Annotated in this window: 99 protein-coding genes, 1 tRNA gene, 1 other RNA gene and 1 pseudogene (2 of these 102 only partly in view); 45 read left to right on the top strand and 57 right to left on the bottom strand. The window is 54.2% G+C overall.

Annotated elements, in window-relative coordinates:
* On the bottom strand, nt 1-716 hold the 5' end (the start) of the coding sequence (gene rlmKL, locus HVX64_RS09290; protein ID WP_044256310.1) for a bifunctional 23S rRNA (guanine(2069)-N(7))-methyltransferase RlmK/23S rRNA (guanine(2445)-N(2))-methyltransferase RlmL. 1393 nt of this gene lie to the left of the window's left edge; 716 of the gene's 2109 nt are visible here — the first part of the coding sequence; it begins with the start codon at nt 714-716; its stop codon lies off the left edge, out of view.
* Between the two features lie 97 nt (nt 717-813).
* Between rlmKL and HVX64_RS09285 the strand changes: the two genes are divergently transcribed.
* On the top strand, nt 814-1923 hold the full coding sequence (locus HVX64_RS09285; protein ID WP_044256311.1) for a YcbX family protein: 1110 nt from the start codon (nt 814-816) through the stop codon (nt 1921-1923).
* Here the strand turns inward: HVX64_RS09285 and zapC are convergent.
* Together zapC and pyrD are read right to left on the bottom strand one after the other, a co-directional pair.
* Nucleotides 1920-2462, bottom strand: a complete 543-nt coding sequence (gene zapC, locus HVX64_RS09280; RefSeq protein ID WP_043001167.1) for a cell division protein ZapC — start codon at nt 2460-2462, stop codon at nt 1920-1922. The genes HVX64_RS09285 and zapC overlap by 4 nt on opposite strands.
* Before the next feature lie 179 nt (nt 2463-2641).
* Nucleotides 2642-3652: a quinone-dependent dihydroorotate dehydrogenase gene (pyrD, locus tag HVX64_RS09275; RefSeq protein WP_043001168.1), complete on the bottom strand. Its 1011-nt coding sequence runs from the start codon at nt 3650-3652 to the stop codon at nt 2642-2644.
* A gap of 243 nt (nt 3653-3895) precedes the next feature.
* Here pyrD and ssuE point away from each other — a divergent pair, with 243 nt between their 5' ends.
* Genes ssuE through ssuB form a run of 5 tightly spaced genes read left to right on the top strand, consistent with a single transcriptional unit; the run spans nt 3896 to nt 8147 of the window.
* Entirely contained in the window at nt 3896-4471 is a 576-nt protein-coding gene (gene ssuE / locus HVX64_RS09270) for an NADPH-dependent FMN reductase (protein ID WP_044256313.1), read from the top strand.
* Complete coding sequence (locus HVX64_RS09265) at nt 4464-5438, top strand: sulfonate ABC transporter substrate-binding protein (protein WP_043001170.1); 975 nt, start codon at nt 4464-4466, stop codon at nt 5436-5438. Before ssuE ends, HVX64_RS09265 begins: the two co-directional genes overlap by 8 nt.
* Nucleotides 5435-6580: an FMNH2-dependent alkanesulfonate monooxygenase gene (gene ssuD, locus HVX64_RS09260; RefSeq protein WP_043001171.1), complete on the top strand. Its 1146-nt coding sequence runs from the start codon at nt 5435-5437 to the stop codon at nt 6578-6580. Before HVX64_RS09265 ends, ssuD begins: the two co-directional genes overlap by 4 nt.
* Nucleotides 6581-6591: 11 nt before the next feature.
* On the top strand, nt 6592-7383 hold the full coding sequence (gene ssuC, locus HVX64_RS09255; protein WP_044256315.1) for an aliphatic sulfonate ABC transporter permease SsuC: 792 nt from the start codon (nt 6592-6594) through the stop codon (nt 7381-7383).
* On the top strand, nt 7380-8147 hold the full coding sequence (ssuB, locus tag HVX64_RS09250) for an aliphatic sulfonates ABC transporter ATP-binding protein (RefSeq protein ID WP_043001173.1): 768 nt from the start codon (nt 7380-7382) through the stop codon (nt 8145-8147). Before ssuC ends, ssuB begins: the two co-directional genes overlap by 4 nt.
* A 105-nt stretch (nt 8148-8252) precedes the next feature.
* Here ssuB and pepN read toward each other — a convergent pair whose 3' ends face one another.
* Entirely contained in the window at nt 8253-10865 is a 2613-nt protein-coding gene (gene pepN / locus HVX64_RS09245; protein ID WP_044256317.1) for an aminopeptidase N, read from the bottom strand.
* Nucleotides 10866-11131: 266 nt separating this feature from the next.
* On the opposite strand from pepN, the gene pncB reads away from it, so the two are divergent.
* The 4 genes from pncB (at nt 11132) to aspC (ending at nt 16991) form a co-directional block, all read left to right on the top strand.
* On the top strand, nt 11132-12334 hold the full coding sequence (pncB, locus tag HVX64_RS09240; protein WP_043001175.1) for a nicotinate phosphoribosyltransferase: 1203 nt from the start codon (nt 11132-11134) through the stop codon (nt 12332-12334).
* A 162-nt stretch (nt 12335-12496) separates the two neighbouring features.
* Nucleotides 12497-13906, top strand: coding sequence for an asparagine--tRNA ligase (gene asnS, locus HVX64_RS09235; protein ID WP_044256319.1), 1410 nt, complete (start codon nt 12497-12499; stop codon nt 13904-13906).
* 601 nt (nt 13907-14507) lie between these two features.
* Entirely contained in the window at nt 14508-15617 is a 1110-nt protein-coding gene (gene ompF / locus HVX64_RS09230; protein WP_044256321.1) for a porin OmpF, read from the top strand.
* 183 nt (nt 15618-15800) lie between these two features.
* Nucleotides 15801-16991, top strand: coding sequence for an aspartate transaminase (aspC, locus tag HVX64_RS09225; protein WP_181825387.1), 1191 nt, complete (start codon nt 15801-15803; stop codon nt 16989-16991).
* A 49-nt stretch (nt 16992-17040) separates the two neighbouring features.
* Here the strand turns inward: aspC and HVX64_RS09220 are convergent, their stop codons facing one another.
* From HVX64_RS09220 to cmoM, 7 genes are all read right to left on the bottom strand, one after another.
* Nucleotides 17041-17688, bottom strand: a complete 648-nt coding sequence (locus HVX64_RS09220) for an MBL fold metallo-hydrolase (protein WP_044256324.1) — start codon at nt 17686-17688, stop codon at nt 17041-17043.
* A 19-nt stretch (nt 17689-17707) separates the two neighbouring features.
* Entirely contained in the window at nt 17708-18256 is a 549-nt protein-coding gene (locus HVX64_RS09215; protein ID WP_043001180.1) for a YcbK family protein, read from the bottom strand.
* A gap of 176 nt (nt 18257-18432) precedes the next feature.
* The gene (gene ldtD / locus HVX64_RS09210) at nt 18433-20283 is read right to left on the bottom strand and encodes a L,D-transpeptidase (RefSeq protein ID WP_044256326.1); all 1851 of its coding nucleotides are present in this window, start codon (nt 20281-20283) and stop codon (nt 18433-18435) included.
* Nucleotides 20284-20455: 172 nt separating this feature from the next.
* Nucleotides 20456-24916 carry a chromosome partition protein MukB gene (mukB, locus tag HVX64_RS09205; protein WP_044256328.1) on the bottom strand — a complete coding sequence of 1487 codons (4461 nt, stop codon included), beginning with the start codon at nt 24914-24916 and terminating at the stop codon, nt 20456-20458.
* On the bottom strand, nt 24916-25620 hold the full coding sequence (mukE, locus tag HVX64_RS09200; protein ID WP_043001183.1) for a chromosome partition protein MukE: 705 nt from the start codon (nt 25618-25620) through the stop codon (nt 24916-24918). Before mukE ends, mukB begins: the two co-directional genes overlap by 1 nt.
* Nucleotides 25601-26923, bottom strand: coding sequence for a chromosome partition protein MukF (mukF, locus tag HVX64_RS09195; protein WP_043001184.1), 1323 nt, complete (start codon nt 26921-26923; stop codon nt 25601-25603). The genes mukE and mukF overlap by 20 nt, the downstream gene beginning before the upstream one ends.
* A gap of 3 nt (nt 26924-26926) precedes the next feature.
* Nucleotides 26927-27706 (bottom strand): tRNA uridine 5-oxyacetic acid(34) methyltransferase CmoM, encoded by a 780-nt coding sequence (cmoM, locus tag HVX64_RS09190; protein WP_043001185.1) that lies wholly within the window; start codon nt 27704-27706, stop codon nt 26927-26929.
* A gap of 135 nt (nt 27707-27841) precedes the next feature.
* Between cmoM and elyC the strand changes: the two genes are divergently transcribed.
* The gene (gene elyC / locus HVX64_RS09185) at nt 27842-28621 is read left to right on the top strand and encodes an envelope biogenesis factor ElyC (protein WP_044256330.1); all 780 of its coding nucleotides are present in this window, start codon (nt 27842-27844) and stop codon (nt 28619-28621) included.
* Here elyC and HVX64_RS09180 read toward each other — a convergent pair.
* From HVX64_RS09180 to HVX64_RS09115, 14 genes are all read right to left on the bottom strand, one after another.
* Nucleotides 28598-29491 (bottom strand): YcbJ family phosphotransferase, encoded by an 894-nt coding sequence (locus HVX64_RS09180; RefSeq protein ID WP_044256333.1) that lies wholly within the window; start codon nt 29489-29491, stop codon nt 28598-28600. The two genes, elyC and HVX64_RS09180, sit on opposite strands and share 24 nt — an antisense overlap.
* Nucleotides 29492-29643: 152 nt before the next feature.
* Nucleotides 29644-30390, bottom strand: a complete 747-nt coding sequence (gene kdsB, locus HVX64_RS09175; protein WP_043001188.1) for a 3-deoxy-manno-octulosonate cytidylyltransferase — start codon at nt 30388-30390, stop codon at nt 29644-29646.
* Nucleotides 30387-30569 (bottom strand): protein YcaR, encoded by a 183-nt coding sequence (gene ycaR / locus HVX64_RS09170; RefSeq protein ID WP_042320194.1) that lies wholly within the window; start codon nt 30567-30569, stop codon nt 30387-30389. The genes kdsB and ycaR overlap by 4 nt, the downstream gene beginning before the upstream one ends.
* Nucleotides 30570-30620: 51 nt before the next feature.
* Nucleotides 30621-31853, bottom strand: coding sequence for a winged helix-turn-helix domain-containing protein (locus tag HVX64_RS09165; RefSeq protein WP_044265759.1), 1233 nt, complete (start codon nt 31851-31853; stop codon nt 30621-30623).
* A 41-nt stretch (nt 31854-31894) separates the two neighbouring features.
* Nucleotides 31895-32872, bottom strand: coding sequence for a tetraacyldisaccharide 4'-kinase (gene lpxK / locus HVX64_RS09160; RefSeq protein ID WP_044256338.1), 978 nt, complete (start codon nt 32870-32872; stop codon nt 31895-31897).
* The gene (gene msbA / locus HVX64_RS09155; protein ID WP_044256340.1) at nt 32869-34617 is read right to left on the bottom strand and encodes a lipid A ABC transporter ATP-binding protein/permease MsbA; all 1749 of its coding nucleotides are present in this window, start codon (nt 34615-34617) and stop codon (nt 32869-32871) included. The genes lpxK and msbA overlap by 4 nt, the downstream gene beginning before the upstream one ends.
* 36 nt (nt 34618-34653) lie before the next feature.
* A complete protein-coding gene (locus HVX64_RS09150) occupies nt 34654-36918 on the bottom strand; it encodes a ComEC family protein (protein WP_044256341.1) in 2265 nt (754 codons plus the stop codon).
* 204 nt (nt 36919-37122) lie between these two features.
* Nucleotides 37123-37407, bottom strand: a complete 285-nt coding sequence (gene ihfB / locus HVX64_RS09145) for an integration host factor subunit beta (protein WP_002463068.1) — start codon at nt 37405-37407, stop codon at nt 37123-37125.
* A gap of 147 nt (nt 37408-37554) precedes the next feature.
* Nucleotides 37555-39228, bottom strand: a complete 1674-nt coding sequence (rpsA, locus tag HVX64_RS09140; protein WP_042320207.1) for a 30S ribosomal protein S1 — start codon at nt 39226-39228, stop codon at nt 37555-37557.
* A 113-nt stretch (nt 39229-39341) separates the two neighbouring features.
* A complete protein-coding gene (gene cmk / locus HVX64_RS09135; RefSeq protein WP_042320210.1) occupies nt 39342-40025 on the bottom strand; it encodes a (d)CMP kinase in 684 nt (227 codons plus the stop codon).
* Nucleotides 40026-40197: 172 nt separating this feature from the next.
* Nucleotides 40198-40959, bottom strand: a complete 762-nt coding sequence (locus tag HVX64_RS09130) for a M48 family metallopeptidase (RefSeq protein ID WP_043001193.1) — start codon at nt 40957-40959, stop codon at nt 40198-40200.
* Nucleotides 40960-41102: 143 nt separating this feature from the next.
* Entirely contained in the window at nt 41103-42386 is a 1284-nt protein-coding gene (gene aroA, locus HVX64_RS09125; RefSeq protein ID WP_181825386.1) for a 3-phosphoshikimate 1-carboxyvinyltransferase, read from the bottom strand.
* 72 nt (nt 42387-42458) lie between these two features.
* A complete protein-coding gene (gene serC, locus HVX64_RS09120; RefSeq protein ID WP_043001195.1) occupies nt 42459-43547 on the bottom strand; it encodes a 3-phosphoserine/phosphohydroxythreonine transaminase in 1089 nt (362 codons plus the stop codon).
* Between the two features lie 203 nt (nt 43548-43750).
* Nucleotides 43751-44443 carry a DUF421 domain-containing protein gene (locus HVX64_RS09115; protein WP_043001196.1) on the bottom strand — a complete coding sequence of 231 codons (693 nt, stop codon included), beginning with the start codon at nt 44441-44443 and terminating at the stop codon, nt 43751-43753.
* Nucleotides 44444-44579: 136 nt separating this feature from the next.
* Between HVX64_RS09115 and ycaO the strand changes: the two genes are divergently transcribed.
* From ycaO to pflA, 4 genes are all read left to right on the top strand, one after another.
* Entirely contained in the window at nt 44580-46340 is a 1761-nt protein-coding gene (gene ycaO / locus HVX64_RS09110; RefSeq protein WP_043001976.1) for a 30S ribosomal protein S12 methylthiotransferase accessory factor YcaO, read from the top strand.
* Nucleotides 46341-46745: 405 nt separating this feature from the next.
* The gene (gene focA, locus HVX64_RS09105; protein WP_043001197.1) at nt 46746-47603 is read left to right on the top strand and encodes a formate transporter FocA; all 858 of its coding nucleotides are present in this window, start codon (nt 46746-46748) and stop codon (nt 47601-47603) included.
* Between the two features lie 56 nt (nt 47604-47659).
* Nucleotides 47660-49942: a formate C-acetyltransferase gene (gene pflB, locus HVX64_RS09100; protein WP_043001198.1), complete on the top strand. Its 2283-nt coding sequence runs from the start codon at nt 47660-47662 to the stop codon at nt 49940-49942.
* 204 nt (nt 49943-50146) lie between these two features.
* Nucleotides 50147-50887: a pyruvate formate lyase 1-activating protein gene (gene pflA, locus HVX64_RS09095; protein WP_043001199.1), complete on the top strand. Its 741-nt coding sequence runs from the start codon at nt 50147-50149 to the stop codon at nt 50885-50887.
* Nucleotides 50888-51002: 115 nt separating this feature from the next.
* On the opposite strand, the gene HVX64_RS09090 is transcribed toward pflA, so the two are convergent.
* On the bottom strand, nt 51003-52151 hold the full coding sequence (locus HVX64_RS09090) for an MFS transporter (protein WP_043001200.1): 1149 nt from the start codon (nt 52149-52151) through the stop codon (nt 51003-51005).
* Nucleotides 52152-52463: 312 nt separating this feature from the next.
* Between HVX64_RS09090 and ycaC the strand changes: the two genes are divergently transcribed.
* The gene (gene ycaC / locus HVX64_RS09085) at nt 52464-53090 is read left to right on the top strand and encodes an isochorismate family cysteine hydrolase YcaC (RefSeq protein WP_043001201.1); all 627 of its coding nucleotides are present in this window, start codon (nt 52464-52466) and stop codon (nt 53088-53090) included.
* A gap of 192 nt (nt 53091-53282) precedes the next feature.
* On the opposite strand, the gene HVX64_RS09080 is transcribed toward ycaC, so the two are convergent.
* The 8 genes from HVX64_RS09080 to lrp all read right to left on the bottom strand — a co-directional run bounded on the left by HVX64_RS09080 (nt 53283) and on the right by lrp (nt 65408).
* Nucleotides 53283-54146: a dimethyl sulfoxide reductase anchor subunit family protein gene (locus HVX64_RS09080; protein ID WP_043001202.1), complete on the bottom strand. Its 864-nt coding sequence runs from the start codon at nt 54144-54146 to the stop codon at nt 53283-53285.
* A gap of 1 nt (nt 54147) precedes the next feature.
* Entirely contained in the window at nt 54148-54765 is a 618-nt protein-coding gene (gene dmsB, locus HVX64_RS09075; RefSeq protein ID WP_043000749.1) for a dimethylsulfoxide reductase iron-sulfur subunit DmsB, read from the bottom strand.
* Nucleotides 54766-54775: 10 nt separating this feature from the next.
* Nucleotides 54776-57220, bottom strand: coding sequence for a dimethylsulfoxide reductase subunit A (dmsA, locus tag HVX64_RS09070; protein ID WP_044256344.1), 2445 nt, complete (start codon nt 57218-57220; stop codon nt 54776-54778).
* Nucleotides 57221-57452: 232 nt separating this feature from the next.
* Complete coding sequence (gene serS / locus HVX64_RS09065; protein ID WP_043001203.1) at nt 57453-58745, bottom strand: serine--tRNA ligase; 1293 nt, start codon at nt 58743-58745, stop codon at nt 57453-57455.
* Between the two features lie 92 nt (nt 58746-58837).
* Nucleotides 58838-60181, bottom strand: coding sequence for a replication-associated recombination protein RarA (gene rarA / locus HVX64_RS09060; protein WP_043001204.1), 1344 nt, complete (start codon nt 60179-60181; stop codon nt 58838-58840).
* Between the two features lie 8 nt (nt 60182-60189).
* Nucleotides 60190-60801 (bottom strand): outer membrane lipoprotein chaperone LolA, encoded by a 612-nt coding sequence (gene lolA, locus HVX64_RS09055; RefSeq protein WP_044256345.1) that lies wholly within the window; start codon nt 60799-60801, stop codon nt 60190-60192.
* 111 nt (nt 60802-60912) lie between these two features.
* Nucleotides 60913-64779, bottom strand: coding sequence for a DNA translocase FtsK (gene ftsK, locus HVX64_RS09050; protein WP_044256346.1), 3867 nt, complete (start codon nt 64777-64779; stop codon nt 60913-60915).
* A 134-nt stretch (nt 64780-64913) separates the two neighbouring features.
* On the bottom strand, nt 64914-65408 hold the full coding sequence (lrp, locus tag HVX64_RS09045) for a leucine-responsive transcriptional regulator Lrp (RefSeq protein ID WP_000228469.1): 495 nt from the start codon (nt 65406-65408) through the stop codon (nt 64914-64916).
* A gap of 546 nt (nt 65409-65954) precedes the next feature.
* Between lrp and trxB the strand changes: the two genes are divergently transcribed.
* The 6 genes and pseudogenes from trxB to infA all read left to right on the top strand — a co-directional run bounded on the left by trxB (nt 65955) and on the right by infA (nt 71788).
* Nucleotides 65955-66923, top strand: a complete 969-nt coding sequence (gene trxB / locus HVX64_RS09040; protein ID WP_043001206.1) for a thioredoxin-disulfide reductase — start codon at nt 65955-65957, stop codon at nt 66921-66923.
* A gap of 114 nt (nt 66924-67037) precedes the next feature.
* Nucleotides 67038-68804: a cysteine/glutathione ABC transporter permease/ATP-binding protein CydD gene (gene cydD / locus HVX64_RS09035; protein WP_090050621.1), complete on the top strand. Its 1767-nt coding sequence runs from the start codon at nt 67038-67040 to the stop codon at nt 68802-68804.
* On the top strand, nt 68804-70525 hold the full coding sequence (gene cydC / locus HVX64_RS09030) for a cysteine/glutathione ABC transporter ATP-binding protein/permease CydC (RefSeq protein WP_181825385.1): 1722 nt from the start codon (nt 68804-68806) through the stop codon (nt 70523-70525). Before cydD ends, cydC begins: the two co-directional genes overlap by 1 nt.
* Nucleotides 70526-70569: 44 nt before the next feature.
* Nucleotides 70570-71274 (top strand): leucyl/phenylalanyl-tRNA--protein transferase, encoded by a 705-nt coding sequence (gene aat / locus HVX64_RS09025; RefSeq protein ID WP_044256350.1) that lies wholly within the window; start codon nt 70570-70572, stop codon nt 71272-71274.
* Nucleotides 71275-71642 (top strand): annotated as a pseudogene (locus HVX64_RS09020) (hypothetical protein). It abuts the gene before it with no gap.
* Nucleotides 71570-71788: a translation initiation factor IF-1 gene (infA, locus tag HVX64_RS09015; protein ID WP_001040187.1), complete on the top strand. Its 219-nt coding sequence runs from the start codon at nt 71570-71572 to the stop codon at nt 71786-71788. The pseudogene HVX64_RS09020 and the gene infA overlap by 73 nt, the downstream one beginning before the upstream one ends.
* A gap of 75 nt (nt 71789-71863) precedes the next feature.
* On the opposite strand, the gene HVX64_RS09010 is transcribed toward infA, so the two are convergent.
* The gene (locus HVX64_RS09010; protein WP_043001210.1) at nt 71864-72775 is read right to left on the bottom strand and encodes a LysR family transcriptional regulator; all 912 of its coding nucleotides are present in this window, start codon (nt 72773-72775) and stop codon (nt 71864-71866) included.
* Nucleotides 72776-72881: 106 nt separating this feature from the next.
* Here HVX64_RS09010 and HVX64_RS09005 point away from each other — a divergent pair, with 106 nt between their 5' ends.
* The 3 genes from HVX64_RS09005 (at nt 72882) to HVX64_RS08995 (ending at nt 74200) form a co-directional block, all read left to right on the top strand.
* Nucleotides 72882-73742: a pirin family protein gene (locus tag HVX64_RS09005; protein WP_044256352.1), complete on the top strand. Its 861-nt coding sequence runs from the start codon at nt 72882-72884 to the stop codon at nt 73740-73742.
* 195 nt (nt 73743-73937) lie between these two features.
* Nucleotides 73938-74025: transfer RNA gene (locus HVX64_RS09000), tRNA-Ser, on the top strand.
* A gap of 44 nt (nt 74026-74069) precedes the next feature.
* Nucleotides 74070-74200, top strand: a non-coding RNA gene (locus tag HVX64_RS08995) — RtT sRNA.
* A 448-nt stretch (nt 74201-74648) separates the two neighbouring features.
* Here the strand turns inward: HVX64_RS08995 and clpA are convergent.
* From clpA to HVX64_RS23985, 3 genes are all read right to left on the bottom strand, one after another.
* The gene (gene clpA / locus HVX64_RS08990; protein WP_043001212.1) at nt 74649-76925 is read right to left on the bottom strand and encodes an ATP-dependent Clp protease ATP-binding subunit ClpA; all 2277 of its coding nucleotides are present in this window, start codon (nt 76923-76925) and stop codon (nt 74649-74651) included.
* Nucleotides 76926-76956: 31 nt separating this feature from the next.
* Entirely contained in the window at nt 76957-77277 is a 321-nt protein-coding gene (gene clpS / locus HVX64_RS08985; RefSeq protein ID WP_042320277.1) for an ATP-dependent Clp protease adapter ClpS, read from the bottom strand.
* A 98-nt stretch (nt 77278-77375) separates the two neighbouring features.
* Entirely contained in the window at nt 77376-77450 is a 75-nt protein-coding gene (locus HVX64_RS23985) for a hypothetical protein (RefSeq protein WP_212807582.1), read from the bottom strand.
* Nucleotides 77451-77600: 150 nt separating this feature from the next.
* Here HVX64_RS23985 and cspD point away from each other — a divergent pair, with 150 nt between their 5' ends.
* A complete protein-coding gene (gene cspD, locus HVX64_RS08980; protein ID WP_042284847.1) occupies nt 77601-77822 on the top strand; it encodes a cold shock-like protein CspD in 222 nt (73 codons plus the stop codon).
* A gap of 75 nt (nt 77823-77897) precedes the next feature.
* Here cspD and macB read toward each other — a convergent pair whose 3' ends face one another.
* Together macB and macA are read right to left on the bottom strand one after the other, a co-directional pair.
* On the bottom strand, nt 77898-79844 hold the full coding sequence (gene macB / locus HVX64_RS08975) for a macrolide ABC transporter ATP-binding protein/permease MacB (RefSeq protein ID WP_044256358.1): 1947 nt from the start codon (nt 79842-79844) through the stop codon (nt 77898-77900).
* A complete protein-coding gene (gene macA / locus HVX64_RS08970) occupies nt 79841-80953 on the bottom strand; it encodes a macrolide transporter subunit MacA (protein ID WP_102948068.1) in 1113 nt (370 codons plus the stop codon). Before macA ends, macB begins: the two co-directional genes overlap by 4 nt.
* Before the next feature lie 151 nt (nt 80954-81104).
* On the opposite strand from macA, the gene HVX64_RS08965 reads away from it, so the two are divergent.
* Complete coding sequence (locus HVX64_RS08965; protein WP_043001215.1) at nt 81105-82055, top strand: VirK/YbjX family protein; 951 nt, start codon at nt 81105-81107, stop codon at nt 82053-82055.
* Here HVX64_RS08965 and HVX64_RS08960 read toward each other — a convergent pair.
* Nucleotides 82052-83710, bottom strand: coding sequence for an ATP-dependent endonuclease (locus HVX64_RS08960; protein WP_043001216.1), 1659 nt, complete (start codon nt 83708-83710; stop codon nt 82052-82054). The two genes, HVX64_RS08965 and HVX64_RS08960, sit on opposite strands and share 4 nt — an antisense overlap.
* Before the next feature lie 413 nt (nt 83711-84123).
* Here HVX64_RS08960 and aqpZ point away from each other — a divergent pair, with 413 nt between their 5' ends.
* From aqpZ to hcr, 4 genes are all read left to right on the top strand, one after another.
* Entirely contained in the window at nt 84124-84819 is a 696-nt protein-coding gene (gene aqpZ, locus HVX64_RS08955; RefSeq protein WP_044256492.1) for an aquaporin Z, read from the top strand.
* A gap of 146 nt (nt 84820-84965) precedes the next feature.
* Complete coding sequence (locus HVX64_RS08950; RefSeq protein WP_044256361.1) at nt 84966-85865, top strand: lysine exporter LysO family protein; 900 nt, start codon at nt 84966-84968, stop codon at nt 85863-85865.
* Between the two features lie 143 nt (nt 85866-86008).
* Entirely contained in the window at nt 86009-87661 is a 1653-nt protein-coding gene (gene hcp / locus HVX64_RS08945; RefSeq protein WP_043001978.1) for a hydroxylamine reductase, read from the top strand.
* A gap of 10 nt (nt 87662-87671) precedes the next feature.
* Nucleotides 87672-88640 carry an NADH oxidoreductase gene (gene hcr / locus HVX64_RS08940; RefSeq protein ID WP_044256363.1) on the top strand — a complete coding sequence of 323 codons (969 nt, stop codon included), beginning with the start codon at nt 87672-87674 and terminating at the stop codon, nt 88638-88640.
* A 33-nt stretch (nt 88641-88673) separates the two neighbouring features.
* Here hcr and HVX64_RS08935 read toward each other — a convergent pair whose 3' ends face one another.
* Complete coding sequence (locus tag HVX64_RS08935; RefSeq protein ID WP_044327093.1) at nt 88674-89108, bottom strand: DoxX family protein; 435 nt, start codon at nt 89106-89108, stop codon at nt 88674-88676.
* Nucleotides 89109-89259: 151 nt separating this feature from the next.
* On the opposite strand from HVX64_RS08935, the gene poxB reads away from it, so the two are divergent.
* From poxB to HVX64_RS08915, 4 genes are all read left to right on the top strand, one after another.
* The gene (poxB, locus tag HVX64_RS08930) at nt 89260-90978 is read left to right on the top strand and encodes a ubiquinone-dependent pyruvate dehydrogenase (RefSeq protein ID WP_044256366.1); all 1719 of its coding nucleotides are present in this window, start codon (nt 89260-89262) and stop codon (nt 90976-90978) included.
* 38 nt (nt 90979-91016) lie between these two features.
* Nucleotides 91017-92018, top strand: a complete 1002-nt coding sequence (gene ltaE, locus HVX64_RS08925) for a low-specificity L-threonine aldolase (protein ID WP_044256368.1) — start codon at nt 91017-91019, stop codon at nt 92016-92018.
* A gap of 10 nt (nt 92019-92028) precedes the next feature.
* Nucleotides 92029-93465: an SDR family oxidoreductase gene (locus HVX64_RS08920; RefSeq protein ID WP_044256370.1), complete on the top strand. Its 1437-nt coding sequence runs from the start codon at nt 92029-92031 to the stop codon at nt 93463-93465.
* A gap of 92 nt (nt 93466-93557) precedes the next feature.
* Nucleotides 93558-94571, top strand: coding sequence for an NAD(P)-dependent oxidoreductase (locus HVX64_RS08915; RefSeq protein WP_043001223.1), 1014 nt, complete (start codon nt 93558-93560; stop codon nt 94569-94571).
* Here HVX64_RS08915 and HVX64_RS08910 read toward each other — a convergent pair.
* Both HVX64_RS08910 and HVX64_RS08905 read right to left on the bottom strand, forming a co-directional pair.
* Nucleotides 94568-95398: an N-acetylmuramoyl-L-alanine amidase gene (locus HVX64_RS08910; protein WP_044256372.1), complete on the bottom strand. Its 831-nt coding sequence runs from the start codon at nt 95396-95398 to the stop codon at nt 94568-94570. The two genes, HVX64_RS08915 and HVX64_RS08910, sit on opposite strands and share 4 nt — an antisense overlap.
* Complete coding sequence (locus HVX64_RS08905; RefSeq protein WP_042320310.1) at nt 95395-95718, bottom strand: heavy metal-binding domain-containing protein; 324 nt, start codon at nt 95716-95718, stop codon at nt 95395-95397. Before HVX64_RS08905 ends, HVX64_RS08910 begins: the two co-directional genes overlap by 4 nt.
* Before the next feature lie 128 nt (nt 95719-95846).
* On the opposite strand from HVX64_RS08905, the gene HVX64_RS08900 reads away from it, so the two are divergent.
* The 6 genes from HVX64_RS08900 to artJ all read left to right on the top strand — a co-directional run bounded on the left by HVX64_RS08900 (nt 95847) and on the right by artJ (nt 100359).
* Nucleotides 95847-96362 carry a lipoprotein gene (locus HVX64_RS08900; RefSeq protein ID WP_044256374.1) on the top strand — a complete coding sequence of 172 codons (516 nt, stop codon included), beginning with the start codon at nt 95847-95849 and terminating at the stop codon, nt 96360-96362.
* A 228-nt stretch (nt 96363-96590) separates the two neighbouring features.
* Complete coding sequence (gene artP / locus HVX64_RS08895; RefSeq protein ID WP_043001226.1) at nt 96591-97319, top strand: arginine ABC transporter ATP-binding protein ArtP; 729 nt, start codon at nt 96591-96593, stop codon at nt 97317-97319.
* Nucleotides 97320-97335: 16 nt separating this feature from the next.
* On the top strand, nt 97336-98067 hold the full coding sequence (artI, locus tag HVX64_RS08890) for an arginine ABC transporter substrate-binding protein ArtI (RefSeq protein ID WP_043001227.1): 732 nt from the start codon (nt 97336-97338) through the stop codon (nt 98065-98067).
* 6 nt (nt 98068-98073) lie between these two features.
* A complete protein-coding gene (gene artQ / locus HVX64_RS08885; RefSeq protein WP_043001228.1) occupies nt 98074-98790 on the top strand; it encodes an arginine ABC transporter permease ArtQ in 717 nt (238 codons plus the stop codon).
* On the top strand, nt 98790-99458 hold the full coding sequence (gene artM, locus HVX64_RS08880; protein ID WP_042320323.1) for an arginine ABC transporter permease ArtM: 669 nt from the start codon (nt 98790-98792) through the stop codon (nt 99456-99458). Before artQ ends, artM begins: the two co-directional genes overlap by 1 nt.
* A 169-nt stretch (nt 99459-99627) precedes the next feature.
* Nucleotides 99628-100359, top strand: coding sequence for an arginine ABC transporter substrate-binding protein ArtJ (gene artJ / locus HVX64_RS08875; RefSeq protein WP_043001230.1), 732 nt, complete (start codon nt 99628-99630; stop codon nt 100357-100359).
* 94 nt (nt 100360-100453) lie between these two features.
* Here artJ and rlmC read toward each other — a convergent pair whose 3' ends face one another.
* From rlmC to HVX64_RS08825, 10 genes are all read right to left on the bottom strand, one after another.
* Nucleotides 100454-101599: a 23S rRNA (uracil(747)-C(5))-methyltransferase RlmC gene (gene rlmC, locus HVX64_RS08870; RefSeq protein WP_044256376.1), complete on the bottom strand. Its 1146-nt coding sequence runs from the start codon at nt 101597-101599 to the stop codon at nt 100454-100456.
* 40 nt (nt 101600-101639) lie between these two features.
* On the bottom strand, nt 101640-102128 hold the full coding sequence (locus HVX64_RS08865) for a YbjO family protein (RefSeq protein WP_043001232.1): 489 nt from the start codon (nt 102126-102128) through the stop codon (nt 101640-101642).
* 59 nt (nt 102129-102187) lie between these two features.
* Nucleotides 102188-103033, bottom strand: coding sequence for a putrescine ABC transporter permease PotI (gene potI, locus HVX64_RS08860; RefSeq protein WP_042320333.1), 846 nt, complete (start codon nt 103031-103033; stop codon nt 102188-102190).
* Entirely contained in the window at nt 103030-103983 is a 954-nt protein-coding gene (gene potH, locus HVX64_RS08855) for a putrescine ABC transporter permease PotH (RefSeq protein WP_044256378.1), read from the bottom strand. The genes potI and potH overlap by 4 nt, the downstream gene beginning before the upstream one ends.
* 9 nt (nt 103984-103992) lie before the next feature.
* The gene (gene potG / locus HVX64_RS08850; RefSeq protein ID WP_044256379.1) at nt 103993-105126 is read right to left on the bottom strand and encodes a putrescine ABC transporter ATP-binding subunit PotG; all 1134 of its coding nucleotides are present in this window, start codon (nt 105124-105126) and stop codon (nt 103993-103995) included.
* 97 nt (nt 105127-105223) lie between these two features.
* Nucleotides 105224-106336 (bottom strand): spermidine/putrescine ABC transporter substrate-binding protein PotF, encoded by a 1113-nt coding sequence (gene potF, locus HVX64_RS08845; RefSeq protein ID WP_043001234.1) that lies wholly within the window; start codon nt 106334-106336, stop codon nt 105224-105226.
* A 364-nt stretch (nt 106337-106700) separates the two neighbouring features.
* Nucleotides 106701-107177 carry a YbjN domain-containing protein gene (locus HVX64_RS08840; RefSeq protein ID WP_043001235.1) on the bottom strand — a complete coding sequence of 159 codons (477 nt, stop codon included), beginning with the start codon at nt 107175-107177 and terminating at the stop codon, nt 106701-106703.
* A gap of 90 nt (nt 107178-107267) precedes the next feature.
* A complete protein-coding gene (rimK, locus tag HVX64_RS08835; protein WP_044256380.1) occupies nt 107268-108170 on the bottom strand; it encodes a 30S ribosomal protein S6--L-glutamate ligase in 903 nt (300 codons plus the stop codon).
* A gap of 60 nt (nt 108171-108230) precedes the next feature.
* Nucleotides 108231-108953 carry an oxygen-insensitive NADPH nitroreductase gene (gene nfsA / locus HVX64_RS08830; RefSeq protein ID WP_043001237.1) on the bottom strand — a complete coding sequence of 241 codons (723 nt, stop codon included), beginning with the start codon at nt 108951-108953 and terminating at the stop codon, nt 108231-108233.
* Nucleotides 108937-109224, bottom strand: a complete 288-nt coding sequence (locus HVX64_RS08825; RefSeq protein ID WP_043001238.1) for a DUF1418 family protein — start codon at nt 109222-109224, stop codon at nt 108937-108939. The genes nfsA and HVX64_RS08825 overlap by 17 nt, the downstream gene beginning before the upstream one ends.
* A 172-nt stretch (nt 109225-109396) precedes the next feature.
* Here HVX64_RS08825 and HVX64_RS08820 point away from each other — a divergent pair, with 172 nt between their 5' ends.
* Nucleotides 109397-109660: a GrxA family glutaredoxin gene (locus HVX64_RS08820; RefSeq protein ID WP_000495514.1), complete on the top strand. Its 264-nt coding sequence runs from the start codon at nt 109397-109399 to the stop codon at nt 109658-109660.
* A gap of 39 nt (nt 109661-109699) precedes the next feature.
* On the opposite strand, the gene HVX64_RS08815 is transcribed toward HVX64_RS08820, so the two are convergent.
* Nucleotides 109700-110077 (bottom strand): inner membrane protein YbjM, encoded by a 378-nt coding sequence (locus HVX64_RS08815; RefSeq protein ID WP_044256385.1) that lies wholly within the window; start codon nt 110075-110077, stop codon nt 109700-109702.
* A 268-nt stretch (nt 110078-110345) separates the two neighbouring features.
* On the opposite strand from HVX64_RS08815, the gene HVX64_RS08810 reads away from it, so the two are divergent.
* The gene (locus HVX64_RS08810; protein WP_043001240.1) at nt 110346-112031 is read left to right on the top strand and encodes an aspartate:alanine antiporter; all 1686 of its coding nucleotides are present in this window, start codon (nt 110346-110348) and stop codon (nt 112029-112031) included.
* Between the two features lie 292 nt (nt 112032-112323).
* Here the strand turns inward: HVX64_RS08810 and HVX64_RS08805 are convergent, their stop codons facing one another.
* Nucleotides 112324-112863 carry a TetR/AcrR family transcriptional regulator gene (locus HVX64_RS08805; protein WP_044256387.1) on the bottom strand — a complete coding sequence of 180 codons (540 nt, stop codon included), beginning with the start codon at nt 112861-112863 and terminating at the stop codon, nt 112324-112326.
* Nucleotides 112864-112944: 81 nt separating this feature from the next.
* Between HVX64_RS08805 and HVX64_RS08800 the strand changes: the two genes are divergently transcribed.
* Both HVX64_RS08800 and HVX64_RS08795 read left to right on the top strand, forming a co-directional pair.
* Complete coding sequence (locus tag HVX64_RS08800; protein ID WP_043001242.1) at nt 112945-114153, top strand: MFS transporter; 1209 nt, start codon at nt 112945-112947, stop codon at nt 114151-114153.
* Nucleotides 114154-114966, top strand: a complete 813-nt coding sequence (locus HVX64_RS08795; RefSeq protein ID WP_043001243.1) for a Cof-type HAD-IIB family hydrolase — start codon at nt 114154-114156, stop codon at nt 114964-114966.
* A 96-nt stretch (nt 114967-115062) separates the two neighbouring features.
* On the opposite strand, the gene HVX64_RS08790 is transcribed toward HVX64_RS08795, so the two are convergent.
* On the bottom strand, nt 115063-115343 hold the 3' portion of the coding sequence (locus HVX64_RS08790; protein ID WP_043001244.1) for an MFS transporter. The gene runs 952 nt beyond the window's last position; only the last 281 of its 1233 coding nucleotides appear in the window; its start codon lies off the right edge, out of view — the gene reads right to left on this strand; the stop codon is at nt 115063-115065.

Raw genomic sequence — 115343 nt, 5'->3', positions numbered from 1 at the left:
ACGTCCTGCCAGATAGCGTCATCATGCTGCGCCCAGCCGCTAAAGCCCCAACGACCACGGTGTAAGCCCGGTGCGCGATCGGTTGCCCACATCGCCGCCTCAATCAATAGCGTGCCCGAACCGCACATCGGGTCGAGCAATGGAGTTCCCGGCTGCCAGCCAGAGCGCATCACAATCGCCGCCGCCAGCGTCTCTTTGATCGGCGCCAGACCGGTGCGATCGCGATAGCCGCGCAGATGCAGACCATCACCGCTTAAATCCAGCGCAATGCTGGCCGTGTCTTTATTCAGCCAGACGTTTACGCGGATGTCGGGCGATTCGCGATCGACATTCGGACGCGGCAGATTTTTACGCGTGAAGGCGTCAACAATCGCATCCTTGACTTTCATCGCGCCGTACTGGCTATTGCGAATGGTGTCGTTCAGCCCGCTGAAGTGGACAGCAAAGGTCGCACCCGGATTAAACATTGCCGTCCAGTCGATGGCCAGCACACCAAGGTAAAGGTCTAAGTCACTGTAAACTTTGCACTCACCCAAAGGTAAAATAATGCGCGAGGCCAGGCGACTCCACATCAGGCTCTGGTAAACAAGCCGGGTGTCGCCCTGGAAATGGACCCCACCCTGAACCACCTGACACTCCACGGCGCCGAGGCTTTCCAGTTCAGTTTTTAACAGCTCTTCCAGCCCACGGGCCGTACTGGCAAACAAAGAATTCATAGCGTCACTTATACTCGAAGAAAATTGCTGCGCATTATAGCTAATATGGGCGCTATGTCATAAAGTTGAGGGCTTATTTCTTTTGAGGGGCCGTACCGTGTTGACGTTATCCAGACTTTTCATCCACCCCGTCAAATCAATGCGTGGCATTGGGCTGACCCACGCTCTGGCAGACGTCAGCGGTCTGGCTTTTGATCGTATTTTTATGGTTACCGAAGCCGATGGCACCTTCATCACAGCGCGTCAGTTTCCACAAATGGTGCGCTTTACCCCCTCGCCCCTGCACGATGGCCTGCATTTGACCGCGCCTGACGGCAGCAGCGCGCTGGTGCGGTTTGCTGATTTTGCCGCCCAGGATGCGCCGACGGAAGTCTGGGGCAACCATTTTACCGCGCGAGTCGCCCCCGATGCGATTAATCAGTGGCTTAGCGGCTTCTTCTCCCGCAGCGTGCAACTGCGTTGGGTGGGACCACAGTTGACCCGGCGGGTTAAACGCCACGCGGGCGTGCCGCTCTCTTTTGCCGATGGTTTCCCGTATCTGCTGGTAAATGACGCTTCGTTGCGCGATCTGCAGCAGCGCTGCCCGGCGGGTGTTCAGGTTGAACAGTTCCGCCCGAACATCGTGGTTTCCGGTGCCGCCGCATGGGAAGAAGATAGCTGGAAAGTGATCCGTATTGGTGAGGTCATTTTTGACGTGGCGAAACCGTGCAGCCGCTGTATTTTTACCACGGTCAGTCCGGAAAAAGGGCAAAAACATCCCTCCGGTGAGCCGCTGGCAACGCTGCAAACCTTCCGTACCGCGCCGGACAATGGCGATGTCGATTTTGGGCTGAACCTGATCGCCCGTAATAGCGGCGTGATTCGCGTGGGCGATGAAGTGGAGGTTTTATCGACCGGTCCGGCTCGCGTTTATGGCGCCGCCGACACCGGGGAGACGGTTGAAGTCGCGCAGCAACCGAATGCTACGGTCACCATCGACTGGCAGGGACAGGCGTTTCAGGGGAACAATCAACAGGTATTGCTTGAGCAACTGGAAAACCAGGGGATCCGGGTACCCTATTCGTGTCGGGCGGGAATTTGCGGCTGCTGTCGTATCAAACTGCTGGAAGGCGAAGTGAACCCGCTGAAGAGATCGGCACTTGGCGATGATGGCACCATCCTCAGCTGTAGCTGCGTGCCAAAAACCGCGCTGAAGCTGGCGCGTTAAACCGCCTGTTCCAGGCTGAAGCTGTGCGGACGAAACGACGGCTTCAGTCGGTCATTCATTATTTTAATCGCATCACCAAGCTGCATCGTCCGCCCGGCCACAACCACGCCGGGTTGCGCCAGCAGGCACAGCGCCGCATTTTCGCCAGGCTCTACCACTAACAGATTGATTTGTTCCTGGGTATCGCTCAGCCAGACACAGGCCGCATCGCCAGTGCCGGGTACCCAGTTTTCGCCGTGCGCCACAAAGTGCCAGCTTTTCGGCATTTGGGGTTTCAGATAGCGAATGGCCACCAGCGCATTGAGCACCAGTTCCGCTTTCTGGTCTTTAGAGAGCTCAAGGTCGCGGCACTTTTCTTCAAAGGAGAAGTACAGCGCGGCATCGTCAACGCAAAAACCGGACGGTGAGAATGCATCCGGGGTGAGCATTTTGCGGGCAAAACGCGAGCGAAATAACATGCCATTGGCTAAATCGAGCATCATTCGGTCATGCTCTTCGTCATAATACCAGCGCCAGTTATCGTCAGGTTTAATTCGCATTGTTTTCTCTCCCCTCTCCATCGCCCCGTTGCAAAATTGTCCTTTTTCGCCGCTTCGTTTATTACCTTAATAAGCAAAGCTTAAAATGTTTAAATAAGCAACAGTGAAAGAATATAAAACAACCAGGGGAGGAAATAAACCCCTGGTTGTCTGATATTCTGATAAAGAGAGAGAAAAAATCAAATATGGGTAACGATTTCTTTAATCAGTGGCGGACCTTTAAAAATAAAACCAGAATAAATCTGAACCAGCGACGCCCCGGCAGCCATCTTCTCGCGCGCGGCAATCACTGAGTCGATACCGCCAACGCCAATAACAGGCAACTGACCTTTTAATTCCTGAGACAGACGGCGGATAATTTCTGTACTTTTTAATTGCAGCGGACGACCACTTAAGCCACCCATTTGATCGCAATTTTTCATTCCCTGAACCAAAGAACGATCGAGTGTTGTATTGGTGGCAATAACACCATCAATATTATGGCGTACTAAACTATCGGCAACCTGGATCAGTTCTTCCTCAGAAAGATCCGGCGCGATCTTTACAGCGATCGGAACATATTTCTGGTGGATCTTTTGCAGATCGTTTTGTTTATTTTTAATCGCCGTAAGCAAATCATCCAGCGCGTCGCCATATTGTAATGAACGTAATCCCGGCGTATTTGGCGAGGAGATATTAATGGCAATATAACCGGCATAGGCATAGATTTTTTCCATACAAATCAGATAGTCATCTTTACCCTGCTCAACCGGCGTATCTTTATTTTTGCCGATATTAATTCCGAGCACCCCGTCATAATGGGCCTTTTTAACGTTCTCGACCAGGTTATCAACGCCGTGGTTATTAAAGCCCATACGGTTGATCAAACCTTCGGCATCGACCAGGCGGAACAGTCTTGGCTTATCGTTGCCGGGCTGTGGACGCGGGGTCACGGTGCCGATCTCGATCGAGCCAAATCCCATCGCGCCCAGGGCATCAATACACTCCCCGTCCTTGTCCAGACCAGCAGCCAGACCAAGCGGATTTTTAAAGGTTAATCCCATACAGGTGACCGGTTTCGCCGGGACCTTCTGGCGGATCAACGCTTCTAGCGGCGTTCCCGTCACACGACGTAATTGCTGAAAAGTTAATTCATGAGCGCGCTCTGGATCGAGCTGGAAAAGGGCTTTACGAACGAAGGGGTAGTACATGAACTCTCCTGGATTCCCGGTGTGCAAACCGGGGGCGTATTATGGGTGATATCGAACAAAAAGGGAATTGACCTGCGGCAATAAAAAGCAAACGTTTTCCCTGTCAGCTTCTTTTTATGCAATTTTCAGCTTTTCAATTCCGCATAAATCATTTCGATTCCCGATTCCCCTCTGTCAGACTGCAAAAATTGTTATCAATGTTAAATAAAAGCGAACAATTGGTTATAAGGGGAGAATGCAATTATGCGCGTCATCACTTTGGCGGGAAGCCCACGCTTTCCCTCTCGATCCAGTGCTTTACTGGAATATGCCCGGGAAAAATTGAACGGTCAGGACGTTGAGGTGTGCCACTGGAATCTGCACAACTTCGAGCCTGAAGATCTGCTGTATGCCCGTTTCGACAGCCCGGCACTGAAAACACTGGTCGCGCAACTGAAAGAGGCGGACGGCCTGATCGTTGCCACGCCGGTTTATAAAGCCGCCTATTCCGGGGCGCTAAAAACGCTGCTCGATCTGCTCCCCGAACGGGCGCTGGAAGGTAAAGTCGTCCTGCCTCTGGCGACAGGCGGCACCGTTGCACATCTGCTTGCCGTCGATTACGCGCTGAAACCGGTGCTCAGCGCCCTGAAGGCGCAGGAGATTTTACACGGCGTCTTTGCCGATGACTCCCAGGTGATCGACTATCAACATAAGCCGCATTTCACGCCCAATTTACAGTTACGTCTTGATAAAGCGCTGGAAACGTTCTGGCACGCCCTGCATCGCCGCGACGTTAAGGTTCCTGCTTTTGATACTGTGCGAGGTGCGGCCCATGCGTAATCTTCTCAAAGCTCGTACGGCATGGCTGGCATTCGCCGGACTGCTGGCCTTTTGCGGACTGACACAGGCGGCGGAGCCCTCACCTGATGCCCTGCGTATAGGCTATCAGAAAGGCAGCATCAGTATGGTCCTGGCGAAAAGCCACCAGCTGCTGGAAACGCGTTATCCCGGAACCAAAATATCCTGGATTGAATTTCCCGCCGGACCGCAAATGCTGGAAGCCCTGAACGTCGGCAGTATTGATCTGGGCAGCACCGGCGATATTCCGCCCATTTTCGCCCAGGCCGCTGGCGCAGATTTAGTGTACGTCGGCGTAGAACCGGCGAAACCGAAAGCCGAAGTGATTCTGGTGCCGGAAAACAGCCCCATCAAAACGGTGGCGGAACTGAAAGGCCATAAAGTGGCGTTCCAGAAAGGATCCAGCTCGCACAACCTGCTGCTGCGCGCCCTGCAACAGGCCGGGCTGAAATTTACCGATATCCAGCCGACGTATCTTACCCCTGCCGATGCCCGAGCGGCGTTCCAGCAGGGTAACGTTGATGCATGGGCCATCTGGGATCCTTACTATTCCGCTGCATTATTGCAGGGCGGTGTGCGCGTACTGAAAGACGGCAGCGATTTGAAGCAAACGGGATCGTTCTATCTCGCCGCGCGACCGTACGCTGAGAAGAACGGCGCGTTCATTCAGGGCGTGCTGGATACCTTCAGTCAGGCAGATGCGTTAACCCTCAGCCAGCGGCAGGAAAGCATTGCCCTGCTGGCGAAAACAATGGGACTGCCAGAGCCCGTGATTGCGTCATATCTCGATCATCGCCCGCCGACCCGCATTTCACCGGTCAGTGACGCTGTAGCCGCGTTGCAACAACAAACCGCAGATCTGTTTTACGACAACCGCCTGGTACCGAAAAAAATCGATATCCGCCAGCGCATCTGGCACCCCACTCAACAGGAAGGAAAATCATTATGAGTCTGAATATGTTCTGGTTTTTACCGACGCACGGTGACGGTCACTATCTGGGGACGGAGGAAGGCTCGCGTCCGGTGGATCATGGCTATTTACAGCAGATTGCGCAGGCGGCGGATCGTCTGGGATTCACCGGTGTGTTGATCCCCACCGGGCGATCCTGTGAAGACGCGTGGCTGGTCGCGGCATCAATGATCCCGGTAACTCAGCGACTCAAATTCCTGGTCGCATTGCGCCCGAGCGTCACTTCACCGACAGTCGCCGCACGGCAGGCCGCTACGCTTGACCGCCTCTCCAACGGTCGCGCGCTGTTTAACCTGGTCACCGGCAGCGATCCACAGGAACTGGCGGGCGACGGTGTGTTTCTCGATCACAGTGAACGTTACGAGGCCTCTTCGGAGTTCACCCAGGTCTGGCGTCGTTTATTGCAGGGTGAAACCGTCGACTTCAACGGTAAGCACATTCACGTTCGCGGAGCGAAACTGTTCTTCCCGCCCATCCAGCAACCCTATCCCCCACTTTACTTCGGCGGCTCTTCCGATGTCGCCCAGGATCTGGCCGCTGAACAGGTCGATCTGTACCTCACCTGGGGCGAACCGCCTGAGCTGGTGAAAGAGAAGATAGCCCAGGTACGAGCCAAAGCGGCGGCGCGTGGGCGTAACATTCGTTTTGGCATTCGCCTGCACGTCATTGTCCGTGAAACCAACGAAGAAGCATGGCGAGCCGCGGACCGGCTGATCGCTCACCTTGATGACGACACGATCGCGAAGGCGCAAGCGGCGTTTGCCCGGACGGATTCTGTCGGTCAGCACCGAATGGCGGCGCTGCATAACGGCAAGCGCGACCAACTGGAGATCAGCCCGAATTTGTGGGCCGGTGTGGGTCTGGTGCGCGGTGGCGCCGGGACCGCGCTGGTCGGCGACGGACCGACGGTGGCGGCGCGCATCAACGAGTATGCCGCGCTGGGCATCGACAGCTTTGTCCTTTCCGGCTACCCACATCTGGAAGAGGCGTACCGGGTCGGCGAACTGTTGTTCCCGCATCTGGACGTCGCGATCCCGGAAGTCCCACAACCGCAACGCCAGCATCAGCAGGGTGAAGCGGTGGCGAATGAATTTATCCCGCGTAAGGTTGCGCAAAGCTGAGGAGAACCATGATGGCAACGACAACGAAAAAGTGGTTGTTACGCGTTGCCCCCTGGTTTTTACCGGTGGGCATCGTCGCCGTCTGGCAACTGGCCTCCTCCATGGGCTGGCTCTCCGGGCGTATTTTACCCTCACCGGAAGGGGTGATCATCGCCTTCTGGACGCTCTCCGCCAGCGGCGAACTCTGGCAGCATCTGGCCATCAGCTCATGGCGTGCGCTGATCGGCTTTTCGATCGGCGGTTCGATTGGCCTGACGCTGGGGCTGATCAGCGGCTTATCGCGCTGGGGGGAACGCCTTCTGGACACCTCCATTCAGATGCTGCGCAACGTTCCACATCTGGCACTCATCCCGTTAGTGATTTTGTGGTTTGGCATTGATGAAACCGCGAAGATTTTTCTGGTCGCGCTGGGGACGCTCTTTCCAATTTACATCAATACCTGGCACGGGATCCGCAACATCGATCGCGGCCTGGTGGAGATGGCGCGTAGCTACGGATTATCCGGCTTTTCGCTGTTTATCCATGTGATCCTGCCCGGCGCCCTGCCCTCGATCATGGTCGGCGTCCGCTTTGCGCTGGGGCTGATGTGGCTGACGCTGATCGTCGCGGAGACCATTTCAGCCAATTCAGGAATCGGTTATCTGGCGATGAACGCTCGCGAATTCCTGCAAACGGATATCGTGGTTGTCGCCATTATTCTCTACGCCCTGCTCGGTAAACTGGCCGATGTCAGCGCTCAACTGCTGGAACGCGTCTGGTTGCGCTGGAACCCGGCTTATCATGTGAAGGAGGCCACCGTATGAATACCGCCCGTCTGAACCAGGGTACACCGCTCCTGCTGAATGCGGTAACGAAAAAGTACGCGGGTAACATCGTACTGAATCAGCTTGATCTCCATATCCCGGCAGGCCAGTTTGTCGCCATCGTCGGGCGCAGCGGTGGGGGAAAAAGCACCCTGCTACGCCTGCTGGCGGGGCTGGAATCGCCAAACGCCGGTGAACTGCTGGCGGGAACCACGCCGCTTCGCGATAGTCAGGACGACACCCGCATGATGTTTCAGGATGCCCGACTTTTGCCGTGGAAATCGGTGATCGACAACGTGGGACTGGGTCTGAAGGGCCACTGGCGGGACGCTGCGCGTCAGGCGCTGGCGGCGGTTGGGCTGGAAGAGCGGGCGAGCGAATGGCCAGCAGCGCTTTCCGGCGGACAAAAACAGCGTGTTGCCCTTGCGCGGGCGCTAATCCACCGGCCGGGCCTGCTGTTGCTTGACGAACCGCTTGGCGCGCTGGATGCGTTAACACGTCTGGAGATGCAAGATCTCATTGTTTCGCTGTGGCAGGAGCATGGTTTTACCGTGCTGCTGGTGACACATGACGTCAGCGAAGCCGTGGCGATGGCCGATCGGGTGTTGCTGATTGAGGATGGTAAGATTGGACTGGATTTGACGGTCGACATTGCACGCCCCCGCCGCCTGGGATCGGTGCGTTTAGCGGAGCTGGAGGCCAACGTATTGAGTCGGGTGATGCAGCGTGGGGTAACGGAACAGCCGATCCGTCGGCATGGATAAGTATTCAGGACGTTGTAGGCCCGGTAAGCATGAGCGCCACCGGGCATTTTGCCGGATAGCGGCGTTACCGCCTTATCCGGCCTACAAAAACGACAGGTCAACGTCTCAGGCTAACGCTTTGGTTACCTTCTCGTACAGATCGCCGGAAAGATTCTCCAGCCCTTTCAATTGTTCCAGCGCGGCACGCATTTTTTGCTGACGCTTCGCATCGTAACGTTTCAGACGGATCAAAGGTTCGATCAGACGTGACGCCACCTGCGGGTTACGGCTGTTAAGCTCGGTCAACATCTCAACCAGGAACTGATATCCGCTGCCATCTTCCGCATGGAACGCCGCCGGGTTACTGCCGGCAAACGCACCAATCAGCGAACGAATACGGTTCGGGTTGCTCAGGCTGAACGAACGATGTTTCAACAGACCACGTACCGTATCCAGCACGTTATCCGCCGGGCTGGTAGCCTGCAGGATAAACCATTTGTCCATCACCAGACCGTCCTGATGCCAATTGTCGTCATACTCCTGCATCAGCGCATCACGGCACGGCAGTTGCGCCGCTACGGCCGCAGACAGCGCCGCCAGCGCATCGGTCATGTTGTTAGCTTCACGATACTGCTTACTTACCAGCGTGTCCGCCAGCGTCGTTTCACCAAAGGCCAGGAAGCGCAGGCAGGCGTTACGCAGCGTACGTTTACCGATGTCCGCATGCTCAACACGATACTCCTCCAGCCGGTTGGCGTTGTAGATCGCCAGGAACTCATCCGCCAGTTCGGTCGCCAGCGTACGCGTTAACGCTTCGCGAACTTCAGCGATCGCCAGCGGATCGATGATATCAAACAGCTCAGCAATTTCGTTTGCCGAAGGTAACGTCAGGATCTCCGCCGCCAGCGCCGGATCGATCTTCTCATCCAGCAGCACCGCGCGGAACGCGTCAGCCACATGGACAGGCAGCGACAGCGGCTGGCCCTGCTGATGGCGGTTTACGTTGAGCTTGATGTAGGTCGCCAGTAGGCTTTGCGCCGCATCCCAGCGGGAGAAGTCATTGCGCGCATGACGCATCAGGAACGTCAGTTGCTGATCGCTCCACTTATACTCCAGTTTCACCGGGGCTGAAAACTCGCACAACAGCGCCGGTACCGGCTGGAAGTAAACGTTATCAAAGACAAACGTCTGCTCCGCCTGGGTGAAATTCAGTACCGAATTCACCGGGTGACCGCCTTTCTGCAGCGGGATCACTTTACCTTCGTTGTCATACAGTTCGATGGCAAACGGAATATGCAGCGGCAGTTTTTCCGCCTGATCCGGTGTTGGCGGCGTGCGCTGGCTGAGAGTCAGCGTGTATTGTTCGGTTTCCGGGTTGTAGTCATCTTTAACGGTGACAATTGGCGTGCCGGACTGGCTGTACCAGCGGCGGAAGTGGGAAAGATCAACGTTGGAGGCATCTTCCATGGCCTGAACGAAGTCATCGCAGGTCGCCGCGCTGCCGTCGTGACGTTCAAAGTACAGTTGCATCCCTTTCTGGAAATTTGCCTCACCCAGCAGGGTGTGGATCATGCGAATCACTTCTGCGCCCTTTTCATACACGGTCAGGGTGTAGAAGTTGTTCATTTCAATGACCATGTCCGGGCGGATCGGATGCGCCATCGGACTGGCATCTTCAGCAAACTGCAGGCCGCGCATGGTGCGCACGTTGCTAATCCGGTTAACGGCACGGGAACCGAGATCCGAACTGAACTCCTGATCGCGGAAAACGGTCAAGCCCTCTTTCAGGCTCAACTGGAACCAGTCGCGGCAGGTAACGCGGTTACCGGTCCAGTTGTGGAAATATTCATGGCCGATCACGCGCTCAATATCGAGATAGTCTTTGTCGGTGGCGGTATCGGTACGCGCTAGCACATATTTGGAGTTAAAGATATTAAGCCCTTTATTCTCCATCGCGCCCATATTAAAGAAGTCGACAGCGACGATCATATAGATGTCGAGATCGTACTCCAGGCCGAAGCGCTCTTCGTCCCACTTCATTGAGTTCTGTAACGAGGTCATCGCCCACGGCGCACGGTCGAGATTGCCGCGATCCACGTACAGCTCCAGCGCGACTTCGCGCCCGGAACGGGTCGTAAAGGTGTCGCGCAGCACGTCGAAATCACCGGCAACCAGCGCAAACAGATAGCACGGCTTCGGGAACGGATCCTGCCACTGAACCCAGTGACGACCGTTTTCCAGTTCCCCCTCGCCGGTGCGGTTACCGTTGGAGAGCAGGAACGGATATTGACTCTTATCGGCTATAATTTTGGTGGTAAAACGCGCCAGCACGTCAGGGCGGTCGAGATACCATGTAATATGGCGGAAGCCTTCCGCTTCGCACTGAGTGCAGAGTGCATCGCCCGATTGATACAGGCCTTCCAGCGCGGTATTCCGGGCCGGGCTGATTTCATTCACAATACGCAGCGTAAAACGCTCGGGCAGATTGCTGATCACCAGCGCACCCGCTTCTTCTTTATAAGCGGTCCACGGTTCATCGTTGACGTGGAGAGAGACCAGCGTCAGATCTTCTCCATCCAGTTTCAGCGGGGCATCCGATGCGCCATGACGAACAGCCTGGCTCACTGCCGTGACCACGGTTTTTTCAGCATCCAGGTCAAAGGTCAAGTCAATATCAGTAATCTGGTAATCCGGCGCACGGTAGTCGTGGCGGTATTTGGCTTGTGGCTGTTGTGTCATAAAAAAACCTTTAGCATCTTTTGAAGAGTCTCGACTCCAGTCTATTCCTGTTGCGGAAATCGCGCTACGCAGAATGTTTATCTTTTCAGGCACAAACACTCTTTTCGCTACATTTTTATAACACGAGGCACGAAATGCACTCGACCCTAACGTCAGCTTATGGTGTGATCAGGGTTCAATAAATCGCTAAACAAGGTATACTCCAGCGGTTTTCTTAGTTGTTTATTGTACTAAACGCTCCCGTGAGAGGATGCTACTGCGCACCTATGACACAATTCGCTTCTCCTGTTCTGCACTCGTTGCTGGATACAGATGCTTATAAGTTGCATATGCAGCAAGCCGTATTTCACCACTACTATGATGTGCAAGTAGCGGCTGAATTTCGTTGCCGAGGCGACGACCTGCTGGGTATTTATGCCGACACCATTCGCGAGCAGGTTAATGCTATGCAGCATCTGCGCCTGCAGGATGAAGAGTACCAGTGGCTCTCCGGCCTGCCCTTCTTCAAAGCGGATTACCTCAACTGGCTGCGCGATTTTCGCTATAACCCGCAACAGGTATCCATCAGCAACGACAACGGGAAGCTGAATATCCGCTTAACTGGCCCATGGCGTGAAGTCATCATGTGGGAAGTCCCACTGCTGGCGGTGATCAGTGAGCTGGTCCATCGGTATCGCTCACCAGAAGTGGGTGTCGCGCAGGCCCTCGATACGCTGGAGACGAAACTAGTCGATTTCTCTGCTTTAACGTCAAGTCTCGATATGTCCCGCTTCCACCTGATGGATTTCGGCACTCGTCGCCGTTTTTCCCGTGAAGTGCAACAGGCTATCGTTAAGCGTTTACAGCAGGAGTCGTGGTTTGTTGGCACCAGTAACTACGATCTGGCGCGTCGTTTGTCGCTAACCCCGATGGGCACACAGGCGCACGAGTGGTTCCAGGCGCATCAACAGATAAGCCCTGAACTGGCAACCAGTCAACGCGCCGCTCTCGCCGCATGGCTGAATGAATATCCGGATCAGCTAGGTATTGCGCTGACCGACTGCATCACAATGGATGCGTTCTTACGCGATTTTGGCAGCGAATTTGCCACCCGTTACCAGGGACTGCGCCATGACTCTGGCGATCCGGTTGAATGGGGTGAAAAAGCTATCGCTCACTATGAAAAGTTAGGTATCGACCCGCACAGCAAAACGCTGGTCTTTTCCGACAATCTGGATCTGAATAAAGCCGTCGATCTTTACCGGCATTTTTCATCCCGCGTGCAGTTGAGTTTTGGTATTGGCACGCGTCTGACGTGCGATATTCCGCAGGTTAAGCCGCTTAACATCGTGATAAAACTGGTGGAGTGTAACGGTAAACCGGTTGCCAAACTGTCTGATAGTCCGGGCAAAACCATTTGCCACGACAAAGCTTTTGTTCGCGCATTGCGCAAAGCGTTTGATTTACCGCATATCAAAAAAGCCAGTTAATCCTGCCAGGGAGCCGCTTCGGCTCCCTTTTAGCATTTATTTCTGAATTCTTTTCTTTTCCTGTTAATTCTACTTGTCTGATTGCAGATGCCAGGTAACATAGGAAATCCCCATTCCGGGGAACATGTGTTTATATATCGGACTATTAACAGAGAGAATATTATGAGCGTTGTGCCTGTAGCCGACGTACTCCAGGGCCGCGTAGCCGTTGACAGCGAAGTCACCGTGCGCGGATGGGTACGTACCCGCCGAGATTCAAAAGCTGGCATCTCCTTCCTCGCCGTTTATGACGGTTCCTGCTTTGATCCTGTACAGGCCGTCATTAATAATTCTCTGCCCAATTACAATGAAGAAGTGCTGCGTCTGACCACCGGCTGCTCCGTTATCGTCACCGGCAAGGTTGTGGCCTCTCCGGGACAAGGACAGAGTTTTGAGATCCAGGCCTCTGAGGTTGAAGTTAGCGGTTGGGTTGAAGATCCAGACACCTACCCGATGGCGGCGAAACGTCACAGCATCGAGTACCTGCGTGAAGTTGCGCACCTGCGTCCGCGTACCAACATGATTGGTGCCGTTGCACGTGTTCGCCACACGCTGGCCCAGGCGCTGCACCGTTTCTTTGATGAGCAGGGCTTCTTCTGGGTTTCCACTCCGCTGATCACCGCATCCGATACCGAAGGTGCTGGTGAGATGTTCCGCGTGTCGACGCTGGATCTGGAAAACCTGCCGCGTGACGATCAGGGCAAAGTGGATTTCGACAAAGACTTCTTTGGTAAAGAGTCCTTCCTGACCGTATCCGGCCAGTTGAACGGTGAAACTTACGCCTGTGCGCTGTCGAAAATCTATACCTTCGGCCCGACTTTCCGTGCGGAAAATTCCAACACCAGCCGTCACCTGGCGGAGTTCTGGATGCTGGAGCCGGAAGTGGCGTTTGCCAACCTGAGCGATATCGCCGGCCTGGCGGAAGGCATGCTGAAATATGCCTTCAAAGCCGTACTGACCGAGCGTGCTGACGACATGAAGTTCTTTGCCGAGCGCGTAGATAAAGAGGCGATTAGCCGTCTGGAACGTTTTATTGAAGCGGATTTCGCCCAGGTAGATTACACCGATGCAATCGTTATTCTGGAAGAGTGCATTAAGAAAGGCAGAAAGTTTGAGAACCCGGTTTACTGGGGTGTCGATCTCTCCTCCGAGCACGAACGTTATCTGGCAGAAGAACACTTTAAGGCACCAGTGGTAGTGAAAAACTATCCGAAAGATATTAAAGCGTTCTATATGCGCCTGAACGAAGATGGAAAAACCGTTGCCGCGATGGACGTTCTGGCGCCGGGTATCGGTGAAATCATCGGTGGTTCTCAGCGTGAAGAGCGTCTGGATGTGCTGGATGCGCGCATGCTGGAAATGGGTCTCAATAAAGAAGATTACTGGTGGTATCGCGATCTGCGCCGCTACGGTACCGTGCCGCACTCCGGCTTCGGTCTCGGCTTTGAGCGCCTGATCGCCTACGTCACCGGCGTACAGAACGTTCGTGACGTGATTGCCTTCCCGCGCACACCGCGTAATGCGACGTTCTAAGATCGTTCACAAAAAGGCCAGCGTTGCTGGCCTTTTTTATTGCCTGAAATGTCAGTTTTTGTGAGTAATAAGTAAGCAATTCTAAGATCAACCCCGAAATCCTCCACTCCTGTTACTGGGTATTACGTTGTAATATTTCTGCACAAAAAATAAACCGTAGTTTTCTTGCGGATTAGTATTTACTCACCCATTAGCACATTTTTTAAACAATCCAACAGCATTCCAGACGTCCAGATAATGCCATAAGCAAAACTGGAAATGTCTATTTTCTGTACGTCGTTTTTCTTTTATTCAAATTAAAGATAAGAAAATCATATAAATAGATATAAGTGGTGTGTTCTGGCGCTGAAATCGTTTCGAAATTTGATATCGTTCACAAAGTTCCAAAAATGAAATAATTAGTTACACATTTTTTCTTTCTGAAACTAATTCTTTATCTTTGTAGCACTTTCACGGTAGCGAAACGTTAGTTTGAATGGAAAGATGCCTGTCAGACACATAAAGACACCAAACTCTCATCAATAGTTCCGTAAATTTTTATTGACGTAATTTATTGACGGCAGTGGCAGGTGTCATAAAAAAACCATGAGGGTAATAAATAATGATGAAGCGCAATATTCTGGCAGTGGTTATCCCTGCCCTGCTGGTAGCCGGTGCAGCTAACGCTGCAGAAATCTACAACAAAGACGGCAACAAACTGGACCTGTACGGTAAAGCGGTAGGTCTGCACTATTTTTCTGATAACAAAGGCAACGACGGCGACCAGACTTATGCTCGTCTTGGTTTCAAAGGGGAAACTCAGATCAATGACCAACTGACCGGTTACGGCCAGTGGGAATATAACTTCGCCGGTAACAACTCTGAAGGCGGTTCTGACGCACAGAACAACAACAAAACCCGTCTGGCGTTCGCCGGTCTGAAATTCGGCGACGCGGGCTCCTTCGACTATGGTCGTAACTACGGTATCGTTTACGATGCACTGGGTTACACCGATATGCTGCCAGAATTCGGCGGTGATACTGCATACAGCGATAACTTCTTCGTTGGCCGTGTTGGTGGTGTAGCAACTTACCGTAACGCTAACTTCTTCGGTCTGGTTGATGGCCTGAACTTCGGTGTTCAGTACCTGGGCAAAAACGAGCGCGCAAGCAGCTACGAAGTTGACGCTACCGATCCGACCAGCACCAACTTCAGCGATGTTCGTCGTTCTAATGGTGACGGCGTTGGCGGCTCCATCAGCTATGAGTTCGAAGGCTTCGCTGTTGTAGGTGCTTACGGTGCAGCTGACCGTACTAATGCACAGCAAGATCCGGCACTGCGTGGCAGTGGCGAAAAAGCTGAGCAGTGGGCGACCGGTCTGAAATATGACGCGAACAACATCTACCTGGCGACCAACTACGGTGAAACCCGTAACGCTACTCCGATCAGCGGTGGTTTCGCCAACAAAACTCAGGACTTCTTCGTGGTCGCTCAGTACCAGTTCGATTTCGGCCTGCGTCCGTCCATCTCCTACAACAAATCTAAAGCGAAAGACGTAGAAGGTGTCGGTAGCGAAGATCTGGTGAACTACATTGAAGTGGGTGCCACCTACTACTTCAACAAAAACATGTCCACCTATGTTGACTACCAGATCAACCAGATTGATTCTGACAACAAACTGGGCGTGAACTCTGACGACACCGTTGCTCTGGGTATCGTATACCAGTTCTAATAGCAGACCCCTTTGCTAAATGCCTAAAAAACAGGACTTCGGTCCTGTTTTTTTATGCCTGTCAGCAAAATCTTGCGACTTCAAAAAACCTTCAGGCTTTTCATCACTAACGGTTGGCATTTTGTAAATCTACCGTTAACCTGATAACGGATTTCCCTTCTGTAACCACAATGGAACCTCGTCATGTTTGAGAACATTACTGCCGCCCCTGCCGACCCCATTCTGGGTCTTGCCGATCTGTTTCGTGCTGATGACCGTCCTTCGAAAATTAACCTTGGGATCGGTGTCTATAAAGATGAAACTGGCAAAACGCCAGTGCTGACCAGCGTTAAAAAAGCCGAGCAATACTTACTCGAAAATGAAACAACAAAAAACTACCTCGGCATTGACGGTATTCCGGAATTTGGCCGTTGCACGCAGGAGCTGCTGTTCGGCAAAGGTAGTCATCTTATCAATGACAAACGCGCACGCACGGCGCAAACGCCGGGCGGCACCGGCGCGCTACGCGTTGCTGCCGACTTCCTGGCAAAAAATACGGCAGTAAAACGCGTCTGGGTGAGCAACCCAAGCTGGCCGAACCATAAGAGCGTGTTTAACTCCGCCGGGCTGGAAGTACGCGAGTACGCTTATTACGACGCAGAAAACCATTCACTCGACTTCGATGCGCTGCTAAACAGCCTGAGCGAAGCACAGGCGGGCGATGTGGTGCTATTCCACGGTTGCTGCCATAACCCAACCGGTATCGATCCTACGCTTGAGCAGTGGCAAACCCTGGCACAGCTTTCCGTCGAGAAAGGCTGGTTGCCGCTGTTTGACTTCGCGTATCAGGGCTTCGCCCGTGGTCTGGAAGAAGATGCGGAAGGACTGCGCGCGTTCTCCGCGCTGCACAAAGAGCTGATTGTCGCGAGCTCCTACTCCAAGAACTTTGGCCTGTACAACGAACGTGTGGGTGCCTGTACGTTGGTTGCGGCAGATGCGGAAACCGTTGACCGCGCCTTCAGCCAGATGAAATCCGCCATTCGTGCGAACTACTCTAACCCGCCAGCCCACGGCGCATCAGTGGTTGCCACAATTCTCAGCAACGATGCGCTGCGCGCAATCTGGGAACAGGAACTGACCGACATGCGCCAGCGCATTCAGCGTATGCGTCTGCTGTTTGTGAACACCCTGCAAGAGAAAGGGGCTGAACGCGATTTCAGCTTCATCATCAAACAAAACGGCATGTTCTCATTCAGCGGCCTGACCAAAGAGCAGGTTCTGCGTCTGCGTGAAGAGTTTGGCGTTTATGCGGTGGCTTCTGGTCGCGTCAACGTTGCCGGAATGACGCCGGATAACATGGCGCCGCTGTGCGAAGCCATTGTTGCCGTGCTGTAAGACGTGCGATAAAAGCAAAGCCCGCGATAAGCGGGCTTTTTAACGGGAATTACCAGACAGGCATTTCATCCTGCAGGAACGGATTGTGCAACCGTTCATAGCCCAGCGTCGACAGCGGGCCATGACCCGGAATAAACGTCACGTCATCGCCTAACGGCAACAGCTTACGTTTGATCGAGTCAATCAACTGGCTGTGATCGCCGCGCGGGAAATCACTGCGCCCGACTCCACCTTTAAAAATCACGTCGCCTGAGATAAGAAGTTGCGACTGCTCATCAAAGAAAACAACGTGTCCAGGCGTATGGCCCGGGCAATGCAACACCTGTAAAGTCACATTCCCTACGCTGACACGATCTCCTTCGTTAAGCCAACGGTCGGGCGTCAGTGGCTGACATTCGCCGAGGCCAAACATGCGACTCTGTGCAGGCAAACCCTGCAGCCAGAACTCATCTTCTTTTTCCGGACCGATAACCGGTACTCCGTAGTGTTGCGCCAGTTCCGCCGCGGCACCCACATGATCGAGGTGTCCGTGAGTGAGCAGGATCTGCGTCAACGTGATGCCGCTGGCATCCACTTCCTGTTTGATTTTTTCAGCATCGCCGCCGGGATCGACAAGCGCTGCCAGACGCGTTTGCTCACACCAGATCAAAGAACAGTTCTGGGAGAACGCGGTGACCGGAATAATACGATAGTTCATACTGCTCCTGTTTCGTTAATCACCAGTGCCGCGCCGGCCCGGTGTCAATATGCACAAAGTTACTGCGTGGGTAGTATCCTACACCACCTGCGCGCATAGATAACGCGGCTTTGCGAATATTACTTAACGAAATGCCTTCAATATGAAAATCCATGGCCTGGCCTTTGGTGTGATAGCTTTGTTTCGCAACCCCACGGCTGTGCGCACGCAATTCATTGTTGGTATCCAGTGAACGATAACCGGAAATCAGTTGAACGGGCTTACGTGTTCCCAACAGCCCTTGCAGGCGGAAAAGCTGATCGAAGAGTCTGGGATCGATGGACTTCACCTTATTCGCGCGATAGTCACGGAAAAAATGGTTAAGTTTGGCTAATTCATCCTGAATATAAGCTCTGCCATCAAAAAATTCCGCTTTAATTGACTCTCCGGTGTTGAGGTTGCTCAGAGTCAAAATACGCGGACGCGGGGTAGAGAGTGTGGCAAACGCAGGCACAGGCAAGATGGCAGCTCCGAGGGCAGCGCCACCTAACGCCAGCAGTTTGCGGCGATTAGCGTCAAATTTGTCCATGGTTTAAGGTCTACAGGTCAATGTTATCGTCTATATGCTTTAGCGCACGATAGGCACCTTAACTGGCATCAAAGCCGCCGTCAAGTTGGCCCAACCCCAGCAATGACGGGGCTTCTGGGCCGATGCCCCTGTCACTGCCAATTATTACGACAACAGATTAACCAGAACTTCTTCATTTACCTGATTAATTGTTCTGCTTTTGCCACAATTTGTGCGCTGGATCGCGCTGTCAGATCATAATTGTAAATATCTGTACGATACTGGGTACGCCCGTCCGCGCCAACAAACGCCGTCAGGTAATACAGATTGACCGGGATAGTCTGACGAATATTGACGTAGCGCGTGTCGCCCTGCTTCAGCGCATCGGAAATTCGCGTATCGTTCCAGCCCGCATCCTGTAACAGCATGTTTGCCAGTTCAGAAGCCTTGTTCACACGCACGCAACCGGAACTAAGCGCCCGGGAATCCTTCTGGAACAAATTATGGTTAGGCGTGTCGTGCAGATAAATTGCATCGGAACTTGGCATATTGAACTTGTAGCGGCCCAACGAGTTACGCGCTCCCGGCGCCTGCTGGAAACGGAACGGTAAATTTGACGGCGTGATGGTTGACCAGTCAACCTGCCACGGATCAATCGCTTCTCTGCTGTTCCAGCCCCGCATCACGGTATAGCCGTGACGTTCAAGGTAGCCAGGATCGTTCCACAGCTTGGGCAGAATATCCTTACGCGCCAGCGTCGGCGGGACGTTCCATGGCGGATTGACCACCACGTTATTCAGCGCGCTGCTCATCATCGGCGTTTTACGATCGGGACGACCGACAATCACCCTGGACGCCAGCACCTGATTACCATTCTGATAATAAACCAGCGAATACGCCGGAATATTCACCATAATACCCGTCGACAGTTCAGATGGAAGCAAACGCAGACGCTGGATATTGAGCGCCAGTACCCCTGCACGCTGCGCGGGGGTCACGTTCAGCCAGTCGCGGGTAGCCGGGCCAATAGCGCCATCTGCGCCCAACCCTTGCCACGTCTGGAAGCGTTTTACCGCTTCAACCAGCTCTTTATCATACGCAGCACGGACAGCCGGTGCTGGCTTACTGCGCGGCGCAGTCTGTTTTGCCGTGTCAGCGCTCGGGGTTTCAACGGCAACGGCTGACGGGCTGACCACCGCTTCTGACGGGGTCTCATCTCCCGGCAGCGCAATTTTCGGTCCGCCTTCCAGCATCCCGGTACGTTGCAGTATTTCCCGCAGCGCAGGCACGTCGTTGCTCCACTGACCCGGTCGTAGCGTTGCTTTGCCGGTCAGCTGCGGCCATGGACGTGAATCGCCCACCAGCGCTAATAGCGACGCGTGCATTGACGCATACTGCGGGTGCTGAGGTGCCAGCCCGGCAATAAACGTCGGAAGTTGTCCATTATCCAGCGCAACCTGCCACTGATTGATGACCGACAGCGGTGGCGTCGCCAGTGCATACGGTTTACTGCTGTACAGCCAGCGGTTGCCTTTGACCGGAATATTGGCGATCAGATGGAGATACCCCATCATCGCATCAGACAACACCAGATCGCGCGCGATGCCGTTAACGGCAGGATCGGTCAGTAACGCCACCCAGGTGGTGAACTGAGGCTGGAAGCCCGCAATGGCAACCTCTGCCAGCTGTTGCTGGAACGCTTTGACGGCTTCGCGATTTTCCCACATGGGTTTCATATCGCGCGCCGCATAAAGCAGTTCAAGTTGATTCATATAGACAGGCGTATAGCCTGAAGGAAGTTGCGACTGAAGCTCAGCTCGCGCCTTTTCCGCCGCCCCCTCAGGGAGTGGCTGCAGACCCGCCATCACCGCCGTTGCGCCAGATTGCGCCTGCGGCTGCGCGAGACTCTGTTCACTGACAACGACAGGGCTGTCGCCAGGTATCACTTCAGGCTCATCAGCCTGAACACTGGACAGTGGAGCGAATACTACGGCCAGGCATAAACTTATTGCCGAGAACCGACGACCACCAATTTTATTAAGCAACATCCCTTGCCCTCTGGTTACATTACGACATGCTCACATCTACCGGAGCTTTCCTACATTATAGAAAGGCTGATATGCGATTGCCTAACCTAATGTAAAGAAGTTTAAAGAAAATGCACCTGAAATCCATAGTTTAAGAAATGAAAAAGACGGCTTTTCAGCCGTCTTTAAGGTTTTAGCTGGCCTCTGACGGGGCATCAGCCTCGCCGGGGAGAGGATCCGGTAACTGCGGCGCAAATCCTCGCAGCCCGACCACATGAACGTGTTCCGTATTCTGGAAGACTTTACGCACCAGCTTATAGGTGGTGCCCTTCTCCGGACTGATGTTTTCCGGCGCCGCGATGATGAGCTGCATCTGCAGACGCTCACACAGCTCAAACAACGTCGCGATGGAGCGCGCATCCAGACGGGCGGCTTCATCGAGGAACAGCAGACGGCACGGGGAGATATCTTTCCCGCGCAGACGGCGCGCTTCATCTTCCCAGCTTTGAACCACCATCACCAGGATCGACATCCCGGTCCCGATCGCTTCACCGGTCGATAGCGCACCGGACTCTGCACGCAGCCAGCCGTCAGAACCACGGTTAACTTCCACTTCCATTTCGAGATAGTTACGGTAATCCAGTAACTCCTCGCCAATGGTTTGCGGCGTACGCTGTCCCATGTCGATTTGCGGGTTCAGGCGTTGATAAAGTTTCGCCAGCGCTTCTGAGAAGGTCAGGCGGTTGCTGTTGAACAGATCCTGATGCTGCTCATGCTGTTCAGACAGCACTTCCAGCAGCGTGGCATGGGTTTCACGCACATTCACGTTCAGACGCACGCTGTGAACCTGACCGAACGACACGCTCTGCAACCCCTGGTTGAGCTGACGAATACGGTTCTGCTCGCGCTGGATGGTCTTGCGAATAATGTTCGCCACGCTACGTGAGCTGATCGCCAGTTTCTGTTCACGGGAGGTCAGTTCTTCGGTCAGGCGGCCCAGCTCGATTTCCATCTGTTCGATGGCTTCCACTGGATCGTCGGTACGAATGATATCCTGACGGATACGCTCGCGCAGATGCTGATACACTGCGACAAAGAACTGGATCTTACGTTCCGGACGTTTCGGATCTTCCGACAGACGCAGGACATCACGCAGATGTTCGTTATCAGCGACCGCCAGACGCAGCGCACCCAGCGCCTTATCCGACATGGAGCGCAGATCATCACCGGAAAGATAGGCCAGCTCGCGACGATGCAAACGACGCTCGACGCCGCTGTCTTTCACCAGTCGCATCACGGCGCACCAGCCTGCTTTCGCGGTTACCACCTGCTCACGCATTTCGTGGTAATCGCGTTCCAGTTTGCGCAGTTTGCGGGTCAGGTTATCCATCTCCGCTTCACAGAAGGTAAGCGCTTTTTCGAGCTGGTTACGCCGCGCACGGTTGTTGCTGAGCTGCGAATGCAGTTCATCGCGACGAATGCGCGCACGCTCTTCCGCTCCGCTGTCGGCACGCACGCCAATATCCTGCAATTCACGCTGCAAATCGTTAAGCAGCTCTTTCTTGGTATCGTAAGAGCTTTTCAGCGAAGCCAGAACCTGATTGTACTGACTCAGTTGCGCCGCATGACCACGCAGGGCTTCACGGGCGCGGGTACGTTCAGCTTCCGCATGTTCCAGGCGCTCACGCAGTTTTTCGTTCAGATCGCTGTTGCCGCTGAGCATTTCCGCTGAGTCGGAATAACCGAAGTGCGCACGACGCTGGACCACTTCGGTCAGCGCAAACGCCTGCTGACGCGCATCGCGCTGCGTCTGCTGGGAGTACGCGTAATCTTCTTTCAGTTGTTCAAACTGTTCCGGGTCGCTCTGCAACACCGACACAATCGGTTCCAGTTTCGCCAGTTGGTTGCCGTGCTGCTGTACAAAGCGCGCGGCTTCTTGCGCTTCATCCAGACGCTCGCGGATCTCTTCGACGCGATCCGCCAGACTGTCGTCAGCCAGCAAATTCAGACGCGGCAGCAGGCGGTTAAGCGCGGCAACGCCCTCTTTCGCCTGTTCGTACTGCAGACGCTGCTGCTGGTTGTCGTTTTCGTGGGCGGTCAACGCACGTTCCAGCTCAACGCGACGGCTGTTGAGCTGGCGAATTTCGGCTTCCGGATCGGATTCAAAAGCCACCGAAAGATGGCTGCCAATGAAGCGGCTGAACGCCTGATGCAGACGCTGCGTTTTCTGAACGTCAAAAGAGAGCGTGGCAAAACGCTCGGATAATCCTTCACGCTCGGCATGCAGCGTTTCGATACGGTTTTCTCGCGCCGCACGGCCAAACAGCGGTACGGACGGGAAGCGCGAGTAGCGCCACTGGCGATCGGCAATCTTCACCACCACCGCTTTTTCCAGTTCGTCGACGCTGAAGACGCTGTCATCAAATGACTGCGGATCCCCTTCGATCAGATACAAATCTTCCGGGCAATCCGTCAACCCTTCCAGTTGTTCAGCGATCAGCGACAGATCCGGCACCACGATGGCGTGACGCGACGGACCATACAACGCGGAGAAGTACGGCGCATCTTCAAGACTGACGTCGTCATAGATTTCTGACAGCAGCACGCCGCCAAAGCGTTCAGCCAGCGCGTTCAGACGCTGATCTTCCGAGCCACCAGGCTGGCTTAAGCGTTCGATCTCTTCATCGACGGCATTCTTGCGCGCGCCGACTTCGTCGCGTTCCACAATCGCTTCACGCTCTCGCTCGAGCAATTGCTGCAGATATTCGGTCACTTCCTGGCTGGACGTAAACTCTTCACCGCACTGTTCACTCAACTGACTCAGGCTGTTTTGCGCCGCCAGCCAGACGGGAGCACGCTGCATGAGATGCTGAATGCGCGACTGTAGCTGTTCCTGCTCCTGACGCAGCGCCATACGCTGTTCATGCGCGCTGGAAACGTTGTCAGACAGCGAGGCGATACGCGCTTCCAGCTCCTGATGCAGGGCTTCCAGTTCGTCAATGTCGAAATTTTTCCCCTGACGTTTGCAGAATTCCGCCAACAGACGTTCGGCTTCCTGCTGCTCGCGCAGACGCTGTTCCAGTTCGCTCAGTCGCATACGCAGCGACTGCGCCTGTTCCGCCAGGTGACGCTGGTCAACGCCTTCGCGCAGCAGTTCGCGCGCCACGTCCCAGGCTTCATTACGCGCCAGCGGGCCATTGATCGCCACCACCAACTGATACGCCTGCTCGAACTGACTGTGCGCGGTTTGCGCCACGCTCATTTTCTGCTCCAGCGAGAGCATTTTTTCGGTGGCTTCCTGCTCTTTCGCCTGGAAGGTTTCCAGCCACTCGGCGGCGCTATCGGCCGTCAGATCCGGCAGATGGCACACCGCTCTGGCGCGTTCCAGCGCCGAGATCGCCTGGTTGTACTGGATGGCGCGGGTCTGTTGAACGTCCAGCGCCTGCTGGTAGTCCGCCAGTTGGCTTTTCAGCTCATCCACTTCCAGCTCGGCAGCTTCGGCGCGCGCTTCGTTCTCTTCCTGACGATCGGCGGCTTCTGCGACCACTTCATTTTGTTCTTCGAGACGGATCTGCAACTCGTCGAGATCCGCTTCATAACGTTCAATTTTTTCCTGCTGGCGTAGCGCGGTTTGCACCAGGTTCAGGTGATCGCTTGCCGCCTGATAATCGGCTTCGAGATCGCCTTCCGCACCGTTGTGCTCGCCCAACTCACGCGCCATGTCGACGTGTTTATACTGCTCGGCCGCCAGTTGTTTGCGCGACGTGTACAATTCGCGACGGAATTCCAGCGCTTTATCGAGGTGGATCCGGCGCTCATTGGCGTGACGCATATAGTCCGCCGCCACATAGTTGGTGGCTTCGCTAATCAGGTGTTTAAACAGATCGCGATCGGACTGGGTAACGCGAATGGCTTCCAGCGTCAGGCGGTTTTCCCGCAGCGCAGCTTCCATATCCTGGAACGCCTTACGCACCCCGCTGTTTTCCGGCAACAGGTAGTCGCGCAGAGACCGGGTGATCGCGCTGGAAATCCCACCGTACAGCGAGGCTTCAATCAGGCGATAGAATTTACTACGGTCAGACGCAGAGCGCAGACGACGGGCGATGAGGCCCAGATCAAACATCAGCGAATGGTAATCGGTGATCGAGTTGAACTGCTTAAACTGCACGCCTTCCATCGCGTCGAGCTTTTCTTTCAGCTCCGTTAACGGCAGGACGCGCGCCTGACGTTCGTTCAGCGTCTCCGTCACCAGTTGCGTAGGCTGCACAGACATCGGCAGTCCCTGAATGGCAAACGGTTTGATATCGACTTTACGGTCGCGTCCGGCAACCTGCTGCAAGCGCACACCCACCACCACGCGCTGATGGCGCGAGTTGATCGTATCGAGCATCGAATAACAGACACCCGCTTTCAGCTTACCGTGCAGACCTTTGTCGCGTGAGCCGCTGGTCGCGCCTGCTTCCGTGGTGTTACGGAAGTGCAACAGGGTTAAATCCGGGATTAGCGCCGTGACGAACGCCGCCATGGTAGTGGATTTCCCCGCGCCATTCCCCCCGGAAAGCGTGGTAACCAGTTCATCCAGGTCAAAGGTACGGGCAAAGAAACCGTTCCAGTTAATCAGCGTTAGTGAGCGAAATTTACCGCGTTCAATCATTATTCTTCTTCTCCACTGTCCGGCTGATTCTCTTCGGTCTCATCATTGAGCTGCAGGTGGTTTTCGACCGGCATCGCTTCGCCATCGCGGATCAGGCGACGCTGCGCTTCGCGCGGGTCGTCACCCGTTCGTACATCCGCGCCAAAGCGGAACACCGATTCCGTAATGCGGAATTTGCTGCTGTCGTGCCCCATAAACCACACCATGCCTAAACGGCGAAGACGGTTTAAAGACGAGCGCATTTTTTCCTGTAACTTCTGGCGGTCGACGTCGGAGCCGGTTGAGCGGTTATTCACCAGCTTCAACAGTTTGGCTTCGTCAGCCAGCGTCAGCAGCTCGTCGTACAACTCCTGCTGAGTGAAAATCCCCTCGTTCGCCAGCCGCTCCGGACTGAGGTAGAGGTAGCAGAGAATTTTACCGACCATCATGTCCAGTTCAGACAACACGGAACGCGGGATAATGGTCGTTGAACGCGGACGCAGGTAGAAGAAACCTTCCGGTGCGCGGATCAGCTCCACGTTATAGCGGCTGTAAAACTCTTCCAGATAGTCCTGAAAGTCCATCAAAAAGGCATGATTATCCAGTTCATCCAGACCAATGTGGCGGCCTGAACGTAATGCGCTATCCAGCGCCGGAAATAACGGATTCGCCAGCGCCTGCGCCAGCTTAACCGGCATCACTTGTTCAATATTTGTCAATGACATGCGCCTGTACCTTGGCTCCGTAATCATTAATCGGCTGCCATTTGGCTGGCAGTCCGGTGAAGTCTGCTTGCGCTACGCCAAGACGTACCGCCTGATCGATAACAATGCGCGCGACGTCAAAGTGACGCGCACGCGGGTATTGCGCAAGATACTCGCGCACTACCAGACCGAGATCTAACGGCGTCTCTTTCGATTTATAGATAGCCAGTTGGCCTTCGATAATCGCCGCCAGCTGTTCGCGGATCTCGTTAAACTCTTCGTACTCTAAATCCGGCGGAAGTTCCCCGGTGACCTCTTCATCACGCAGCGCCATCTCTTCGTCACGCATATCCAGCAGACGATCGGCGTTGGCATAGGTCAGCGCCCACGGCTCGTCAAAATAGGTCTGTACCGACTGACGTAAGCGCTGGGCAAAGACGCGGTTTTTATCCATATCGATGGCGGTACGGATAAATTTGTGAACGTGGCGGTCATAGCCAATCCACAGATCGATCGACTGCTGACCCCAGCTGATAATACGATCGAGCTTGCTTTGCAGGTCAAACACCAGGCGATCAACAAAATGCAGATCGTCATGAGCCAGCGTCGCATCCTGGATACGCAGCAAATTGGCCTGCAATTTATCGCCTGCCGCTTCCAGCGTATCCTGCAACTCGCGCAGAGTGCCGGAGGTTTCTGACAGTAGCAGTTCACAGCTCGAAATCGCTGCGCGCCAGTCTTTATTCAGCAGTTGCGCGATATCATCTTTCACCTGCTGCTGCTGTTCATCCATGATGCGCTGAGTCAGATCGATACTGTCGAAAATCTCAGCGACCGAATACTTGAGTGGCGCATAGACGTTGCGATGCCAGTGGAACTCATCGCCGCCCTCATCGGCGGCATCCGCCGCGCGCTTGAGCTCACCCGCCACGATCGACAACTGCATTGACAGACGCAGCGTGGAAAATTCACGTTGGCGAATATAGTAATCGGTAATGCCAATGCCGAGCGGCGTCAAACGATAAATCGCGTTCCCTTCTGTCTGCTCACTGGTAAAGCGGTTCAGCAGACGTTGACGCACCATATCGTTGATCGCATTGTTCGCGCGCACGCCAATGGTTTCGCTGGTTTGCTCAAACGCATCACTTACATGGCGGAACGCATCCACCAGTTCGCCTTCACTCATCTCACCGTCCAGGCGCTCGCCATTCAGCGTGGCCACCGCCAGCAGAAACGAGAGTCGGTCTACCGGCAGCGAGATAGAGAAGTCATTTTTTCTGGCCCAGGCAACCAGTTCGGGGACTGTCTGGGAAAATTCACTCATAGGTTATCCTTGCATCTGCGGTTTACGCGCGGTGACGTGAATGTAACGACCCAGGCTGACATACGGCTCCAGGCGACAGTAACGCGTTTCTAATTCAAGCAATATCTCATAACAGTCACGCTGCTGATGTTTCTCACGCAGATAATCATGAAACACGCGCACCCCGGTTTTCCCGGTGATCTGCCAGCCCATCTGTTCCAGCCACTGGTAAACCTCTCCTGGCTCACGCGGATAGTCTGGTGAAAGGGTACGCTTCTTACGTTTGGGCATCCCTATCTGCACGTAGTCAAAGTTCCCCGCCACCATGTTATGCATCAACAGGCCGTTGGCATTGTAGAACATTAATGACAGTACGCCACCGGGACGCAATACCGACCAAAGGGTCTCTAACACGCTGACCGGATCGGCGACCCACTCCAGCACAGCGTGAAACAATATCAGATCAACGGAGCTTTCCAAATGCGAAGCGACGTCCTGAGCAGCGCATTGTATAAAATGCATGTTGTGGCTCACACCTTTGGCTTCTGCCGCCCGTTGCGCACGGGCGATCATCTCACCGGAGACGTCACACAACGTCACGTGATGACCACGTTCTGCCATTTTAATGGCCGTTTGTCCTTCACCGCCGCCAGCGTCCAGCACACGCAGTGGTTGCGCGCCGAAGTCTGCCAGAATAAGGTCGAGATCCTGCCACAGGATCGCCTGCCTTAGCTGCCCTTTTGTGGTGCCGTAAATATTACGGGAAAACTTCTCAGCAATGTCATCAAAATTGCGATCCCGCATCGGGCTCTCCACAGGCTGGCTTAGCTGTTCTCTGATAAAACCGCTATTTTGTCACACCCGCGCGGAGAATGAACCTCTCTGGTGTAATATCACGATTATTCTTCTGCTGTATGGTCAAAAAAGGAACCAAAAAGGATGCTTTTTACGCTGAAGAAAGTGATTGGCGGCATGCTGTTGCCTCTCCCTTTTCTGCTCTTGATGATGGGTATCGGTCTGGCACTGCTGTGGTTTAGCCGTTTTCAGAAAACCGGCAAGGTATTTATCAGCCTCAGTTGGCTGGTACTGTTCCTGCTCAGCCTGCAACCCGTTGCAGACCATCTGCTGCGCCCGATAGAAAATAGCTACCCCACCTGGCAGGATACGCAGAAAGTTGAATACATCGTCGTGTTAGGCGGCGGCTATACCTGGAACCCGCAGTGGGCGCCCAGTTCTAACCTGATCAACAACAGTTTGCCGCGTCTAAATGAGGGAATACGTCTGTGGCGGGCTAACCCGGGTTCGAAATTGATTTTTACCGGCGCGAATGCCAAAACCAATCCGGTGAGTACGGCAGAAGTTGGCGCACGGGTGGCGCAATCGCTGGGGGTGCCGGAAGAGGATATCATCACACTCGACAAGCCTAAGGATACGGAGGAAGAAGCCGCTGCCGTGAAGCAGGCTATCGGCGACGCGCCATTCCTGCTGGTCACTTCAGCCTCTCATCTGCCGCGAGCAATGATTTTCTTTCAGCAGGCAGGGTTAAATCCGCTGCCGGCTCCGGCGAATCAACTGGCTATCGATTCCCCGTTGAATCCGTGGGAGCGGGCAATCCCCTCTCCCGTCTGGTTGATGCATAGCGATCGCGCAAGCTACGAGACGCTGGGGAGAGTCTGGCAGCGGTTGAAAGGCTCGTCAGGCGAGCCAGGGCAGGAGTGATTTCGCAGCGAGATCAAAATGAGATCGGTTAAAGCGCCCGGTATTGACCAGTTGCGCCACTTCATCCCATAACACGTATAACCAACGCCGCCAGATGAACGATTCCGCCACTGGCGCGCGTTGCAGGTAGTGCCAGAGTAGTCCTTCCGCCAGCGTGTTATCTACCAGCCGGAACAGTTCGTACTCCCGTGGTGCCCAGAGCATAATACCAGGCCCCACCATCGCCAGAAGCTGGTCGCTCCGGGCGTCTTTTAACATGCTGCGCAGACTGAAATTGCCATGCACCAGCACACAGTTGTCGTTAAAGCCGTCAAACAGCGCGGGCAGACATTCGCGGGTGCGAAACAGAATGCGCTTATCCTGCATGGTTAGCCCGGTGTTGTTGAACTGACTGAGCGTACTCCAGAGCACCTCAACCCGCTGACGATACCAGGAAGGCCAGATATTCTCCTGCGTATTGTCCACCGCACCGACACACCCCCGGCTATCCTGGCGGTGCCAGGCCAGTAACCCTTCGACAATCTGATCTTTGAGCTGCTCCCAACGCTCCGGCGTCCGGGCCGGCGCTTCAACGGGGACGCCACGCAGACGTTCCAGCAGTAAGACATCCGGACCGGGATGTTCATCGTGAGTCATCACCCCATAAATGACCGGCATTCGCACGGTGCCGCTACGCGCTAACATGGTGGTTTTCCAGGCCAGTTGTTGCGCGACCCCCGGCGTGGTGAAACTTTGGGCCATCAGCGGCATTGGGTTGCCCTGGCTGTCATAGAGCGACCACAGTGCTGTGTCGACTTTTTCATTCACGCATTCAATGCGGCTCAGTTTTTCGCCCAGTAAATGACTTAATTCGGCGCGCAGCTGTTCCATTCAGATTGCCCTCATAAAAGCTACTGCTTTTATAATGAGCGCCACACCGACGGATGTCACCCGGATGAGATCAATTGTTGAAAAGAAAAAGCGTGGAAAATCGTAACGGTACGACACTCCTCTCACTAAAGAGCGGAGTGTCGTAAAGAAAATTAACGCATTTCAGCGCGAACGCGCTCGAGGTCTTCTGCGGTATCAACACCGGTACCAGGCACCTCTTTTGCCACAGCCACGTGGATTTTTTCGCCGTACCACAGCACGCGGAGTTGCTCCAGCATCTCGATGTTTTCCAGCGGGCTGGGCTCCCAGCTCACATAGCGACGGATAAATCCGGCGCGATAGCCGTAAATGCCGAGGTGGCGCAGGAAATTATCGCCGACGGTCTCGCGACTTTTCGCAAAACGATCGCGATCCCAGGGGATCGTTGCACGCGAGAAATACAGCGCATAGCCTTCGGCATCCAGTACCACCTTCACTGCATTCGGATTGAACGCCTCTTCCGCGCTATGAATCGGTGCCGCGAGCGTGGCCATTCCAACCTGACGCTGCGCCAGGTTTTCTGCCACCTGGCGAATAATGATGGCCGGGATCATCGGCTCATCACCCTGCACATTGACAATCACGGTGTCATCACTGAAACCACACTTCTCAACCACTTCAGCCAGACGTTCTGTCCCGGACTGGTGATCGACGCGGGTCATGCACACTTCTCCACCCGCCACTTCAACGGCGCGTGCGACCTCTTCATGATCGGTCGCGACAATAATACGCTCAGCGCCGGATTCACGGGCGCGTTCCAGCACATGCACAATCATCGGTTTACCGTTGATGTCCTGCAACGGTTTACCCGGCAGACGCGTGGAGGCGTAGCGGGCAGGAATAATGACGACAAAACTCATGATTTACGCTCATCAGCCGCTAATACACGGGCCTCGGTTTCCAGCAAAACGGGAATGCCATCACGCAGCGGAAAAGCGAGGTTATCCAGTTTGCAGATCAGTTCTTGTTTTTCCTGGTTGTACCAGAGTTTGCCGTTACAGACCGGGCAGGCAACGATTTCAAGCAGTCGATGATCCATAGTTCCTCCAGATGGACCGGGTAATGAATGCAGAGATCTTATCATACTCGCTCATGCGACTGCGTCTATTTCCCACCCCTGTCGACATTGCGTAAATATCCCTGCCGGACAGCGGCCGAGCGTCACGCGAACGGCATTCTGCCAGCGGGCAAAATCGGTTATCGCCTGCTGTAGTCCATTTTGCAGCGTCACTCCTGGCTTTACGCCTTCTTGCAGATAGAGAGAAATCACTTCCAGTACGCCCGTCTTACGGTGCATTTTGGCGTCCATCCGCCCCACCAACTGACCCCGGTGCAGTAAAGGCAGGACAAAATAACCATACTGGCGCTTTGGGGCTGGCGTGTAGCACTCCAGCCGATAGCTGAAATCGAACAGTTGCTCCGCACGTTTGCGATCCCAAACCACCGGATCAAACGGCGACAGTACCGCGCTATGCGTCGCTGTCAGCTTGCCTGCCTGTGCCTGTTCAAGTAGCGGCAGCAAATCCGCATGCAACCACAGCCGACCAAGTTTTTCGACCTCTACCGGAATGATGTACTGCTGTTCAGCCCGCACGTCGCGCCAGTTTTGTAACTCAGGACGTTTCAGGCGGTAGTAATCTGCCAGCCACTGCTCACGAAAAATACCCAGGCTGCGCGCACTGTTGTCCAGCATGACGGATTCTGCTTGCGCCCGGGGTAGCAAATCGCGTTCATCATCCCAGTGTGGCATCACGCGATGCGTGAGATCGTACACGCGCTGGAAATTGCGACGCTCAATCACCATCACTTTTCCTGCCGTAAACAACCCTTCCAGATGCAGCTTGTGCGGCTTCCAGTCCCACCAGCCGCTGTTGCCTTTACGCGGATGCTCAAAGTCAGCCGAGCGTACCGGTCCATTTTGATGAATATGCTGCAACAGTTGCTCAATTTCGCCGGCATGCTCTTCCATCCACGCCGCCTGGTACTTCCAGCCCATTTTTTCAGGTGCCAGCATCCGGTGGCGTATCAGCGTAAAATCACTACGCGGCAGGAAACAGGCCTCATGGGCCCAGTACTCCATCAGTTCACCCTGTGCCAACGCATCATCCAGCCACTGTGGGGTGTAATTGCCCAGTCGACTGAACAACACAAGGTAGGGACTGCGGGCGACAATATTGATGGTATCGATTTGTAGCAGCGACATACGGGTAATCGTCGGCAGGATATCGCTTGCCAACGCGCGACGACGTGGTTTTTTTAACAATCCCTGGGCGGCGAGGTGAAGGTTACGGGCATCCGTAAGTGAGAGGTACGGCAACGACATTCATGATTCCCTCATTTGTACGCTGCCGTCATGGTGGTGCGCTAACGTGTCAGCGAGATCAATTTTTCGAGTAATGTCTCAGGTTCAGTCCCCGACAAATGTGCATCGACAGGAAGATACCACCAGTTGTCTTCGGCAAAGGCGCGGCACTTCACGGCGTCCTTCTCCGTCATGACCAGCGTTTGCGACCCGTTTAGTAGGCCGTTGACATCCTGCGAAGTCAATGCCTGATGATCCGCCAGAGGAGCACATTTTTGCGGCTGTACGCCACAAGACGCTAACGTGGCAAAAAAGCGTGGCGGATGACCAATACCGGCCATTGCCACGACATTTTGCAATTGCGCGACATCACGGCGCTCACCGGTACGCAGGTTCACAGCCTGTCCTGGCGCCAGATGCATCGGGATCTCACCCGCCTGTGGAATACCGCCATTGACAATAACCGCATCCACCGTTTTCAGGCGACCTGCTCGCTCCCGCATCGGACCTGCCGGTAGCCACCAGCCGTTGCCGAAGCGACGAACGCCATCAACCACCACAATCTCGACATCGCGCGCCAGACGGTAGTGCTGAAGACCATCATCAGTAACGATAATCTGCACATCGTGATGCGCCAGAATCGCTTTTACCGCGTCAGCCCGGTTGGGCGATACGGCAACTGGTGCGCTGGTGCGCTGATAAATCAGCACCGGCTCATCACCCGCTTCCGCCGTGGTGGTTTCGGCATTCAGCAGCAAGGGATAGGACGCGGCTTTGCCGCCATATCCACGAGAAACTACCCCAACGCGAAGACCGCGCTGCTGGAGTTGTTCCACCAACCAGATCACTACCGGCGTTTTGCCATTGCCACCTGCCGTCAAATTACCGACCACCACCACCGGCACCGGTGCGCGCCAGGCGCGTTTGATCCCGAGCGTGTAGCACAGGCGGATCGCCCCGCTCACCAGGCCGTATAACCAGGAAAGTGGGAGTAACAGTCGCCACAAGGGCGACTCACCGGACCAGATGCGTGCGATCATTGACCAAATTGCATTTTGTGCAGTTGCGCGTAGACGCCGCAGTGTTCCAGCAGCTCGTTGTGCGTACCGCGCTCCACAATCAGCCCATCTTCCACGACCACAATTTCATCGGCCTGTTCGATAGTTGAAAGGCGGTGCGCAATCACCAGCGAGGTGCGGTTTTTCTGCAGTTCGTCCAGCGCCGCCTGAATGGCGCGTTCAGATTCGGTATCCAGCGCTGACGTGGCTTCATCAAGGATCAGAATCGGGCTGTCACGCAGTAAGGCGCGCGCGATGGCGATACGTTGACGTTGACCACCGGAAAGCAGCACGCCGTTTTCACCGATCACCGTATCAAGGCCGTTATCCATCTTATTGATAAAGTCCATGGCATAAGCCATACGAGCCGCTTCTTCGATCTCCTCACGGCTATACTGCTCAGTTCGCGCGTAGGCGATGTTATTCGCCACCGTGTCGTTGAACAGATGTACGTTCTGCGACACCAGCGCGACCTGATTACGTAATGAGGCCAGGGTGTATTCCCGCAGATCGTGACCATCCATCAGGATTTCACCTTCATTGATGTCATAGAAACGCGTGATCAGACTGGCAATGGTTGATTTGCCGGAACCTGAACGCCCCACCAGCGCAACGGTTTTGCCCGCCGGAATTTTCAGGTTGATGTTACGCAGCGCCGGTACTTCGCGCCCCGGATAGGTAAAGGTGACATTGCGGAATTCCAGATCGCCGGTCGCACGCTCAATCACACGTTTACCTTCGTCTTTTTCCTGCTCGCTATCCAGGATGGCAAATAAAGTCTGGCATGCGGCCATCCCACGCTGGAACTGGGCGTTAACGTTAGTCAACGACTTCAACGGACGCATCAGGGCGATCATTGAGGAGAAGACCACGGTGATCGTCCCTGCCGTCAGGCTGTCCATCACGCTTGGGAAGCTAGCCGCGTACAGCACAAACGCCAGCGCCAGTGAAGCGATCAACTGGATGACAGGATCGGAAATGGAAGAAGCAGAAACCATCTTCATCCCCTGCAAACGCATCTTGTTACTGACTTTGTCGAAGCGCTTCGTTTCCACTCCCTGACCACCGAAGATCAGTACCTCTTTGTGGCCTTTCAGCATCTGCTCCGCGCTGGTTGTCACCTGCCCCATCGTATTCTGCATATTCTTACTGATAGCACGAAAACGTTTGGAGACTACGCGAATCGCGATCGACACAATAGGTGCCAGCACAACCAGGATTATCGACAATTGCCAGCTGTAATAGAACATCATGATGAACAGGCCGATAATCGATGCACCTTCACGCACAACGGTAATCAGCGCACCGGAAGACGAAGAGGCTACCTGTTCAGAATCATAAGTAATACGAGACAGCAGCGTCCCGGTAGACTGTTTGTCAAAGAAGGAAACCGGCATTCCCATCATATGACCGAACAGGCGACGACGCATGGTCATCACCACTTTGCCGGATACCCAGGAAATACAGTAGCTGGAGATATAGCTGGTAATACCACGTAAAATCATCAGCCCAATAACCACCAGCGGCATCCAAAGCAACACTGAGCGATCTGTTTTACCAAAACCATCGTCCAGTAATGGTTTGAGGAGCGATAACATGAAGGTATCGCTGGCCGCGTTGAGGATTAACGCAACACCCGCCACGATCAGACCCGATTTGAAAGGCGCAATGGTTGGCCACAGTCGGCGAAACGTCTGCCACGTAGAGAGATCTTTATCGTTATGCATTCAAGAAACCAGCATCTGTTGAAATAGCCGCATATTCTACCCGTTATCGTCTGACACGCCAAACCACTGATGATACCAACGAGGTAAAATTTGCTCCCGCAGGCTGATGGCCTGCCAGCCCTGTGTTGAAAAATCCAGCGAAATTTGCCCCTGATGCGGGGTATCACACCACCGGTAACCCTGTTGCAGATAGCGTTGCTTCACCTTCCATGACGGCAATCGCCAGGCGTTATAGCGTGAGGCGGAGACCAGCGCCACGTTGCCACTAACGCGCTGAAGTAGCGCCAGTGAAGAAGAGGTACTGCTGCCATGGTGTGGTACCTGGATTGCCGTCGCCGAAAGATGCTGCCAGTAATGACTGAGCATTTTCAGTTCCGCGGGGGACTCTATATCGCCCGTCAGCAGAATACTGTGCGTACCATCATCAATCTTTACGACGCAAGAGTGATTATTCCCCTGCGTCGGGTCTCCTTTCAACGGCCAGTGCACGCTAAAACGCAGTCCCTGCCATTGCCACGTCTCACCGCGGTAACACGGCAGATGCCCCTGCCAGCCTAACGGACTGCGCACCCAAAGCGCTGGCCAGGTTGTCTGCAAAGAGTGTAGTCCACCGCGATGGTCGAGATGCTCATGGCTGAGAATAATCCCCTCTGGTTGCAAGTGGTGCCAGCGCAGCCACGGAATGATTATCTGTTGGGCGCTGTCACCTCCCGGCCAGGCCAGCCCGGTATCGTAGAGTAACGCTTTACCATTACGGGCGATAACTATCGCTAACCCCTGCCCGACATCCAGCATGTGCACCTGCCAGGCGTCAGTGCGCACCGGACTCCAGAACGGCCAGCTCAGCAACGCCAGCGTCGCCAGACACAGGCCGGGGAAAACGCGCCAGGCGATAAATCGCCAACCGGGTAGCATCAACCAGGGGACAAAGACCAGCCACTGCCAACGGGCATCAATGTTGATCCACCCCGCAGGCAAGTGATTGAGCGCCCAGAATAGTGCAGCCAGTGAGCGATCGGCCAGATACCAGAGTCCGCCCTCAAGAAGCAGCGGACCAGTGAGATGGACCACCATTCCGGCGAGGATCAGCGGGACGCTGACAAACGTAACCAGCGGGACAGCAAACAGATTCGCAGCAAACGACGTCAGGCTGATACCGTGGAACAGTGCGATTTGTAGCGGCATAAGCAGCAAGGTAATCCCCAGTTGCAGATGTGCCAGTTCAACCAGCAAGCGCCCGGCACGTGATGTGGGACAGGCGGGGCAAGGAAACCATTGGTACCAGAATAACAGCGCCGCAACGGCAAAGGCCGAAAGCCACAGGCTTTGCGAGATCACGGCGACGGGATCAACAACCAGAATAGCCGCCAGACAGCAGCACCAGACTGACCATCCGCTCCATTGCCGCCCGCATAATTTCAGTGCCCCCCACACCAGCAGCGCCACCACCGTACGTAGCGCCGGAGGCTGTAACCCGGTCAGCCAGGCGTAAAACGCAGCGCAAATAAGCCCACCAATCACAGGATGTTGCCAGCGAATTGCACTGATCGGCAGCAGAAACTGCACGCCGCGAATCAGAGCTGCTGCCAGTAAAGCCGCAAAAGAGATATGCAGGCCAGAAATTGCCATCAGATGCGCCGTGCCGGTATCTCGCATGATCGCTTTGACTTCCTGTGGCACCAGCAGGCGCTCCCCCATCCCCAGACCTAGTATCACCTGCTGCCAGGGATAGTTTTCCAGAGAATCCGTTAACGAGGCAAGATAGCGCGCTCGCCAGCTGCATTTGCTGTCGACAATCTTTGCCTGTAAAAATCGGCCAGTGAGCGGCTGATGCTGTGCCAGGGCATAACGCTGACTATCAAATCCGCCGTCATTTAACTCGCCGTGCATGGCACGGACCTTCAGCGTCATCGCCCAACGTTGTCCCGCGCACGGCGCGATTGGCAAATATTGGTTATAAAGCACAATACCGACGGCAGGGAAAAGCCGATGCCCATTAAGATGCGTGATCAGCCCGGCATGTGTCGTCATGCTATCCGTGGCCGTCAGCTCAACGATGGTCTCCTGCGTGGCGGCGGGCAACGTATTTCCCGCCCACAGCGACTGTTTCGCCGCCATGACGCCCCAGAGAAAAAACAGCAGGAGAAGCCCAGCGTACTGTGCCACTTTCCAGCGGAGCAGACCGAGCAGACAGGCCAGCACAAACAGGATGCTAACAAGCCATTCCCCCGGCAGCGCAGGTAGCAAAAATAAAGGGAAAATACCCCCTAATGCACACAGACTGACCGTCGTTAATTTCATACACACCTCCGTGTTGGCGGCAGTGTGCAGGTCTGAGCCGGGATTGTCAGGAGGAGAATGAAGGATTTACGGCCATGATTCCGCGATTTTCATCGCCGCCCGGCAATGTGCAACATGAAATGCGAGCGGCATTCCAGGGTTGAAAAGCAGGCAAGAAAAAAGCACCGTAAAGGTGCTTTTCTGAGGTTACGTTGTGCGAAAAACTTAACCGTAAATATTGGCGCGATCGCGCAGTTCTTTACCCGGCTTAAAGTGCGGAACGTATTTCCCTTCCAGATCCACTTTGTCGCCAGTCTTCGGGTTACGCCCGGTACGTGGTGCACGGTAGTGCAAAGAAAAGCTGCCGAAACCGCGGATTTCAATACGCTCGCCCTGTGCAAGAGTCGAGGCCATATGCTCCAGCATCTCTTTGACCGCATCTTCAACCGCTTTCGCGGGAATATGAGATTGCTGAGTGGCAAGTCTTTCAATCAATTCTGACTTGGTCATGATTCCTCCGGTTCCAATAAGCTGCTGCTGTTGCATTGATTAAGGGCGGCCGTAGCCGCCCTTTGTCATTGATTACAGAACGAATTCTATAATCTGTCAAGTATTCTCATCTGACTTCGGGACGAAACCTCCCAAAGTATCAAAGAATTACTCGCCTTTAGCTGCTTTGAAAGCTTCAGCCATTGCGTTGTTGGAGAAGTTTGCATCTTCCTGTTTGTTAACAGTTGCGATGGCATCTTTCTCATCAGCTTCGTCTTTAGCACGAACAGACAGGCTGATTGCACGGTTCTTACGGTCAACGCCGGTGAATTTAGCTTCAACGTCGTCACCCACGCTCAGAACCAGGGTAGCGTCTTCAACGCGGTCACGGGATGCTTCAGAAGCGCGCAGGTAACCTTCAACGCCGTCAGCCAGTTCTACGGTTGCGCCTTTCGCGTCAACTGCAGTCACTTTACCGTTTACGATTGCGCCTTTCTTGTTCAGTGCAACCCAGTTGTTGAACGGATCTTCTGCCAGCTGTTTAACGCCCAGAGAGATACGCTCGCGCTCTGCGTCAACCTGCAGAACAACTGCTGCGATTTCGTCGCCTTTTTTGTATTCACGAACTGCTTCTTCGCCTGCAACGTTCCAGGAGATGTCAGACAGGTGAACCAGGCCGTCGATGCCGCCGTCCAGGCCGATGAAGATACCGAAGTCAGTGATAGACTTGATTTTACCTTCAACGCGGTCGCCCTTGTTGTGGGTTTCCGCGAACTGCTGCCATGGGTTAGATTTGCACTGCTTCAGGCCCAGGGAGATACGACGACGTTCTTCGTCGATATCCAGAACCATAACTTCCACTACGTCGCCAACGTTAACAACTTTGGACGGATGGATGTTTTTGTTGGTCCAGTCCATTTCGGAAACGTGAACCAGCCCTTCAACGCCTTCTTCGATTTCAACGAAGCAGCCGTAGTCGGTCAGGTTGGTTACGCGACCGGTCAGTTTAGTACCTTCCGGATAACGCTTAGCGATAGCTACCCACGGATCTTCGCCCAGCTGTTTCAGGCCCAGAGATACACGGGTACGTTCGCGGTCGAACTTCAGCACTTTAACAGTGATTTCGTCGCCAACGTTTACGATTTCGCTCGGATGCTTAACGCGTTTCCATGCCATATCGGTGATGTGCAGCAGGCCGTCAACGCCACCCAGGTCAACGAATGCACCGTAGTCAGTGAGGTTCTTAACGATACCTTTAACTTCCATGCCTTCCTGCAGGTTTTCCAGCAGCTGATCGCGCTCTGCGCTGTTTTCGGATTCGATCACGGCACGACGAGAAACAACAACGTTGTTGCGTTTCTGATCCAGCTTGATGACTTTGAATTCAAGCTCTTTGCCTTCCAGGTGCAGCGTATCGCGCACCGGACGAACGTCTACCAGTGAACCTGGCAGGAATGCACGAATACCGTTCAGCTCAACAGTGAAGCCGCCCTTAACTTTGCCGTTGATAACACCGGTAACAGTTTCAGCATCTTCGTAAGCTTTTTCCAGCGTGATCCATGCTTCGTGACGTTTCGCTTTTTCACGAGACAGCAGTGTTTCACCGAAGCCGTCTTCTACTGCATCCAGAGCAACATCAACTTCGTCGCCCACCTGGATTTCCAGTTCGCCAGCCGCGTTTTTGAACTGTTCTGCAGGAATTGCAGATTCAGATTTCAGGCCTGCATCAACCAGAACAACGTCTTTGTCGATAGCAACAACAACACCGCGAACGATGGAACCCGGACGGGTTTCGATTTCTTTTAAGGATTCTTCAAACAGTTGAGCAAAAGATTCAGTCATGTTTAATCTTCAGGTTTCATATTTAACGTCCACCTGGCTCCGTGCCGGATGGGGTTGTTTAACATACCCGCTGTCATTCCATTGCAACGGGGGTACTGCAAATTCGGTCGCTCTTAAGCGAGTGCCAGTTTTTGGCGCGCGTATTGTAGCGCTTTTTCAATCACTTGCTCAATGCTTAATCGTGTGGAATCTAAAACTAAAGCATCAGCAGCGGGAACCAACGGCGCTACAGCACGGTTTCGGTCGCGATCGTCACGTTCTTTGATCTCGGCCAAAAGGCGTTCAAAGTTAACACTAAAGCCCTTCTCCTGCAACTGTAGCATACGGCGATGTGCACGTTCTTCCGAGGAGGCGTCAAGGAAAATTTTGACCGGCGCATCCGGGAAAACCACCGTCCCCATATCACGTCCATCAGCGATCAGTCCCGGTGCTTCACGGAAAGCACGTTGACGACGCAGTAGTGCCTCACGTACGCGAGGGAATGCGGCGACCTGAGAGGCGGCATTGGCGACTTCCTGCGTACGGATTTCACCGCTGACGTCTTCCCCTTCAAGGATCACTTCCAGATTTCCGTCGGTTGAAACAAAGCGGACATCGAGATGGGTTGCCAGCGGAACCAGCGCGTCTTCCGATGCAACATCAACATGATGATGTAATGCCGCCAGCGCCAGCACGCGATAGATTGCGCCAGAGTCCAACAGATGCCATTGCAATGCTTCCGCCATCGCTTTGCACAAGGTGCCTTTTCCTGCACCGCTTGGGCCATCAATGGTAATTACCGGGGCAATTGCCGTCATCTTTATCTCCTTAAACAGGCGTTCTGTTAACGTAAACGCCGCGCATTATACGCGCCAACGCCCACAATCGTTAACGTTGTGTGCAAAAACCGATTTAGTCTGTCACCAGGTGAAGAATAATTGCGCAATTATAGCGGGCCGGGGAGAAACCAGCCCGAAAGATGACAATGTTTTACTTTTTATCTTCAGCGATACGGTCACGCATATGCTGAGCACGGTCGGCTGACGCCGGGTGGGAATCCATCAGGGATTTAGCGTGGCCGGCATCCATTGTGGCTAACTTATCGAATGCGCTCACTAACCCCTGCGTATTGATGCCACGTTTTTTCATCAGGTCATAGGAGAAGTCATCAGCCTCAGATTCCTGACTGCGGGAGAACGCCGAGTTGATCACCCCTTCAGCCAAATCGCCTAACTGCGACTGAGAGAGTTGTGAAGCCACGCCACTGGTGGCAGAAATAGCATCACGCGCGGCCAGGGTAGCATAAGCCGTCTGCATTGCTTTGCGGGAATGCCCTAAAGAGACGTGACCTAACTCGTGACCTAATACCCCTTCGATTTCATTATCGGTCATCAGATCCATCAAACCGGAATAAACGCGGACACAGCCGTTCGCCATTGCCCACGCATTGACGTCAGAAGTAATGTAGACCTTATAATCGACCGGAGTACCATCAATATTATTTCCCAGAGCTTTGGCAATCTTACCCAGACGCCTGGTGTATTTACTGCTTTTTCCCGCAAGTTGATTCTGGCTATCCATCTGTTTGCAGGCGTTGCTGGACAACGTTTTGACATCGGTATCAGAAAGCGTGGCTGCTTTATAGGCCGACATGCCCGAACTGGCGAGCATGTCACCATTAACGCCATTTTTACATCCCGCCAGCAGCGCTGCGGATACTGCAATAGTAATCAGGAGTGATTTATTTTTCATGCTAATCTTCCGTTGATATTTATAATAAAACACATATAAATCAAAATATTAAATCATCAACACGTTAGCATTAGCAGTAACAGGAAAAAAGTACAGATACAGACGATATCGCGCCAGCCAGTTGACCGGCGCGAAGAGAGAAATCAGGCAGGGGTACTGATACGCGCCAACTGTTCGAAATAGTCAGGGAAGGTTTTGGCGGTACATTTCGGGTCAAGGATCGTAACCGGCGTATCAGATAACGCCACCAGCGAGAAACACATCGCCATACGGTGATCGTTATAGGTGCTAATGTCGGCAAACTTCAGGTGTGCCGGCGGCGTGATGCGAATAAAATCATGCCCCTCTTCCACTTCCGCGCCGACTTTGCGCAGTTCGGTCGCCATCGCAAACAGACGGTCAGTTTCTTTCACCCGCCAGTTATAAATGTTGCGAAGCGTTGTCGTACCTTTGGCAAACAACGCGGCTGTCGCGATAGTCATGGCGGCATCCGGAATATGGTTCATGTCCATATCGATGGCATTCAGTTCGCCACGGGTACAGGCGATAAAGTCGTCACCCCAGGTGACGGTCGCGCCCATTTTCTCCAACACATCGGCAAAACGGATATCGCCCTGCATGCTGTTGCGGCCAATCCCGGTCACTTTCACCGTTCCACCTTTAATGGCGCCTGCCGCGAGGAAATAGGAGGCCGATGAAGCATCTCCTTCAACCAGATAATGACCTGGAGAGTGGTACTGCTGACCGCCTTTGACCACAAAGCGCTGATAGCTCTGGTTCTCTATCTCAACGCCAAAGGTTTTCATCAGGTTCAGCGTGATATCAATATACGGTTTCGACACCAGATCGCCTTTGATACTTATCACCGTATCCTGGGGTGCCAGAGGCGCGGTCATCAGCAGCGCAGTGAGAAACTGGCTGGAGACGCTGCCGTCAACCTCAACCTGTCCGCCGGTAAATCCGCCACGCAGTCGAAGCGGCGGATAGTTTTCCTGCTCCAGATACTCAATGTTCGCCCCGCCCTGACGCAGCGCATCCACCAGATGACCAATCGGGCGCTCTTTCATACGCGGTTCACCGGTCAGCACAATATCGTTTGCGCCAAGGCACAGTGCGGCGGCCAGCGGTCGCATTGCCGTTCCGGCATTGCCCAGAAACAGCTCTAATGCGCCTTCGGCGTGCAGCGGGCCTGCGTTACCCGTGATTTCACAGCGGGTGCGATCCGCAGAAAGAGTGTAATCAATCCCCAACGCACTCAGGGCATTGAGCATATGGCGAACGTCATCGCTGTCTAACATGTTGGTCAGCTCTGTGGTGCCATGCGCTAACGCCGCCAGTAACAGCGCGCGGTTTGATACGCTCTTCGAGCCTGGCAGATTAATCGTGCCATCGACCCGTGCGATGGGTTGTAACGTCAGGGATTCCATGAAACTCAACTCTCAAAAGACAGAAATAAAAACCCCACAGACAAGGCTGTGGGGATGAAAAGAGACACCTGATTAGCCGCGACGGCGCTCGAAATCAGTCATGAAATCGGCAAGCGCTTTTACCCCTTCCAGCGGCATCGCGTTATAAATGGAGGCACGCATTCCGCCGACAACGCGGTGGCCTTTCAGCGCGTGCAGGCCCGCAGCAAAAGACTCTTCCAGGAAGAGCTTATCCAGCGCGCTGTCAGCTAACTGGAACGGCACGTTCATACGTGAACGGTTCGCTTTCGCGACATCGTTACGATAGAAGTCACTGTTATCAATCACACCGTACAGCAGTTCTGCTTTTTGCTGATTGATTTTATCCATCGCCGCCACGCCACCATTGGCTTTCAGCCATTTGAACACCAGGCCGGAAAGATACCAGGCGAAGGTCGGCGGCGTATTGAACATCGAGTCATTGTCGTTCAGAACGGAATAATCGAGGATCGACGGACACGCCACATTCGCTTTACCCAGTAAATCTTCGCGTACGATGACGATAGTCAAACCCGCCGGGCCAATGTTCTTCTGTGCGCCCGCATAAATGATGCCATAGCGTGAAACATCCAGCGGTCCGGAGAGAATGGTTGAGGAGAAATCAGCGGTCACCACCACATCGGAACCAAAATTGGGCGTTTCGTTAATTGCGATGCCATCGATGGTTTCGTTCGGGCAGTAATGCAGATACGCTGCATCAGCAGAAGGCTGCCACTCACTCATCGGCTTCACGCCGCGCAGGCCATCGACCGAAACTTTGGCGTCAATCACATTCGGCGTGCAGTATTTTTTCGCTTCTTTGACGGCGCTGGCTGCCCAGTAGCCTGCATCAACGTAGTCTGCCGTGGTTTTGTCGCCCAGAATGTTCAGCGGAATGGCAGAAAACTGGCCGCGACCACCGCCGTGACAAAACAGCACTTTGTAGTTGGAGGGGATATTCAACAGATCGCGAAAATCCTGCTCCGCTTCTTGCGCGACCTGGATGAATTCTTTGCCGCGGTGGCTCACTTCCATGACGGACGTACCAAGACCGTTCCAGTCACAAAGATCCTTTTGAGCCAGTTTAAGCACGTCTGCCGGTAACATTGCCGGACCTGAACTAAAATTGAAGACCTGAGCCATTTCCCCTCACCACGTTGCGTTGTTATTAACCCAATCTCTTTTCGTACATGAACAGAGATTGGGTATAAGTTATTCCTGTGGATATCGGTTTTATCATTCAGTGACACGCGCCGCAATGGCTAAAACAAACTCGAGTAAAAATGAGTGTTCGCTCACACAACAGAATCTTCGGGATTGACGATAAAAGACCGATATTTTTGCTGTCAGACGACCCGTTTTGCCCGACTGGCCTTCGACCATTCTGGATTTTTACACCGCGGGCACGCCTGACGATCGCCGGCTTTCATTGTGATCACTTCACTGCATCGCACACAGGAATACTCTCCCGCTTCAGGAACGACTTTATAACGTTGCGTACAATACTTCGGCAAAATGCTCAAGCCAGGCTTTACCTCACTGTCTTCAAAGAAATAAACGCTGATCTGACCATTCGTTTCAAGGATCGCCAGGCGCACCTGTCCCAGTTGCTCAACGCCATTCAGTCGCAGCTCCATGAAAAACTCGAACTCGGTCATATTTGACTGGTTCAGTTTTTCCCACGCCAGCTCGCCATCTTCAATAATCACGACGGGCTTACCTTCCAGTAAATCTTCCAGTTTTTCACTGCGCGCCATCAGCCACATCACCAGACGGTACAGCAGCGCGAGGGTAATGAAGACCACCAGTACTGGCAACATCGGGACATCATCATAAAAGGCCACGTCACCCGCCGCCGACCCCAGCGTTAAAATAATCAGCACTTCGAAGAGCGACATCTGTCGCACGCCGCGTCGTCCTGTGAGTTTGAGAAACAGATAGACCAGTACGAAGGTATACAGACTGCGTAAAGCCACTTCACCGAGGAATTCCATCGGCACTTTATCGAGTGCCATCCGTTGTAAATCAAACGCTTTCATTTTTATGCTCTTATGGTGGATCACTGCCTACAAGCATAGCCAAAACTTTTATTTGCGCCGCGTCAGTGGCGGCGATAGCGTCAGTCACGTAAAACCCGTATCATTGCGCGCTTTCCGTACGACAAAAGTGATTTTCATGACGCAAACATTTATTCCCGGCAAAGACGCCGCACTGGAAGACTCCATCGCTCGCTTCCAGCAAAAACTGCTCGACCTCGGTTTCCATATTGAAGAGGCCTCGTGGCTGAACCCGGTGCCGAATGTCTGGTCCGTACACATTCGCGATAAAGAGTGTGCGCTGTGCTTTACCAACGGCAAAGGGGCGACGAAAAAGGCCGCGCTGGCCTCGGCGTTGGGCGAATATTTTGAGCGTCTGTCAACCAACTATTTCTTTGCCGATTTCTGGCTGGGTGAAACCATCGCTAATGGCCCGTTCGTGCATTATCCGAACGAGAAATGGTTCCCGCTGACCGAAAATGATGACGTACCGGACGGTCTGCTGGATGCCCGCCTGCGTGCCTTCTACGATCCCGAGAACGAACTGACCGGTAGCATGCTGATCGACCTGCAGTCTGGCAACGAAGAGCGTGGTATCTGCGGCCTGCCGTTTACCCGCCAGTCGGATAACCAGACCGTCTATATTCCAATGAACATTATCGGCAACCTGTACGTCTCAAACGGGATGTCCGCCGGTAACACCCGTAACGAAGCGCGCGTGCAAGGGTTATCTGAAGTCTTTGAACGTTATGTGAAGAATCGCATTATTGCCGAAAGCATCAGCCTGCCGGAAATTCCGGCCGACGTGCTGGCACGCTACCCGGCGGTAGTGGAATCTATTGCAACGCTGGAAGCGGAAGGTTTCCCCATCTTTGCTTACGACGGTTCTCTGGGCGGTCAGTATCCGGTGATCTGCGTTGTGCTGTTCAATCCGGCTAACGGCACCTGCTTCGCCTCTTTCGGCGCACATCCTGATTTTGGCGTCGCACTGGAACGTACCGTGACGGAACTGCTGCAGGGCCGTGGTCTGAAAGATCTCGACGTCTTCACGCCGCCGACCTTCGACGATGAAGAAGTGGCTGAGCATACCAACCTGGAAACACACTTCATTGACTCCAGCGGTCTGATCTCCTGGGATCTGTTCAAGCAGGATGCCGACTACCCGTTCGTTGACTGGAGTTTCTCCGGTACCACAGAAGAAGAGTTTGCCACCCTGATGGCGATCTTCAACGCGGAAGATAAAGAGGTGTACATCGCCGATTACGAACATCTCGGTGTCTACGCCTGTCGGATCATCGTTCCGGGGATGTCTGATATTTATCCTGCTGAAGATCTGTGGTTAGCCAATAACGCCATGGGCGTCCATCTGCGCGAGACCCTGCTCTCACTGCCGAATAGTCGCTGGGATAAAGAAGACTATCTCAACCTGATTGAGCAACTCGATGAAGAAGGGTTTGATGATTTCACCCGCGTTCGTGAACTGTTAGGCCTGGCTACCGGTTCAGATAACGGCTGGTACACCCTGCGTATTGGGGAACTGAAAGCGATGCTGGCGCTGGCAGGTGGTGATCTGGAACAGGCACTGATCTGGACCGAATGGACGATGGAATTTAATACGTCGATCTTTAGCGCCGAGCGGGCGAATTATTACCGTTGCCTGCAAACGCTGTTACTGCTGTCGCAGGAAGAAGAACGTGAACCGCTGCAATATCTGAACGCGTTTGTCCGTATGTATGGCGCAAATGCCGTCGAAGCCGCCAGTGCAGCATTGAGCGGTGAAGCCGCCTTTTATGGTCTGCAGCCGGTTGACAGCGATCTGCACGCATTCGCATCACACCAGTCGCTGTTGAAGGCCTATGAGAAGTTGCAGCGTGCAAAATCTTCATTTTGGTCAAAATAAAGCCAATCAACCTACGCTGAGTAGGTTTAAATAATCGTCTGGGCTATATTACGGGGCGCGCTAAGCGCCCCTTTTTATTTATTTTTGAATACCCCAAAATAAATGTAATAACAAGGTTAAATGTTGGTAGTTGATATTACATAATTTAATGGATAGTTGTTACTTTATCTGCCAATTACTCCATATTAATTAACTGGCTAACAGACGTAGGAAGGAAAATTTTCAACTCATTTGCTAAAATTTAAAATTTATTTTTATCATAAAAATCAATTAATTACTCCGTAATTGCATAAAAACCATGCGTATTACGGGCCTATAAGCCAGGCGGGATATGATCTACATCAATTTCTCATCTATAATGCTTTGTTAGTATCTCGTCGCCGACTTAATAAAGAGAGAGTTAGTGTGAAAGCTGACAACCCTTTTGATCTTTTACTCCCTGCAGCAATGGCCAAAGTGGCCGAAGAGGCAGGTGTCTATAAAGCAACGAAACATCCGCTTAAGACTTTCTTCCTGGCAATTACTGCCGGTGTGTTCATTTCCATCGCCTTTGTTTTCTATATCACTGCAACGACCGGTACAGGTACGATGCCCTTTGGTATGGCGAAATTGATTGGCGGTATCTGCTTCTCTCTGGGGTTGATTCTTTGCGTCATCTGCGGTGCAGACCTCTTTACGTCAACCGTGTTGATTGTCGTTGCCAAAGCCAGTGGCCGAATCACCTGGGGTCAGTTGGCAAAAAACTGGCTCAACGTCTATTTTGGTAACCTGATTGGTTGCTTGCTCTTTGTGCTATTGATGTGGCTTTCCGGCGAATATATGGTCGCCAACGGCCAGTGGGGACTGAACGTCCTGCAAACCGCCGACCACAAAATGCACCATACTTTTGTTGAAGCCGTCAGTCTCGGTATCCTCGCAAACCTGATGGTATGCCTGGCTGTATGGATGAGCTACTCAGGCCGTAGCCTGATGGATAAAGCGTTTATCATGGTATTACCGGTTGCGATGTTTGTTGCCAGCGGTTTTGAGCACAGTATCGCAAACATGTTTATGATTCCGATGGGTATTGTAATCCGTGATCTCGCAACACCGGAGTTCTGGAGCGCAGTTGGCTCGACGCCGGAAAGTTTTTCTCACCTGACCGCGATGAACTTCATCACTGATAACCTGATTCCGGTTACGATCGGTAACATTATCGGCGGGGGTTTGTTGGTTGGGTTGACATACTGGGTCATTTATCTGCGTGACAACGATCATCATTAATTGATGTCGCGATACACGCAGTAAATAAAAAATCCACTTAAGAAGGTAGGTGTTACATGTCCGAGCTTAATGAAAAGTTAGCCACAGCCTGGGAAGGTTTTACCAAAGGTGACTGGCAGAATGAAGTAAACGTCCGTGACTTCATTCAGAAAAACTACACTCCGTACGAGGGTGACGAGTCCTTCCTGGCTGGCGCGACTGATGCGACCACTGCACTGTGGGACAGCGTAATGGAAGGCGTTAAACAGGAAAACCGCACTCACGCGCCTGTTGACTTTGACACCTCTGTTGCTTCCACCATCACTTCTCACGACGCTGGCTACATCAATAAAGCGCTCGAGAAAATTGTTGGTCTGCAAACTGAAGCTCCGCTGAAACGTGCGATCATCCCGTTCGGTGGTATCAAAATGGTTGAAGGTTCCTGCAAAGCGTACAACCGCGAACTGGACCCGATGCTGAAAAAAATCTTCACTGAATATCGTAAAACCCACAACCAGGGCGTTTTCGATGTTTACACCAAAGACATTCTGAACTGCCGTAAATCCGGTGTTCTGACTGGTCTGCCGGATGCCTATGGCCGTGGCCGTATCATCGGTGACTACCGTCGCGTTGCGCTGTACGGTATCGACTTCCTGATGAAAGACAAATACGCTCAGTTCGTTTCCCTGCAGTCTGACCTGGAAAACGGCGTAAACCTGGAAGCGACTATCCGTCTGCGTGAAGAAATTGCTGAACAGCACCGTGCGCTGGGTCAGATCAAAGAGATGGCTGCGAAATATGGCTGCGATATCTCTGGTCCGGCAACCAACGCTCAGGAAGCGATTCAGTGGACTTACTTCGGCTACCTGGCTGCGGTTAAATCTCAGAACGGCGCGGCAATGTCCTTCGGTCGTGTCTCCACCTTCCTGGATGCATACATCGAACGTGACCTGAAAGCAGGCAAAATCACTGAACAAGACGCTCAGGAAATGATTGACCACCTGGTCATGAAACTGCGTATGGTTCGTTTCCTGCGTACGCCTGAATATGATGAACTGTTCTCCGGCGACCCGATTTGGGCAACGGAATCCATCGGTGGTATGGGCGTTGATGGCCGTACTCTGGTTACCAAAAACAGCTTCCGCTTCCTGAACACCCTGTACACCATGGGTCCGTCTCCGGAGCCGAACATCACCGTTCTGTGGTCTGAAAAACTGCCTCTGAACTTCAAGAAATTCGCCGCTAAAGTGTCCATCGACACCTCTTCTCTGCAGTATGAGAACGATGACCTTATGCGTCCGGACTTCAACAACGACGACTACGCTATCGCTTGCTGCGTAAGCCCAATGGTTGTTGGTAAACAAATGCAGTTCTTCGGTGCGCGTGCAAACCTGGCGAAAACCATGCTGTACGCGATCAACGGCGGCGTTGATGAAAAACTGAAAATGCAGGTTGGCCCGAAATCTGAGCCAATCAAAGGCGACGTGCTGAACTATGACGAAGTCATGGAGCGCATGGACCACTTCATGGACTGGCTGGCTAAGCAGTATGTCACCGCGCTGAACGTTATCCACTACATGCACGACAAGTACAGCTACGAAGCCTCTCTGATGGCGCTGCACGATCGTGATGTTATTCGCACCATGGCATGTGGTATCGCAGGTCTGTCCGTTGCGGCTGACTCCCTGTCTGCTATCAAATATGCGAAAGTTAAACCGATTCGTGATGAAGACGGTCTGGCTATCGACTTCGAAATCGAAGGCGAATACCCGCAGTTTGGTAACAACGACGCGCGCGTTGATGACATGGCGGTTGACCTGGTTGAACGTTTCATGAAGAAAATTCAGAAACTGAAAACCTACCGTGACGCTATCCCGACACAGTCTGTTCTGACCATCACCTCTAACGTTGTGTATGGTAAGAAAACCGGTAACACCCCAGATGGTCGTCGTGCTGGCGCGCCGTTCGGACCAGGTGCTAACCCGATGCACGGTCGTGACCAGAAAGGTGCTGTTGCCTCTCTGACTTCTGTTGCTAAACTGCCGTTTGCTTACGCGAAAGATGGTATCTCTTATACCTTCTCTATCGTTCCGAACGCACTGGGTAAAGACGACGAAGTTCGTAAGACTAACCTGGCCGGTCTGATGGATGGTTACTTCCACCATGAAGCGTCCATCGAAGGTGGTCAGCACCTGAACGTGAACGTGATGAACCGTGAAATGCTGCTGGACGCGATGGAACATCCGGAAAAATATCCGCAGCTGACCATCCGTGTATCTGGTTATGCAGTACGTTTTAACTCCCTGACGAAAGAACAGCAGCAGGACGTTATTACCCGTACCTTCACTCAAACCATGTAATGTGTTTTGACTGAAATCACGCGGTAAAAGGCGTACAATAAAGGCTCCACGTAAGTGGGGCCTTTTTAACAGGTCGTTTCCCGACTGCAGCCTGTTTTGTCAGCTATCTATACTCAATGGATAACCGCCAAAACAGACTCGACACAGCCAATGAGCTGTGCACCAACACGGCCCCGGATGGGCCACATCTGGAGAAACACCGCAATGTCAGTTATTGGTCGCATTCACTCCTTTGAATCCTGTGGTACCGTTGACGGCCCAGGCATCCGCTTTATTACTTTCTTCCAGGGCTGCCTGATGCGCTGTCTGTATTGCCACAACCGCGATACGTGGGACACGCATGGCGGTAAAGAAGTCACCGTTGAAGAACTGATGAAAGAGGTCGTGACCTATCGCCACTTTATGAACGCATCCGGCGGCGGCGTAACGGCGTCAGGCGGTGAAGCCATCCTGCAAGCGGAATTTGTCCGTGACTGGTTTCGTGCCTGTAAGCAAGAAGGTATCCATACCTGTCTGGATACCAATGGTTTTGTTCGCCGCTACGACCCGGTGATTGATGAACTGCTGGAAGTCACTGACCTGGTGATGCTCGACCTCAAGCAGATGAATGATGAGATCCACCAGAACCTGGTCGGCGTTTCCAACCACCGTACGCTGGAGTTCGCCCGCTATCTGGCAAACAAAAATATCAACGTGTGGATCCGTTACGTCGTGGTACCTGGCTGGTCCGACGATGACGACTCCGCGCACCGACTCGGTGAATTTACCCGCGATATGGGCAACGTTGAAAAAATCGAGCTCCTGCCCTATCACGAACTGGGTAAACATAAATGGGTGGCGATGGGCGAAGAGTACAAACTCGATGGTGTACATCCACCGAAGAAGGAAACGATGGAACGCGTTAAAGGCATTCTTGAGCAGTACGGGCATAAAGTGATGTATTGATTGCGTCTTTTAAAAAGGCTATCCGACGGGTAGCCTTTTTGCTTTCTGTCGGGGAATACAGAACATTAACCAAAACAGGATGCAATAACACACATTGCTTCCTGTTGACGCTGAATTAAACGTGAGCAACCGGGTTCGGAGTATGTCCGGCATTGCGCAGCAGCATCAGCAAATAAATAAACGACACGCTGGCAATCATAATAAACAGAAGATTATCGGAATAATTCTGCATCAACATGGCGGTGAAGGAAGGCCCTAACAGGCTGCCAACGGTGTAGCTTAGCAGCAGCGCCTGGTTCATCGCCACCAGTTGATGATGTTCCACTTTTTCACAGGCCCAGGCCATCGCCACCGGATAGAGCGTAAAACCGGCCGCCCCCAGGATAAAGAGCGCAGGTGCCATCGCTGCCTGGCTTAACATCGCGATGCTTCCGAGGATGACCACAAACACCTGCACGCGCAGTACCAGCAGTCGACCAAACTTATCCGCCAGTCTCCCGATTGGCCACTGCCCGAGGATCCCCGCGCTAACCAGCACCGCCATCCAGAAACCGATACTGGCATTACTCATGCCCTGATGATTGAGATAGAGCGGCATCAGGCCGTACAGCGAACCCAGGACAATCCCGGAAATGATGCAGCCGTTAACGCCCAGCCGCGCCTGACGCAGTTTCAGCATTGCGGTAATTGGCGTGTCGTTGTGTTCATCAGACTGTTGATTCAGGATGCGGGTAAAGAGCAGCGGTAAAATCCCTGCCAGAATCAGTCCCGTCGCCCACGGCAGCACATTCATCAGTTCCGTCGAGACTTTGCTGACCAGCAGTTGTCCGAGGAAGGTCCCCACATAATAGACCATCATGTAGGCCGCCAGCAGGCGACCGCGGTTACGTGATGTCCCGCTGCACATCAGCGCACTCTCCACAACCACCCAGATCATCGCGCAGCCAATGCCCGCGACAAAGCGCCATGCCAGCCAGCTCCAGAAGCCGACCATCACCCCGAGGCCCACACAACCGGCCGCAAAAATCAGCGAGGCGAGATAGTAACTACGGTTAAACCCGAGGCGTTTGATTAAAGCCCCTGTTAACAGCGTCCCGACCAGATTACCGGTGAAATAGGACGAACTGATCATACCCACCTGCCACGTCGGCAGGTTTTCCTGGGCGAGCCAAAGCGGGACGAGCGTGTTCAGCACCGCAATCGCCAGGGTCAGCAGAAGTAGACCAGCCAGCAAAAGCAAGACAGGTCGGGTATAGGTGGACATGAGTATAAACCGTGAGGAAGTTCAAATTTCACGCGCATCATGCCACCAACAAAAACATTGTCAATCGGCGGAAACCGTGGTGTGGCGGCCCTTTTCCGTCTTCGATTGAATTTATTGATTAAGATTATGTATTACTGATAACCAATCAACTACAGGTGACTGTTTTTATTGATTTAACGCAAAGGTATTCCGTTTCGATCAGTCGAAAAATCTCATAGTCCCGGCAGGTTTTTTTTCCGTTCTATGCTTTGAATGAACCATACGCACCTGAATGAATTCGGGCGCAGAGTTGACTCAAGCAAGGAGAAGAGAATGACCAGGCCTTATGTTCGTCTCGATAAAAATGACGCAGCGGTTCTTCTGGTGGATCACCAGGCCGGATTGCTGTCACTGGTCAGGGATATTGACCCTGATAAATTCAAAAACAACGTGCTCGCGCTGGGTGATTTAGCCAAATACTTCAAGCTGCCTACCATCCTCACCACCAGTTTCGAAACCGGACCAAACGGCCCGCTGGTCCCCGAATTAAAAGCCCAGTTTCCTGATGCCCCGTACATTGCGAGGCCAGGGAATATCAACGCCTGGGATAACGAAGACTTCGTGAAGGCCGTCAAAGCGACAGGGAAAAAGCAGTTGATCATTGCGGGTGTAGTGACCGAAGTTTGTGTGGCATTTCCGGCACTGTCAGCCATTGAAGAAGGTTTTGATGTCTTCGTCGTCACCGACGCGTCGGGTACGTTTAATGAAATTACCCGTCATTCGGCGTGGGATAGAATGTCGCAGGCCGGTGCTCAGCTCATGACATGGTTTGGTGTGGCCTGCGAACTGCACCGTGACTGGCGTAATGATATTGAGGGGTTGGCGACGCTGTTCTCCAACCACATTCCGGATTATCGCAACCTGATGACCAGCTACGATACGTTGACTAAACAGAAATAGTAAAACCGGGGCGAAAGCCCCGGTGAGAGTGATGACAAACTTCATCCCGATACCGGAAAAGTAAAGATCACCTCATTAAAAACCAGGAAAATCAATTCATTGATTTTCGGCTGATTACCACAAGGAAGGAAAAACCACGCTTTTTCTTTCCTTGTCAGTAATCTGACCGGGGCGAAAGCCCCGGTTATTCACTTAGCTGGCAACCGCCATACCGACGGTCATATGCAGACCGTAGAATACGCCGCGACCAATCAGTTCTCCCACCAGCAGCAGAATAAAGGCCACTGACAGCAGCGGAACCGCAGGCTGATACCCTTTCAACTGCGGAACAATCCAGCAGCACAAGGCCAGCGCCAGCACCCCAATCCGCCAGGCCATCAACGCCCCGTAGTCAGGTACCAACGCAGAAGCCTGCTGAATAGAGCTGTGAATGGTCGCCAGTTCTGCGCCCTGCATCACCGACATGATGGCACTGACCACCAGCGCCAGCAGTGAAACCGCAGGCAACAGACGCATCGCCCAGCCATCGACTCCCGCCACGCGCAGCAGCAGATAGCCCAGCAGTGGCCCCCCCATCAGCAGAGTCAGGAAGAAGCCCAGCGGCGTCCAGACGCTGTACCAGGTCGGTACGGTATCAATGCTGTTATAGACGCGCACCATCATCCAGACGAACAGTACACCCAGCACCATCGTCAGCAGCAGCCACAGGTTACGCAGAGCCGGAGAGAGCTTTTTCAACACCGCCAGCAGCCAGCCGATCCCGCCAACCGCAAAGAAAATCGAACCGCTGGCAATTTCATTACTCAGCGCCGATGAACCGACACGGTTAAGCGAGTTAAACGCCCGCATTGGCGAGCCAAGGTGCAGCATAGATGCGATAAAGCCAATCCCCATCAGCACCCACAGCGCAAACATGCAGGTAATCACGCGCTGTTGCGTTTCGGCCCGCAGGTCGCCTTTCATTAGCGCCAGCGCCAGGACAATGAAGCCACCGACCACACATTGTCCGAAGACCGTGAAGATCATCAGCGGCCATTCATGCCATCCACTTCCCATCTTACACCTCCTTCGGATTCGCCAGATAACCGGTGGTATCCCCGGTCGGGCGGCTGTTGGCATTCGGTTTGATCACAATACTCGGCTTCGTAAAGTGTGCGCCAGGCAGCGGAGCAACCGCCGCCAGATCGCCGTGTTTCTGACGCAGTTCGTCGACAGGACCGAAATCCAGCGCACGTAGCGGACAAGACTCGACACAGATCGGTTTCTTGCCTTCCGCCACCCGGTCATGACAGCCGTCGCATTTGGTCATGTGGCCTTTGGCGGCGTTGTACTGCGGCGCGCCGTACGGACAGGCCATATGGCAATAACGACAGCCGATGCAGACATCTTCATCCACCACCACAAAGCCGTCTTCCCGTTTGTGCATCGCCCCGCTCGGACAGACCTTGGTACAGGCCGGATCTTCACAGTGGTTACAGGCAATAGAGAGATAATAGGCAAACACGTTCTGGTGCCAGACGCCGTTGTCTTCCTGCCAGTCTCCGCCCGCATATTCATAAATGCGGCGGAAGCTGACATCCGGGGTTAAGTCTTTGTAATCTTTACAGGCCAGTTCGCAGGTTTTACAACCGGTGCAACGGCTGGAATCAATAAAAAATCCATACTGGGTTGTCATCGGTTACTCCTTACACCTTCTCAACCTGAACAAGGTTCGTATGTGACGGGTTCCCCTTCGCCAGAGGAGACGGGCGCTGGGTGGTCAATACATTGATACAGCCCCCCTGGTCAATGCGTTTGGCATCCGGGTCATACCAGGCCCCTTCCCCTAGCGCAACCACACCCGGCATCATCCGCGGCGTCACTTTCGCCTCAATATGTAGCTCTCCGCGACCATTGAAGATGCGGACCTTGTCGCCATTACGGATACCGCGTTTTTGCGCGTCCAGCGGGTTGATCCACATCTCCTGGCGGCACGACGCCTTCAGGACATCTACGTTGCCATAGGTGGAGTGAACGCGAGATTTATAGTGGAAGCCCGTGAGCTGCAATGGATAATCTTTGGTCAACGGATCGTTGTAGTTCTCAAAACCTGGCGTGTAGATCGGCAATGGATCGATGACATCACCTTCCGGTAGTTCCCAGGTGGCGGCAATCTTAGCCAGTTCCTGCGAGTAGATCTCGATTTTACCTGACGGCGTGGTCAACGGATTGGCCTGCGGATCGTCACGGAACGCCTTATAGGCCACGTGATGTCCTTCCGGATCGCGCTGCTTGAACAGACCCTGCTTACGGAATTCCTCAAAGGTCGGCAGCGCCGGAATAGCTTTACGCGACTGTTCGTACAGATGACGCATCCATTCTTCCTGAGTGCGTCCTTCGGTAAACTGCTGCTCGACACCCAGACGCTTCGCCAGCTCGCTGGTCATTTCATAGATGGTTTTGCATTCAAAACGCGGCTTAATGGCCTGATCGGCGAAAATCACATAAGACATATTCCCGCAGGAAGCATCCAGCGCGAAGTCCATCTGTTCAGAAGCCGTGCAGTCCGGCAGCAGGATATCGGCATACTTCGCTGACGACGTCATGTGGCAGTCGATGACGACAATCATTTCGCACTTCTTGTCATCCTGCAGGATGTCGTGCGTGCGGTTGATCTCTGAGTGCTGGTTGATAAGACAGTTACCGGCGTAGTTCCAGATCATCTTAATCGGCACGTCGAGTTTATCTTTGCCGCGCACGCCATCACGCAGCGCAGTCATTTCCGGACCACGTTCAATCGCGTCGGTCCACATAAACATCGAGATACTGGTTTCTACCGGGTTTTCCAGCGTTGGCATCCGTACAAATGGCAGACCGTAAGAGCCTTCACGTGCACCGCTGTTGCCGCCGTTGATCCCGACGTTACCGGTTAAAATGGCCAACATTGAAATGGCACGGGTGGCGATTTCACCGTTCGCATGGCGCTGCGGTCCCCATCCCTGGCTGATATAGGCTGGTTTTGCGCTGCCGATTTCTCGCGCCAGTTTGATAATACGGTCTGCCGGAATGCCGGTAATTTGCGCTGCCCACTCAGGCGTTTTTGGCGTACCGTCAGTCCCCTGCCCGAGAATATAAGCCTTATAGTGGCCATTCTTCGGCGCGCTGGCTGGCAACGTTTTCTCGTCGTAGCCCACACAGTACTTATCGAGGAACGGCTGATCGACCATATTCTCAGTAATCAGCACATAAGCCAGCGCATTCACCAGCGCCGCATCGGTACCCGGACGAATCGGGATCCATTCATCTTCACGACCGGCCCCGGTATCGGTATAGCGCGGATCGATAATAATCATCCGGGCATTCGATTTCTGTCGCGCCTGTTCCAGATAGTAGGTCACCCCACCGCCGCTCATACGGGTTTCGCCAGGGTTGTTACCGAACAGCACTACCAGCTTACTGTTTTCGATGTCCGATGGGCTGTTACCATCCGCCCAACCGCCATAGGTGTAGTTCAGACCCGCCGCGATTTGTGCGGAAGAGTAGTCGCCGTAGTGGTTCAAATAACCGCCGCAGCAGTTCATCAAACGCGCCACCAGGGTATTTCCCGGCGGCCAGGAACGGGTCATCGTACCGCCCAGCGTACCGGTGCCGTAGTTCAGATAGATAGACTCGTTACCGTAGTCTTTAATCAGACGCTGCATGTTGCTGGCGATGATGTCGTAAGCCTCATCCCAGGTGATGCGCTCGAATTTGCCTTCTCCGCGTTTACCGACGCGTTTCATCGGGTATTTCAGACGATCCGGGTTATAGACGCGACGACGCATGGAACGTCCACGCAGACAGGCACGCACCTGATGCAAACCGTCGTAGTTGTCATCACCGGTGTTGTCGGTTTCAACGTATTTGATTTCGCCATCCACAACATGCATGCGCAACGGGCAACGACTCCCGCAGTTTACGGTACAGGCGCTCCAGACGACTTTTTCGCTGGCTTGTGCCGGACTCAGGGCTTCGGCAGCATTAGCGATACGGGTAAATGGCAGGGTAAACGCGCTGCTGGCCATCGCCAGTCCGCCAATCGCCGTCGTTTTGACCAAACCGCGACGACTCACCTCCGCTGCCATCACGGCATCAGGGATCTTCGTTTTCATAAAGGCTCACTCTGCTTGCTTACAGTAAAAAAACAGAAATTGATATTATTATTTGAGTAGTTAAGCAACGTTATATAGTTCTACATACAACGTATTTACAGGATAACAGTGCAACATGCTGAATTTCATTCGAAAGTAATATTACCCCTAAGGGGGTAATGATTATTGTCCGGCGTCAAACAGGCATAAAAAAAGCGCCCAAAGGCGCTTTTTAGAAAGAGTGAAGCGAGGATTAACCGATATATTCCAGTCCGTTCATGTACGGACGCAACACTTCCGGCACTTCGATACGGCCATCAGCCTGCTGGTAGTTTTCCATCACCGCCACCAGCGTACGACCAACCGCCAGACCAGAACCGTTCAGAGTATGCACCAGACGGGTCTTTTTGTCGGACTTGCTGCGGCAGCGAGCCTGCATACGGCGCGCCTGGAAATCCCAGACGTTAGAGCAGGATGAAATCTCGCGGTAGGTATTCTGCGCCGGTACCCACACTTCCAGATCGTAGGTTTTGCATGCGCCAAAGCCCATGTCGCCGGTGCAAAGAATGATTTTGCGATAGGGCAGACCCAGCAGTTGCAGCACTTTTTCCGCATGACCGGTCATCTCTTCCAGCGCTGCCATTGAATCTTCCGGGCGGACGATCTGTACCATTTCAACTTTGTCGAACTGGTGCATACGGATCAGGCCACGAGTATCACGACCGTAGGAACCCGCTTCAGAGCGGAAGCACGGTGTGTGCGCCGTCATTTTGATCGGCAGTTGGTCTTCGTCGATGATCTCATCACGCACCAGGTTGGTCAGCGGCACTTCTGCCGTCGGGATCAACGCGTAGTTGCTGCTGTCAGCCTCTTCTTCCAGCGGACGCGTGTGGAACAGATCGCCAGCAAATTTCGGCAACTGCCCCGTGCCGTACAGGGTGTCATGGTTGACCAGATACGGCACATAGTTTTCGCTGTAGCCATGCTGTTCGGTATGCAGATCGAGCATAAATTGCGAGAGCGCACGGTGCATACGGGCAATCTGCCCTTTCATCACCACGAAGCGGGAACCCGTCAGCTTAACGGCAGCAGCGAAATCCAGACCGGAATGCATTTCGCCCAGCGTGACGTGATCGCGAACCTCAAAGTCGAACTCGCGCGGGGTACCCCAGCGGCTGACTTCAACGTTATCGTTCTCGTCTTTACCGACCGGCACTTCGTCTGCAGGCAGGTTAGGAATGGCCAGCGCGATATCGCGGATCTCAGCCTGTAAAACATCCAGCTCCGCTTTTGCGGCATCCAGCTCTTCGCCCAGTTTGTTCACTTCCAGACGTAAAGGCTCGATATCTTCCCCGCGCGCTTTCGCCTGGCCGATGGATTTCGATCGAGAGTTACGCTCTGCCTGCAGGTTTTCAGTATTGACCTGCAAAACTTTACGACGCTCTTCAAGAGCGCGCAGCTTATCTACATCCAGCTTAAAGCCCCGGCGTGCCAGTTTTTCAGCGACTGCGTCTGGCTCATTACGCAGCAGATTGGGATCGAGCATGCTTATCCTGTGCTTATCGAATTGAAATGGGAAAATGTGACCACAGCCTGCGGTCACAGGGATACAGTGCCAACATTACCGCAACGCCTGCGCTAACGGTAGCGTTTTATAGGGCTATTTTGATCCTGTCCGGCGAGCCAGGCGAGCTTTTCGCCAATCTTGCCCTCAAGACCTCTGTTTGTGGGGTGATAATAGCGTGTTTGTGCCATCTCCGGCGGGAAATATTCCTCGCCCGCGGCATAAGCATTCGGTTCGTCATGTGCATAACGATATTCCTGGCCGTAACCCATCTCTTTCATCAACTTCGTCGGCGCATTGCGCAGATGAACAGGTACGTCATAGTCAGGACGTTCGCGGGCATCGGAGAGCGCCGCTTTAAAGGCGGTATACACCGCATTGCTTTTCGGTGCACAGGCCAGATAAACAATCGCCTGGGCGATGGCGCGCTCGCCTTCAGCAGGCCCCACACGCGTGAAGCAGTCCCAGGCGGAAATCGCCACCTGCATCGCACGCGGATCGGCATTGCCCACATCTTCGGAAGCAATCGCCAGGCAACGGCGCGCGACATACAGCGGATCCCCCCCTGCCGTAATGATTCGCGCATACCAGTAAAGTGCCGCATCCGGCGCGCTGCCGCGAACTGATTTATGCAATGCGGAAATGAGATCGTAGAAGCGGTCGCCTTTGTTATCAAAACGCGCGCTGCGCTCACCGGCGATTTCGGTCAACAATGCGGGAAGCAGTACTCGCTTGCCGCTATCATCCACTTCGGCCATATCAGCCATCATTTCCAGGGTGTTCAATGCGCGGCGCGCATCACCATTGACCAGTTCCGCGATGGCTTTGCGGGTATCATCCGGCAGAACGATATCCTGGCCACCATAGCCCCGCGCCTTGTCTTCCATCGCCTGACGGAGAACCTGTTCGATATCTTCCGTGGTCAGCGATTTGAGCAAATAGACGCGCGCCCGCGACAACAGCGCGGAATTCAGTTCAAACGACGGGTTTTCGGTGGTTGCCCCGATAAAGGTGATCGTGCCGTCTTCAATATGCGGTAAGAACGCATCCTGTTGGCTTTTATTAAAGCGATGAACTTCGTCAACAAACAGAATAGTGCGACGCCCGGCATGACGATTCTGACGGGCGCGTTCGATGGCTTCGCGGATCTCTTTCACGCCGGAGGTGACCGCCGATATCCGCTCAACGTCGGCATCGGCGTAGCGGGCAATCACTTCAGCGAGTGTCGTTTTCCCGGTTCCCGGCGGTCCCCACAAGATCATGGAGTGCAGATGTCCGGCTTCAATCGCACGCGGCAACGGTTTACCCGCAGCCAGCAGGTGCTGCTGACCAATATACTGCGCTAAATTTTCTGGCCGCATCCGCGCTGCCAGTGGCTGAAAGGTATTATCAGAAAAATCGAGCGACAGGTTGCTCACGCAGGCCTCTACTTACGTTGGTCGTCTACCGTTACGCCTTGCGGTGGAGTAAAGGTGAACTTCGATGCGTCAACGGCGCCATTCTGCTGTGATTTCAGCTGATAGCTGCTGCGCTGGTCATCCTGCTCCACGGCGCTGAACTGATGAATAGTCCCGTCACGGCCCACATTGATGGTGAACTGTTTCAGGTTACCGTTGCTGGTTTTCGGCGTCAGGACGAAGTCGTCACCGTTCTGCTTGATATTGTACTGTTGCCAGTCGCTGGACTGGTTGCGGGCAATCAGCATAAACGGCGTGTTGCCGGTGGCGTCTTTCAGCCAGGTCGCGGTGGCCTGCTCAACAAACGGGTTGAAGAACCACAGCGTTTTCCCATCAGAAACCAGAATGCTTTCATCAGGCTGCGTCATGTGCCAGTTAAACAGGTTCGGACGCTTCACCCACAAATCACCCTGACCTTCCTGAACAGCAGCGCCGCTGCCATCAGTCACTTTCTGTGTGAAGCTGGCGTGGAAGCTGCTTACTTTATCCAGACGACTTTTCAGATCGCTGGCGGCATCCGCCCAAACGCTGCTTACCACGAATCCTGAGAGTAATGCACAGGTGATTGCGATTTTTTTCATTGTTATTCCTCAAAATACGTCACTCCCGACCGGGAGATCCCTCTGCTATCCATTCCAGGCCAAAAATCAGCGTGAGGAAAGAAGACAATACTGAATTACGTAACTTTGCACTTAGTCAAACGGTGGTGGCGCCAGCACTTCACGATTGCCGTTATGGCCTTGTTCGCTGACGATTCCCTGCGCTTCCATCTGTTCGATAATGCGCGCCGCACGGTTGTAGCCAATACGGAACTGGCGCTGTACGCCGGAGATGGACGCTTTACGTTTCTCTGTCACAAAGTTGACAGCCTGATCGAATAACGGATCCAGCTCTTCGCTACCGTCAAAGCCACCACCGCCGCCTTCGCTTTCGCTGTCGGAGGTGATGCCATCCACATACTGCGGACGCCCACGCGCCTTCCAGTCCTGCACCACCGCATGCACTTCCTGGTCACGGACAAATGCGCCGTGAACACGCACCGGCATGGTGGAGTTTGGCCCGGAGTAAAGCATATCCCCCATCCCCAGCAGCGATTCTGCACCGCCCTGATCGAGGATAGTACGCGAGTCAATCTTACTGGACACGGTGAAGGCAATACGTGTCGGTATGTTAGCTTTAATAAGACCGGTAATGACATCAACCGATGGACGCTGTGTCGCCAGCACCAGGTGGATCCCGGCCGCACGGGCTTTTTGCGCCAGTCGGGCAATCAGCTCTTCAACTTTCTTACCGACGGTCATCATCAGGTCGGCAAATTCGTCAACCAGCACAACGATATACGGCAGTTTTTCCAGTACCGGATGCTGCGCATCCATACTGTCGCCCGGTTTCCAGTACGGGTCCGGAATTGGACGTCCCATCCGCGCGGCTTCGGCTATCTTCTCGTTGTAACCCGCAAGATTACGCACGCCCAGCGCAGACATCAGCTTGTAACGGCGTTCCATCTCGTTAACGCTCCAGCGCAGGGCGTTGGCGGCGTCTTTCATATCCGTGACGACTTCCGTCAGCAGATGCGGAATGCCTTCGTAAACCGACAGCTCCAGCATTTTCGGGTCGATCATGATGAAACGAACGTCTTCCGGCTGCGCCTTGTAAAGCATGCTGAGGATCATGGCGTTCACCCCAACCGATTTACCCGAACCGGTTGTTCCCGCCACCAGCAGGTGCGGCATTTTCGCCAGATCGGCTACCACCGGATCGCCGGCAATATCTTTACCCAACACGACGGTCAGCGGCGACGGGTTTTCACGGAACTTCGCGTTATCCAGCACTTCACGCAGGTAAACGGTCTGCCGTTTTTTGTTCGGCAATTCCAGGCCTACGTATGGTTTACCCGGAATCACTTCCACCACGCGCACCGCGACAGTCGACAACGAACGCGCCAGGTCACGAGAAAGGTTGGAAATACGCGCCGCTTTCACACCCGGCGCCAGATTCAGTTCAAAACGGGTGATCACCGGACCTGGCGAGTAATTCACCACATCGGCCTTGATGCGGAAATCAGCCAGGCGAGCTTCAACCAGGCGCGCCATTTGTTCCAGCGCGAAGGTATCAACCGGCTCCACTTCACTCGGTGGCTGCGTCAGCAGATCCAGTGAAGGCAGTGGCGTCGTCGGTTTCTGCAGCGGACGGCTGTCACCATTGCGCATCAGCAGCGGGTGAATCAGGCTTTCCTGCGGCTGAGGTGCAGCAGGTTGCTGCGTCACTATCGGCTGATGCGGTTGCTGATACTGTGGCTGCGGCGCTACCGGCTGTTGCGGCTGCTGATACTGCGGCGTTGTGGGTGGCTGAACAGGCGCAGACTCCGGCATTACGCCCGGTGTAAACAGCGGCTCATGCGGGCCGTTATCGACCAGCGTTTTCATGGGTGAAAACTCAAAATCATCCAGCGAGAATGGATTCGCTCCGGCAGGTTGCTCACCGGCGTAGCGCTGTTGCTGTGAAGAGGCAAACTGGCGCGCCAGTTCAGCTTCCGCAGCGGCATCTTCATCGTCGGCCTGCGTCGCCTCATGCTGATACTCGTCGCCATAACGACTTTGCTGTGACTGAGCAAACTGACGAGCCAGTTCGTCCTGTTGCATGGCGTCGATTTCATCATCGCTATACTGCGGATCGTGTTGACCGGCTTCACGCGCTCTCTCCTCAGCCATACGCTGAGAAGGCAATTTAATACCATACGATGCCAGCTCACGGCGTGTCGGTACACGTACGCGATTGGGACGAGGCAGTTGCGGGCCAATCCCTTCTTTCACCTGCGGACGCGGCGCTCCGCCGTTCGCGAGGCTGAAGACTGGCGCTGCAGCTGCCGCAGTCGCACCGGCTGATAAGGTCGCATCCTTCACGCTTGCAGCGATCGGCGCAATGGTCGCAGCGGTGTCAACAGGCGGTATAGAAGGCGCAGTTGACGGTGCAGGAACCACCGGTTCCGGCGTGTTAACAGGTTCAGGAATCGGCTGATACCACGCGGCCAGTTGCTCACGTTCACGCGCACGCTTCTCTTCCACTTCTTCAAAGTAGTACAGCGGCGGGCGCGCAGGTTTTGTCTCTTCGACTACCGGCTCAGGCTCAGTAATCGGAGCCTGCGGAACCACAGGTTCCTGTGGCGATAAAGGCTCCGGCTGATACGCTGGCTGATGATAAACCGGCTGCTGTACAGGCTCGGGTTGATAAACCGGCTCGGGCTGCCAGGGTTGCTCTACCGTAGCTTGCGGTTGCTGCCACGGTTGTTGCGGTACGCCTGGCTGCGGATAACCAGCTTCAGGAGCCACAGACGCAGCATTTTGCGGTTCAGTCGGAACAGGCTGTTGCCATGTCTCATACTGCGCCTGTTGCGGCTGCGCGTACGGGTTGTGCGGCGGATAGCCTTCCGGCGCAGGAGCAATCACCGGCTCGCCGGTTTGCGGGCCTGGTACGGGTTGCCATGCAACCGCAGGTTGTACAGGAACGGTTTCTGCGCCTGGTACGGGCGGCGTTTGCATAATCGGATCGACCGGCGCAGCCCAGGCCTGAGTCGCAGCCGTTGCTGCCGCCGCAGCGGCGACGGGTTCGGTCACCGAATGACCGTTTAACAGCGGATCGTATTCATCATATTCCGGCTGTGTCGCACGATGCCCGGAGAACAGCACATCGCCAGGATCGGCCGCGACGCCGCGCGCGCTGTAGGCTATCTCATCGTCATCATCCATGCGTCTGCCGGAGAAGAGCGCCGCATCCGTCTGACGGCCATGCGGATTGATAAATTTTTCAGCCAGACGTTTACGGCGCGCCAGCGCACCGCGAAGAATACGCGCCCGACGGGATTCACGTTTCCCGCCCTCGACTTCATCTTCATACTCTTCATCGTCTTCGTATTCGTCGTCTTCTACCCAGGTATCATCACGACGGGTACGGTTGCTGGCAAAGGTCAGAATATTGAGCAGCCAGCCGCCAAGTTTTTCGGCGATGCTAACCCAGGACCAGCCGGTAAAGAGCGTCAGCCCTGCCGCCCACACGCACAGAAGCGTAATGGTGCCACCACTGCTGTGCAGCAGCGGTTGTAGCGTGGTACTCAACAGACTGCCAATCACCCCGCCGGAGGCGAAGTACCAGATGTCATCGGCATTAATAGCGGCCAGACCACAGGAGGTAAGGATAAGCGCCAGCACGCCAATGATGCGCAGCGAGACGGCAAAATAGTCGATATAGTCATCGGTCGCCTGGTGACGCCAGGCAAACCAGCAGCCGCCCACAATGATGACAGGAATGGTGTACGCCATTATCCCAAAGATAAAGAACAGGGTATCCGCCAGCCATGCCCCCGGCGCCCCGCCCAAATTATGGATAGGCTCATGCCAGGCAGTTTGCGACCAACTGGGATCAGAAGGATTAAAGCTCAGTAAGGCTGCCATCAGCCAGACAGCAAAAAGGGCAATAAGAATCAGCAACGCCTCCAGAAGTCGGCGCCCGCTGCTTAACTTTGTCAATGTGACTTCTTTGTCTTCAGTGTATTCCTGGCTCAAAAAAGGCTCTCCAGGTTTCGGGCTTTTCCTGCCCGATGCTAAAACGGACAACAGCACCGGGTTACCCCGGCACTGTTGCTGTATGGATTAACAGGAGTGTAATCAAAATACGCCGATTTTGCACCTGTTCCGTATTAGCGCGTCTTAATAACCAGACGATTACTCTGTTTGACTTCTTCCATTACCACGTAAGTACGGGTGTCATTGACGCCAGGCAGACGCAGCAGGGTTTCCCCCAGCAGCTTACGGTAGGCTGACATGTCCGGCACACGTGTTTTCAACAGGTAGTCGAAATCGCCAGACACCAAATGACACTCTTGAATTTCTTCAAGTTTTTGTACTGCGGCGTTGAATTGTTCAAACACATCCGGAGCGCCACGATTCAGAGTAATCTCAACAAATACCAGAAGTGATGCATCCAGATAATGCGGGTTTAACAGCGCTGTATAGCCCTGAATGAAACCCTGTCTTTCCAGACGACGCACACGCTCAAGGCAGGGCGTCGGGGAAAGTCCCACTCGTTTAGAAAGCTCGACGTTAGAAATACGCCCATCCTTTTGCAGCTCATTAAGAATGTTACGATCAATACGGTCGAGATCTTTGCCAGGGCGCTTCTTGCTATCTACCATTATTATTGTCTCTCTGTATTCCTTCCCTACTCCTGCCTGACTCATCAAACATCATTGTCGAGAGTCGATGCCCATCACAATAGACCGAACCCAAGAGGATTAGCGGCGCGCAATGCCTGGGTCTATAGTGAGAAGACCGTTGCCTGACGGCAGCTATCGACATCACGAATGGCGTCTGTCCACACCATGCGTAGATTTCGCTAGCCCGGTAAACATGGTATTTATATGCATGATTATGCGGCACACACACAACACTGTTTTTTTCTTCCTCGAATGTTTTCGCAAAACAGCAGGTGATTGTCAAAGCAAAACATCGATTTTTAGTACAACATGCCAGTTATTCATTAGGCGTTAAGATGATTCATCATTTTATCACCTTATAACTGAGGGATTTTAAGTAGAATTCATTATGGCGTGACGGCAGATTTGTTCACTCATTGGCCTCGTCTATTCCACAAATTGTTAACATAATCGCTATACCCTTTTTTTACGCCGTCAAATTCCCTACAATCCAGCCCATTGCCTGCCAACAACAATGAGGATCTCATGGGCACGACCAAACACAGTAAACTGCTTATCCTGGGTTCCGGCCCGGCGGGATATACCGCAGCGGTCTATGCTGCGCGCGCAAACCTGCAGCCAGTACTGATTACCGGTATGGAAAAAGGCGGTCAACTGACCACCACCACAGAAGTGGAAAACTGGCCGGGCGATCCGAATGATCTGACCGGACCACTGCTGATGGAACGTATGCACGAGCATGCGACTAAGTTTGAAACCGAGATCATCTTCGATCACATCAATAAAGTGGACCTGCAAAACCGTCCGTTCCGTCTGATCGGTGACAGTGCAGAGTACACCTGTGATGCGCTAATCATCGCTACCGGTGCGTCCGCTCGTTATCTCGGTCTGCCGTCAGAAGAGGCATTCAAAGGCCGTGGCGTTTCTGCCTGCGCTACCTGCGACGGTTTTTTCTATCGTAACCAGAAAGTCGCGGTTATCGGTGGCGGTAACACAGCCGTCGAAGAAGCGCTGTATCTGGCAAACATCGCCTCTGAAGTTCACCTGATTCACCGTCGTGACGGCTTCCGCGCGGAAAAAATTCTGATTAAGCGTCTGATGGACAAAGTGGAGAACGGCAACATCGTGTTGCACACCCACCGCACGCTGGAAGAAGTGACTGGCGATCAGATGGGCGTCACGGGTCTGCGCCTGCGTGATACGCAGAATGCGGACAACATTGAGTCGCTGGATGTCGCAGGGCTGTTTGTTGCCATCGGCCACAGCCCGAACACGGCGATTTTCGAAGGACAGCTTGAGCTGGAAAACGGCTACATTAAAGTGCAGTCCGGGAGTCACGGTAACGCGACCCAGACCAGCATCCCGGGCGTCTTTGCTGCGGGCGACGTGATGGACCACATTTACCGTCAGGCTATCACCTCCGCAGGCACCGGTTGTATGGCTGCGCTGGATGCTGAACGCTACCTCGACGGTTTAGCCGACGCGTGCAAATAGTTTTTACAAATCAGCAACAAAAGTAAATAAGGCGACTATAGGTCGCCTTTATTTTTGCCCCGTTGTAACATTGCCCTGGCAAAAAATTCTGATAACTCACCTGCAAAGCGCGCAATGAATAAAACTCGTCAACAAGAGCTAACCCGCTGGTTAAAACAGCAAAGTGTCATTTCCCAACGCTGGCTTATGATTTCCCGTCTGCTGGGGTTTGTGAGTGGAGTACTGATTGTCGCTCAGGCCTGGATCATGGCTCGCATTCTGCAACATATGATCATGGAGAATATCCCGCGCGAGGCGTTGCTGTTGCCATTTGTCGTGCTGGTGCTGATCTTTATCCTCCGTGCCTGGGTCGTCTGGTTACGCGAACGCGTCGGATTCCATGCGGGCCAACACATCCGGTTTGAGATCCGCCGCCAGGTGCTCGACCGCCTGCAACAGGCCGGTCCGGCGTGGATCCAGGGAAAACCCGCAGGAAGCTGGGCCACGCTGGTGCTGGAACAGATTGACGATATGCACGACTACTACGCTCGTTATCTGCCGCAGATGGCGCTGGCGGTGTGTGTGCCCATCCTGATTGTCGCGGCTATTTTTCCGTCAAACTGGGCCGCCGCGTTGATCCTTCTCGGCACCGCGCCGCTGATCCCTCTGTTCATGGCGATGGTCGGTATGGGCGCTGCTGATGCTAACCGGCGTAATTTCCTCGCCCTGGCGCGTCTGAGCGGACATTTCCTCGATCGCTTACGCGGAATGGAGACCCTGCGCATTTTTGGCCGTGGTGAAGCTGAAACCGAAAGCATTCGCGTCGCCTCGCAAGATTTCCGCCAGCGCACGATGGAAGTCCTGCGCCTTGCCTTTTTATCCTCGGGCGTACTGGAGTTTTTTACCTCGCTTTCCATTGCGCTGGTCGCGGTTTACTTTGGTTTTTCCTACCTCGGCGAACTTAATTTCGGCCACTACGGCACGGGCGTCACGCTGGCAGCAGGCTTCCTCGCTCTTATTCTGGCCCCTGAGTTTTTCCAGCCGCTGCGCGATTTGGGGACGTTTTATCACGCTAAAGCACAGGCGGTTGGCGCGGCAGACAGCCTGAAGACTTTTATGGAAACGCCGCTCGCCCATCCTGAACAAGGTGATGTGGAACTATCCACGCAAGAACCTGTTTCCATTGACGCCGTCGATCTCATCATTACATCGCCAGAAGGTAAGACCCTGGCGGGACCACTGAACTTCTCCCTCGCTGCCGGGCAGCGTGTCGTGCTGGTCGGTCGCAGCGGTTCGGGTAAGAGTTCTCTGCTGAATGCGCTTTCCGGCTTCCTCTCTTATCAGGGATCGCTGCGCATTAACGGGGTTGAACTTCGCGATTTGTCGCCAGAGTCCTGGCGTAAGCATCTCTCCTGGGTGGGGCAAAACCCGCAGTTGCCCGCGGCGACGATACGGGAAAACGTTCTTCTGGCTCGCCCGAATGCCAGTGAGCAAGAGTTGCGTGCCGCGCTCGACAGCGCCTGGGTCAGTGAATTCCTGCCGCTGTTACCACAGGGCGTGGATACGCCCGTTGGCGATCAGGCCGGACGTCTGTCCGTTGGTCAGGCGCAACGCGTGGCAGTAGCCCGTGCGCTCCTTAATCCCTGTAAGTTGCTGCTGCTGGATGAGCCGGCTGCCAGCCTGGATGCCCATAGCGAACAGCGGGTCATGCAGGCGCTGAAAGCCGCCTCAAAACGCCAGACAACGCTGATGGTCACGCACCAGCTTGAAGATCTGGCTGACTGGGACACGATTTGGGTGATGCAGGACGGACAGATTATCGAACAGGGCTCCTGGGCCGAACTGAGTACCGCCAATGGCGCATTTGCGACGCTGTTGGCCCATCGTCAGGAGGAAATCTAATGCGCGCGCTACTGCCTTATCTGACGCTCTATAAACGTCACAAATGGATGTTAACGCTGGGCATCGTGCTGGCGATCATCACCCTGCTCGCCAGCATTGGCCTGCTGACGCTGTCCGGCTGGTTCCTCTCTGCGTCAGCCGTCGCGGGCTTTGCCGGTATCTACAGTTTTAACTATATGCTGCCTGCCGCAGGCGTGCGCGGTGCGGCTATTACCCGGACTGCCGGACGCTATTTTGAGCGGCTGGTCAGCCATGATGCCACCTTCCGCGTGCTGCAACATTTACGTATTCACACCTTCAGCAAGCTGCTGCCGCTCTCCCCTGCCGGGCTGGCTCGTTATCGTCAGGGTGAACTGTTGAACCGCATTGTGGCGGATGTGGATACGCTGGATCACCTCTACCTGCGCGTCATCTCCCCCCTGGTGGGAGCTTTCGTGGTGATTATGGTTGTGACGATCGGTCTGAGCGTGCTGGATGTCACCCTCGCCTGCACCCTCGGCGGCGTGATGCTGCTGACGCTGTTTATTATGCCGCCGGTGTTTTATCGCGCCGGGAAAACCACCGGACAAAACCTGACGCACCTGCGCGGACAGTATCGCCAGCAGTTGACCTCATGGTTACAGGGGCAGGCTGAACTGACTATTTTCGGCGCCAGCGATCGCTACCGCGCGCAGATGGAGGCCACCGAGTTACAGTGGCACGAAGCGCAGCGCCGCCAGTCTGAACTGACGGCACTGTCACAGGCGCTGATGTTGCTCATCGGTGCCATTGCCATTTTGCTGATGTTGTGGATGGCGGCAGGCGGCGTAGGGGATAACGCTCAGCCTGGCGCGCTGATTGCCCTGTTTGTCTTTTGCGCGCTGGCAGCATTTGAAGCGCTGGCTCCGGTTACCGGCGCATTCCAGCATCTGGGACAGGTCATCGCCTCCGCCATGCGGATCACCGAACTGACCGAACAGAAGCCGGAAGTCACTTTCCCGACTGACGTATCCGACGTCCCGGATCAGGTCACTCTGACGCTGCGTGACGTTTCATTCAGCTACCCTGAACAGGCGCAAAAGGCGCTGGATTCGCCCTCCCTGCAGGTGAATCCAGGCGAGCATATCGCCATTCTTGGGCGCACCGGGTGCGGTAAATCGACATTACTCCAACTGCTCACGCGCGCGTGGGATCCGCAGCAGGGCGAGATCCTGCTCAATGGTTGTTCGATTGCAACCCTGAATGAAGCGACGCTGCGCAAGACCATCAGCGTTGTGCCGCAGCGCGTGCACTTATTCAGCGCCACCCTGCGCGACAACCTGCTGCTTGCGGCGCCTGACGCCAGTGACGACCAGCTGACAGACACGCTGCGCCGCGTCGGGCTGGAGAAACTCCTGGACGATGCTGGCCTCAACAGTTGGCTGGGCGAAGGCGGTCGTCAGCTATCCGGTGGCGAACTGCGTCGTCTGGCGATCGCCCGTGCGCTTTTGCACGATGCGCCGCTGATGCTGCTTGATGAACCGACGGAAGGCCTGGATGCGACGACCGAAAGCCAAATGCTTGAATTGCTGGCAGAGGTGATGCGCGATAAAACGTTACTGATGGTGACGCATCGCCTGCGCGGGCTCGCGCGTTTTGATCAAATAATAGTGATGGACAACGGCCAAATTATTGAGCAAGGTAATCACGCAGATCTGTTAGCGCAGCAGGGTCGTTATTACCAGTTTAAGCAAGGTCTGTAAGCTATTATTGAACGATCCGACTCGCGTACTGGAGTTCTGCTGTCATGCGCCTGGTTCAGCTTTCCCGACACTCTATCGCCTTCCCTTCGCCGGAGGGCGCTTTACGCGAGCCAAACGGCCTGCTGGCGCTTGGAGGCGATCTCAGCCCTGCGCGCCTGCTGATGGCCTATCAACGCGGTATTTTTCCGTGGTTTTCGCCTGGCGACCCTATTCTTTGGTGGTCACCGGATCCCCGCGCCATTCTGTGGCCTGACGCGTTTCATGTCAGCCGCAGCATGAAGCGCTTTCATAAGCGTTCTCCGTATCGCGTCACACTGAATTATGCGTTTGGCCAGGTCATCGAAGGGTGCGCCAACGATCGCGATGAAGGGACATGGATCACCCAGGGCGTGGTGGAGGCCTATCATCGACTGCACGAACTGGGACATGCGCATTCCATTGAGGTCTGGCGTGAAAATACGCTGGTTGGCGGGATGTATGGCGTTTCCCAGGGGGCGCTGTTTTGCGGCGAATCGATGTTCAGCCGACAAGAGAATGCGTCAAAAACCGCACTGCTGGTTTTTTGCGCAGAATTTGTTCGGCAAGGCGGTAAATTAATGGATTGTCAGGTGCTCAATAGTCATACCGAATCGTTAGGCGCGGTCGAAATTCCGCGTCGGGTGTATCTGGAACACCTCGATGCATTACGCCAGCAACGTTTACCTCGCGATTTTTGGGTCCCTCGCACGTTATTTTTGCCCCAGGGGTGAATGTTTTCGGCACATTTTTTATCAGGGTGTTATAATTGCGGTCGCAGAGTTGGTTTAGCCCATTACCCCGCTGCCGTTAAGGATCCGTTCGCGTCAGGTAACGCCATCGTTTATCTCATCGCTCCCTTATACGTTGCGCTTCACGTGCGGCTTTGTCGTGTGTTTTTGAAGCGAATCGGAGTAATGCGCCAAATTTTGTTTGCTGCGTTTTAAACGTGCAAATCTTTACTTATTAAAAGAACTTCGGCATTATCTTGCCGGTTCAAATTACGGTAGTGATACCCCAGAGGATTAGATGGCCAAAGAAGACAATATTGAAATGCAGGGTACCGTTCTCGAAACGTTACCTAATACCATGTTCCGCGTAGAGTTAGAAAACGGTCACGTGGTTACTGCACACATCTCCGGTAAAATGCGTAAAAACTACATCCGCATCCTGACGGGCGACAAAGTGACTGTTGAGCTGACCCCGTACGACCTGAGCAAAGGCCGCATTGTCTTCCGTAGTCGCTGATTGTTTTCACGCCCGAATGGCGTCCAGATGATAAAAGGTCGGTTAAGCCGGCCTTTTTTGTTGCATGAAAATCCCCTACTCCTCCGCCATTCGCGCATACTCATCCGTCAGAAAATCCACCAGCGCTCTGACCGATGGCAGTAATCCCCTGCGTGAAGGGAAAACCGCGTGAATGACCTCTCTTCGTGGTTCCCAACCTTCCAGTAACGCAACCAGTTCCCCCGCCGCAAGCTGTTCTTTCGCCATTAAGATGGGAAGTTGCACGGCACCGACGCCGGCGATGGCCGCCTCGCGCAATGCCAGCATGTCGGTCGTGATAAATCGCGGGGTAAAGTGCACTTCCGCTCTGGCCCCTTGTGGACCATACAGTTCCCAGCGATGAATATGTTTGCCTGCCGAGAGACTCAGTCCGGGCCAACAGCTTAATTCCGACGGCGCCGTAGGGGTACCCATGCGTGCGATCAGCGCCGGGCTGGCAAACAACCGATGGGCGCGGTCGGCAAGCACCCGCATCACCAGATCGCTGTCCTCAATCGGGCGCGGACGCACTCTGATCGCAATATCAACGCCTTCCCCTACTACATCAACGCGACGGTTCGTGGCTTCGAGTTGCAACGTTACGTCGGGGTAACGCGCCATAAATTTCGCCAGCATTGGCCCCACGTGGACATGAAGCAGCGTCACCGGACACGTTAGCTTAACCACGCCCCGAGGCTCAACCTGCAATGCGGCAATCGCATCCTGCGCTGCCTGTGCTTCTACCAGCATGGCTTTACAGTGCTCATAGAACGTTTGTCCCACTTCCGTGACGTTAAACTGCCGTGTAGTCCGCTGGATGAGCCGCACCCCCAGTTGCTCTTCCAGTTGTGCAATGCGCCGGCTGAGCTTTGATTTCGGTTCATCGAGTGCACGACCTGCAGCAGCAAACCCGCCCTGCTCCACGACATGAACAAACCACGCAAAATCATTGAGATCTGGCTTTACCATTTATTGTTCCATTTTCAGAACGATGAAATCCATTTTAGCCACTACTCACCTCGCTGTCATGAATATAAGCTTATTCATAACGTAACAAGCCATTGAGGAGAGAATGATGAAAAAGGTTACAGGCGTCTATACCGCACCTCGTCCGCACTGGGTTGGCGATGGATTTCCGGTTCGTTCACTGTTTTCGTACCAGTCCCATGCAGAACAGTTGAGCCCATTTTTGCTGCTTGACTATGCCGGTCCCCATACCTTCGCGCCGGGAACGGAAAAGCGCGGCGTGGGTGAACATCCCCACCGTGGTTTTGAAACGGTGACAATTGTGTACCGCGGTGAGGTTGAGCATCGCGACTCAACCGGTCGAGGCGGCATTATCGGCCCCGGCGACGTGCAATGGATGACCGCGGGTGCGGGCATTCTGCATGAAGAATTTCACTCTGAAGCCTTCACCCACAAAGGAGGAGAACTGGAGATGGTGCAACTGTGGGTGAACCTGCCAGCAAAAGACAAAATGACGGCGCCGGGTTATCAGAGCATCACCCAGGATTTCATCCCGACCGTTGAGCTGCCGGACGATGCCGGGACAGCGCGAATTATTGCCGGTCAGTATCAGCAGACGACCGGTCCGGCACACACGTTCTCGCCGCTGAACGTCTGGGATATGCGGTTACAACAGGCGCGCCCGGTGACGCTTTCACAGCCTGAAGGGTGGAGTACCGCGCTGGTCGTCCTGAAAGGCTCAATCACGGTAAATGGATCGACAACAGCAAGCGAGGCGCAACTGGTGGTATTAAGCCAGCAAGGGGACGCACTGCATCTGGAAGCCACCCACAATGCCAGCGTGTTGTTACTGTCGGGAGAGCCGCTGAATGAACCGAGCGTCGGCTACGGTCCGTTTGTCATGAATACCAGACAAGAAATCGCAGAAGCCGTTCGCGATTTTAACGCGGGCCGCTTTGGTCAACTCTGAGCGTGAGAAGGTCGTGAAGAGCCGCGAAAAGTGGATTCACAACGCTAAATCGCTTCCCCGACGGCTTACGTTGGGGAAGATGTACAATGCGTAACCAAACGAGAAGTAAAGCGTAAATACTGCTTGACCGTTTTAGTGCAACTCCCTATAGTAGCGCCCCGTTGCCCCCCAAGTGGTCAGGCAGCAATACAATATGGTGAGGTGTCCGAGTGGCTGAAGGAGCACGCCTGGAAAGTGTGTATACGGCAACGTATCGGGGGTTCGAATCCCCCCCTCACCGCCATATTTCAGAAAAGAGCCGGTACTTATGTATCGGCTCTTTTCTTTTATGTTCCCCAATAGGGGGGATGAGAATCCCCGACCGGGGGTCGACAACGGGCACAGCCCGTTGGACGGAATGGCCGCAGGCCATGACGCCCGCAGGGCGAGCGAAGCGAGTCAATCCCCCCTCACCGCCATATTTCAGAAAAGAGCCGGTACTTATGTATCGGCTCTTTTCTTTTATGTTCCCCAATAGGGGGGATGAGAATCCCCGACCGGGGGTCGACAACGGGCACAGCCCGTTGGACGGAATGGCCGCAGGCCATGACGCCCGCAGGGCGAGCGAAGCGAGTCAATCCCCCCCTCACCGCCATCTTTCAGAAAAGAGCCGGTACTTATGTATCGGCTCTTTTCTTTTATGTTCCCCAATAGGGGGGATGAGAATCCCCGACCGGGGTCGACAACGGGCACAGCCCGTTGGACGGAATGGCCGCAGGCCATGACGCCCGCAGGGCGAGCGAAGCGAGTCAATCCCCCCCTCACCGCCATATTCGAGAATGAGCGCGTACGCAAGTACGGGCTTTTTTTTGCATAAAAAAAACCGGGCACACGGCCCGGTTTATCAACCAGTTATAGAGAGGTGGATTAATGCGCGGCTTCCGGTTTGTGCTTCTGGGCACTCTGGAAACCATAGGTCAGCTCATTTTTCTCTTTATCCAGTGCCACGGTCACCTGCCCGCCATCCACCAGAGAACCAAATAGCAGCTCGTTCGCCAATGGTTTTTTCAGGTTATCCTGAATCACGCGCGCCATTGGACGTGCGCCCATTGCCCGATCGTAGCCTTTCTCAGCCAGCCAGTTACGCGCTTCCTGGCTGACTTCCAGGGAGACACCTTTCTGATCCAGTTGAACCTGCAGCTCGACGATGAACTTATCGACAACCTGGTGGATCACCTCAGTAGACAGGTGCTCGAACCAGATAATATTGTCGAGACGGTTACGGAACTCCGGCGTGAACACTTTCTTGATTTCGCTCATCGCGTCAGTGCTGTTGTCCTGATGAATCAGGCCAATCGATTTACGCTCCGTTTCACGGACACCGGCGTTAGTCGTCATCACCAGCACCACGTTGCGGAAATCGGCTTTACGTCCGTTGTTATCCGTCAGCGTGCCGTTGTCCATCACCTGCAGCAGCAGGTTAAAGACATCCGGGTGCGCTTTTTCGATTTCATCGAGCAGCAGTACCGCATGGGGATGCTTGATGACCGCATCCGTCAGCAAACCGCCCTGATCGAAACCAACGTATCCCGGAGGCGCGCCAATCAAGCGGCTGACCGTATGACGTTCCATATACTCGGACATGTCAAAACGCAGCAATTCAATTCCCAGCGCTTTAGAAAGCTGCACTGTTACCTCGGTTTTCCCGACCCCGGTCGGACCGGCAAACAGGAAGGAACCGACAGGCTTATGCTCGTGTCCCAGGCCCGCACGGCTCATCTTGATGGCTTCGGTCAGCGCCTCAATGGCTTTATCCTGCCCAAAGACCAGCATTTTCAGACGGTCGCCAAGGTTTTTCAGCGTATCACGATCGCTTTGCGACACGCTCTTCTCCGGGATACGCGCAATACGCGCCACAACGGACTCGATATCCGCCACGTTGACGGTTTTCTTACGCTTGCTGACCGGCATCAGGCGCGCACGCGCCCCCGCTTCATCAATGACGTCAATCGCTTTATCCGGCAGATGACGGTCGTTGATGTATTTCACCGCCAGTTCAACCGCTGCACGTACCGCTTTCGCGGTGTAACGGACATCATGGTGCGCTTCATACTTCGGTTTCAGGCCGTTGATGATCTGTACGGTCTCTTCTACCGACGGTTCAGTAATATCAATTTTCTGGAAACGACGGGCTAACGCACGGTCTTTCTCAAAAATGTTGCTGAACTCCTGATAGGTCGTGGAGCCGATCACGCGGATCTTACCGCCGGAAAGCAGCGGTTTAATCAGGTTTGCCGCATCCACCTGACCACCCGACGCCGCACCGGCCCCGATGATGGTGTGGATCTCGTCGATAAACAGAATGCTGTTGCTATCCTGCTCCAGTTGTTTCAGCAGCGCTTTAAAGCGTTTTTCAAAGTCACCGCGGTATTTGGTGCCCGCCAGCAGCGAACCGATATCCAGCGAGTAGATGGTGCAATCGGCCATCACTTCCGGCACGTCGCCCTGCACGATACGCCAGGCCAGGCCTTCGGCTATCGCCGTCTTCCCGACGCCAGATTCCCCCACCAGCAGCGGGTTATTTTTACGCCGACGGCACAGTACCTGAATGGCGCGCTCCAGTTCTTTGTCACGGCCGATCAGCGGGTCAATACCGCCAACCCGGGCAAGCTGGTTAAGGTTAGTCGTGAAGTTCTCCATACGTTCCTCCCCGCCAGCTTGCTCGTCGGTATTGGGCTGACTGCCAGGATCAGACGACTGACTCGGCTCATCTTTGCGCGTACCGTGAGAAATAAAGTTGACCACATCAAGACGGCTGACCTCATGTTTACGCAGCAGGTAAGCAGCCTGAGATTCCTGTTCGCTAAAGATAGCGACCAGCACGTTCGCGCCAGTCACTTCACTGCGCCCGGAGGACTGAACGTGGAAGACCGCACGTTGCAGTACGCGCTGAAAGCTCAGCGTCGGCTGCGTGTCGCGTTCTTCTTCGCTGGCAGGCAATACGGGTGTGGTTTGTTCAATGAAGGCTTCGAGTTCCTGACGGAGCGCCACGAGGTCCACGGAACACGCTTCCAGCGCTTCGCGGGCCGATGGGTTACTGAGCAGCGCCAGTAACAAGTGCTCGACGGTCATAAACTCATGACGGTGCTCGCGCGCTCTGGCGAAAGCCATATTTAAACTGAGTTCCAGTTCTTGATTGAGCATAGGCACCTCCCCCCAATTTTTATGCCTGCATTCAGGCTTTTTCCAGCGTACACAGCAACGGGTGCTCGTTCTCCCTCGCATACGTGTTCACCATCGCCACTTTGGTCTCCGCGACCTCTGCGGTGAAAACGCCGCAGATGGCTTTACCGTGATAGTGAACCGCAAGCATCAGTTGCGTTGCACGTTCTACATCATAAGAAAAGAATTTTTGTAACACGTCAATAACAAACTCCATCGGAGTGTAATCATCATTGACTAATATCACTTTATACATAGATGGCGGTTTTAGCGCGTCACGCACTTTATCAGCCGCCAGCTGGTCGAAATCCAGCCAGTCGTTCGTCTTACCCATTGTCAGTCGTCATCTTCAGTTACGGTTACCGGCAGAACAGTCTGCCGCTGACAAGAGCGGATGTGCACAATCAATCTACCTCAATTAATAGATAACTATCATCTATCACTGGCATCCGCGACATCTGTCACATTCCCGCCAATAGCGTTAACTGCTTCAAATTTTTGATTCATTTTTACCCACCGACCCCCGTCAGACGCTTGACGCCCCGCCTGATTTCTCTAAATTGTAATTTCGAGAGTTGGCGAGGTTTTGAACAACCCCCACTCCACCACCGGTTCATTCCATCTTACTTATATAAGATTTACGAAGGATGTCGAAGCATGGAAACGGGTACTGTTAAGTGGTTCAACAATGCCAAAGGGTTTGGGTTCATCTGCCCTGAAGGCGGCGGCGAAGATATTTTCGCTCACTATTCCACCATTCAGATGGATGGTTACAGAACGCTAAAAGCCGGACAGTCTGTCCAGTTTGATGTTCACCAGGGGCCAAAAGGCAATCACGCCAGTGTCATCGTGCCTATCGAAGCAGAAGCTGTTGCATAGCTCTTCTGTCTCATTGTGTACATCCCGCAGGTAAAATGCCAGCCCGATCGGCTGGCATTTTTATTTCCCGGGACGTTACTCTCGCGCTAACGCATCGACCGGATCCAGTCGCGCCGCGTTGCGCGCCGGTAACCAGCCAAACAGGACGCCTGTAAAGGTAGAGCACAAAAATGCCGTCAGCAGCGCGACCGGCGAGAAACCAATCTCCCAACCGGGCAGGAACAGTTGCAGCGTGAAGGCAATCAGCATCGACAGGCTGATACCCAGCGCGCCGCCCACCAGACATACCAGCACCGCTTCAATCAGAAACTGCTGCAGCACATCACTGGCGCGCGCGCCAACCGCCATCCGGATGCCGATCTCCCGCGTACGCTCTGTGACCGACACCAGCATAATGTTCATCACGCCGATCCCGCCAACTACCAGCGAAATCACCGCCACCAGCGTCAGGAATAACTGAAGAGTACGTGTGGTCTTTTCGGCGGTTTTCAAGACACCGTCCATATTCCAGGTGAAGAAATCCTTTTTGCCATGACGTAGCGTCAGCAGTCGGGTGAGTTGCTCTTCGGCCTGTGCGCTGTCGAAGCCTTCCTTCACTCGTACGGTGATCGAGTTCAGCCACGACTGCCCCATGATGCGCCCGGACATCGTGCTGTATGGCAACCAGACGCGCAGGATTTTGCTGCTGCCAAACATCGACTGCTTCTCTTCCGCCACGCCAATGACCGTCGCAGGCATGTTGCCCACGAGGATCACCTCGCCCGCCACGTTCGCCTTATGCGGGAACAACTGACGTCGGGTGTTGCTGTCGAGCACTACCACCTGCGCACGGCCGTTAAGCTGTTCGCGGTTGAACGTTGTCCCTTCGCTGAACGTCATGCCATAAACGTTAAAATAGTCGCCGCTGACCCCGTTCGCGCTGGCGGCGACGTCGATATTGCCATAGCGTAAGCGCAGGTTCTGCGACACCGCGGGCGTCGCAGAAGTCACCCAGGGTTGTTTTTGGATCGCCGCAAGATCGTCGTATTTCAGCGCCTGCTGATACTGTGGATCGTCGTCGCCAAAATCTTTGCCGGGGTAGATATCAATGGTGTTGGTCCCGATGGCGCGGATGTCCGCCAGCACCAGCTGTTTCGCTGCGTCACCAACCACCACAATCGACACCACCGACGCGATACCGATGATGATCCCGAGCATCGTCAGCAGCGTGCGCATTTTGTTGGCCGCCATCGCCAGCCACGCCATTGTCAGCGCCTCGCGAAACCCGCTGACAAACTGGCTCCAGCCGGACGCCGTTTTCACCGTCGGTTCCTGAATGCCCTGCCCCTGCGCGGCGTGCTTTGTGGGCGGATTGCGCACAATTTCGCCGTCATGGATCTCAATCACCCGCTCTGCCTGGGCGGCAACCTGGGGATCGTGGGTGACGATAATGACCGTATGCCCGCGATCGCGCAGCTGGTGCAGAATTGCCATCACCTCTTCACCGGAACGGCTGTCGAGCGCACCGGTGGGTTCATCGGCGAGGATCACCTGTCCGCCGTTCATCAGCGCGCGGGCAATACTCACGCGCTGTTGCTGACCGCCGGAAAGCTGCGAGGGTTGATAATCAACGCGATCGCCCAGACCAAGCCGCTGGAGCAGCTCCTGCGCGCGCGCCAGACGCTGTTTCCTTTCCGTACCGGCGTAAACGGCAGGGACTTCGACGTTTTGTGCTGCCGTCAGATGTGACAGCAAATGGTAGCGCTGGAAAATAAAACCGAAATGCTCCCGACGCAGTTGCGCCAGCGCATCGCGGTCCAGCGTTGAGACATCACGTTCCGCGACCCGGTAGGTGCCGCTGGTGGGTTTATCGAGACATCCCAGAATGTTCATCAGCGTGGATTTGCCGGAGCCAGACGCCCCGACGATCGCGACCATCTCCCCGGCATTGATCTGTAGCGTGATGCCTTTCAGCACCTCCACCTGCTCTTCTCCCGAGGGATAACTGCGGCGAATATTGCTCAGTTCAAGCAATGCCGTCATTGCGCGACTCCTGGTTTGCCCTCGCCCGTCACCACTTCATCACCGGCTTCCAGCCCTTTTACAATCTCTACGTCGGTGTCATTGCGCGCACCAATTGACACTTCGCGTTCACGAGTTTCACCGTTACGCAGTAAGGTCACCTTGTAGCGATTGTCCCCGACCGGATCGCCCAGCGCGGAAAGCGGGATCGTCAGAACGTTTTTCACATCCGTTAGCTGAATATGGACCTGTGCGGTCATCTCCAGGCGCAGAATACCTTTGGGGTTGGGCACTTCAAATCGGGCGTAATAGAAAATGGCATCATTCACTTTTTCCGGCGTCGGCAGCACATCTTTCAGCGTCCCTTCGTAGCGGGTCTGCGGATCGCCCAGCACGGTGAACCAGGCTTTCTGCCCCGGTTTAAGGTGAATCACATCAGCTTCAGAAACCTGTGCTTTCACCAACATCGTACTCATGTCCGCCAGTGTCAGAATGTTCGGCGCCTGCTGCGCGGCAATCACCGTCTGCCCCTGTAGGGTGGTGATCTGCGTGACTTCACCAGCCATCGGCGCAACGATGCGGGTGTAGTCGAGGTTGGTCTTCGCGGTATCCAGAGATGCCTGATTGCGTTTGATCTGCGCATCAATGGTGCCGATTTGCGCCTGTTTCACCGCCATCTCCGTCGCGGCGGTGTCCAGATCCTGTTGCGACACAGCCTGAGTTTTTGCCAGCTGTTGCTGGCGGGCGAGCGTCACCCGCGCCAGCTTCCACTCGGCTTCAGCCTGCTGGCGTTGAGCGCGAAGCTCCATCAGCGTCGCTTCCACCTCTTTGATCTGGTTTTCCGCCTGTTCGGGGTCGATAACGCCCAGCAACTGGTCTTTCTTCACTTTATCGCCAATTGCTACCGACAGCGTTTTGAGCTGACCACTCACCTGCGCGCCCACGTCAACTTTACGTAAGGCGTCGAGTTTGCCGGTTGCCAGTACGCTCTGCTGCAAATCTCCCGGCCGCACAATCAGCGTCTGATAATTTGGCACAGGCGCATTAAGCGTCCGCCAAAGGGCAAATGCCCCCAGGATGAGAATGAAAATAAGCAACAGATAGCGCTTTTTAATTTTATTTCCCTTAATACCCATAGCGATCCTGATGGTAAGTTTTCAGCTGAAATTCAACAGTATCTAAACAAACCGCAAGCGAAAAGGATAGCGCTCGAGGCATTGATGATTGGTTAAGATTCAGCGTGTTTCAATTTCCACAATCATCGCATTGCGGATTATGATCATGTCACAGATTACTGATAATACCTTTTACACTTCAGACGTTGCGTCTCCTTTACAATTATTTATGCGCCTGACAAGGGGTCAATTACTGCCGGGTAAATTCTGGCGGAAGGCCAGCTTTCGCCGTAAGTTTTTAATTCGCTCGTTACTGATGCCAAGGGCTACCCGTCAGTTGCTGGAAAACCTGACCCAATGGCCTGAGCTGAATACGCTGCTGGCCCGACAACCCCGGTTGCCAATTCGTCTGCATCGCCCGTATATGGCGGTGAATATTAAGCGCGAAACCGCACTGACCGCGCTCTGTAGTCATTATGACCTGCTGCGTCAGTTATTCAGCCGCGAACAACTGGCCCGTTATTTAAGCCAGAACGGTCTCAATCTGGCAAAATTTGAGGCCAAAGACGGTGCGTCATTCCAGCTTGATTTAGTCAGCCTGGTCTCACTGGATAAAGAAGGTGAAAGTACCGTCGTGATCCGCGACGAGCAGATGCGTATTCTGGCAGAAATTACCTTCACATTCTGCACGCTAAACGGAAAACGCACCCTGTTTATTGGCGGCTTGCAGGGCGCGGCAAATGATGTTCCACATGAGGTCATTCAGCAGGCCACGAAAGCCTGTTACGGCCTGTTCCCCAAAAGAGTGGTAATGGAAGCGCTGTGTCAGTTCGCACACATCGCCAGGGCGGAGCAGATTCTGGCGGTCAGCAACGCGGTTCATGTTTATCGCAGTTGGCGCTATATGGACAAAAAAACGCAAATGCATGCCGATTACGACGCTTTCTGGGCGTCACTGGGCGGTGAAAAAACGCAAGGAGATTACTTCTCGCTGCCGCTGACTATTGCGCGGAAAAGCGAGGCGGATATCGCCAGCAAAAAACGGGCTGAATACCGCCGCCGCTATGCGCTGCTCGACAGCGTCGTCACGCAGGTTCCACAGTGCTTACAGGGTTAGTCCGCTCTGCCGCGCGCCAGCCACAGCACCCGGGAGAACATTTTTCTCAGCAGCGTCGGCACCGCATCCACACCTCGCCGCCCGGCTTCCATCGCCACTTCGATGGCTAAGTCGGGCTTCGATGAGCGATGGATCGCCTTCGAAATGATTTTGCGCATATTCATTGGCACATTTTCCGGGATTTGCGCCACCCGGTGAAAAACATCGGCAAACCCCTGCCGGTACATAAAGTGTTCCATATCCAGCGCTGGCAGCGTCGTCAGGTGTTCGCGCTCTTCTTCCCGGTCGTTATTCAGCAGGCTGCGCACCGTGGCGGCATATTTTTTCCCGGCTTCATCACCATCCACCAGCACGTGCCACTCAATGCCCATCCGCCGGGCGAATTTCACCAGCGGTTTAAGACCTGACTGCGCGAATTCGATCACCTTAATCCCTTCGGCATCAAAGTGATGACCGCACTGACGGGCCAGTTCGTTAATCACCCAGGTTTCTGTTTCCCCTTCCACCAGCAGCCAGCAGCGGGCAAACAGCGAGGAAGCACGGTTAAAGCGAATGTGGAACGCAATGCGTCGACCATCCTCTGCGCTCAGCCCCCCCGGTCCCAGACGCCAGGCCGCCACGCGCGAGGATTCACGCACCAGACGGCAGACATGTTCCACCGGGGTCAGCGAGAGCAACTCGCCCGAGTTGGTGGTGGTGATACGCTGAAGCGGTAGCAAATTCAGCAACTGCCACGCCACTGACAACATGATGGGATGCAGACGCGTTTCCGGATCTTCTACCAACAGCAGTGGTCTGGCGTCTTTATGCAGCCTGACCGTGCCCTTCGCCTGCAACAGCGTGGAGAACAGCCCCAACAGAATCACCCGGTGAGTACGTCCTCCCGGTTTGTCGATCATCCGGTTGATAATATCGAGATAGCGCCAGCTTCGCTGTTCGTTGGTGGAGCGTCGGCGCATTAAGCGGTGGCGGGACTGCGAAGTGCCCTGCTCGGTAAAATAGTGCTCAAGCAGTTGCACCATCGCCGAGAGTCCCTGCCGAATCTGTCCGTCGGTGAGATTCTGCGGACGCATCGCCAGTTCGCGGGCGAGAAAATCCAGTTGGCGGGCGGTGACTTCGACATCAGCAACCTCCGGCACCGTGCCGTTACGAATACGGCGCATAAACCGCGCATCGCGTAAACGCAGCACCGGCATCAGGCGCACCAGATGCCGCGCCTGTTCGTTGATATCGTCTACCGCCAGCGGATGCCCGTCACCGTCGAGAAAACTGCGCAGCGTCATCACGCTGCCATCCTCGCCACATTCGCCTTCAAGTCGATAAAAGATGCGTTGAAAACCATCGTGACACGGTGCCCAGCACGCCTCGAGCGGCCGATAGCGGCGAACCCGGTAGCGCCCAGGCTGAGATTCACGAAACGTCAGTACGATATGCAGATGATGTTCGCGGCCTTTCATATCACCAGGAGGAAACCAGAAATCATCGCGGTCAAAATGATACAACTCAGATTCGGGTGACAGCAGGAGTGTTAACGCATCCAGTAAACTTGATTTACCCCAGGCGTTCTCACCGATCAGGACGTTATTCTGCTCGAGCATCAACGACAGTCGATTGATACCGCGAAATCCCACTATCTCAACGCGTTCGAGAATCATGTATCCTCCAGAAAATCTTCACTTTCCCTTTACTCTCCTCGCAGTATAACCGCAAAACCCGGCGCGGGACGTGACAGGCATATTATTACGCAGGCTAACTGTCTGAAGGATGAACGATTTATTCTTTACTCTTTCATTCGTAATACAGAAACGCACGTTTTGCAGGATGCAAAAAATAAATCCGTTTTTGACAATCCATTTTCACAGGACTTTGCACTACACTTCCCTTAAGAGAAATCTATGGAAGGAATGACGCCGCATTGCCCTAAATCAAACTAACGGGTTTTATTTGACTAGAGAACGGATGACGATCGTTTTTAAAATAGCGAGCTATTTATTTGTCGTCATTCAGGCAGACAATAAATATTGATTGCCACTGTTTTTTTGTGGTTATTTTTTACATTGAGGTGGATATGTTGAGAAAATTAGCAGCCGAATGTTTTGGTACATTTTGGCTTGTTTTTGGTGGCTGCGGCAGCGCCGTTCTGGCAGCAGCGTTTCCGGAATTAGGTATTGGTTTTGCGGGTGTTGCCCTGGCCTTCGGCCTGACCGTATTAACCATGGCCTTTGCTGTTGGCCATATTTCCGGCGGGCATTTTAATCCGGCGGTGACATTAGGTTTATGGGCTGGCGGCCGTTTCCCGGCAAAAGAGGTTATTGGCTACGTTATTGCCCAGGTAGTCGGCGGTATTATTGCAGCGGCAGTCCTGTATTTAATTGCCAGCGGTAAAGCCGGTTTTGATGCAACCGCCAGCGGTTTCGCCTCCAACGGTTATGGCGAGCACTCTCCGGGTGGCTACTCCATGCTGTCCGCGATTATTATCGAAATCGTGCTGACTGCCGGCTTCTTGCTGGTGATTCACGGCGCAACGGACAAACATGCACCGGCAGGTTTTGCGCCGATCGCTATCGGTCTGGCATTAACCCTTATCCACTTGATCAGCATTCCGGTGACCAATACGTCTGTGAACCCGGCGCGGAGTACCGCGGTCGCTATCTTCCAGGGCGGTTGGGCGTTAGATCAACTGTGGTTATTCTGGGTGATGCCAATTATTGGCGGGATTCTCGGCGGTCTTATTTACCGTACGCTGCTCGAAAAACGCGATTAATGTCAGAACACCCGACGGCGCATACCCGTCGGGTCAAACGCGCTTCAGCCGGACCTTGTCCGGCTTTTATTTTGCATCTTTACTGAACCCGCGTAATTGGGTAGTGTCATGGCGCTGTCTCGCTAATTCAAAGGACCCGGCTGTTCATGTTTTCAGGACTTCTCATCATTCTGCTTCCGCTGATAGCAGGTTATCTCATTCCGCTTCGGCACACCGCGGCATTAAAACTGATCAATCGACTATTGAGCTGGATGGTTTATCTGATTCTCTTTTTTATGGGGATCAGCCTGGCCTTTCTGGATAATCTGGCGAGCAATCTGCTGGCGATATTTCACTATTCCGCCGTTAGCATTACCGTTATTTTGCTGTGCAATATTGCCGCATTACTGTGGCTGGAACGCGCATTACCCTGGCGACATCATCATCAACAAGAGAAACTGCCCTCCCGTATCGCGATGGCGCTTGAGTCACTGAAACTGTGCGGCGTGGTGGTGGTTGGCTTTTTGCTGGGGTTGAGCGCGCTGCCCATTTTGCAACACGCCATAGAAGCAAGCGAATATACGCTGATCCTGCTGCTGTTGTTGGTCGGCATCCAGTTACGCAATAGCGGGATGACGTTAAGGCAGATTGTCCTGAACCGACGAGGCATGATTGTGGCGGTCGTGGTCGTCGCCAGCTCCATGATTGGCGGCCTGATTAACGCGTTGATTCTCGGTCTGCCAGTGAAAACTGCGCTGGCGATGGCGTCGGGTTTTGGCTGGTACTCCCTTTCTGGTATTTTGCTGACCGAATCCTACGGTCCGGTGATCGGCAGCGCCGCGTTCTTTAACGATCTGGCGCGCGAACTGCTCGCGATTATGCTGATCCCGGGTCTGGTACGCCGCAGTCGTTCTACTGCACTGGGACTGTGTGGTGCCACGTCGATGGACTTTACCCTGCCGGTGTTACAGCGTACCGGTGGGCTGGAGATGGTTCCAGCGGCGATTGTTCACGGCTTTGTCCTCAGTTTGCTGGTGCCCATTTTGATGGCTTTTTTCTCCGCTTAACGCCCTCTTTGGCGGTAGGCCACTGCCGCCAAAATTGCGCTAAATCAATCTCCCTGTAAGTTGTATCAGAAATCCCTTTTATCCCTCTGCGCACAGGCATAATCTTAAACATGTATATCAAATATAACTTTTAAGGTGTGACCATGTTTTGTGTGCAATGTGAACAAACCATCCGTACTCCGGCAGGAAACGGCTGCTCTTACGCGCAGGGTATGTGCGGTAAAACGGCTGAAACCTCTGATCTGCAGGATCTGCTGATCGCCTCCCTACAAGGTCTGTCTGCATGGGCGGCTAAAGCTCGTGAATATGGCATCATTAATCATGACGTTGATAACTTTGCCCCGCGTGCTTTCTTCTCCACGCTGACCAACGTTAACTTCGATTCTCCACGTATCGTCGGCTATGCTCGCGACGCTATCGCGATGCGTGAAGCGCTAAAAGCCCAATGCCTGAGCGTTGACGCCAATGCGCACTGCGACAACCCAATGGCTGACCTGCAACTGGTTAGTGACGATCTGGGCGACCTGCAGCGTCAGGCCGCCGAATTTACCCCGAACAAAGACAAAGCCGCGATTGGCGAGAACATTCTCGGCCTGCGTCTGTTGTGCCTGTACGGCCTGAAAGGGGCGGCGGCCTATATGGAGCACGCGCACGTTCTCGGGAAGTACGACAACGATATCTACGCGCAGTACCATAAAATCATGGCGTGGCTGGGTACCTGGCCTTCCGATATGAACGCTCTGCTGGAGTGCTCAATGGAAATCGGCCAGATGAACTTCAAAGTGATGAGCATTCTGGATGCCGGTGAAACCACTAAATACGGCCACCCGACGCCGACCCAGGTTAACGTGAAAGCGACCGAAGGGAAGTGCATCCTGATCTCAGGTCATGACCTGAAAGATCTGTATAACCTGCTGGAACAAACCGAAGGTACTGGCGTTAACGTCTACACCCACGGTGAAATGCTGCCCGCGCACGGTTATCCGGAACTGCGTAAATTCAAACATCTGATTGGTAACTACGGTAGCGGCTGGCAGAACCAGCAGGTCGAATTCGCCCGCTTCCCTGGCCCTATCGTGATGACCTCTAACTGCATCATCGACCCGACCGTTGGCAGTTACGACGATCGTATCTGGACTCGCAGCATCGTCGGTTGGCCGGGTGTGAGCCACCTGGAAGGCGATGACTTCGGTCCGGTTATCGCGCAGGCCCAGCAAATGGCAGGCTTCCCGTACAGCGAAATTCCACACCTGATCACCGTCGGTTTCGGTCGTCAGACCCTGCTGGGCGCGGCGGACACCCTGATCGATCTGGTGAGCCGTGAAAAACTGCGTCACATCTTCCTGGTTGGCGGCTGTGACGGCGCGCGCGGCGAACGTAACTACTTCACCGATTTCGCCACCAGCGTACCGGATGATTGCCTGATCCTGACCCTGGCCTGCGGTAAATATCGCTTCAACAAGCTGGAGTTCGGCGATATCGAAGGCCTGCCGCGTCTGGTTGATGCCGGTCAGTGTAACGATGCGTACTCCGCTATCATTCTGGCAGTGACGCTGGCAGAGAAACTGGGCTGTGGCGTAAACGACCTGCCGCTGTCGCTGGTACTCTCCTGGTTTGAACAGAAAGCGATTGTCATTCTGCTGACCCTGCTGTCTCTCGGTGTGAAAAACATCGTTACTGGCCCGACGGCGCCTGGTTTCTTCACGCCGGATCTGCTGGCGGTACTCAACGAGAAATTTGGTCTACGTTCCGTGACCACCGTTGAAGAAGACATGAAGCAGTTGCTGAGCGCGTAAGGAGTAAAAAATGACAATGCCAACTCATCAGTGCCCATGGCGGATGCAGGTTCATCACATCCATCAGGAAACGCCGGATGTATGGACAATTTCGTTGCTGTGCCACGACTATTATCCGTATCGCGCCGGGCAGTATGCACTGATCAGCGTGCGTAATTCGGCGGAAACGCTGCGCGCTTACACGCTCTCTTCAACGCCGGGCGTCAGCGAGTACATTACGCTGACCGTTCGCCGGATTGACGACGGTGCGGGCTCACAGTGGTTAACCCGCGACGTGAAGCGCGGCGACTACCTCTGGCTGTCCGATGCAATGGGCGATTTCATCTGCGAAGACAAAGCCGATGATAAGTTCCTGATGCTGGCAGCCGGTTGTGGCGTCACGCCGATCATGTCGATGCGCCGCTGGTTGGCGAAGTACCGTCCGCATGCTGACGTACAGGTGATCTTCAACGTGCGCTCGCCGCAGGATGTCATTTTTGCCGAAGAATGGCGTCAGTATCCGGTCACGCTGGTGGCGGAAAACAACGCCACGGCCGATTTTGTCGCCGGTCGCCTGACCACTGCGCTGTTGCAACAGGTACCGGATCTGGCCTCCCGCACGGTGATGACCTGTGGCCCGGCGCCGTATATGGATCTGGTCGAGCGGGAAGTGAAAGCGCTGGGCGTCACGCGCTTCTTTAAAGAACAGTTCTTCACCCCGGTAGCGGAAGCGGCAACCAGCGGTCTAAAATTTACTAAGCTGCAGCCAGCGAAAGAATTTTACGCGCCGGTCGGTACGACGCTGCTGGATGCACTGGAAAGCAACAAGGTGCCCGTCACCGTTGCCTGCCGCGCGGGCGTCTGCGGTTGCTGTAAAACCAAAGTGGTTTCCGGCGACTATATGGTCAGCAGCACCATGACGCTAACCGATGCTGAAATCGCCGAAGGCTACGTACTGGCCTGCTCCTGTCATCCGCAGGGCGACTTAGTGCTCGCCTGAGTCAACAAAGCCCGGTTCGTCCGGGCTTTTTTTTTACCGCCAGGCTGAATTACCCGCAACCGAAAACCGTCCCGCACCGAGAAACGCCACCGCCAGTGCGCCGATAAAGAAATAGACCAGACTTTCAATTGCCCAGGCGCCAGTTTTATCCAGCGCCCAGGTTTCATTCATCCCGACCATCAGCCACGCCACAATCATGGTGAATGCCAGCACCAGCGCCGCAGGACGCGTCAGGATCCCGAGAATAATCAGACAAGGCGCAATCACTTCCCCCACCAGTACGCCGTACGCAATAAAGCCCGGTAACCCTTTGGCAATCAGCATTCCGCTAATGCCATCAATCCCGGCAAACAGCTTATGCAGCCCGTGAAACAGCATCAATCCCCCCACCGCCAGGCGTAATAAAAACTTGCCAAAATCCTCGTGCGTCAGCATCCGATTCACTGCATTTAACAATGTGGTAAGCATCTGAATTTACCCCTGGTTCACTCTGATTTTTTCACGCTACGCGTTATCCCCCCTGAAAGGAAGCCGCTGAAAATAAGGGGGGGCCACGCAGCGTAATCACTATCTTCATCTAAACTTGTAACCGGTATCACAATTAAGGAGATGGAAAACCATGAAACAAACGGTTGCCGCTTTTATTGCTAAAACACTGGAACAGGCAGGTGTGAAACGTATCTGGGGCGTGACGGGCGATTCGCTGAACGGCCTGAGCGACAGCCTCAATCGCATGGGAACGATTGAGTGGATGTCGACCCGTCATGAAGAAGTTGCCGCGTTTGCGGCGGGTGCGGAGGCGCAACTGACCGGTGAACTGGCAGTTTGCGCAGGGTCTTGTGGACCCGGTAACCTGCATCTGATCAACGGTCTGTTTGATTGTCATCGTAACCACGTCCCGGTGCTAGCCATCGCCGCCCACATTCCGTCCAGCGAAATTGGCAGCGGCTATTTCCAGGAGACGCACCCACAGGAACTGTTCCGCGAATGTAGCCACTATTGCGAGCTTGTTTCCAGCCCGGAACAGATCCCCCAGGTCCTGGCGATTGCCATGCGCAAAGCGGTGCTCAATCGCGGCGTCTCGGTGGTGGTATTACCAGGCGATGTGGCATTAAAACCGGCGCCAGAAAGCGCCAGCAGCCACTGGTATCACGCGCCCTTACCGATCGTCACGCCCGCAGAAGAAGAGTTAAGAAAGCTGGCCCAACTGTTACGCTACTCCAGCAACATCGCCCTGATGTGCGGCAGCGGCTGCGCGGGTGCGCATAAAGAACTGGTCGAGTTTGCCGCCAAAATTAAGGCCCCTATCGTTCACGCCCTGCGCGGTAAAGAACATGTCGAATACGACAACCCATATGATGTGGGGATGACCGGATTGATCGGCTTCTCATCCGGCTTCCATACCATGATGAATGCCGATACGCTGGTGCTACTCGGTACGCAGTTCCCTTACCGCGCGTTCTACCCAACTGACGCCAAAATTATTCAGATTGATATCAATCCCGCCAGTATCGGCGCGCACAGTAAGGTCGATATGGCGCTGGTAGGCGATATCAAAGCCACGCTGACGGCACTGCTGCCGCTGGTGGAAGAGAAAACCGAACGTAAATTCCTCGATAAGGCATTGAGCGATTATCGCGATGCGCGTAAGGGCCTCGACGATCTTGCCAAACCCAGCGAAAAGGCGATTCACCCGCAGTACCTGGCGCAACAAATCAGCCATTTTGCCGCCGATGACGCCATCTTTACCTGCGACGTCGGTACGCCGACGGTGTGGGCCGCCCGCTACCTGAAAATGAACGGCAAGCGCCGTCTGTTGGGCTCGTTTAACCACGGTTCGATGGCTAACGCCATGCCGCAGGCGCTGGGCGCACAGGCCACCGCACCGGGACGTCAGGTCATTGCCATGTGCGGCGACGGCGGATTCAGTATGCTGATGGGGGATTTCCTGTCGGTGGTCCAGATGAAGCTCCCGGTCAAAATCGTGGTCTTTAACAACAGCGTGCTGGGCTTTGTGGCGATGGAGATGAAGGCCGGTGGTTATCTCACTGACGGTACGGAGTTGCACGACACTAATTTTGCGCGCATTGCCGAAGCGTGCGGCATCACCGGTATTCGGGTGGAAAAAGCCGCAGACGTTGATGAAGCACTACAGCGCGCCCTGTCAATCGACGGCCCGGTGCTGGTGGATGTAGTTGTTGCAAAAGAAGAACTGGCCATTCCGCCGCAGATCAAACTGGAGCAGGCCAAAGGCTTCAGCCTGTATATGCTGCGCGCCATCATCAGCGGTCGCGGCGATGAGGTGATCGAACTGGCAAAAACCAACTGGCTCAGGTAAAACAATGCACATCGCCTTTCAAACAATAGGGATGTGCAATGATTGATCTACGCAGTGATACCGTCACCCGTCCGAGTCGCGCCATGCTTGAAGAAATGATGGCCGCCCCGGTGGGGGACGACGTGTACGGGGATGACCCTACCGTTAACGCTCTCCAGCAATACGCCGCTGACCTTTCAGGTAAAGAAGCGGCGTTATTTTTACCCACCGGCACCCAGGCCAACCTCGTGGCGCTACTGAGCCACTGCGAGCGTGGCGAAGAGTATATCGCCGGTCAGGGGGCACATAACTATCTGTATGAAGCCGGCGGCGCGGCGGTGCTCGGCAGCATTCAGCCGCAGCCGATTGACGCTGCGCCAGACGGAACGTTACCGCTGGATAAAGTCGCCGCCAAAATAAAGGCAGATGACATCCACTTTGCCCGTACCCGCCTGTTAAGCCTCGAAAATACCCACAACGGCAAAGTCCTGCCACGAGAGTATCTGAAAGAGGCATGGGAATTTACCCGTGAGCGCGGTCTGGCGCTGCATGTCGATGGCGCACGTATTTTTAACGCTGTCGTGACGTACGGCTGTGAACTCAAAGAGGTCGTGCAGTATTGCGACTCCTTTACCATCTGCCTGTCCAAAGGGCTGGGGACGCCGGTCGGATCGCTACTGGTCGGCAGCCACGATTACATTAAGCGTGCGACCCGCTGGCGCAAAATGACCGGCGGCGGCATGCGTCAGGCCGGTATCCTGGCGGCAGCTGGACTGTATGCCCTGAAAAATAACGTTGCGCGCCTGCAGGACGATCACGACAACGCGGCCTGGCTTGCAGAGCAGCTACGGGAAGCCGGGGCGGACGTGATGCGTCACGACACCAATATGCTGTTTGTCCGCGTCGGTGAGGCCAACGCCGTAGCGCTGGGTGAATACATGAAGGCACAGGGGGTGCTGATCAACGCGTCGCCGATTGCCCGTCTGGTGACCCATCTGGATGTTTCACGGGAACAGCTTGCTGATGTCGTCGCCCACTGGCGCGCGTTCCTGACTCGTTAAGGAGAGAGATGTGCCGCAACGCATAGTGGTTCTTGGCGCCAGTGGTTACATTGGTCAACATCTGGTGCAGGCGCTCAGCCAGCAAGGACATCAGGTACTGGCGGTGGCACGTCGCATTGAACGGCTGGACAAACAGCAGTTGCCCAACGTCAGCTGTCATAAGGTCGATCTGAACTGGCCGACGCAGCTTGCGTCTCTGTTGACGAATGTTGATACCGTCTACTATCTGGTACACGGTATGGGAGAAGGCGGCGATTTCATTGCCCATGAGCGTCAGGTCGCGCTTAACGTGCGTGATGCTCTGCGTGAAACGCCGGTCGGGCAACTGATTTTTCTCAGCTCCTTGCAGGCACCGGAACACGAGCAGTCTGACCACCTGCGGGCGCGGCAGATCACCGCCGATACCCTGCGCGAGTCTGGCGTACCGGTAACGGAACTGCGCGCCGGGATCATCGTCGGAGCCGGTTCCGCCGCTTTTGAAGTGATGCGCGACATGGTCTACAACCTGCCGGTGCTGACCCCGCCGCGCTGGGTGCGCTCACGTACCACGCCCATCGCGCTGGAAAACCTGTTGCATTATCTGGTGGCCTTGCTGGATCACCCGTCCCGTGAGCATCGGATCTTTGAAGCCGCCGGGCCACAGGTGCTTAGCTATCAGCAGCAGTTCGAACATTTCATGACGGTGAGCGGCAAGCATCGCTGGCTTATCCCCATCCCCTTTCCCACCCGTTGGATTTCCGTCTGGTTCCTGAATGTCATCACCTCGGTGCCGCCTACCACCGCGAAAGCGTTGATACAGGGCCTCAGACACGATCTGCTGGCCGATGACAGCGAATTGCGGGCGTTGATACCCCAAAAGCTTATCGCCTTTGACGATGCTGTACGCAGCACGCTGAAGGAAGAGGAGAAACTGGTGAACTCCAGCGACTGGGGTTACGACGCGCAGGCGTTTGCCCGCTGGCGACCGGAATACGGTTTTTTCGCCAAACAGGCCGGGTTTACCGTAAAGACATCCGCCAGTTTGCCGGCGTTGTGGCGGGTAGTGAACCGTCTTGGCGGCAAAGAGGGCTATTTCTTTGGCAATGGATTGTGGAAGATCCGGGCCGCGCTGGATCTGCTAGTCGGGCATCGGCTGGCAAAAGGTCGCCCTGAACACGAACTGCTTCAACCGGGCGATACTGTAGACAGTTGGAAAGTGATTATCGTCGAGCCAGAAAAACAGCTCACGCTGCTGTTTGGCATGAAAGCGCCAGGCCTGGGACGGCTGAGCTTTACCCTTGACGATAAGGGCGATCATCGCGAAATTGACGTGCGTGCCTGGTGGCATCCGCACGGTATGCCAGGGCTTTTCTACTGGCTGCTGATGATCCCGGCGCACCTGTTTATTTTCCGGGGGATGGCAAATAAAATTGCCAGACTTGCAGAACAAATCACAGATAAATCGTAAAAACTTACTGTATTGTTTCACGTTTCCCATTGCATACCGACGTAATTCACGGAAGAATGCGCACGACGTTTTATTAAACACAGTGGACTGATATGAAGGTACTGGTTACCGGCGCAACCAGCGGCTTAGGACGAAACGCGGTTGAGTTTTTGCGCAACAAAGGCATCAGCGTCAGAGCGACCGGTCGCAACGAAGCGATGGGTAAACTGCTCGAAAAAATGGGCGCGGAGTTTGTGCATGCGGATCTGACCGAGCTGGTCTCTTCGCAGGCGAAGGTTATGCTTGCGGGCATCGATACGCTGTGGCACTGCTCAAGTTTCACCTCACCCTGGGGAACTCAGGAAGCCTTTGATCTGGCAAACGTACGTGCGACCCGCCGTCTTGGCGAATGGGCCGTCGCATGGGGCGTGCGTAACTTTGTTCATATTTCCTCTCCATCGCTTTATTTCGATTATCACCATCATCGCGATATCAAAGAAGATTTTCGCCCGCACCGCTTTGCCAACGAATTTGCCCGCAGTAAAGCCGCTGGCGAAGAGGTCATCAGCCTGCTGGCCCAGGCCAACCCGCAGACCCGGTTTACGGTGTTGCGCCCACAGAGCCTGTTTGGCCCACACGACAAAGTGTTTATTCCCCGTCTGGCGCACATGATGCACCACTACGGCAGCGTGCTGTTGCCGCACGGCGGCAGCGCGATGGTCGATATGACCTACTATGAGAACGCAATCCACGCGATGTGGCTGGCGAGTCAGGAACTGTGCGACAGCCTGCCGTCCGGTCGGGTGTACAACATCACCAACGGCGAACCCAGAACCCTGCGCAGTATCGTGCAAAAGCTGATTGATGAACTGAATATTCACTGCCGGATCCGTTCCGTGCCCTATCCGATGCTGGATATGATTGCCCGCAGCCTGGAGCACTTTGGCAATAAGTCTGCCAAAGAACCGGCGTTAACCCACTACGGGGTGTCGAAGCTGAATTTCGATTTTACGCTGGATATCAGCCGTGCCGAAACGGAACTGGGGTATAAGCCGGTGGTGACGCTGGATGAAGGCATTGTGAAAACGGCCGCGTGGTTGCGCGACCACGGAAAACTGCATCGCTAACCTTGCCCATACTTTTCCAGTAACGCCTCAGCAATCGCCTGCGTTTCGGCATCGGCAACGCCGTTCCACAACGTCGGGCGGAAGTGCATCTGAAACGCCATCACAACGCGCTGCTGTTCACGCGCGGTCATTTCAGGCTTCACCTCATACCCATAACGCGACAACAGATCCAGCAGTGAGGCCATCTCAACGGGCGTATGCGGCGCCCGCCCAGCGAGGTAGAAATTTACCCGCTGCGCATCGGGCCAGGCGCCAATGCCTTGTGCTGCCAGCGCTCGCCAGGGAAACAGCGGACCGGGATCGTCTTTTCGCTGTGGGGCAATATCCGCATGCGCGACCACGTTCTGTGGCTTGATGTCGTAACGGGCGATAATGTCTTTTGCCAGCGGGATCAGCGCCTGAATCTGCGCAGGCTCAAACGGGGCAAAATATTTATCACCCGCCGATTTTTGCCAGCCGCGATTTTCCAGCTCAATGCCAATCGAGGTGTCGTTGATGCGCGTCGCGCCGCGCCAGAAACTGATACCGGCATGCCACGCCAGATCCTGTTCCGGCACCAGTTGCCAGATACGCGGTTTACCACGATGCAACGGCGGCACGGACGGGATCAGATAATGCGAACTGACGTTTTTATCCGTCAGCGTCGCCAGCGAGCTATCGAAGTCATCCGCGGTATAGTGGATCACCAACACTTTGATGCGCGGATATGCCGCCTGCGCCTGATGACGGGTATCAAGCTGATAACCGTCTTTATCAACGATCCCTTTTTCGCCCGCGCATCCCGTCAGCAGTAACGCAAAGGCCGCCAGCCATAACCCCTTTCTCATCGACGCGTTTTCACCGCCGTCCCGCTGACGCTGACCATCAGCATGCTGCTGTCTTTGCCGACCGTTTCATAATCGATATCAATGCCCACGACGGCGTCAGCGCCCAGCGCTTTCGCCTGCTCGCCCAGCTCTGCGAAAGCAATTTCACGCGCTTTGCGTAACTCTTTTTCGTAAGCGCCTGAACGACCGCCGACGATATCGCGGATACCGGCAAAAAAGTCCCGGAAAATATTCGCGCCCAGAATGGCTTCGCCTGTGACCACACCGCAGTATTCCACGATGCTTTGTCCTTCGAGCGTGGGGGTTGTCGAAAATTGCATGATGTCTCTCCTGGTTACATTCAGCACATTATCAGCGCCATACACTATCATTGAAAGGATATAATTGATTATCGTAGATGACTGTTATCTTAGAAGACTCATGGCAGAACGCTTATAAGGAAATCACTATGCGCTATTCGAAACTCTCCCTGCTCATCCCTTGCGCGCTGCTGCTCAGCGCCTGCACTACCATCACGCCAGCCTATAAAGACAACGGGCCGCGTGCGGGGGCCTGTGTGGATGGCGGCCCGGACAGTGTGGCTCAACAATTCTATGACTATCGTATCCAGCACCGCAGTAATGATCTCACCGCCCTGCGCCCTTATCTGAGCGACAGCCTGGCGAAACTGCTGTCGGATGCCAGTCGTGACAGTGCGCATCGTCAATTGATGAGCAGCGATCCGTTCTCCAGCCGCGCCACGCCGCCGGACAGCGCCAGTGTTGCCAGCGCCTCGACCATTCCGAATAGTGATGCACGAAACATCCCGCTACGCGTTGCGCTGAAACAGGGCGATCAGAACTGGCAGGATGAAGTGCTGATGATCCGTGAAGGCCAGTGCTGGGCCATTGATGATGTTCGCTATCTCGGCGGCAGCGTGCATGCCCCGGCCGGTACGCTTCGTCAGTCGGTTGAAAACCGTTAATCTCTCCGCTTAAACGCGCTAAAAATTGTCCCCCCGTAAATTGTCCGGCATTCTGCATGGAATGCCGACAATTGTTCTTACCGACCTTCCCCCTCGCTATTTTGTGCTATGTTTAATGAGAAATGCGCGTTATATTTAACTTTTAAAGCATAAATATTGCATAACTATTCTGTCAAAGGTACTATCTGCGGCTTCAATAGCTATCAGACGGCCAGTATACGAGCATCAATGAGTATTCAATTAAACGGCATTAACTGCTTCTACGGCGCGCATCAGGCGCTGTTCGATATCACGCTGGATTGCCCGCAGGGTGAAACACTGGTGTTACTGGGCCCAAGCGGGGCCGGTAAAAGCTCACTGCTGCGGGTACTCAATCTGCTTGAGATGCCGCGTTCCGGTACGCTTAACATTGCGGGAAATCACTTCGATTTCCGCAAGACGCCGTCAGATAAAGCAATTCGCGAGCTGCGTCAGAACGTCGGAATGGTCTTTCAGCAATACAATCTGTGGCCGCACCTCACTGTGCAACAGAATCTGATTGAGGCACCCTGCCGCGTGCTGGGTCTGTCGAAAGATCAGGCACTGGCGCGCGCCGAAAAGCTGCTTGAACGCCTGCGCCTGAAACCTTATAGCGATCGCTATCCGCTGCATCTCTCCGGCGGACAACAGCAGCGTGTGGCCATTGCCCGCGCGTTGATGATGGAGCCGCAGGTGTTGCTGTTTGATGAACCCACCGCCGCGCTGGACCCGGAAATTACCGCGCAGATCGTCAGCATCATTCGTGAACTGGCGGAAACTAAAATTACACAAGTGATCGTGACGCACGAAGTGGAAGTGGCGCGTAAAACCGCCAGCCGCGTCGTGTATATGGAAAACGGTCATATCGTCGAGCAGGGTAATGCGAGTTGCTTTGCCGACCCGCAGACCGAAGCATTTAAAAACTATCTCTCTCACTAAGATTCGGGACAACACAATGAAAAAAGTTCTGATTGCCGCGCTTATCGCAGGCTTTAGCCTTTCCGCTACAGCAGCCCAGACCATTCGTTTTGCGACCGAAGCGTCCTATCCTCCGTTTGAATCCATGGACGCTAATAACAAGATTGTCGGCTTTGATGTCGATCTGGCCAATGCGCTGTGTAAAGAGATCGACGCGACCTGTACCTTTACCAACCAGGCATTTGACAGCCTGATCCCAAGCCTGAAATTCCGCCGTTTCGACGCGGTGATGGCCGGGATGGATATCACGCCCGAGCGTGAAAAACAGGTGCTGTTCACGACCCCTTACTATGACAACTCCGCGCTGTTCATTGGTCAGCAGGGTAAATTCACTGGCGTTGATCAGCTGAAAGGCAAGAAAGTGGGCGTGCAGAATGGCACCACTCACCAGAAATTCATCATGGATAAGCACCCGGAAATCACTACCGTTCCGTATGACAGCTACCAGAATGCGAAACTGGATCTGCAAAACGGCCGTATTGACAGTGTGTTCGGTGATACCGCGGTGGTCACAGAGTGGTTGAAAGACAATCCGAAGCTGGCGCCGGTTGGCGACAAAGTGACGGATAAAGATTACTTCGGCACCGGCCTCGGCATCGCCGTACGCCAGGGCAATGAGGAACTGCAGCAGAAATTCAACACTGCGCTGGAAAAAGTGAAGAAAGATGGGACTTACGAGACCATCTATAACAAATGGTTCCAGAAGTAAGCCTTGATGAACGAATTTTTCCCACTTGCAAGCGCCGCCGGGATGACCGTCGGCCTTGCCGTTTGTGCACTGATCCTCGGCCTGGCGCTGGCAATGCTTTTCGCCGTCTGGGAGTCAGTGAAATGGCGTCCTGTCGCGTGGACGGGTTCCGCACTGGTCACCATTTTACGCGGCCTGCCGGAAATTCTGGTGGTGCTGTTTATCTATTTCGGCTCCTCTCAACTGCTGCTGATGCTCTCTGATGGCTTTACGATCAATCTGGGCGTCGTGCAGATTCCGGTACGAATGGAGATCGAAAACTTCGACGTCAGCCCCTTCCTGTGTGGGGTGATTGCCCTCTCTCTGCTCTACGCAGCCTATGCGTCTCAAACGTTGCGCGGCGCGCTAAAAGCGGTACCGCTTGGGCAGTGGGAATCCGGCCAGGCGTTGGGACTGTCGAAGACCGCCATTTTCTTCCGGCTGGTGATGCCGCAAATGTGGCGTCATGCGCTGCCGGGGCTGGGCAACCAGTGGCTGGTATTGCTGAAAGATACCGCGCTGGTGAGCCTCATCAGCGTCAACGACCTGATGCTGCAAACCAAGAGTATCGCCACGCGAACCCAGGAACCGTTTAACTGGTACATTATCGCTGCGGCGATCTACCTGGTGATTACGCTGGTGAGCCAGTACATTCTCAAACGCATTGACCTGCGCGCGACACGTTTTGAGCGGAGACCAGGCTGATGTTTGAGTATTTACCTGAACTGCTGAAAGGACTGCATACCAGCCTGACCCTGACGGTGGCATCCATTGTCGTTGCCCTGATTCTGGCGTTGATTTTCACGATTGTTCTGACGTTGAAAACGCCGGTGGTAGTCTGGCTGGTGCGTGGCTATATCACGCTGTTTACCGGTACGCCGCTGCTGGTTCAGATCTTCTTGATCTACTACGGACCGGGTCAGTTTCCGTCTCTGCAGGAGTATCCGGTTCTGTGGCATCTGCTGTCAGAGCCGTGGTTGTGCGCCTTGATTGCACTGTCGCTGAACAGCGCAGCTTATACCACTCAACTGTTCTACGGGGCGATTCGCGCGATTCCGGAAGGCCAGTGGCAGTCCTGCGGCGCGCTGGGGATGAGCAAGAAAGACACGCTGGCAATCCTGTTGCCGTATGCCTTTAAACGCGCCCTCTCCTCGTATTCCAACGAAGTGGTGCTGGTGTTCAAAAGTACCTCTCTGGCATATACCATCACGCTGATGGAAGTGATGGGTTATGGTCAGCTGCTGTACGGTCGCACCTATGATGTGATGGTGTTCGGCGCAGCGGGAGTTATCTACCTGATCGTCAACGGCCTGTTGACGTTAATGATGCGTCTGATCGAGCGCAAAGCGCTGGCATTCGAACGTCGAAACTAAGCACTTTATTGCATAAATCACAACCAACAAGACGGACAAGTTTATAACCTGTCCGTCTTTTTTTATTTATCACAAAATAGTTAATCATTTTTATTGCATACAAATTCATTTACTGGCATTGTAAATCCATGCCGCAGAAACGGCGCCTCATCATAACGGGAGTCCAACCATGAAAAAGTTAGTTCTGGCCACATTACTTGCCTCTTTCACCTTCGGTGCCTCTGCCGCTGAAAAAATCAGTTTTGGCGTCTCTGCGACCTATCCACCGTTCGAATCTATGGATGCCAATAACCAAATCGTCGGCTTCGACCTCGATCTGGCAAAAGCCTTATGCAAACAGATGCAGGCAGAATGTACTTTCACCAACCATGCATTTGACAGCCTGATCCCGGCGCTCAAGTTCAAAAAATATGACGCCGTGATTTCCGGTATGGATATCACCCCAGAGCGGAGCAAACAGGTGGCGTTTACGACCCCCTACTATGCCAACTCGGCGCTGGTAATTTCGAAGAAAGATACCTATAAAACCTTTGCCGACCTGAAAGGTAAACGTATCGGGATGGAAAACGGCACCACTCACCAGAAATACTTGCAGGACAAGCACCCGGAAGTGAAAACCGTGGCCTATGACAGCTATCAGAATGCGTTTATCGACCTGAAAAATGGCCGTATTGATGGTGTATTCGGTGATACCGCCGTCGTGAACGAGTGGCTGAAAACTAACCCGCAGTTGGGTGTGGCAACCGAGAAAGTCACCGATCCACAGTACTTCGGTACCGGCCTCGGCATCGCGGTTCGCCCGGATAATAAAGTGCTGCTGGATAAACTGAACGCTGCGCTGGCGGCGATCAAGGCCGATGGTACGTACCAAAAAATCAACGACCAGTGGTTCCCGCAGTAAGACCGAGAATTGGCTGTAGAGTGCCTGATGACGCTACGCTTATCAGGCCTACAAAATACACTTCACTCGCAAGCCGGATAAGGCGCCATCGCCGCTATCCGGCAAACCGTGACTCGTCCTTCAGCAACAATGTCAGCACTTCATAATGCGCGGTATGTGGGAACATATCGAAAAGCTGTACCCGTTCAATGCGATAGCCTGGCAATGCGGCAATGTCTTTCGCCATCGTCTGCGCATTACAGCTGGAATAGATGATAAATTGCGGTGCCATTCGGCTGAGGTAATCACACAAGGATTTACCAATTCCGCGGCGCGGCGGGTTCACCAGCACCAGATCCGGCACAGCCCCCTGCCCGGTGGCAAACTGCGTCGAATCCAGCGCCTGAAAATGAAGATTGGTTAAGCCCAGTTCCGCCGCTGACTGCTTCGCACAAGCAATGGCTTCCGGCGCAATTTCAATTCCCGTCAACTGCATCTGCGGCGTCGCGCAGTGCAGACCAAACCCACCGACACCACAGAACAGATCCCACATGTGGTTCACCGGCAACTGCCGCACCCAGTCACGCGCTGTGGCATATAATTGGCTTGCCACCGCCGGGTTGGTCTGGAAGAAACTGTGCGGGCGGATCCACAGCGGCACGTCGTTAAACCGCTCCGCCAGCGCCTGCTGTTCAGTCAGGAAGATTTCTGTCTCCCCTTCCATAATCGCCATATGTACCGGCTGAAGATTGACGCTGATGACCTTCAGTTGCGGCAGTTGCGCCTGCAACCACGGCAGCGCAGCACGCAACTGCGCCAGTTTACTGTCGGAACGCAGAACAAAGCGCAGCATCATACCGCCATCAAACTGACTTTCCGTCAGCAAAAGGTACTTAAGCTCTCCACGTTTGCGCGCCACGTTGTAGGGAGTTAGTCCGGCCCGCGCAATAAACGGTTTCAGCACAGCAAACACCGGCGCAAACGAGGCCGGATAGAGCGGGCAATCGCACAGATCTTCTGGCGTACCATCGCGATGCAACATGCCCAGCAACGGTTTTTCCACGCTGCCGCTGACCACCATCTTCGCCTTATTGCGAAACGCCTGCTCCGGGCCGCTGACCGGCACGCACCATTCTCCGACGGGAAAACCGGTAAGCAAATTTCGCAGATCGGCGGTTTTGGCGGTGAGTTGCTCGCCCACGGGCTGCGTGATCCACTGACAGGAACGACAACGATCGGCGTCATAGAGTGCGCACTGCATACGGAAACCTTTATCTAAACAGGGGCGAGGATTATACACATTATTGTAAGCGGAAGAAGCGACGACTGGCCGCGGGCACAAACAGTAATAACAGCACCAGCATATCGGGCAGTTTTTGCATTACCAGCGTACGCAGAATCTCCCGCTTTGACTCACCCGCAATGCTGAACAGCTCTGGATAGCCGTAGCCCAGCGAGGCCGCCCACAAATAGCTGGCGGCAATCACCTGCGTGAGGAGATAGATCCAGCGCGCCCAGTTACGCCCTTTCACCAGTGAAAACGCACACCAGATTTCAATAAATACCAGCATCAGGCTGCCGAGAAAAACCAGCGTTAAATTCCATGTCTGCACGCTGCGATGAATAAACTCGCCCAGTCCGCGAATGCCAAGGGTGTTGAAAATCATCAGCAGGTCGAGCCCACGGATCATAATAATGGCGAGCGCCGCCACCTGCACCAGCGTGGGCACATTCAGGCGGGCATGTGATGAGGATGTTTTATTAAAAAATCCCAACGAATCGTCTTCCATGAAAACAATGCCGCGACGAGCGCGGCATTATGTAGCCAGGTTGGCAGATTTTAGTGTCTTCAGTCACGTCTTGCACGTTGGATATCGCGGATCCGCTGTTTTTCCGTGCGAGCCATCAAATACCAGGCGATAAAACCAACAATTCCCACCACCCCGAGTATCAGCGTCGCCAGGGCGTTAATTTCCGGGTTAACGCCCATCCGCACGCTGGAGAAGACCAGCATCGGCAACGTGGTCGCGCCCGGTCCGGAGACAAAGCTGGCAATGACCAGATCGTCCAGCGACAGGGTAAACGCCAGCAGCCAGCCGGAGACCACCGCTGGCATAATCATCGGCAGCGTAATCACAAAGAACACCTTCAGCGGCGTCGCCCCCAGATCCATCGCCGCTTCCTCAATGGAGCGATCCAGTTCACGCAGGCGCGAGGAGATCACCACCGCCACATACGCCGTACAGAACGTGACGTGTGCCAGCCAGATAGTCAGCATGCCACGATCTGACGGCCAGCCAATAGCGTGCCCCAGTGCGACAAACAGCAGCAACAAAGAGAGCCCGGTGATCACATCCGGCATCACCAGCGGCGCGGTGATCATAAAGGCAAAGCCGTTCGACCCGCGAAAGCGACCAAAACGCACCATCACCACCGCAGCAATTGTGCCGAGTATCGCCGCCATGGTCGCCGCGCAGGCGGCGATGGTCAGACTCAACCCCACTGCGCTCATCATTGCGCTATCGCGGAACAGTTCGCCATACCAGCGCGTTGACCATCCAGCCCACACCGTGACCAGTTTAGAACTGTTAAACGAGTAGATGACCAGCATCAGCATCGGCGCATACAGGAAAGTAAACCCGAGCACCAGAATCACAATCCGCCAGGGCGAACGAATTACCGGTAAGTTGTTCATCCGTGGGCCCCTCCGCTTTTTTGCTGATGTTTGTGAAACCACATAATCGGGACGATCAGCAGCAGCAACATGACAATCGCGACCGCAGACGCCACCGGCCAGTCGCGGTTGTTAAAGAACTCTTGCCACAGCACGCGACCAATCATGATGCTGTCTGGCCCGCCGAGCAGTTCCGGGATCACAAACTCGCCCACCGCCGGAATGAACACCAGCATAGAACCGGCAATAATGCCGCCTTTGGTCAGCGGGACGATCACACTAAAGAACGTTTTCAACGGACGCGCACCCAGATCCAGCGACGCTTCCACCAGCGAGTAATCAATCCGCGTCAGTGCGGTATAAATCGGCAGCACCATGAACGGCAAATAGGCGTACACAATACCGATATACACCGCCAGATTGGTGTGCAGAATGGTCAGCGGCTGGTCAATTACGCCCAGCCACAGCAGAAAGTTATTCAACACGCCATTATTTTTCAGTATCCCCATCCAGGCATATACGCGGATCAAAAACGAGGTCCACGACGGCAGGATCACCAACAGCAGCAGAATATTACGCGTTGACGGCTTGCTGTGCGCCACCGCCCACGCCAATGGATACCCCAGCAGCAGACAGCAGAGCGTCGAGATCCCCGCCACCTGTAGTGACTGCAGATAAGCATCAAAGTAGAGCGGATCGTCCGACAACTGCAGGAAGTTACCGAGATTAAGGGTGATCGACAGTTGCCCGTCGGCCCACTCCATCAGCTCCGTATACGGCGGGATCGCTCGCGCCATCTCCGCCAGACTGATTTTAAAGACGATCAGAAAAGGCAGCAGAAACAGCAGGATCAGCCAGACGTAAGGCAGCGCTATCACCAGTTTGCGCCCGTGTTTCATCTGCACGCGCGCCAGCCAGAACGTAAAGCCGCCTGGTTTTTCTACGCGTGCCGGAGGTTCAAGTGTACTCATCTTCGCTCCTTAAACCGTCAACACCACACAACTGTCCGCATCCCAGCACAGACGCACCTCATCGCCCCAGGTCGGCAGACCTTTGCGATAACGGTGAGCGTTTTGCAACTGGGCGCTGATCACCTGTCCGCTTTTCAGGCGAACGTGATAGATGGAGAGATCGCCAAGATAGGCAATGTGCACCACTTCACCGACGGCGAAGTTAAAACCGTCGGCAGGCGGCTCTTCGCAGAGCATGATTTTTTCCGGACGCAGCGCCACGTGCACCGGCACGTTATCCACCACCGACGCATCCGGATCGACCTTCAACGGATGCACCAGCCCAGGAGAATAGAGCACCAGACCGTCTTCCTGGCGCTCTTTAATTACGCCCTCAAAGACATTGACCGAGCCGATAAACTCTGCGCTGTAGCGCGTGGTCGGGTGCTCGTAAATTTCTTCCGGCTCACCGATTTGCACAAACTTGCCACGGTTCATAATGGCGATACGCCCGGCCATGGTCATCGCCTCTTCCTGATCGTGCGTCACCATCACGCAGGTTACGCCGACGCGCTCAAGGATATCGACCACTTCAAGCTGCATACGGTCACGCAGCTTTTTATCCAGTGCGCCCATCGGTTCGTCGAGCAGCAGAAGTTTAGGCCGTTTTGCCAGGCTTCTCGCCAGCGCCACACGCTGACGCTGACCGCCGGAAAGCTGATGCGGTTTGCGTTTAGCGAACTCTTGCATATGCACCAGACCTAACATCTCGTCGACCCGGCTGGCAATTTCTGCTTTCGGCAGTTTGTCCTGCTTCAGGCCAAAGGCGATATTCTGTTCCACCGTCATATGGGGAAACAGCGCATAGGACTGAAACATCATATTGATGGGCCGTAAATAAGGCGGCACCTGGGACAGGTCGACGCCATCCAGCATGATTTGTCCTGTAGTAGGTTGTTCAAACCCCGCCAGCATGCGCAACAGCGTGGATTTTCCACAGCCTGATGCGCCCAGCAGGGCAAAGATTTCGCCTTTATAAATGGTCAGACTTACGTCATCGACAGCGTGCTGACCATCGAAGGATTTGGTCAGGTTGCGGATTTCGAGGAGCGGCGTCAGCGCTTTACGGGTTTTCGCCTGCGGGCGTGGGGTGGCATCATTCACGGGGTGCTCTCCGGCAGAAACAAATCATGGTGCAGGCGCACCAGAACGGTGCGCCAGTTGCCGGGAGCGCTTCGCTTGCCCGGCCTACGGTAAAAGGTTATTTACCGCTTTTCACCTTGGTCCAGGCACGCGTACGGACGCGGTCAATCTTCGGATCCTGAACTTTCAGGGTGAACATCTTCGCGCGCACGTCTGCTGGCGGATAAATACCTGGATTATCACGCACTTCTGCACTCACCAACGCCGTCGCCTCTTTGTTGGCATTCGCGTAGAACACATGGTCAGAGATATGCGCAATCACATCCGGGCGCAACAGGTAGTTGAGGAACTGATAGGCCTCGTCTTTATTTTTGGCATCTGCTGGCATCGCGAAGACATCAAAGAAGGCCATTGCCCCTTCCTTCGGAATCGAGAAGGAGATATTGACGCCATTCTTCGCCTCTTTCGCCCGGTTGGCGGCCTGCCAGACATCTCCCGCCCAGCCAATCGCCACACAGGTATCGCCGTTAGCCAGGTCGTTGATGTACTGCGAAGAGTGGAAGTAACGGATATTCGGCCGCAGCTTGAGCAGCAGATCGGTAGCCGGTCCGGTATAGTCGTCTGCTTTGGTGCTGTTCGGATCTTTACCCAGATAGTTCAGCACGGTGGCAAACACCTCTTCCGGCGCATCGAGGAAAGAGACGCCACAGCTCTTGAGTTTTTCAAGATTTTCCGGCTTCAGCACCAGATCCCAGCTATTAAGCGGGGCATCAGCGCCGAGCACCGCTTTCACTTTATCGACGTTGTAGCCAATACCGGTGGTCGCCCACATATACGGCATCGCGAATTTATTGTCCGGGTCGTGTTTGGCGACCAGTTTCAGCAATTCCGGATCGAGGTTTTTCCAGCCCGGCAGTTTGCTCTTATCCAGCGGCTGGAAAACGCCTGCCGTCAACTGACGTTCAAGAAAGCTCGCGGAAGGCACTACCAGATCAAAACCGGTGCTGCCTGCCATCAGTTTGCCTTCCAGCACTTCGTTGGAGTCAAAAACGTCATAGACCACTTTGATGCCGGTCTCTTTTTCAAAATTAGCGACCGTATCCGGCGCAATATAATCAGACCAGTTATAGATATGGAGTGTTTTTTGTTCTGCAGCGAGCGTGCCGGCAGAGACGGCCATCAGAGCACCCGCAACCAGACCCGATAGCCATTTTTTATTTAAGGCGGTCATAATCTCTTTCCTTATCAAAGTTCGTTAACAAACGAACCAAAAAAGTTGCACTCAATGCTATGCAAGAAACGTGCATAGTTTGTCACTCGGCAAAAACCAGGAAGAGTGGACGCTCCCCCGACCGTTATTGCTCGCTGTAATTAAGCTTCGCAAGAATAACTTTAGCCAGGGTTTCAGGCTATAGCCCAGATTAAAAAACGCCTTTTATCAATTTTTTATGCAATTTATGTCTATGTGATAAAGCGAAACAGCGGGAAAGGAGGTGAATAATTCTTTAAAGAAAGGTTAAATGCAGAATAAAAGAACGTAAACCGCAGCCGCTCTGGCAGCGACTGCGCTATACGCGCCATACTTCACGTTAAAATCAGTGAAGAAAATGGTTCTCAACGCTGCTTTTTTGCGCGTCTTCTTCGGCGGTAAACAGCATCTGGTGCGCGCCCGCTTCAAGAATGACCATGGATATCTGCTCTTCGCTCTGGCGCACGAACCACTCGAACTGCGCGTAAGTTACCCCTTGCATAACGGATAAAGACTGGCAAACCACCAGCTTTGGCAGATTATCATCCTGCATATCCAGAAACGCTTTCACGGTGAGGGAACTGGCATTGATGGCAGACAGATCCGCGGCCAGCGGCAGTAACGCAGAAGGCCTCACTTCAGCCATCGCGGAAAACAGCAGCGTATTATCGACGAGATCTAATTTCGCATCGTAGATGCCGTCAAAATTTTGCATGTGTGGTAAATGCAGTGCCTGACAGGTATCACATTCAAAAAAACTCATGCCCAGGTCGTCGAGCCATTGCCGCAACGTATCCAGAGTGGGAACGACCAATTCTGTCATAATAATGTGCTACCTCTTACGATAAAAAAATACCGGCACAGCTTACGCAAAAAGTGTTCGTCATGCCACGATCATCGGCGATATTAAAGACTAGCCACCCGTTTTGAGACAAAATTCAGCCGTCGCGTGGCGTTCGATCCACTGAATCATCCGCCCGGCGATATCGATACCGGTGGTTTTTTCGATCCCTTCCAGACCCGGAGAGGCATTCACTTCCATCACCAGCGGGCCGCGCTCGGCGCGTAAAATATCAACACCAGCGACATCAAGCCCCATCGTCTGCGCGGCTTTTATCGCTATTTTGCGCTCACGGGGAGTAATGTTGGCAATGCAGGCGACGCCGCCGCGATGGAGATTAGAACGAAAATCGCCGTCCTTCGCCCGTCGTTCGATGGCAGCAACCACCTCATCCCCCACCACCAGACAGCGAATATCGCGACCTTTGGCCTCTTTAATATATTCCTGAACCAGAATGTGGGCGTTAAGCCCCCGGAACGCATCCACGACGCTCTCGGCAGCCTGACGGGTTTCTGCCAGTACCACGCCAATTCCTTGCGTTCCCTCCACCAGTTTCACCACCAACGGCGCGCCACCAACCATATCGATCAGATCGCTGGTGTCATCCGGCGAGTGCGCAATGCCGGTAATCGGGAGATCGATACCCTGACGCGCCAGCAACTGCAACGAACGCAGCTTATCGCGGGCGCGGGTAATCGCTACAGATTCATTCAACGGATAGCTGCCCAGCATCTCAAACTGGCGTAGCACCGCCGTACCATAAAAGGTAATCGCCGAACCAATACGCGGAATGACGGCATCAAAATGAGGCAACTTGCGTCCTTTATAATGAATTGAGGACGCCGCCGGATTGATGTTCATATAACAGGAAAGCGGGTCGAGTATTTCAACCAGATGACCACGCGTCATCGCCGCTTCACGCAGGCGCTTACACGAGTAGAGCGTTCCATCCCGGGACAATATGGCAATTTTCACCCTGCACCTCTCTGCATCACTCGATCACTATCCCGCGTATCATACACAGCGGCGGAATTTTTAGCGCGTGGCCCAACCCTGTTTATGCAAATATTCCAGGATAAAGGGACGATTTTCCTTAATCAGCGTGCGGCGAATATGATCGCTCCAGGTGTCACGGCGGGTATTGCTGCCACGGCTGAGATAATACTGCGCGAGCTGTTCGTCATAATCAGCCAGCACGTCCTTGTCGAGCGGCTGATAACGATTTTCGTGCATCACTATCGCTGCGGGCAGGCGCGGCTTCAGCTCCGGGTTATCAGCAGGCCAGCCCAGGCACAGCCCAAACAGCGGCAGTACGTGTTTTGGCAGCGCCAGCAACTCGGTGACAGATTCGATGTTATTGCGCAATCCGCCGATATAGACACCACCCAGTCCCAGCGATTCCGCCGCCGTCAGCGCGTTTTGCGCCATCATCGCCGTATCAACGACGCCCAGCAACAACTGCTCTGCAAGGCCTAATTGTGCTTCAGGGCAAATCTGCAGATGACGGTTGAAGTCGGCGCAGAAGACCCAAAACTCAGCGGCCTGCGCGACGTGCTGTTGACCGCCGGTTAAGGGTACCAGTGCGTCACGTAGTACCGGATCCGTAATACGAATAATGGATGTACACTGCAAAAAGCTGGAGCTGGAGGTCGCCTGAGCGGCGGCCAGAATCGCCTCTCGCTGTTCAGGCGTAATCGGTTGATCGGTATAATGGCGAATCGAACGGTGACGACGCAGAAGGTTAATGGTTGGAGTCATTCTCTTTTTCTCGGTCAGAACGGGATGAATCGGATGAGGGCTTCATCAGCTGGGGCGCCAGCCGCTGCGCGACTTGCCAGACGAATGCCAGTGCGGCGGGGATCATCAACAGCACGCCCAAAAAAAGCATGATAATGACCGCTAACGAGCTGTTAAACGGCGCGGGAAGCGTCAGGTAGTGGTTCAGCAACAGCAAAGCCAGCGCCAGGAGCACCATACCCACCATTTCCAGAATCAATACACTTTTCGGTAACGCGCCGGTCATACGCACAGGAAGCCCCCTTTTGTGAGACATAGTGTAAGGCGTTCAGCGTGAATGTGTTTAACAGATATAGACTAAATGTATCGAAGTAAAAGGTGCAACCTACTGTTCAAGACTGACGATTAGCGTCATCATAGCAGCCATTCGCCGTCAGGCTTTGAGTTCGAGGAGAGAGACTACAATGTTTACCGTTATTTTTGGTCGCCCGGGTTGCCCTTACTGTGTACGCGCAAAAGAACTGGCAGAGAAACTGAGCAACGAGCGCGATGATTTCAACTATCGCTACATCGACATCCACGCGGAAGGCATCACCAAAGCGGACCTGGAAAAGACCGTCGGCAAACCGGTTGAAACCGTGCCGCAGATTTTTGTTGATCAGAAACACATCGGCGGTTGCACCGATTTTGAAGCCTGGGCGAAAGAGAATTTGAACCTGTTCGCCTGAGTACTGTGAGTGATGTCATAACGCCCTCTTCGGAGGGCGTTATTGGTTTTTACGCTGTCGCGGTCTGAACAAACTGCTGATGAACAGGAAGCATAAGGCTCCCAAAGCGCACCAGAATACGGCGCTGAATAACCACGCCATCTCCTGCCACAGCGAGCGAGTGGGCGTAAAGAAAAGACGCGTGAACAGCAAACAACAAGGTGCTGCAAGCATCGCGCCAAGGAGCGGTTTGATCACCTCCCGGCGATGAGAGCAAAAACTGGCGACCGCGCCTGGCAGCGTAAAAAACAGTAGCCCAATTTCAGGATGCCCGGCCGCCCGAAATGCCCCTTTCATGTTCATCGTCAGAAAAAGACAGACAACCACAAAGAGCACAAAGCAGCAGACCGCTCCTACCCAACCATGCTTATATTTCAATCTTTTCTCCTGACACTGTCTCTATCGAACACACTTTTCGCCAAAGGCGTCCAGTCAGATAAAGCCGTTCAGCATTCCGTGCCAAAATACGCCAACACGATTCTTATAGCCGTTGATACGTAATGAGATTAAACTAGCCAGATTATATTGTTGTGCCGCTTATATTCGGGCTGTGAATATGTCACAATCGCCCTTATTTGATGGCAAAACAGTAGCCTAAATTACCATTTCTTTCAACAGCTTACTCGTAAACAAGAAGTTAGTCTCCGTGAATATAAACGTCGCCGATTTGTTAAATGGGAATTACATCCTGTTATTATTCGTTGTACTGGCTCTCGGCCTGTGTCTCGGTAAATTGCGTCTGGGTTCCATCCAACTGGGTAATTCCATTGGCGTTTTAGTCGTCTCTCTCTTATTAGGGCAACAGCATTTCAGTATTAACACTGACGCACTGAATCTGGGCTTTATGCTGTTTATTTTTTGTGTCGGCGTTGAAGCGGGTCCTAACTTTTTTTCCATTTTTTTTCGGGACGGGAAGAATTACCTGATGCTGGCTCTGGTGATGGTCGGCAGCGCGCTGCTGATCGCCCTCGGTTTGGGTAAGCTATTTGGCTGGGACATCGGCCTGACGGCCGGTATGCTGGCTGGCTCAATGACGTCTACCCCGGTTCTGGTCGGTGCTGGCGATACGCTGCGCCATTTTGGAATGGAGAGCGCACAGCTTTCCCGGGCGCTGGATAACCTGAGCCTGGGCTACGCACTGACCTACCTGATCGGTCTGGTCAGCCTGATCGTCGGCGCACGCTATCTGCCAAAATTACAGCATCAGGATCTGCAAACCAGCGCCCAGCAAATCGCCCGTGAACGCGGTCTGGACACCGACACGAACCGGAAGGTGTACCTGCCGGTCATTCGTGCTTATCGCGTCGGCCCGGAACTGGTCGCCTGGACGGACGGAAAGAACCTGCGGGAGCTCGGCATTTACCGCGCAACTGGCTGCTACATTGAACGCATCCGTCGTAACGGTATTCTGGCAAACCCGGACGGTGACGCCGTGCTGCAGATGGGTGATGAAATCGCGCTGGTCGGCTATCCGGATGCTCATGCCCGCCTCGACCCCAGCTTTCGTAACGGCAAAGAGGTGTTCGACCGCGACCTGCTCGACATGCGGATCGTCACGGAAGAGATCGTGGTGAAAAACCACAATGCCGTGGGACGCCGTCTTGCGCAACTGAAGCTCACCGATCACGGCTGCTTCCTGAACCGCGTGATTCGTTCGCAGATTGAAATGCCGATTGATGACAACGTGGTGCTCAACAAAGGCGACGTATTGCAGGTCAGCGGCGACGCGCGCCGGGTGAAAACAATCGCGGATCGTATTGGCTTTATCTCGATTCACAGCCAGGTCACCGATCTGCTGGCCTTCTGTGCGTTCTTCATTATTGGTCTGATGATCGGCATGATCACCTTCCAGTTCAGCAACTTCAGTTTCGGCATCGGTAACGCCGCTGGATTGCTGTTCGCCGGGATCATGCTGGGCTTCCTGCGTGCTAACCATCCCACATTTGGCTACATCCCGCAGGGGGCACTGAATATGGTGAAAGAGTTCGGCCTGATGGTCTTTATGGCGGGCGTTGGCTTAAGCGCAGGCAGTGGCATCGGTCAGGGGTTAGGGGCAATTGGCGGTCAAATGCTGATTGCTGGTCTGATCGTCAGCCTGGTGCCGGTGATCATTTGCTTCCTGTTCGGCGCCTATGTCTTGCGCATGAACCGGGCGCTTCTTTTTGGCGCCATGATGGGGGCGCGTACCTGCGCACCGGCAATGGAAATTATCAGCGATACCGCGCGTAGCAATATCCCGGCACTCGGTTACGCAGGCACCTACGCGATAGCCAACGTGCTGCTGACACTGGCGGGGACACTCATCATCATCATCTGGCCAGGCTTAGGATAAAACTGAAGTTGTCCCTTAAGTGAAAATTTTTTGCAGATATGTAGAACTTTTCCTCAAGGTGTCAGTCATAACTAGTGCCACTGCTTTTCTTTGATGTCCCCAATTTGTGGAGCCCATCAACCCCGCCGTTTTGGTTCAAGGTTGATGGGTTTTTTGTTGCCTGCATTTCTCCTCTCCCGTCTTTACCCCCTTCCTCAACCATACTGACTGATGATCGGCATGAAGAGCAGGATCGTGTGGCGCAGGACATTTGTGTCGCCGGGGAGACAACCACTATCGCCCTCAACGATGCTCACCCGGCGATGCGTTTAACCATCTGCAGGATCTCTTCGCGCGTCATCGGCGTCCGGTCAGTCACAAAATGCAACGTCATTCCTTCAATAAAAGCGTCTAGCGCCCGGGCGGTAATAGGATCAAACCACTGCTCAAGCGTTCTCTGACTGGTTTGCATCCAGTCCTGCATCACACTTCTTAGCGTCGGCTTACGATTCATCATCGCGTACAGCTGATACATCAGCTCCATATTATGCGGCGTCGTCACTTCTGAACTGTAAATGAGGGTGGTGATCGATTCGCAGGCCATTTCCGGGCCGGTCACCCCGGCAAAAAAATCACGATATTGCTGCGCCATATCGCACGTAAAACGCGTGAACGCTTCTTCAATCAACGAGTCCATACCCTCGAAGTAATACGTCATGGATCCCAGTGGAACCCCTGCACAGCTGGCGATTTTACGATGCGTTACAGCACTGATCCCATGCTCAGCAATTGTCTCCAGAGTAGCCTGAAGTATCCTTTCCCGACGCTGCGGATCGTTTGGTCGTCTGCTCATAAATTCCCCTTCTGATTTATGTACAAATGTACACAAACTTGCTAGTGTTGTCGCTATTGTTGTACTTTTGGTGCTTCCCTGATGACATTGACTTCCTCCCGCAAAGCCCTGCAACGCCGAACCTGGGCGCTTTTTATGTTCTTCTTTTTGCCCGGCTTGCTGATGGCCTCTTGGGCCACGCGCACGCCCGCCATTCGTGACACGCTTTCGGTCTCGACGGCGGAAATGGGGGCCGTACTGTTTGGTCTCTCGATTGGTTCGATGAGCGGCATCCTTTGTTCGGCCTGGCTGGTGAAACGATTTGGCACCCGAAAGGTGATTCGCACCACCATGTCCTGCGCAATTGTAGGGATGCTGGTGCTAAGCCTGGCGCTTTGGCTCACCTCCCCGGTGTTGTTCGCACTGGGCTTAGGTGTATTCGGCGCCAGTTTTGGTTCCGCAGAAGTGGCGATCAATATTGAAGGGGCGGCCGTCGAACGTGAGATGAACAAAACCGTTTTGCCGATGATGCACGGTTTTTACAGCTTCGGCACGTTGGCGGGCGCGGGTATCGGGATGGCACTGACAGCCTTCGGCGTCGCGGCAACCACGCATATTGTACTGGCTTCGCTGGTGGCGATTGCGCCGATTTTTATTGCCATCCAGGCCATTCCTGACGGGACGGGCAAAAACGCCAACGACGGTTCTCATCACCAGGAAAAAGGCGTCCCCTTCTGGCGCGATATTCAGTTGCTGCTGATTGGCGTTGTGGTGCTGGCGATGGCCTTTGCTGAAGGGTCCGCCAACGACTGGCTACCGCTGCTGATGGTCGACGGTCACGGGTTTAGCCCGACATCCGGCTCGCTGATTTACGCAGGGTTCACGCTCGGGATGACCGTCGGGCGCTTTACCGGTGGCTGGTTTATTGACCGTTACAGTCGTGTGGCGGTGGTTCGCGCCAGCGCCCTGATGGGCGCGCTCGGTATTGGTCTGATTATTTTCGTCGACAGCGCCTGGGTGGCCGGCGTCTCTGTGATACTGTGGGGCCTGGGTGCATCGCTCGGTTTCCCGTTAACCATTTCTGCGGCCAGCGACACGGGGCCGGATGCACCGACACGCGTTAGCGTCGTGGCAACCACCGGCTATCTCGCCTTTCTCGTTGGCCCTCCGCTGCTCGGCTACCTCGGCGAACACTACGGTTTACGTAGCGCCATGCTGGTGGTGCTGGCGCTGGTACTGCTGGCCGCCGTTGTCGCCAGAGCCGTCGCCAAACCAAATTCAACTACGCAAACTGCGATGGAGAAGGGATAAATGGGTATTAAGTTAATTGCAGTCGATATGGATGGCACTTTTCTGAGCGATCAAAAGACCTATAATCGCGAACGTTTTCTTGCACAGTATCAGCAGATGAAAACGCAGGGTATTCGTTTTGCGGTCGCCAGCGGCAATCAGTACTACCAGCTCATCTCTTTCTTTCCTGAGATTGCCCATGAGATCTCCTTTGTCGCCGAAAACGGCGGTTGGGTGGTAAGCGAAGGCCAGGATATCTTTAATGGCGATCTGGCGAAATCCGATTTTACCGCCATCGTCGATCACCTGTTAACCCGCGCCGATGTCGAAATCATCGCCTGCGGTAAGAATAGTGCGTACACCCTGAAAGCGTACAACGACGAGATGAAAGCCACCGCCGGCATGTACTATCACCGCCTCGAATTCGTGGATGATTTCAACAATATCAATGACGTGTTTTTCAAATTTGGCCTGAACATCTCAGACGATCGGATCCCGGAAGTTCAGCAAGCCCTGCACGACGCCATTGGCGATATCATGGTGCCTGTTCACACCGGCTATGGCAGCATCGATCTCATTATCCCCGGCGTACACAAAGCGAACGGACTGCGCCTGCTCCAGCAGCGTTGGGGAATTGACGATAGTGAAGTCGTGGTGTTTGGGGATGGTGGAAATGATGTTGAAATGCTGCGCCAGGCGGGCTTTAGTTTTGCAATGGAAAATGCGGCAGATACGATTGCGAAGGCAGCGAAATATCGAGCTGGCTCAAACAACAAAGAAGGCGTCCTCGACATCATTGATTGTGTCCTGAAGAACGAAGCGCCATTTAATTAACAACGACTTGCGTTATTCACCAGGCTAAGGTGTTTACACCGCCATCCGATTTTATTGCCTGATGGCGGTGCGCTTAGCGGGCCAACAATGTCGCCATTACCCTTCCCGGGTATTCCCGGCCTGTTTATCTTTCAGGAAGATAAACATCAGCAACAGCCACAACATGCCGCTCGCCAGATTAAACAGGCTGAACAGCCCATTCCCGCCGAGCAGATAAGCGTGCTTACTCAGTTCAATCCCGACGGTAAAGATCAGCATTTGCAGCATTCCCATCGCCGCAGAGACCGTGCCTTTACTCATGTCGCTGGCGAACAGGGTGAGGCGCACCAGTCCGGCGTTGGCCACACCGATGCCAAAGGCGTAAACGCTCAGACCAG

Origin of the sequence: Citrobacter sp. RHB20-C16 (assembly GCF_013890155.1) — a bacterium.
Taxonomy (GTDB): domain Bacteria; phylum Pseudomonadota; class Gammaproteobacteria; order Enterobacterales; family Enterobacteriaceae; genus Citrobacter_A; species Citrobacter_A amalonaticus.
This window is presented reverse-complemented; position numbering and strand designations above follow the sequence as displayed.

Bases quoted from the DNA above. Each gene is read 5' to 3' on its own strand.
- zapC (WP_043001167.1), bottom strand. From the start codon at position 2,462: ATGCGAATTAAACCTGACGATAACTGGCGCTGGTATTATGACGAAGAG.
- pyrD (WP_043001168.1), bottom strand. From the start codon at position 3,652: ATGTACTACCCCTTCGTTCGTAAAGCCCTTTTCCAGCTCGATCCAGAG.
- ssuE (WP_044256313.1), top strand. From the start codon at position 3,896: ATGCGCGTCATCACTTTGGCGGGAAGCCCACGCTTTCCCTCTCGATCC.
- HVX64_RS09265 (WP_043001170.1), top strand. From the start codon at position 4,464: ATGCGTAATCTTCTCAAAGCTCGTACGGCATGGCTGGCATTCGCCGGA.
- ssuD (WP_043001171.1), top strand. From the start codon at position 5,435: ATGAGTCTGAATATGTTCTGGTTTTTACCGACGCACGGTGACGGTCAC.
- ssuC (WP_044256315.1), top strand. From the start codon at position 6,592: ATGGCAACGACAACGAAAAAGTGGTTGTTACGCGTTGCCCCCTGGTTT.
- ssuB (WP_043001173.1), top strand. From the start codon at position 7,380: ATGAATACCGCCCGTCTGAACCAGGGTACACCGCTCCTGCTGAATGCG.
- pepN (WP_044256317.1), bottom strand. From the start codon at position 10,865: ATGACACAACAGCCACAAGCCAAATACCGCCACGACTACCGTGCGCCG.
- pncB (WP_043001175.1), top strand. From the start codon at position 11,132: ATGACACAATTCGCTTCTCCTGTTCTGCACTCGTTGCTGGATACAGAT.
- asnS (WP_044256319.1), top strand. From the start codon at position 12,497: ATGAGCGTTGTGCCTGTAGCCGACGTACTCCAGGGCCGCGTAGCCGTT.
- ompF (WP_044256321.1), top strand. From the start codon at position 14,508: ATGATGAAGCGCAATATTCTGGCAGTGGTTATCCCTGCCCTGCTGGTA.
- aspC (WP_181825387.1), top strand. From the start codon at position 15,801: ATGTTTGAGAACATTACTGCCGCCCCTGCCGACCCCATTCTGGGTCTT.
- HVX64_RS09220 (WP_044256324.1), bottom strand. From the start codon at position 17,688: ATGAACTATCGTATTATTCCGGTCACCGCGTTCTCCCAGAACTGTTCT.
- HVX64_RS09215 (WP_043001180.1), bottom strand. From the start codon at position 18,256: ATGGACAAATTTGACGCTAATCGCCGCAAACTGCTGGCGTTAGGTGGC.
- ldtD (WP_044256326.1), bottom strand. From the start codon at position 20,283: ATGTTGCTTAATAAAATTGGTGGTCGTCGGTTCTCGGCAATAAGTTTA.
- mukB (WP_044256328.1), bottom strand. From the start codon at position 24,916: ATGATTGAACGCGGTAAATTTCGCTCACTAACGCTGATTAACTGGAAC.
- mukE (WP_043001183.1), bottom strand. From the start codon at position 25,620: ATGTCATTGACAAATATTGAACAAGTGATGCCGGTTAAGCTGGCGCAG.
- mukF (WP_043001184.1), bottom strand. From the start codon at position 26,923: ATGAGTGAATTTTCCCAGACAGTCCCCGAACTGGTTGCCTGGGCCAGA.
- cmoM (WP_043001185.1), bottom strand. From the start codon at position 27,706: ATGCGGGATCGCAATTTTGATGACATTGCTGAGAAGTTTTCCCGTAAT.
- elyC (WP_044256330.1), top strand. From the start codon at position 27,842: ATGCTTTTTACGCTGAAGAAAGTGATTGGCGGCATGCTGTTGCCTCTC.
- HVX64_RS09180 (WP_044256333.1), bottom strand. From the start codon at position 29,491: ATGGAACAGCTGCGCGCCGAATTAAGTCATTTACTGGGCGAAAAACTG.
- kdsB (WP_043001188.1), bottom strand. From the start codon at position 30,390: ATGAGTTTTGTCGTCATTATTCCTGCCCGCTACGCCTCCACGCGTCTG.
- ycaR (WP_042320194.1), bottom strand. From the start codon at position 30,569: ATGGATCATCGACTGCTTGAAATCGTTGCCTGCCCGGTCTGTAACGGC.
- HVX64_RS09165 (WP_044265759.1), bottom strand. From the start codon at position 31,853: ATGTCGTTGCCGTACCTCTCACTTACGGATGCCCGTAACCTTCACCTC.
- lpxK (WP_044256338.1), bottom strand. From the start codon at position 32,872: ATGATCGCACGCATCTGGTCCGGTGAGTCGCCCTTGTGGCGACTGTTA.
- msbA (WP_044256340.1), bottom strand. From the start codon at position 34,617: ATGCATAACGATAAAGATCTCTCTACGTGGCAGACGTTTCGCCGACTG.
- HVX64_RS09150 (WP_044256341.1), bottom strand. From the start codon at position 36,918: ATGAAATTAACGACGGTCAGTCTGTGTGCATTAGGGGGTATTTTCCCT.
- ihfB (WP_002463068.1), bottom strand. From the start codon at position 37,407: ATGACCAAGTCAGAATTGATTGAAAGACTTGCCACTCAGCAATCTCAT.
- rpsA (WP_042320207.1), bottom strand. From the start codon at position 39,228: ATGACTGAATCTTTTGCTCAACTGTTTGAAGAATCCTTAAAAGAAATC.
- cmk (WP_042320210.1), bottom strand. From the start codon at position 40,025: ATGACGGCAATTGCCCCGGTAATTACCATTGATGGCCCAAGCGGTGCA.
- HVX64_RS09130 (WP_043001193.1), bottom strand. From the start codon at position 40,959: ATGAAAAATAAATCACTCCTGATTACTATTGCAGTATCCGCAGCGCTG.
- aroA (WP_181825386.1), bottom strand. From the start codon at position 42,386: ATGGAATCCCTGACGTTACAACCCATCGCACGGGTCGATGGCACGATT.
- serC (WP_043001195.1), bottom strand. From the start codon at position 43,547: ATGGCTCAGGTCTTCAATTTTAGTTCAGGTCCGGCAATGTTACCGGCA.
- HVX64_RS09115 (WP_043001196.1), bottom strand. From the start codon at position 44,443: ATGAAAGCGTTTGATTTACAACGGATGGCACTCGATAAAGTGCCGATG.
- ycaO (WP_043001976.1), top strand. From the start codon at position 44,580: ATGACGCAAACATTTATTCCCGGCAAAGACGCCGCACTGGAAGACTCC.
- pflB (WP_043001198.1), top strand. From the start codon at position 47,660: ATGTCCGAGCTTAATGAAAAGTTAGCCACAGCCTGGGAAGGTTTTACC.
- pflA (WP_043001199.1), top strand. From the start codon at position 50,147: ATGTCAGTTATTGGTCGCATTCACTCCTTTGAATCCTGTGGTACCGTT.
- HVX64_RS09090 (WP_043001200.1), bottom strand. From the start codon at position 52,151: ATGTCCACCTATACCCGACCTGTCTTGCTTTTGCTGGCTGGTCTACTT.
- ycaC (WP_043001201.1), top strand. From the start codon at position 52,464: ATGACCAGGCCTTATGTTCGTCTCGATAAAAATGACGCAGCGGTTCTT.
- HVX64_RS09080 (WP_043001202.1), bottom strand. From the start codon at position 54,146: ATGGGAAGTGGATGGCATGAATGGCCGCTGATGATCTTCACGGTCTTC.
- dmsB (WP_043000749.1), bottom strand. From the start codon at position 54,765: ATGACAACCCAGTATGGATTTTTTATTGATTCCAGCCGTTGCACCGGT.
- dmsA (WP_044256344.1), bottom strand. From the start codon at position 57,220: ATGAAAACGAAGATCCCTGATGCCGTGATGGCAGCGGAGGTGAGTCGT.
- serS (WP_043001203.1), bottom strand. From the start codon at position 58,745: ATGCTCGATCCCAATCTGCTGCGTAATGAGCCAGACGCAGTCGCTGAA.
- lolA (WP_044256345.1), bottom strand. From the start codon at position 60,801: ATGAAAAAAATCGCAATCACCTGTGCATTACTCTCAGGATTCGTGGTA.
- lrp (WP_000228469.1), bottom strand. From the start codon at position 65,408: ATGGTAGATAGCAAGAAGCGCCCTGGCAAAGATCTCGACCGTATTGAT.
- trxB (WP_043001206.1), top strand. From the start codon at position 65,955: ATGGGCACGACCAAACACAGTAAACTGCTTATCCTGGGTTCCGGCCCG.
- cydD (WP_090050621.1), top strand. From the start codon at position 67,038: ATGAATAAAACTCGTCAACAAGAGCTAACCCGCTGGTTAAAACAGCAA.
- cydC (WP_181825385.1), top strand. From the start codon at position 68,804: ATGCGCGCGCTACTGCCTTATCTGACGCTCTATAAACGTCACAAATGG.
- aat (WP_044256350.1), top strand. From the start codon at position 70,570: ATGCGCCTGGTTCAGCTTTCCCGACACTCTATCGCCTTCCCTTCGCCG.
- infA (WP_001040187.1), top strand. From the start codon at position 71,570: ATGGCCAAAGAAGACAATATTGAAATGCAGGGTACCGTTCTCGAAACG.
- HVX64_RS09010 (WP_043001210.1), bottom strand. From the start codon at position 72,775: ATGGTAAAGCCAGATCTCAATGATTTTGCGTGGTTTGTTCATGTCGTG.
- HVX64_RS09005 (WP_044256352.1), top strand. From the start codon at position 72,882: ATGAAAAAGGTTACAGGCGTCTATACCGCACCTCGTCCGCACTGGGTT.
- clpA (WP_043001212.1), bottom strand. From the start codon at position 76,925: ATGCTCAATCAAGAACTGGAACTCAGTTTAAATATGGCTTTCGCCAGA.
- clpS (WP_042320277.1), bottom strand. From the start codon at position 77,277: ATGGGTAAGACGAACGACTGGCTGGATTTCGACCAGCTGGCGGCTGAT.
- cspD (WP_042284847.1), top strand. From the start codon at position 77,601: ATGGAAACGGGTACTGTTAAGTGGTTCAACAATGCCAAAGGGTTTGGG.
- macB (WP_044256358.1), bottom strand. From the start codon at position 79,844: ATGACGGCATTGCTTGAACTGAGCAATATTCGCCGCAGTTATCCCTCG.
- HVX64_RS08965 (WP_043001215.1), top strand. From the start codon at position 81,105: ATGTCACAGATTACTGATAATACCTTTTACACTTCAGACGTTGCGTCT.
- HVX64_RS08960 (WP_043001216.1), bottom strand. From the start codon at position 83,710: ATGATTCTCGAACGCGTTGAGATAGTGGGATTTCGCGGTATCAATCGA.
- aqpZ (WP_044256492.1), top strand. From the start codon at position 84,124: ATGTTGAGAAAATTAGCAGCCGAATGTTTTGGTACATTTTGGCTTGTT.
- HVX64_RS08950 (WP_044256361.1), top strand. From the start codon at position 84,966: ATGTTTTCAGGACTTCTCATCATTCTGCTTCCGCTGATAGCAGGTTAT.
- hcp (WP_043001978.1), top strand. From the start codon at position 86,009: ATGTTTTGTGTGCAATGTGAACAAACCATCCGTACTCCGGCAGGAAAC.
- hcr (WP_044256363.1), top strand. From the start codon at position 87,672: ATGACAATGCCAACTCATCAGTGCCCATGGCGGATGCAGGTTCATCAC.
- HVX64_RS08935 (WP_044327093.1), bottom strand. From the start codon at position 89,108: ATGCTTACCACATTGTTAAATGCAGTGAATCGGATGCTGACGCACGAG.
- poxB (WP_044256366.1), top strand. From the start codon at position 89,260: ATGAAACAAACGGTTGCCGCTTTTATTGCTAAAACACTGGAACAGGCA.
- ltaE (WP_044256368.1), top strand. From the start codon at position 91,017: ATGATTGATCTACGCAGTGATACCGTCACCCGTCCGAGTCGCGCCATG.
- HVX64_RS08915 (WP_043001223.1), top strand. From the start codon at position 93,558: ATGAAGGTACTGGTTACCGGCGCAACCAGCGGCTTAGGACGAAACGCG.
- HVX64_RS08910 (WP_044256372.1), bottom strand. From the start codon at position 95,398: ATGAGAAAGGGGTTATGGCTGGCGGCCTTTGCGTTACTGCTGACGGGA.
- HVX64_RS08905 (WP_042320310.1), bottom strand. From the start codon at position 95,718: ATGCAATTTTCGACAACCCCCACGCTCGAAGGACAAAGCATCGTGGAA.
- HVX64_RS08900 (WP_044256374.1), top strand. From the start codon at position 95,847: ATGCGCTATTCGAAACTCTCCCTGCTCATCCCTTGCGCGCTGCTGCTC.
- artP (WP_043001226.1), top strand. From the start codon at position 96,591: ATGAGTATTCAATTAAACGGCATTAACTGCTTCTACGGCGCGCATCAG.
- artI (WP_043001227.1), top strand. From the start codon at position 97,336: ATGAAAAAAGTTCTGATTGCCGCGCTTATCGCAGGCTTTAGCCTTTCC.
- artQ (WP_043001228.1), top strand. From the start codon at position 98,074: ATGAACGAATTTTTCCCACTTGCAAGCGCCGCCGGGATGACCGTCGGC.
- artM (WP_042320323.1), top strand. From the start codon at position 98,790: ATGTTTGAGTATTTACCTGAACTGCTGAAAGGACTGCATACCAGCCTG.
- artJ (WP_043001230.1), top strand. From the start codon at position 99,628: ATGAAAAAGTTAGTTCTGGCCACATTACTTGCCTCTTTCACCTTCGGT.
- rlmC (WP_044256376.1), bottom strand. From the start codon at position 101,599: ATGCAGTGCGCACTCTATGACGCCGATCGTTGTCGTTCCTGTCAGTGG.
- HVX64_RS08865 (WP_043001232.1), bottom strand. From the start codon at position 102,128: ATGGAAGACGATTCGTTGGGATTTTTTAATAAAACATCCTCATCACAT.
- potI (WP_042320333.1), bottom strand. From the start codon at position 103,033: ATGAACAACTTACCGGTAATTCGTTCGCCCTGGCGGATTGTGATTCTG.
- potH (WP_044256378.1), bottom strand. From the start codon at position 103,983: ATGAGTACACTTGAACCTCCGGCACGCGTAGAAAAACCAGGCGGCTTT.
- potF (WP_043001234.1), bottom strand. From the start codon at position 106,336: ATGACCGCCTTAAATAAAAAATGGCTATCGGGTCTGGTTGCGGGTGCT.
- HVX64_RS08840 (WP_043001235.1), bottom strand. From the start codon at position 107,177: ATGACAGAATTGGTCGTTCCCACTCTGGATACGTTGCGGCAATGGCTC.
- nfsA (WP_043001237.1), bottom strand. From the start codon at position 108,953: ATGACTCCAACCATTAACCTTCTGCGTCGTCACCGTTCGATTCGCCAT.
- HVX64_RS08820 (WP_000495514.1), top strand. From the start codon at position 109,397: ATGTTTACCGTTATTTTTGGTCGCCCGGGTTGCCCTTACTGTGTACGC.
- HVX64_RS08805 (WP_044256387.1), bottom strand. From the start codon at position 112,863: ATGAGCAGACGACCAAACGATCCGCAGCGTCGGGAAAGGATACTTCAG.
- HVX64_RS08800 (WP_043001242.1), top strand. From the start codon at position 112,945: ATGACATTGACTTCCTCCCGCAAAGCCCTGCAACGCCGAACCTGGGCG.
- HVX64_RS08795 (WP_043001243.1), top strand. From the start codon at position 114,154: ATGGGTATTAAGTTAATTGCAGTCGATATGGATGGCACTTTTCTGAGC.